This window comes from Pseudomonas sp. F1_0610 (assembly GCF_047470865.1).
Taxonomy (GTDB): domain Bacteria; phylum Pseudomonadota; class Gammaproteobacteria; order Pseudomonadales; family Pseudomonadaceae; genus JAZDRH01.
Genome location: NZ_JAZDRH010000005.1, coordinates 54,774 through 138,707, shown reverse-complemented (window position 1 = coordinate 138,707; position 83,934 = coordinate 54,774). Strand labels below are relative to the sequence as shown.

At 42.1% G+C, this 83,934-nt stretch carries 73 protein-coding genes; 40 read left to right on the top strand and 33 right to left on the bottom strand.

The genetic code is table 11. The features are described from left to right. Positions 1–318 precede the first annotated feature (318 nt). Together VQ643_RS04880 and VQ643_RS04875 are read left to right on the top strand one after the other, a co-directional pair. A complete protein-coding gene (locus tag VQ643_RS04880) occupies positions 319–570 on the top strand; it encodes a YkgJ family cysteine cluster protein (protein WP_414198166.1) in 252 nt (83 codons plus the stop codon). Between the two features lie 23 nt (positions 571–593). Beyond that, a complete protein-coding gene (locus VQ643_RS04875) occupies positions 594–1,196 on the top strand; it encodes an START domain-containing protein (protein WP_414198164.1) in 603 nt (200 codons plus the stop codon). A 43-nt stretch (positions 1,197–1,239) separates the two neighbouring features. Here VQ643_RS04875 and VQ643_RS04870 read toward each other — a convergent pair whose 3' ends face one another. Further along, entirely contained in the window at positions 1,240–2,952 is a 1,713-nt protein-coding gene (locus VQ643_RS04870; RefSeq protein ID WP_414198163.1) for a proline--tRNA ligase, read from the bottom strand. Between the two features lie 129 nt (positions 2,953–3,081). Continuing rightward, positions 3,082–4,392, bottom strand: coding sequence for an OprD family outer membrane porin (locus VQ643_RS04865; protein WP_414198162.1), 1,311 nt, complete (start codon positions 4,390–4,392; stop codon positions 3,082–3,084). Positions 4,393–4,876: 484 nt separating this feature from the next. Between VQ643_RS04865 and VQ643_RS04860 the strand changes: the two genes are divergently transcribed. The 10 genes from VQ643_RS04860 (at position 4,877) to ccmI (ending at position 13,046) form a co-directional block, all read left to right on the top strand. Then, positions 4,877–5,704 carry a mechanosensitive ion channel family protein gene (locus tag VQ643_RS04860; protein WP_414198161.1) on the top strand — a complete coding sequence of 276 codons (828 nt, stop codon included), beginning with the start codon at positions 4,877–4,879 and terminating at the stop codon, positions 5,702–5,704. 279 nt (positions 5,705–5,983) lie between these two features. After that, entirely contained in the window at positions 5,984–6,628 is a 645-nt protein-coding gene (ccmA, locus tag VQ643_RS04855) for a cytochrome c biogenesis heme-transporting ATPase CcmA (RefSeq protein ID WP_414198160.1), read from the top strand. Next, entirely contained in the window at positions 6,625–7,296 is a 672-nt protein-coding gene (gene ccmB / locus VQ643_RS04850; RefSeq protein WP_414198159.1) for a heme exporter protein CcmB, read from the top strand. Before ccmA ends, ccmB begins: the two co-directional genes overlap by 4 nt. A gap of 72 nt (positions 7,297–7,368) precedes the next feature. After that, the gene (locus VQ643_RS04845; RefSeq protein WP_414198168.1) at positions 7,369–8,124 is read left to right on the top strand and encodes a heme ABC transporter permease; all 756 of its coding nucleotides are present in this window, start codon (positions 7,369–7,371) and stop codon (positions 8,122–8,124) included. After that, complete coding sequence (gene ccmD, locus VQ643_RS04840; RefSeq protein ID WP_414198158.1) at positions 8,124–8,300, top strand: heme exporter protein CcmD; 177 nt, start codon at positions 8,124–8,126, stop codon at positions 8,298–8,300. Before VQ643_RS04845 ends, ccmD begins: the two co-directional genes overlap by 1 nt. Continuing rightward, the gene (gene ccmE, locus VQ643_RS04835; RefSeq protein ID WP_414198157.1) at positions 8,297–8,761 is read left to right on the top strand and encodes a cytochrome c maturation protein CcmE; all 465 of its coding nucleotides are present in this window, start codon (positions 8,297–8,299) and stop codon (positions 8,759–8,761) included. Before ccmD ends, ccmE begins: the two co-directional genes overlap by 4 nt. Continuing rightward, entirely contained in the window at positions 8,758–10,764 is a 2,007-nt protein-coding gene (locus VQ643_RS04830) for a heme lyase CcmF/NrfE family subunit (RefSeq protein WP_414198156.1), read from the top strand. Before ccmE ends, VQ643_RS04830 begins: the two co-directional genes overlap by 4 nt. Continuing rightward, positions 10,757–11,299, top strand: a complete 543-nt coding sequence (locus VQ643_RS04825; RefSeq protein ID WP_414198155.1) for a DsbE family thiol:disulfide interchange protein — start codon at positions 10,757–10,759, stop codon at positions 11,297–11,299. The genes VQ643_RS04830 and VQ643_RS04825 overlap by 8 nt, the downstream gene beginning before the upstream one ends. Further along, positions 11,296–11,793, top strand: a complete 498-nt coding sequence (locus VQ643_RS04820) for a cytochrome c-type biogenesis protein (protein WP_414198154.1) — start codon at positions 11,296–11,298, stop codon at positions 11,791–11,793. The genes VQ643_RS04825 and VQ643_RS04820 overlap by 4 nt, the downstream gene beginning before the upstream one ends. After that, entirely contained in the window at positions 11,790–13,046 is a 1,257-nt protein-coding gene (ccmI, locus tag VQ643_RS04815; protein ID WP_414198153.1) for a c-type cytochrome biogenesis protein CcmI, read from the top strand. Before VQ643_RS04820 ends, ccmI begins: the two co-directional genes overlap by 4 nt. 61 nt (positions 13,047–13,107) lie before the next feature. Here ccmI and VQ643_RS04810 read toward each other — a convergent pair whose 3' ends face one another. Genes VQ643_RS04810 through VQ643_RS04800 form a run of 3 tightly spaced genes read right to left on the bottom strand, consistent with a single transcriptional unit; the run spans position 13,108 to position 18,802 of the window. Then, a complete protein-coding gene (locus tag VQ643_RS04810; RefSeq protein WP_414198152.1) occupies positions 13,108–14,517 on the bottom strand; it encodes an efflux transporter outer membrane subunit in 1,410 nt (469 codons plus the stop codon). After that, on the bottom strand, positions 14,517–17,657 hold the full coding sequence (locus VQ643_RS04805; RefSeq protein WP_414198151.1) for an efflux RND transporter permease subunit: 3,141 nt from the start codon (positions 17,655–17,657) through the stop codon (positions 14,517–14,519). The genes VQ643_RS04810 and VQ643_RS04805 overlap by 1 nt, the downstream gene beginning before the upstream one ends. 11 nt (positions 17,658–17,668) lie before the next feature. Continuing rightward, positions 17,669–18,802 carry an efflux RND transporter periplasmic adaptor subunit gene (locus VQ643_RS04800; RefSeq protein ID WP_414198150.1) on the bottom strand — a complete coding sequence of 378 codons (1,134 nt, stop codon included), beginning with the start codon at positions 18,800–18,802 and terminating at the stop codon, positions 17,669–17,671. 247 nt (positions 18,803–19,049) lie between these two features. Here VQ643_RS04800 and ybaK point away from each other — a divergent pair, with 247 nt between their 5' ends. After that, the gene (gene ybaK / locus VQ643_RS04795; RefSeq protein WP_414198149.1) at positions 19,050–19,520 is read left to right on the top strand and encodes a Cys-tRNA(Pro) deacylase; all 471 of its coding nucleotides are present in this window, start codon (positions 19,050–19,052) and stop codon (positions 19,518–19,520) included. A 7-nt stretch (positions 19,521–19,527) separates the two neighbouring features. Here ybaK and VQ643_RS04790 read toward each other — a convergent pair whose 3' ends face one another. After that, positions 19,528–20,640: an ABC transporter ATP-binding protein gene (locus tag VQ643_RS04790; protein ID WP_414198148.1), complete on the bottom strand. Its 1,113-nt coding sequence runs from the start codon at positions 20,638–20,640 to the stop codon at positions 19,528–19,530. A gap of 2 nt (positions 20,641–20,642) precedes the next feature. Continuing rightward, positions 20,643–21,557: an ornithine carbamoyltransferase gene (argF, locus tag VQ643_RS04785; protein WP_414198147.1), complete on the bottom strand. Its 915-nt coding sequence runs from the start codon at positions 21,555–21,557 to the stop codon at positions 20,643–20,645. Between the two features lie 211 nt (positions 21,558–21,768). Here argF and grxD point away from each other — a divergent pair, with 211 nt between their 5' ends. Continuing rightward, positions 21,769–22,110, top strand: coding sequence for a Grx4 family monothiol glutaredoxin (grxD, locus tag VQ643_RS04780; RefSeq protein WP_414198146.1), 342 nt, complete (start codon positions 21,769–21,771; stop codon positions 22,108–22,110). A gap of 71 nt (positions 22,111–22,181) precedes the next feature. On the opposite strand, the gene pyk is transcribed toward grxD, so the two are convergent. From pyk to VQ643_RS04740, 8 genes are all read right to left on the bottom strand, one after another. After that, on the bottom strand, positions 22,182–23,633 hold the full coding sequence (gene pyk / locus VQ643_RS04775) for a pyruvate kinase (protein ID WP_414198145.1): 1,452 nt from the start codon (positions 23,631–23,633) through the stop codon (positions 22,182–22,184). Positions 23,634–23,726: 93 nt separating this feature from the next. Beyond that, positions 23,727–24,635: a universal stress protein gene (locus VQ643_RS04770; RefSeq protein WP_414198144.1), complete on the bottom strand. Its 909-nt coding sequence runs from the start codon at positions 24,633–24,635 to the stop codon at positions 23,727–23,729. Positions 24,636–24,720: 85 nt separating this feature from the next. Further along, complete coding sequence (locus VQ643_RS04765) at positions 24,721–26,025, bottom strand: DUF58 domain-containing protein (RefSeq protein WP_414198143.1); 1,305 nt, start codon at positions 26,023–26,025, stop codon at positions 24,721–24,723. Further along, positions 26,022–27,011 (bottom strand): AAA family ATPase, encoded by a 990-nt coding sequence (locus tag VQ643_RS04760; protein ID WP_414198142.1) that lies wholly within the window; start codon positions 27,009–27,011, stop codon positions 26,022–26,024. The genes VQ643_RS04765 and VQ643_RS04760 overlap by 4 nt, the downstream gene beginning before the upstream one ends. Then, positions 27,008–28,123, bottom strand: coding sequence for a DUF4350 domain-containing protein (locus tag VQ643_RS04755; RefSeq protein ID WP_414198141.1), 1,116 nt, complete (start codon positions 28,121–28,123; stop codon positions 27,008–27,010). Before VQ643_RS04755 ends, VQ643_RS04760 begins: the two co-directional genes overlap by 4 nt. Beyond that, entirely contained in the window at positions 28,116–29,591 is a 1,476-nt protein-coding gene (locus VQ643_RS04750; RefSeq protein WP_414198140.1) for a hypothetical protein, read from the bottom strand. Before VQ643_RS04750 ends, VQ643_RS04755 begins: the two co-directional genes overlap by 8 nt. Continuing rightward, positions 29,578–30,561 carry a stage II sporulation protein M gene (locus tag VQ643_RS04745; protein WP_414198139.1) on the bottom strand — a complete coding sequence of 328 codons (984 nt, stop codon included), beginning with the start codon at positions 30,559–30,561 and terminating at the stop codon, positions 29,578–29,580. Before VQ643_RS04745 ends, VQ643_RS04750 begins: the two co-directional genes overlap by 14 nt. Next, a complete protein-coding gene (locus tag VQ643_RS04740; RefSeq protein ID WP_414198138.1) occupies positions 30,558–31,259 on the bottom strand; it encodes an RDD family protein in 702 nt (233 codons plus the stop codon). The genes VQ643_RS04745 and VQ643_RS04740 overlap by 4 nt, the downstream gene beginning before the upstream one ends. Positions 31,260–31,385: 126 nt before the next feature. Here VQ643_RS04740 and sbcB point away from each other — a divergent pair, with 126 nt between their 5' ends. Further along, on the top strand, positions 31,386–32,819 hold the full coding sequence (gene sbcB / locus VQ643_RS04735; RefSeq protein WP_414198137.1) for an exodeoxyribonuclease I: 1,434 nt from the start codon (positions 31,386–31,388) through the stop codon (positions 32,817–32,819). Positions 32,820–32,860: 41 nt separating this feature from the next. On the opposite strand, the gene mvaT is transcribed toward sbcB, so the two are convergent. Then, positions 32,861–33,232: a histone-like nucleoid-structuring protein MvaT gene (gene mvaT, locus VQ643_RS04730; RefSeq protein ID WP_414198136.1), complete on the bottom strand. Its 372-nt coding sequence runs from the start codon at positions 33,230–33,232 to the stop codon at positions 32,861–32,863. A 331-nt stretch (positions 33,233–33,563) separates the two neighbouring features. On the opposite strand from mvaT, the gene purU reads away from it, so the two are divergent. Beyond that, positions 33,564–34,415 (top strand): formyltetrahydrofolate deformylase, encoded by an 852-nt coding sequence (gene purU, locus VQ643_RS04725; RefSeq protein WP_414198135.1) that lies wholly within the window; start codon positions 33,564–33,566, stop codon positions 34,413–34,415. A 20-nt stretch (positions 34,416–34,435) separates the two neighbouring features. Here purU and VQ643_RS04720 read toward each other — a convergent pair whose 3' ends face one another. From VQ643_RS04720 to VQ643_RS04710, 3 genes are all read right to left on the bottom strand, one after another. Continuing rightward, positions 34,436–35,113 (bottom strand): vancomycin high temperature exclusion protein, encoded by a 678-nt coding sequence (locus tag VQ643_RS04720; protein ID WP_414198134.1) that lies wholly within the window; start codon positions 35,111–35,113, stop codon positions 34,436–34,438. Positions 35,114–35,313: 200 nt separating this feature from the next. Next, positions 35,314–35,541, bottom strand: coding sequence for a hypothetical protein (locus VQ643_RS04715; protein ID WP_414198133.1), 228 nt, complete (start codon positions 35,539–35,541; stop codon positions 35,314–35,316). Between the two features lie 120 nt (positions 35,542–35,661). After that, positions 35,662–36,537: a LysR family transcriptional regulator gene (locus VQ643_RS04710; RefSeq protein WP_414198132.1), complete on the bottom strand. Its 876-nt coding sequence runs from the start codon at positions 36,535–36,537 to the stop codon at positions 35,662–35,664. Between the two features lie 92 nt (positions 36,538–36,629). Between VQ643_RS04710 and VQ643_RS04705 the strand changes: the two genes are divergently transcribed. Next, positions 36,630–37,673, top strand: a complete 1,044-nt coding sequence (locus VQ643_RS04705; protein WP_414198131.1) for a YeiH family protein — start codon at positions 36,630–36,632, stop codon at positions 37,671–37,673. On the opposite strand, the gene VQ643_RS04700 is transcribed toward VQ643_RS04705, so the two are convergent. Beyond that, on the bottom strand, positions 37,657–39,093 hold the full coding sequence (locus VQ643_RS04700) for a M48 family metalloprotease (protein WP_414198130.1): 1,437 nt from the start codon (positions 39,091–39,093) through the stop codon (positions 37,657–37,659). The two genes, VQ643_RS04705 and VQ643_RS04700, sit on opposite strands and share 17 nt — an antisense overlap. Positions 39,094–39,210: 117 nt before the next feature. Here VQ643_RS04700 and VQ643_RS04695 point away from each other — a divergent pair, with 117 nt between their 5' ends. After that, a complete protein-coding gene (locus VQ643_RS04695; protein ID WP_414198129.1) occupies positions 39,211–39,444 on the top strand; it encodes a sulfurtransferase TusA family protein in 234 nt (77 codons plus the stop codon). On the opposite strand, the gene VQ643_RS04690 is transcribed toward VQ643_RS04695, so the two are convergent. Both VQ643_RS04690 and VQ643_RS04685 read right to left on the bottom strand, forming a co-directional pair. Next, the gene (locus VQ643_RS04690) at positions 39,441–39,911 is read right to left on the bottom strand and encodes a peroxiredoxin (RefSeq protein ID WP_414198128.1); all 471 of its coding nucleotides are present in this window, start codon (positions 39,909–39,911) and stop codon (positions 39,441–39,443) included. The two genes, VQ643_RS04695 and VQ643_RS04690, sit on opposite strands and share 4 nt — an antisense overlap. A 19-nt stretch (positions 39,912–39,930) precedes the next feature. Further along, positions 39,931–40,488, bottom strand: coding sequence for a glycine cleavage system protein R (locus VQ643_RS04685; RefSeq protein ID WP_414198127.1), 558 nt, complete (start codon positions 40,486–40,488; stop codon positions 39,931–39,933). 148 nt (positions 40,489–40,636) lie between these two features. On the opposite strand from VQ643_RS04685, the gene dapA reads away from it, so the two are divergent. From dapA to VQ643_RS04670, 3 genes are all read left to right on the top strand, one after another. Continuing rightward, entirely contained in the window at positions 40,637–41,515 is an 879-nt protein-coding gene (dapA, locus tag VQ643_RS04680) for a 4-hydroxy-tetrahydrodipicolinate synthase (protein WP_414198126.1), read from the top strand. Positions 41,516–41,531: 16 nt separating this feature from the next. Continuing rightward, complete coding sequence (gene bamC, locus VQ643_RS04675; RefSeq protein WP_414198125.1) at positions 41,532–42,611, top strand: outer membrane protein assembly factor BamC; 1,080 nt, start codon at positions 41,532–41,534, stop codon at positions 42,609–42,611. A 76-nt stretch (positions 42,612–42,687) separates the two neighbouring features. Further along, positions 42,688–43,557 carry a phosphoribosylaminoimidazolesuccinocarboxamide synthase gene (locus tag VQ643_RS04670; protein ID WP_414198124.1) on the top strand — a complete coding sequence of 290 codons (870 nt, stop codon included), beginning with the start codon at positions 42,688–42,690 and terminating at the stop codon, positions 43,555–43,557. Between the two features lie 409 nt (positions 43,558–43,966). Here the strand turns inward: VQ643_RS04670 and VQ643_RS04665 are convergent, their stop codons facing one another. Further along, the gene (locus VQ643_RS04665) at positions 43,967–44,437 is read right to left on the bottom strand and encodes a MaoC family dehydratase (RefSeq protein WP_414198123.1); all 471 of its coding nucleotides are present in this window, start codon (positions 44,435–44,437) and stop codon (positions 43,967–43,969) included. 366 nt (positions 44,438–44,803) lie between these two features. Here VQ643_RS04665 and VQ643_RS04660 point away from each other — a divergent pair, with 366 nt between their 5' ends. From VQ643_RS04660 to hrpA, 4 genes are all read left to right on the top strand, one after another. Further along, positions 44,804–46,492: a long-chain fatty acid--CoA ligase gene (locus VQ643_RS04660; RefSeq protein WP_414198122.1), complete on the top strand. Its 1,689-nt coding sequence runs from the start codon at positions 44,804–44,806 to the stop codon at positions 46,490–46,492. Positions 46,493–46,586: 94 nt separating this feature from the next. Next, the gene (locus tag VQ643_RS04655; RefSeq protein WP_414198121.1) at positions 46,587–46,889 is read left to right on the top strand and encodes a DUF4026 domain-containing protein; all 303 of its coding nucleotides are present in this window, start codon (positions 46,587–46,589) and stop codon (positions 46,887–46,889) included. Positions 46,890–46,894: 5 nt separating this feature from the next. Continuing rightward, positions 46,895–48,001 carry a DUF4026 domain-containing protein gene (locus VQ643_RS04650; protein ID WP_414198120.1) on the top strand — a complete coding sequence of 369 codons (1,107 nt, stop codon included), beginning with the start codon at positions 46,895–46,897 and terminating at the stop codon, positions 47,999–48,001. A 928-nt stretch (positions 48,002–48,929) separates the two neighbouring features. Then, on the top strand, positions 48,930–52,835 hold the full coding sequence (gene hrpA, locus VQ643_RS04645) for an ATP-dependent RNA helicase HrpA (protein WP_414198119.1): 3,906 nt from the start codon (positions 48,930–48,932) through the stop codon (positions 52,833–52,835). A gap of 534 nt (positions 52,836–53,369) precedes the next feature. Here hrpA and VQ643_RS04640 read toward each other — a convergent pair. The 5 genes from VQ643_RS04640 to VQ643_RS04620 form a co-directional block, all read right to left on the bottom strand. Then, positions 53,370–54,092, bottom strand: coding sequence for a DUF3108 domain-containing protein (locus VQ643_RS04640; protein WP_414198118.1), 723 nt, complete (start codon positions 54,090–54,092; stop codon positions 53,370–53,372). Further along, the gene (gene purN, locus VQ643_RS04635) at positions 54,093–54,755 is read right to left on the bottom strand and encodes a phosphoribosylglycinamide formyltransferase (protein ID WP_414198117.1); all 663 of its coding nucleotides are present in this window, start codon (positions 54,753–54,755) and stop codon (positions 54,093–54,095) included. Continuing rightward, on the bottom strand, positions 54,755–55,813 hold the full coding sequence (gene purM / locus VQ643_RS04630) for a phosphoribosylformylglycinamidine cyclo-ligase (protein WP_414198116.1): 1,059 nt from the start codon (positions 55,811–55,813) through the stop codon (positions 54,755–54,757). Before purM ends, purN begins: the two co-directional genes overlap by 1 nt. 95 nt (positions 55,814–55,908) lie before the next feature. After that, complete coding sequence (locus tag VQ643_RS04625; protein WP_414198115.1) at positions 55,909–56,325, bottom strand: DNA polymerase III subunit chi; 417 nt, start codon at positions 56,323–56,325, stop codon at positions 55,909–55,911. After that, the gene (locus VQ643_RS04620; RefSeq protein ID WP_414198114.1) at positions 56,322–57,806 is read right to left on the bottom strand and encodes a leucyl aminopeptidase; all 1,485 of its coding nucleotides are present in this window, start codon (positions 57,804–57,806) and stop codon (positions 56,322–56,324) included. Before VQ643_RS04620 ends, VQ643_RS04625 begins: the two co-directional genes overlap by 4 nt. Before the next feature lie 130 nt (positions 57,807–57,936). Between VQ643_RS04620 and lptF the strand changes: the two genes are divergently transcribed. The 6 genes from lptF (at position 57,937) to VQ643_RS04590 (ending at position 63,741) form a co-directional block, all read left to right on the top strand. Next, complete coding sequence (lptF, locus tag VQ643_RS04615; RefSeq protein ID WP_414198113.1) at positions 57,937–59,061, top strand: LPS export ABC transporter permease LptF; 1,125 nt, start codon at positions 57,937–57,939, stop codon at positions 59,059–59,061. Further along, positions 59,054–60,118, top strand: coding sequence for an LPS export ABC transporter permease LptG (lptG, locus tag VQ643_RS04610; protein ID WP_414198111.1), 1,065 nt, complete (start codon positions 59,054–59,056; stop codon positions 60,116–60,118). The genes lptF and lptG overlap by 8 nt, the downstream gene beginning before the upstream one ends. A gap of 94 nt (positions 60,119–60,212) precedes the next feature. Continuing rightward, the gene (gene zapE / locus VQ643_RS04605; protein ID WP_414198110.1) at positions 60,213–61,301 is read left to right on the top strand and encodes a cell division protein ZapE; all 1,089 of its coding nucleotides are present in this window, start codon (positions 60,213–60,215) and stop codon (positions 61,299–61,301) included. Positions 61,302–61,357: 56 nt separating this feature from the next. Next, positions 61,358–62,341 (top strand): DctP family TRAP transporter solute-binding subunit, encoded by a 984-nt coding sequence (locus VQ643_RS04600; RefSeq protein ID WP_414198109.1) that lies wholly within the window; start codon positions 61,358–61,360, stop codon positions 62,339–62,341. A 51-nt stretch (positions 62,342–62,392) separates the two neighbouring features. Beyond that, positions 62,393–62,785, top strand: a complete 393-nt coding sequence (locus tag VQ643_RS04595; protein WP_414198108.1) for a SirB2 family protein — start codon at positions 62,393–62,395, stop codon at positions 62,783–62,785. 29 nt (positions 62,786–62,814) lie between these two features. Beyond that, positions 62,815–63,741: an AraC family transcriptional regulator gene (locus VQ643_RS04590; protein WP_414198107.1), complete on the top strand. Its 927-nt coding sequence runs from the start codon at positions 62,815–62,817 to the stop codon at positions 63,739–63,741. A gap of 3 nt (positions 63,742–63,744) precedes the next feature. Here the strand turns inward: VQ643_RS04590 and VQ643_RS04585 are convergent, their stop codons facing one another. From VQ643_RS04585 to VQ643_RS04570, 4 genes are all read right to left on the bottom strand, one after another. Then, positions 63,745–64,911: a hypothetical protein gene (locus VQ643_RS04585; protein WP_414198106.1), complete on the bottom strand. Its 1,167-nt coding sequence runs from the start codon at positions 64,909–64,911 to the stop codon at positions 63,745–63,747. Positions 64,912–64,926: 15 nt separating this feature from the next. Then, positions 64,927–66,075, bottom strand: coding sequence for a cation diffusion facilitator family transporter (locus VQ643_RS04580; RefSeq protein ID WP_414198105.1), 1,149 nt, complete (start codon positions 66,073–66,075; stop codon positions 64,927–64,929). A 237-nt stretch (positions 66,076–66,312) separates the two neighbouring features. Continuing rightward, complete coding sequence (locus VQ643_RS04575; RefSeq protein WP_414198104.1) at positions 66,313–67,491, bottom strand: vWA domain-containing protein; 1,179 nt, start codon at positions 67,489–67,491, stop codon at positions 66,313–66,315. An 11-nt stretch (positions 67,492–67,502) separates the two neighbouring features. Then, entirely contained in the window at positions 67,503–68,348 is an 846-nt protein-coding gene (locus VQ643_RS04570) for an AAA family ATPase (RefSeq protein WP_414198103.1), read from the bottom strand. Positions 68,349–68,753: 405 nt separating this feature from the next. On the opposite strand from VQ643_RS04570, the gene cysK reads away from it, so the two are divergent. From cysK to VQ643_RS04555, 3 genes are all read left to right on the top strand, one after another. Continuing rightward, positions 68,754–69,728, top strand: coding sequence for a cysteine synthase A (cysK, locus tag VQ643_RS04565; RefSeq protein WP_414198102.1), 975 nt, complete (start codon positions 68,754–68,756; stop codon positions 69,726–69,728). Positions 69,729–69,931: 203 nt separating this feature from the next. After that, the gene (aceK, locus tag VQ643_RS04560) at positions 69,932–71,650 is read left to right on the top strand and encodes a bifunctional isocitrate dehydrogenase kinase/phosphatase (RefSeq protein ID WP_414198101.1); all 1,719 of its coding nucleotides are present in this window, start codon (positions 69,932–69,934) and stop codon (positions 71,648–71,650) included. 24 nt (positions 71,651–71,674) lie between these two features. Beyond that, positions 71,675–72,157: a hypothetical protein gene (locus tag VQ643_RS04555; protein ID WP_414198100.1), complete on the top strand. Its 483-nt coding sequence runs from the start codon at positions 71,675–71,677 to the stop codon at positions 72,155–72,157. On the opposite strand, the gene mnmC is transcribed toward VQ643_RS04555, so the two are convergent. Beyond that, positions 72,154–74,109, bottom strand: coding sequence for a bifunctional tRNA (5-methylaminomethyl-2-thiouridine)(34)-methyltransferase MnmD/FAD-dependent 5-carboxymethylaminomethyl-2-thiouridine(34) oxidoreductase MnmC (gene mnmC, locus VQ643_RS04550; protein ID WP_414198099.1), 1,956 nt, complete (start codon positions 74,107–74,109; stop codon positions 72,154–72,156). The two genes, VQ643_RS04555 and mnmC, sit on opposite strands and share 4 nt — an antisense overlap. A gap of 127 nt (positions 74,110–74,236) precedes the next feature. Between mnmC and VQ643_RS04545 the strand changes: the two genes are divergently transcribed. The 6 genes from VQ643_RS04545 (at position 74,237) to VQ643_RS04520 (ending at position 83,874) form a co-directional block, all read left to right on the top strand. Next, a complete protein-coding gene (locus VQ643_RS04545) occupies positions 74,237–74,896 on the top strand; it encodes a GntR family transcriptional regulator (RefSeq protein WP_414198098.1) in 660 nt (219 codons plus the stop codon). 2 nt (positions 74,897–74,898) lie between these two features. Then, complete coding sequence (smc, locus tag VQ643_RS04540; protein ID WP_414198097.1) at positions 74,899–78,387, top strand: chromosome segregation protein SMC; 3,489 nt, start codon at positions 74,899–74,901, stop codon at positions 78,385–78,387. 187 nt (positions 78,388–78,574) lie between these two features. Next, positions 78,575–79,399: a cell division protein ZipA gene (zipA, locus tag VQ643_RS04535; RefSeq protein ID WP_414198096.1), complete on the top strand. Its 825-nt coding sequence runs from the start codon at positions 78,575–78,577 to the stop codon at positions 79,397–79,399. 54 nt (positions 79,400–79,453) lie between these two features. Then, positions 79,454–81,823, top strand: a complete 2,370-nt coding sequence (gene ligA, locus VQ643_RS04530; RefSeq protein ID WP_414198095.1) for an NAD-dependent DNA ligase LigA — start codon at positions 79,454–79,456, stop codon at positions 81,821–81,823. A 126-nt stretch (positions 81,824–81,949) separates the two neighbouring features. Further along, positions 81,950–82,222 carry a GNAT family N-acetyltransferase gene (locus tag VQ643_RS04525; RefSeq protein WP_414198094.1) on the top strand — a complete coding sequence of 91 codons (273 nt, stop codon included), beginning with the start codon at positions 81,950–81,952 and terminating at the stop codon, positions 82,220–82,222. 332 nt (positions 82,223–82,554) lie between these two features. After that, a complete protein-coding gene (locus tag VQ643_RS04520) occupies positions 82,555–83,874 on the top strand; it encodes an MFS transporter (RefSeq protein WP_414198093.1) in 1,320 nt (439 codons plus the stop codon). The last annotated feature ends 60 nt before the right edge of the window (positions 83,875–83,934 follow it).

Below are 83,934 nucleotides of genomic sequence, written 5' to 3'. Positions count from 1 at the left end.
TGATTTTTGATCAGAAATTAATTTTAAGTGCTTGATAATTAATACTTTGTAAAAATTTTGTGATGGATTTTTAAAAGTGGATTTCACTTTTTTAAATGCGATAAACGGCAGTGAACTTTTTTGTAACAGCTCAATCGCTTTAGTCTATATTCTATGCTAATCAAGCTTATTTTTCTGTTTATGAATCCTTTTTCTCCTCTAGTCATGAATGATACATCTAAAGTTTATCTGTTCTTTTTATGCGTGAGCCCTTAGATTTAAATTGTGTAGAAGGGCATGTTTTTTTACTATGCATAAAATTTATGCTGAGTAACTTAAATGGAATGTCGTATAGGTTGTGGTGCTTGCTGTATAGCGCCATCAATTAACAGTGCTTTGCCAGGTATGCCTTATGGCAAAAAGGCTGGGGAGCGTTGTGTAAACTTAAGTGAGCAAAATCTGTGCCTGCTATTTGGCTTGCCGTCTCGGCCGAAGTTTTGTCAAGCGTATCAAGCAGAGGAAGTGTACTGCGGTACTAGTCAAGATGAAGCGGTGCGAATCATAGGTTGGTTAGAGCAGATGACAGATTAAGCATAATTTACGTAGAGGTAGGTATGATAAAGAAGATAATAACAACAAGCGCGCTAACCTTTTGTATTGCTTTAACGGCTCAAGCAGCAGAAGAGTGGAGTTTGGCAAAGGACTCTGATGGAGTGAAAATCTACCTTAAAGAAGTTCCCGGTTCAAAATATAAGGCATTTAAAAGTGTCATTACCATTAATGCCAATATTGAGCGTGTGGTTGCGGAGCAGGCTAATGCTGAGAAGTCTTGTAATTGGATACATGATTGTAAAAGTAGCAAACTATTAAAGTCAGAAGCTAATCAGGCTTGGGTTTATACGCGCTTTAAAGCACCTTGGCCGGTAACTGAGCGTGATTCTATTTTGCACTTGGTAACAACCAAGCAGGATGATGGCTCTTATATACGTAAGATTGAAGCCTCGCCAACTTATTTGCCGAATGACAGTGATTATGTGCGCGTGCAAAGCGTAGAGGGGAGTTGGCACTTAAAGCCTTTGTCAGACACTAAGGTTGAAGTGACATATCAATTGCATACAGATCCAGGTGGCAGTGTGCCTGCATGGTTAGCTAATAAGTTTGTTGTGGATGCACCTTTTAATACCTTGCGTGGATTAAAAGCAGCGGCGGAAAAATAAATAGGTTGCACAAAAAAGCCCAGCATATAGCTGGGCTTTTTTATTAAGCTAGTTTTTGCTTAATAAACTCAATAACTTGATCCAGTGGGACAAGCTGAGTTTCTTGATCTGTACGGTCTTTGTACTCACAAACGCCATCTGCTAAGAGTTTGTCACTGACTACAAGGCGATGCGGGATGCCAATTAATTCCATATCGGCAAACTTAACGCCTGGGCTGGTTTTTTTATCGCGGTCATCAAAAAGTACTTCAATGTTGGCATTAAGAAGGCCTTGATAGAGTGCGTCAGCCGCTAGTTGCACTTCTTCTTTTTCATATTTCATTGGTACTAATGCTACATGAAAAGGTGCTAGCGCTTGTGGCCAAATAATTCCGCGCTCATCGTTATTTTGCTCAATAGCAGCAGCTACAACGCGAGATACGCCAATGCCATAACAGCCCATGGTTAAGATAACAGGTTTGCCATTTTCACCCATTACTGTGCAGTTCATAGCCTTGCTGTACTTATCACCTAGCTGGAATATATGGCCTACTTCAATACCGCGTTTGATGATAAGTGTGCCTTGTCCATCAGGGCTTGGATCGCCTTGCACAATATTGCGGATATCAGCCACTGTTGGTAGAGCAAGATCTCGTTCCCAGTTTAAGCCAAAATAGTGCTTACCATCTTGGTTAGCGCCTGCTGCAAAATCACTCATCAATGCAACTGAGCGATCAATAATGCAATCAATAGCTAAGTCTTTTGGACCGAGTGAACCAGGGTGAGCACCAATAGCCGCAAAGATTTCAGTATCGCTGGCAAACTCAAGAGGGCTAGCTACTGAAGGTAAGTTGCCTGCTTTAATTTCATTTAAAGTGTGATCACCACGGACAATAAGGGCAATTAGCTTGCCTTTTTCACTGGCACGCACAATCAGTGTTTTGATAGTTTTTTTAATATCCAGATTAAATTGCTCAACCAATGCATCAATGGTTTTGCAGTTTGGTGTATCAATCAGACTGAGTGTTTGAGTGGCAGGTTGGCGTTCTTTTTCCTGTGGAAGAGCTTCTGCTTTTTCAATATTGGCAGCATAGTTTGATGTATCGCTAAAGGCGATATCATCTTCACCAGATTCAGCTAATACATGAAACTCATGAGAGCCGGTGCCGCCAATAGAGCCTGTATCGGCTTGTACTGGACGGAAGTTTAAGCCTAAACGGGTGAAAATATTGCAGTAGGCTTGGTGCATGCGGTCGTAGGTTTCTTGCAAAGAAGCTTGGTCAAGATGGAATGAGTAAGCATCTTTCATAATAAATTCACGGCCGCGCATTAAACCGAAGCGTGGGCGGATTTCATCACGAAACTTAGTTTGTATTTGATAGAAATTGGCAGGCAATTGTTTATAGCTACTCAATTCATTGCGTGCAAGATCGGTGATCACTTCTTCGTGTGTAGGGCCAGCGCAGAACTCACGATTATGCCTATCGGTTAAACGAAGTAGCTCAGGGCCATATTGCTCCCAGCGTCCGGACTCTTGCCACAGCTCAGCAGGCTGAATAACAGGCATAAGCACTTCCAAAGAACCAGCTGCATTCATTTCCTCACGTACTATGGCTTCTGCTTTACGTAGAATACGTAAGCCCATTGGTAGCCAAGTGTATAAGCCAGAAGCTAGACGACGGATAAGCCCTGCACGTAGCATAAGCTGGTGGCTAATAACCACTGCATCAGCAGGAGTTTCTTTCAAAGTAGAAAGTAGATACTGAGTTGTACGCATAATGAGTTCTTAGTTAAAGAAAAGAATAGGCTGATTGTAGCGCATTGTTGACAATAGAAAAATCATTAGGCAAAAAGAAACCCAGCCGAAGCTGGGTTTCTTAGTGTCTAGGTGGTTAACACACTTGCATTACAGAATGCTTAGTGGGTAGTTCACGATTAGACGTACTTCGTTCATGTCTTTTAGGCCAGTAGAAGCAGCTGCGCCATTAGAAGCACGGTAAGAAGCTTGGCGTAAACGGATGTTTAGATCTTTAGCTGGACCTTCTTGGAAGGTGTAAGCTACTTCTAAATCGCGCTCCCAGTTTTTACCATTGCTAGTATGGGCGTTGTGGATGTTGCTACCACGAACATACATTGCAGCAAAGCTTAGGCCGTTAATGCCCGCTAATTTGCCCATATCTAGGTCGTAACGTGCTTTCCAAGAACGTTCTTTGTTTTGGATAAAGCTATTGATTTGGATATCGTTAGCTAGGTAGATAGAGCCACCGCCATCGTAACCGTAGATATAGCCAGTGTCGCCACCCATACGTTGATACGCTAATGTGAATTTGTGCGCATCAATGCTGTAAGCGCCTTGTAAGCTCCAAGCATTATTTTTAGCGTGGCCTTGACCTGATTTACCGTTTAGTTTGGTACGGTAGTAGTTTAGACCGAAATCTAATGCTTGATCATTACCTAAATCTAAGCCGTAGTTAGCGCCTAAGTAATGTTTTTTGGCGTTATCTAATACCGCTTGATTAAACTTAGCACGAGAGTAGTAGTAGCTAACATCTAGGTTTTCTAGAACGTTGTAAGTACCACCAAGCATGTCTAATTTGTCTAGACCAAAGCTGTCGCGGTCAGTTTCAGTGAACTCGCTAAGTGCTGTGAAATGACCTAGGTTTAATGTTAGGTTTTCAATTTCTTCGCTTGTTACAAAGAAGCCAGTTGCAGATTCTGGTAATAAGCGGCTGTCATCCATAGAAAATACAGGAGTGTCGATATCTACGAAACTACCGTATTTAGCTGTGGTATTAGAAATACGTGCTTTAACAGCGCCGCCAGCTTGACCGTAAGTGTTACGTACTTTGCCATTGCCTCTTTCTTGGAAGAAAGCAGTGCGGTCTGAAAGGTCTTCATGACGACCACGGCCGCTATCTAAGCGTACAGCTGATAAGCCCCAAGCATCAATACCGAAGCCTACAGTGCCTTGTGTAAAGCCTGATTTGTATTCAGCGCGGAAGCCTAAGCCTAGCTCGTCAGCGTACTTGTTTTCTACGCCTTGAGCTTTGCGTTGTTTTTTATTAGTGAACTCGTCACCGAAGTAGAATAAACGAGTATTTAAATCTAGTTTGCTGCCTTCAATGAAACCTGTGGCTTCGTCTTGTTGGCTAGCTACTGCTTGAGTACTTGCCGCCGCAACTGCAACAGCGAGAACGCTCCATTTCATCATTTTCATAAAAGATGCTCCTATTGGTTGGAAGCTGGTGGGCTATGACTTAAATAGTTATAGTCCCTTTGTGTTTTATTAAGTTGGCGCGTACTTTACTGGAAGTGTTTGAACTTTTCTAGTTTTCTGATTCAGTATTCAGGGTGTGTTCAGAGAAAAAGCGGCACAACATTCCTAGAAAGACAGTCAATTCTATTGATAATCTCTTTAAAATTAAAGAGTTATTTCTATATTAATGTAAAACTGTGAGCTATCTAGAAATAAGCTAATAAAGTTTCAAGTTAAAGATGTTATATATTATAACTCTATACAAGCCACTTTATGCATTAACTAGCAATGTATTATAGTTCCAAATGCTAGATGCAGTTGAACTGGCTAGGCAAAGTGGCAAGGCTATGGCTGCTTTTTGAAAACTAAGTTGAATTTCATTTAGTATTTGAGACGCTGTTTATATCTATTGTAAAAGTAATCTCCTGTTCGTAAAGGAAGTCGTATGAATCAAATTGATAGTTTAGTAGAACAAGCCAGTAATGAATGGTTACCCATAATTATGAGCTATGGCACACAACTGGTTTACGCCTTGATTGTTTTGGCGATTGGCTGGTGGGTAGTAAATAAGGTAACAGCTGCAATAACCAGTGTTTTAAGTAAAAAGAATAATGATGTTACCTTGATTGGTTTTATTTCATCGTTATTAACTGTGCTGCTGCGCGTTTTGCTTATTATTAGTGTGGCAGGTATGGTTGGTGTTCAAACTACCTCCTTTATCGCCATCATAGGTGCGGCTGGTTTGGCTATAGGCATGGCATTACAAGGTAGTTTGGGGAATTTTGCTGGTGGTGTGCTGATTTTGTTTTTACGCCCTTTTAGTAAAGGTGACTGGATTGAAGCTCAAGGCCAAGCCGGTACGGTAGAGAGTATACAGATTTTTCATACTGTATTGCGTACAGGGGATAACAAGAAAATTATTCTGCCCAATGGGGCGTTATCTAATGGCGCCATTGTCAATGTTTCGGCTATGCCGACACGTCAAATTTACCTAAATATAGGTATTGATTATGCCGCAGATGTTAAGCAAGCACGGCAAATTATGCTGGAGCTAGCAAGCCAAGAACCTCGTATTTTAACTGACACAGCACCTGTGGTTCATCTGGCTAATTTGGGTGAAAGTAGTGTTGACCTATCCTTTCGTTTTTGGGTGAATAATGCCGATTACTGGGCTGTATTTTTTGCGATGCAGGAAAAGGTGAAAGAAGCTTTTGATCAGGCGGGTATTGAGATTCCATTTCCGCAGCGTACTGTACATATGAAATCGGTATAAAGTTAAAAGTGGGGTAAAAGCCAGCTATGCATGCTGGCTTTTTATTGGTTAAAAAGTGAGCTAAATCCGCAAGCCCTGAAAAACACTTGCTTAAATCTTAATCTGGCACAGTTATGCACAGGGCAATCCACAAAAAATGTGAGTAGTTTTGAGTAGGCTAAATATAGATTGTATGAGCTGTTTTAACGTTTTCCAGAAGAAACTGTGGCTGATCTGTCACCTAGAGTTAATAGGGTGTGTATAATCAAGCCTCCTTTTTCTTGATACTAAGGCATCGCTTTGAGCAGTGTTTTTTTACAAACAGAAAATTTAATCTGTGAGCGTGATGAGCGGCGATTATTTGAAGCGCTCAGTTTTTCCGTTCATACAGGCGATATGCTGCAAGTTGTAGGCCCTAACGGTAGCGGCAAAACAAGCTTACTCCGTTTGTTGGCAGGGCTACGCGCGCCAACAGAAGGGGTGATTAGATTAAAAGGTAAGCCTTTGCGTGCCTGTAAAGATGAATTGGCACAGCATATTCTTTGGATTGGGCATGCCACTGGGATTAAGGGCCTACTAACAGCTGAGGAAAACCTTTCTTGGTTGTGCGCTTTGCATCAAATTGATGTTTCGCGTGAGGCAATCTGGCAAGCGCTATCGGCAGTAGGTTTAAAAGGTTTTGAAGACGTGCCTTGTTATACCCTTTCAGCAGGGCAGCAGCGCCGTGTAAGTTTGGCTCGGTTATATATGCCAAGTGCGCCGTTATGGATTCTTGATGAGCCTTTTACGGCATTAGATAAGCAAGCCGTAGCTCAACTGGAACGGCATTTGTGCAGGCATTGCGAGCAGGGCGGTTTGGTTATTTTTACCACGCACCATCATTTGGAACATAGCACTTCAAGTTTTCGTGAGTTAGATCTAGGAAAAATAGGTGCTGATTTATGAGTAATGTTTTCTCAACGTTGTTTTGGCGCGAGTCACGTTTGTTATTTCGTCGCGTTTCTGATCTAGCTAACCCACTGGTTTTTTTTGCGATTGTAGTGGCTTTATTTCCTTTAGCCGTTGGCCCTGAAACTAACCTTTTACGTGCGTTATCGCCAGGTCTGGTATGGGTTGCGGCTTTATTAGCTGTTTTGCTTTCATTAGATGGCTTATTTCGCAGTGATTTTGAAGATGGCTCATTAGAACAATGGGTTGTATCTTCACGCTCACTATCGGCACTGGTATTGGCTAAAGTGCTAGCACATTGGATGTTTTCTGGTTTGGCATTGGTACTGTTATCCCCCGTTCTGGCTGTTATGCTAGGTTTGCCTGCATCGAGTATTGGTGTACTGCTTGTTTCGCTATTGCTGGGAACTCCAGTTTTAAGCTTATTAGGTGCGGTAGGCGCTGCTTTAACGGTAGGCCTTAAGCGCGGTGGTCTTTTATTAGCCCTGTTAATATTGCCTTTATATATACCTGTTTTAATTTTAGGAACGGGCGCAGTCCAAGCTTCACTGCAAGGTATGCCTACAGCCGGCTATTTATTATGGATGGCAGCATTAACAGTTGCTACGATAACTCTGGCGCCTTTTGCCATTGCTGCAGGCTTAGTGATAAGTGTCAGTGAATAAAAAAACGAACATACGATAATCTTTCAACCGTTGGACGACGCATTTCGTCGCCTTGTTTTTGTTGTGAGTAACCTGATGAATTGGACATGGTTTCATAAGCTCGGTTCGCCGAAATGGTTTTATCAAATAAGCGGACGCTTACTGCCTTGGTTTGCCGTAGCTGCCGCCATTTTTCTTACTGCTGGCACTGTGTGGGGCTTAGCTTTTGCGCCTGAAGATTATCAACAGGGCAATAGTTTTCGCATTATTTATATTCATGTACCTAGTGCAATTTTAGCCCAGTCAATTTATATCATGATGGCTATAGCTGGGGCTGTTGGCTTAATTTGGAAGATGAAAATTGCTGATGTTGCTATCCAGCAAGCAGCTTCATTTGGAGCGTGGATGACTTTTGTTGCGCTCTTAACAGGGGCTATCTGGGGCAAGCCTACCTGGGGCGCTTGGTGGGTATGGGATGCCCGTCTAACAGCCATGCTGATTTTATTATTTTTATATTTCGGAATTATTGCACTGGGTTATGCGATTACTAACCGTGAAAGTTCAGCTAAGGCATGTGCAGTATTAGCTATCGTTGGCGTAGTTAATATTCCCATAATTAAGTACTCCGTAGAATGGTGGAACACATTGCACCAGCCCGCCACATTTACAGTTACAGAAAAACCGGCAATGCCTATGGAAATGTGGTTGCCTTTATTGATTATGGTGCTTGGCTTTTATTGCTTTTTTACGGTAGTCCTGTTTATGCGTATGCGTTTAGAAATTTTACGCCGTGAACATCGTGCCAGTTGGGTAAAAGAAGAAATTACCCGGCAATTAGGGGGCAAATAATGTACTTCTCCTCGTTTTCAGATTTCTTAGCCATGGGTAACCATGGCTTTTATGTATGGCTTGCTTTTGGCATTACCTTTGCTGTGATGATCATCAATCTGCTGTTGCCAATTATTTCACGTGGTCAGTATTTGAAGAGCGCAGCGCGTCAGTTGCGTAGGGAGACTGTAAGGTGAATCCAGTTCGTAAAAAACGTCTAATTATTGTACTGGCTATTTTGTTGGGTGTAATCGCCACCGTCAGCATTGGATTAGTCGCTTTACAAGAAAACATTAATTTGTTCTACACTCCCGAGCAAATTGTTAAAGGCGAAGCACCTAAGAATATACGTATTCGTGCAGGGGGCTTAGTCAAAGTAGGTTCAGTTAAGCGCGAAGATGATTTAAATGTGCGTTTTGAAGTAACTGATGGCAAAGGTGATGTTGTTATCCGCTACAAAGGCATTTTGCCTGATTTATTCCGTGAAGGGCAGGGCATAGTAGCTTTAGGAGAATTACAAGAAGATGGCAGTTTACAAGCCAGCGAAGTACTAGCCAAGCATGATGAAAAATATATGCCACCTGAAGTAACTCATGCGTTAGAACAATCAGGCATGCTGGATCAACATAACGCTGCAACAGGGAAGGGTAAAAAATGATTTCAGATGCAGCTTTGTTTATTCCTGAGCTAGGTCAGCTAGGATTAATACTTGCATTATGTATTGCTATCTTTCAGAGCATTATTCCCTTAATTGGTGCATGGAAAAATGACCATCGCTGGATGAGTGTTGCTCAGCCAGCGGCTTGGGGGCAGTTTGTTTTCTTACTGTTTTCGTTTGGCTGCTTAACATGGTCCTTTATGGCGGATGACTTTTCCGTTGCCTATGTAGCACAGAACTCCAATAGCGCATTGCCGTGGTATTACAAGTTCAGTGCGGTTTGGGGGGCACATGAAGGTTCCTTATTATTATGGGCGCTGATTCTTTCAGGCTGGACCTTTGCAGTCGCTATTTTCTCTAAGCAGCTTCCAGAAGAAATGCTGGCGCGTGTACTCTCTATTATGGGGATGGTGAGCGTTGGTTTCTTATCTTTTTTAATTGTAACGTCCAATCCATTTTTACGTGTACTGCCTCAGGTTCCTTTAGATGGACGGGACCTTAATCCATTATTGCAAGATTTTGGCTTAATAGTGCATCCACCTATGCTGTATATGGGCTATGTAGGCTTCTCAGTAGCCTTTGCGTTTGCCATTGCCGCGTTATTAGGCGGTAAGTTAGACGCTGCTTGGGCTCGCTGGTCGCGTCCTTGGACATTAGTGGCTTGGGCATTTTTAGGCATAGGTATCGTTCTAGGCTCTTGGTGGGCATATTACGAACTCGGCTGGGGCGGCTGGTGGTTCTGGGATCCTGTGGAAAATGCCTCATTCTTACCTTGGTTGATAGGTACCGCATTGATTCACTCATTAGCGGTAACAGAAAAACGCGGTGTCTTTAAAAACTGGACTGTGTTGCTGGCAATCACAGCTTTCTCTCTCAGCTTATTAGGTACTTTCTTAGTACGTTCTGGCGTATTAACGTCAGTGCATGCTTTTGCGGCTGATCCTGAGCGTGGCGTGTTTATTCTAGTGTTCTTATTGCTGGTAGTTGGCGCTTCTTTACTGCTCTTTATGTTACGTGCCCCTGTTGTGAAAAGTCAGGTTGGCTTTGGTTTATGGTCGCGTGAAACCTTACTTCTGGTAAACAATATTTTGCTGGTTGTTGCAACAGCAATGATTTTGCTAGGCACTTTGTATCCTCTGATATTGGATGCTATTAACCAAACTAAACTATCAGTAGGGCCACCGTATTTTAATGCCTTGTTTTTACCATTAATGGCTATTCTAATGGTGGCAGTAGCCATTGGCGTGGTGACACGCTGGAAAGACACACCTGTTGCTTGGCTTGTGCAATTACTAGCACCTGTATTAGTGGTGAGTTTAGTATTGGCATTGCTAGGCGCTTTTGTTCTGAAAGATTTTAACTATGCTGTTTTAGCCGTTTACTTTTTAAGTGCTTGGATTATTTTCGGAATGATTCGGGATGTCTTAGATAAAACGCGCCACAAAGGTTTATTGAAAGGCATCACTTCACTTGGGCGTAGTTTTTGGGCTATGCATATTGCTCATGTGGGGTTAGCCATTTGCGGTATTGGCATGGTGCTGACAACACAATTTAGTGAAGAGCGCGATTTGCGCATGGATATTGGACAAAGCATAACAGTGCAAGACTTCCAATTTGTTTTTGAAGGCGCTAAACACAAGGAAGGACCAAACTATATTGCCGATAGAGGCACTATTCGTGTCATTAAAAATGGTAAAGAACTAACCACACTGCACCCTGAAAAACGCTTGTATGTAGTGCAGCAAATGCCAATGACAGAAGCTGGTATTTATGCAGGCTTTGTGCAGGATCTCTACGTTGCTTTAGGCGAGCCTTTGGATAACGGCGCTTGGGCTGTGCGCTTGCATGTTAAGCCTTTTGTACGCTGGATTTGGTTAGGTGGATTATTAACAGCCTTTGGCGGATTACTTGCAGCTTCTGACCGCCGTTATCGTATGAAGATTAAAACGAAAGTGCGTGATAGCTTAGGTTTAGCGGAGAAAGAAGAGGTTAAGCATGCCTAAAGGACGTATTGTTGGTGTAGTTGCAATTATTGCTGTTTTGGCAGGTTTTGCGTGGCTGGCCATTTTTGGCATGAATAACAGCACGACCAATTTGCCATCAGCGTTAATTGGTAAGCCGTTTCCTGAGTTTGATCTTACGGCTGTAGGCCAACCAAGTAAACGTATTACCAAAGAAGCTATTTTAGGTAAGCCAGCTGTAGTCAATGTGTGGGCTACTTGGTGTCGTGAATGCTTACACGAGTTACCCACTTTAAGCCGCTTATCTAAACAAGGTGTGCCTATCTATGGCGTCAATTATAAGGATTTAGATTCGGAGACTATTCAAAAGTGGATGACTGAATATGAGCATCCTTATGTGATTAATATTAGTGATCCCAAAGGCACCTTAAGCTTGGCTTTAGGCGTATATGGTGCACCAGAAACCTTCTTAATCGATAAAAAAGGCATTATTCGTTATAAGCTCATTGGCTTAATTACTGAAGAAAATTGGAGCACAGTGCTAGCGCCAATCTATCAGGAGTTATTAAACGAATGAATAGCTTATGGAAAGCCCTGATCTTAAATTTAGTTTTGTTTGGTAGTGCTTATGCCTCTATTGAAACCTATGAGTTTGAAAATGAAGCTGATCGCGCACGTTATAAAACTCTAACTGAAGAAATTCGTTGCCCTAAATGCCAAAACCAAAATATTGCAGACTCTAACGCACCCATTGCTGTTGATTTGCGAGCTGAGGTTTATCGCTTGGTAGAGGACGGGCAAAGTAACGATGAAATCGTTACTTATTTGGTAGATAGATATGGTGATTTTGTACGCTACCGCCCAGCGATTAATAAGCAAACCTATATTCTTTGGTACGGCCCAGCTGCTCTGCTCATTATTGGCTTTTTAACTATTGGCGTAGTGGTATGGCGGCGTAAACGCAACACTGCATTGTTATCAGCAGGGCAGAAAACTCAATTAACAGCTGAAGAGCAGGCGCGTTTAAACGCTTTGCTTGCTCAGCAAAATCAAGGCAAGAATGACTTATGATTGAATTTTGGTTATTAGCCAGTGTAATGCTTTTAATTGCACTTGGTATTGTCTTATTACCTGTTTTACGTGTGCGTAAATCACAGGCTGAAGAAGATCGAACAGCGCTCAATGTTGCTTCTTATCAGGAGCATTTAGCTGAGTTAGATGCTCAATTAAAAGCAGGATCCTTAACCCAAGAGCAATATCAAGCTAGTGCTACAGAAGCCTCACGTGAGTTATTAAATGAAACGCAAGCCGTAAAGAAAAGTGCTACTCCTTTAGGCATAGGTTTACCATTAGTATTGGCGTTGTTAGTGCCGATTTTAGCCTTAGGTTTTTATTATAAGTGGGGCGCACAAAAAGCAGTTGCCTTAACTCTTGAGTTTAAAGAACTAAACGACGATCAGACGCAAAGTATGGAACAGCGTATTGATCGTTTAGAGCGCTTAGTTGATGTACAGCCTTATCTATTGGAGGCTTGGTATAGCCTAGGACGTCTGTACCTGCAAAAAGGTGAGCTAGCAAAAGCCGCTAATGCATTTCAATATGTTTTAGATAATTTAGAAGAGCGCCCTGTAGATGTGCTGGTAGAGTGGGCGCAAGCTGAGTATTTTGCTAATGGCAAACAGTGGACTGCTAAATTACAGCAGGCTGCTGATGATGTTTTCAAGCAAGCACCTGATGACGCCAGTATGCTCGGATTAATAGGTATTGCAGCCTATGAAGTCGGTGACTTCCAAACAGCCATTGATGCCTGGACAGCTGTGATTAAAGGTTTGCCAGCCAATAGTAATGGTGTTGAAGATATTGCAATGGGAATTGAGCGTGCCAAACAAGCTTTGGCTGCAAATCCTATCATTGCAGAAGCCAAAGTAGGTACAGTGCTACCAAAATTGCCAGCAAAAAGCCCTGGCAGCAATCTTGCTAGTGAATTAGCAATACAGGTCAGCGTTGATCTTGCGCCAGAAATTAGAACGCAAGTAGAGGCGACAGATACCGTCTTTATTTTTGCCCGTGCGCAGACGGGGCCTCCTATGCCATTAGCAGCTAAGCGTGTAGCTGTGGCAGATTTACCTGCAAAGGTAAGCTTAACGGTTAGCGATGCAATGATGGCGAATATGACTATTGCGCAGTTTCCAGATTTAGAACTGCAAGCTCGCATTAGCCGTTCAGGAATAGCAACAGAAGGGCAATGGCAAAGCCTTGCTAAAGCTGCGAAGAATGATAGTAAGGAGCAGTTTACATTACTCATTGACCAGCCTATGCAGTAAGCATAAGCGAATAAAAAACCCAGCTATTGCTGGGTTTTTTAGTATTGAACAGCAGTAGTATTTATGGTGTTGCTGTATCTTCCATAAAGCCACCGCCAAGCGCTTTATATAGGTCAACCTGCGCTGTTAGTTGGCCTAAGCGTGTGGTGATATAGGCTTGCTGTGCTGAGAACAGTTGACGTTGAGCATCAAGCAAGGTTAAGCGGTTATCAATACCTTCGTTGTAGCGGCGATCTGCAAGGTTGTAGTACTCCTGAGTCGACTTAAGCAATGTTGCTTGAGCTTCTAATTGCGTCTGGAATGTATCACGTGCAATTAGCCCATCTTGTACTTCACGGAAAGCGTTTTGAATGCTGCGTTCATATTGAACAATATTGATATCTTTTTGGATTTTGCTGTATTCCAAATTACCTTTTAACTGACCCGCTGTAAAAATAGGCACACTAATACGTGGAGTAAATGCCCAAGTATCGCTACCTGACTTAAATAAACCAGACAGATCCGAACTGAGGCTACCCGCAGTGGCGGTTAAGCTAATGCTAGGGAAGAAAGCCGCACGGGCAGCACCAATATTAGCATTAGCTGCTTTGAGCATGTGCTCAGCTTGCATAATATCAGGGCGACGCTGTAACAAGTCAGCAGGAAGGCCAACAGGGATTTCTGCCAATGCATTATCGTTCATTTTTAGCAATGGAGTGATTGCGATATCGGTAGGGCTGCCTACCAATAGTTGCAATGCGTTATTGCTTTGTTTTACTAAACGCTGGTAAGTAGCAACGCTAACACGTGCGCTATCTAGTGCAGTTTGTGCTTGGCGCAGATCTAGAGATGAAGCTACGCCGGCATCATAGCTACGCTGTACTAGGTTTAAGCTTTGTTGATAGGTTTCAACAGTGCCCTCTGCAACTGTCAGCAAGTTCTGATTAGCTTGCAGGGTAAACCAAGCATTCGCTACTGCTGCTACTAAGCTAAGCTGAGCAGCACGCTGGGCCTGCTCAGTAGCAAAGTACTGTTCTAAAGCCTGATCTTTTAAACTAGTAATACGACCGAAAAGGTCCAGCTCCCAAGAAGTAATGCCTACTTGGGCATCAAACTGGCTATTAATACTACGGCCGCCACCCGTTGGGTTCATATTGGCAGGTATGCGTTGGCGTGAGCCACCGCCAGTTGCACCAATAGTAGGGAATAACTGGCTGCGTTGAATACGATATTGTGCCTCAAAGGCTTCAATATTTAGAGCCGCAATACGTAGATCTTTATTGTTAGTTAAAGCAGCTTGAATCACTGCTTGTAAACCAGGATCTAAGAAAAATTCGTCAATATAAGGTAGTGCTTTTTCACTGGTTTGAGAAGAAGCGTTAGCTTCTCCCCAGTTTTCGCTAACTGGCGCTTCTGGGCGCTGGTAGTTAGGCGCTAAAGAACAGCCAGTAAGTGTCAGCATTATTGCAAGAGAAAGAACTGACTTTTTCATTATTTAGCCTCGTTACCTTCTAATGTGTCTTGTTTATTCTTCTTTGGGTTAAAAATAACAGTCACTATATAGAAGAATAAAGGCACAAAGATAAAGGTTAAGAACATTGCAGAAACCATGCCGCCAATTACACCTGTACCAATGGCATGTTTACTACCAGCACCAGCACCTTGTGCAATAGCTAGTGGTACCACGCCTAAAATAAAGGCGAGAGAGGTCATGATGATTGGGCGGAAACGTAAGCGACAAGCTTCAATAGTTGCAGCTTTTAAGCTCATGCCGCCTTCATAAAGCGCTTTAGCAAACTCAACAATTAAGATGGCGTTACGCGCAGACAAACCAATGGTTACGAGTAGACCAATTTGGAAGTAAACGTCATTGTTTAGCCCGCGCATATAAGTGGCACCTAAAGCACCAATTACCCCTATAGGCACAATAAGCATTACTGCAAAAGGTACAGACCAACTTTCATAGAGTGCAGCTAGGCATAAGAATACAATTAAAATTGATAGAGCATAGAGCGCTGGTGCTTGGTCACCTGATAAACGCTCTTCATAGGAAAGGCCTGTCCATGCAGCATTAAAGCCTGGCAAGTCTTTCATAATTTCTTCAATTTTATTCATGGCATAACCCGTACTAAAGCCAGGAGCAGCTGCACCACTAATTTCTACTGCAGCAATGCCGTTATAACGGGCGAGCTTAGCTGGACCATAAACCCATTGTTTGTCAGCAAATGAGCTAAATGGCACCATTTTTCCTTCGCTGTTACGCACGAACCATTTATCAAGGTCCTCTGGAACCATGCGGTCTTCTTCACGTGACTGTACATAAACTTTCTTTACTCGACCGCGGTCAATAAAGTCGTTTACATAAGTACTACCCCAAGCCACACCTAGTGTTTGGTTTATATCGCTAAGGGAAAGACCTAAGGTACGTGCTTTTTCATCATCAATAATTAATTGAAGTTGAGGCTCATCTTGTTTTCCGTTTGGATAGACTTGGAACAAATTAGAGCCTGGAGCATTCGCTTTAGCCAATAGTTGACCCATTGCTTGAAGAAGAGCGTCATGGCCTTTACTACTACGGTCTTGTAAGTAGAAGTTAAAACCAGAGGCGTTACCTAGCTCCATTACAGCAGGAGGAACAATAGGCATTACCATTGCATCTAGAAAGTCTTCTTGTTTAAAGCGTTGGGCAGCGCGTTGCTGTAAGGCAAATACTTTTAGTTTCTCATCTTTACGTACATCCCATGGCTTTAGCATAACGAAAGCCATGGCCATGTTTTGCCCACGGCCTGAGAAGTTAAAGCCTGTTACAGTAAAGATAGATTCCACGACATCTTTTTCTTCTGTAAGGAAGTAATCACGCATGCCATGAACAACTTCGTTAGTACGTTCAAAGGTTGATCCAGGAGGCGTTTGCACTAGCATAAAGAGTACGCCTTGATCCTCTTCGGGTAAGAAGGATGTAGGGACCTTGGTGAACATATAACCTACTGCACCACAAATGATGGCGTATAGCACTAAGTAAGGGGCTTTCATTGCAATGATATGTGCAACGCCGCCTTCATACTTTTTGATCATTCCATCAAAGCTACGGTTGAACCAGCCAAAGAAACCACGTTTCTCACCATGACTGTGATTGGTTTTAAGCATGGTTGCGCATAGCGCTGGCGTGAAAATCAAGGCAACTAGTACAGATAGCACCATGGCCGAAATAATGGTAACCGAGAACTGCGCGTAGATTTGCCCTGTAGAACCTGGGAAGAAGGCCATTGGTAAGAATACGGCGGACAGAACCACACCAATACCAATAAGTGCACTTTGGATTTCTTCCATAGATTTCAAAGTCGCCTCAAGTGGTGGCAGTTTTTCTTCTGTCATCACCCGTTCTACGTTTTCCACCACCACAATGGCGTCATCCACCAGTAGTCCAATAGCCAAGACCATAGCAAACATGGTTAGCGTGTTAATGCTGTAGCCAAAGGCGGACAAAATCCCAAAGGTACCTAACAATACTACGGGCACTGCCAAAGCAGGGATTAAGGTAACGCGGAAGTTTTGTAGGAAGATAAACATAATGAAGAACACAAGAAGTGTTGCTTCAAAAATAGTCGTTACAACGCCATTAATAGAGGCAGAAATTACAGGTGTAGTATCGTATGGATAAACCACTTCTAACCCAGCAGGGAAGAAAGGTTTCATAGAGTCTAATAGCTCACGTACTTCACGAGCTGTATCTAGCGCGTTTGCACCTGTGGCAAGTTTTACTGCAATCCCTGTGGTGGGTTTACCATTAAACTCTGAGTTGAAGTTATAGGTTTCACCACCTAGCTCAACTTTAGCAACGTCTTTTAGGTGTACACGTGAACCGTCGGGTTTAACAATAAGAAGAATATCTTCAAATTGCTCAGGTGTTTGGTAACGTGTTTTACCAATAATAGTAGCGTTCAGTTGCTGTCCGCTAACTGCAGGTAAGGCACCTAGCTGGCCAGAGGATACCTGTACGTTCTGTGAACGGATGGCATTTACAACATCAACTGGGGTTAAGCTAAAGTTATTTAGCTTATTGGCATCTAGCCAAATGCGCATCGAGTATTGACCACCAAATACTTGGAAGTCACCCACACCAGGCGTACGTGATAAAGGATCTTGAATATTGGATACTACATAGTCTCCAATATCATACTTATCCATACTGCCATCAGTAGATACTAGACCAACAACCATTAAGAAGTTAGCTGTGGACTTAGTAACACGAATACCTTGTTGCTGCACTTCTTGAGGTAGCAAGGGCGTGGCTAATTGCAGCTTGTTTTGTACCTGTACTTGGGCAATATCTGGATCTGTACCTTGCTCAAAGCTAATAGAGATTTCTAAACTACCATCACTATTACTTTCAGAGGACATATACAATAAGCCGTCAATACCGTTCATTTGCTGTTCAATGACTTGAACCACAGTATCTTGTACGGTTTGCGCCGATGCACCTGGATATTGTGCAGAAATACTCACTGCAGGTGGTGCAATTGCAGGATATTGGTTAACAGGCAATTTTAAAATTGCTAGCCCACCCACCAACATGGTGATCAGTGCAAGCACCCATGCAAAAATGGGGCGATGAATAAAAAACTTAGACATTGACGTCTACCTTACTGAGCTGAAGGAGCTTGTGATGGAGCTTCTTGAGAGGCTTCGCTAGGATCTACGGTGATACCAGGCTGGATAAACTGTAGACCTTTGACAATAATGCGGTCACCAGCTTGCAAACCTGAAGTCACGTACCATTTATTACCCACAGTGCGTTCAGCCGTTAACACACGGGTTTCAACTACATTGTTAGCATTTACAACTTGAGCTAAGGCTTCGCCTTTAGGGCTACGAGTAATGCCTTGTTGTGGCGCTAAAATGGCTGTGCTATTGACGCCACTAACTAAGTTGGCACGCACAAACATACCTGGCAGCAAGTCTTTATTTGGGTTAGGGAATACTGCGCGTAAAGTAACGGTATTGGTGCTTTGATCAACGGTGACTTCTGAAAACTCAAGACGACCTGCTTGCTCATAGATACTGCCATCATCAAACTGTAGCTTAACTTGGGCTGCATTTTCGCCAGCGGATTCAATATAGCCATTAGCATAGTCACGCTTTAGACGCTGTAACTCGCTAACTGATTGGGTTACATCAACATAGATAGGGTCTAGTTGTTGAATGACAGCCAGTTCTTGAGGCTGACCATTAGTAAGCAAAGCGCCTTCAGTGAATGAGGAGCGACCAATGGTTCCTGAGATAGGCGCTAACACCTTGGTGTAGCGTAGATCAATTTTTGCTCGCTCATAAGCAGCTTCTGCCTGTAAGCGCGCAGCAACGGCATTGTCATAGTCTTGGCGGCTTACTGCTTTATCGGCTACTAATTTTTGGTAGCGATTAGCTAAAGCTCGGCTTGAAACTAAAGTGGCCTCTGCGCTTTTGAAGTTAGCTTGGTAAAGATCAGGGTCAATTTGATAAAGTTGATCGCCTTCTTTAACTTCACTACCTTCCACAAATAAGCGTTTTTGCAAAATACCTGAAACCTGCGGTCGTACTTCGGCTGTACGATAAGCAACAGTACGTCCTGGTAATTGAGAAGTTAATGTAAAAGGCTGAGCCTTTAAGGTTTCTACAATTACTTTCGGTGCTGCTTGAGGCGCCTGTTCTCCAGCGTCTTTTTCACCACAGCCTGCCAGCATGAGAGCAGCAGATAAACTAGACGCACCTACAAAGATACGTAAGAGAGAAGGTTTCATAACTCTATAATTCCTTTCTGTTTTGGCATAGAGCAGAGCAAACTGCGTTAGCAAGGCAAGTAGCTATCGGATGCAACCACTTTGAATGCAGTATAAACTTTAGTTGAGGGCACATAATATACATACATTGCTGTATGTTCGTAAATGAAAGCTTTTATGTACTTGTTTCAAAAAATGAAGTAAATAGCAAAGCTATGTAAAAAGAATCAAAATTGTTTCCAATTATAAAGTTAGGAGAGGGCATAAAGTGACTCCCGCAATCCAGAGTTTAAAAAAGGCTAAGGTTCAATTTACTGTACATAATTATGAGCATGATACACATGCGCCATCTTATGGTTTAGAAGCTTCAGAAAAACTTAATATTGAGCCTAGCAGAGTTTTTAAAACCTTACTGGCAGAAAGTGACAAAAATGAGATCGTAGTGGCTGTTGTACCTGTGATTGGTTCTTTAGATTTGAAAGCATTGGCACAAGTGGCAGGAGTGAAGAAAATGGAGATGGCCGACCCTGCTAAGGCGCAGCGCATCACAGGTTATCTTGTGGGGGGGATTAGTCCTCTTGGGCAGAAAAAACGTCTGCGAACCTTTATTGATGAGAGTGCAAAAAAATTTGCAAGTATATATGTCAGTGCAGGGCGAAGAGGGCTAGAAGTGGAATTAGCTGCTGAAGCCTTAGCAGCACAAACTAATGCAGTTTTTGCGGAGTTAGGGAAAGTTTAAACGAGCTTTATGTTAGCTCGCTATAACGGCGTAGTCCTTGTGCAGTTAAGTTGGTTTGCGATGGCACGCTGCCTTGTGCAGCAAATGCTACAAGGTGGTCTGCTTTTACCGCAATGCCAACCTGTTCATGCACGGCATGGTCAATATGGCTAGTAAAAATGCTTTCAATTTGTGTACCTGTAGCGAGCTGTAGGCGATAAAGAGTTGATGCGCCTAAAAATGTCTTACCCACAACTTCAGCTTTTAAAGTGCTATCAGGTGCATAAACAATATCGTCAGGACGGAGCAATACTTCAACTGCGCTACCTTGAGTCCAAGGATAAGCACGATCGCCACCAATGACGCCTAGCTCTGTCTGCACGCTATCATGCGTTAGCATTTGTCCGCGAATAAAGTATCCTTGACCAATAAAACTCGCCACAAAGGGCGTATTAGGTTCATGGTAAAGGTTGTAAGGAATGTCCCATTGCTCAAGTCTACCTTGATTGAAAACACCTACTTGGTCGCTTACAGCAAAAGCCTCTTCTTGGTCATGGGTAACAAGAATGCCGCTAGTTCCACGTTGCTTAAGAATTTCACGTACTTCAAGGCTTAAACTACGACGCAATTCTACGTCTAAATTAGAAAAAGGTTCATCTAATAAAAGTAGTTGAGGCTCAGGAGCTAACGCGCGGGCCAGAGAGACGCGTTGTTGTTGCCCGCCTGAAAGTTCGTGAGGGTAGCGATTTTTTAAGTGACTAAGCTTAATTAAGCTTAATAGCTCATCTACTTTTTGTTTGGCATTTATCTGCTTGCGTATACCGAAGGCAACGTTTTCAGCAACGGTTAAATGAGGGAAAAGGGCATAGTCTTGGAAAACCATACCAATTCGACGCTTTTCTGTAGCTAGGGTAAAACTCGCTTTGGAAATAACTTTTCCAGCCAAACTAATTTGGCCTTGAGAAATAGGTTCAAAACCAGCTATTGCACGTAATGTAGTAGTTTTACCACAGCCTGATGGACCTAGTAGACAACCAATATCGCCTTGGTTTAGATGTAGATTAAGTTTTTTGACAACCTGTTGATCATCATAACTACAGCTAACATCTTGTAGGTTCAGTAGCAGGCTGGAGTCTTGCATGTTTATTTAAGTCCCGGTGCAATTAATAGCTCAAGTAGTGCTTTTTGTGCGTGCAAGCGGTTTTCTGCTTGCGTCCATACGCCACTACGTGGGTCATCTAGTAAATCATGGCTAATTTCTTCGCCACGGTGGGCAGGTAAACAATGCAGAAAAAGCACTTCGTTATCAGCAAGATCTAGTAGTTCTGGGCTAACTTGATAGTTCTTAAATGCTAGCATACGTGCTTTAGCTTCTTCTTCTTGGCCCATGGAAGCCCAGACGTCTGTGTTAACAAGATGAGCACCTTTTACAGCCTCTTTAGGATCACGAATAATAACGGCATGTTTGCCCGCTTTTGCCATCAAGGTTGGATCAGGATCGAAACCTTCAGGGCAGGCAATATGCAAGGTGAAGTCATACTGCATAGCGGCTTCAATATACGAAGCGCACATATTATTGCCATCGCCAATCCAGACGACAGTTTTACCTTTTATGTTGCCGCGTAATTCGCGATAAGTCATCATATCTGCGAGCAATTGGCAAGGATGATGATCATCGGATAGGCCATTTATTACAGGTACTTTAGAATTAGCCGCAAAATCAGTTAGGGTAGCGTGCGCAAAGGTGCGGATCATAACGCCATCAATCATGCTTGACATAACAATGGCCGAATCACTAATAGGTTCGCCTCGACCTAACTGGGTGTCACGTGGTGAGAGGAATAATGCTTGCCCTCCGAGTTGGATCATACCGGCTTCGAAAGAAATACGAGTGCGTGTAGAGGATTTTTCAAAAATCATTCCAAGAACACGACCTTTGAGCGGTTCATGTGATGTGCCTTGTTGACGCAAAGTCTTAAGCTCTATGCCGCGTTGAATGAGCTGTTGTAGCTCCTCTTTAGAGCAATCAAATAGCGTTAGAAAGTGGCGTACGCTCATCACAAAAACCTTATTTTCTGAAGTGGGAACTAGAACTGTTAGTTAAGCCAGCTAACAGATGGCATGAAAGCGTTTGATCTTATAAGGAAATAGCCACTAGATGCAAATAGCTTGTTTATTTTTGCTAATCTGAGCGTTATGCTCAGCTTTAAGTTAGTATATTGACATAGCCATTATTGGCATTTTTTAAACCGATTTACCGAGGTGAGTTGTGGATATTATTGAAACCATCAAGCAGCAAATCGCTGAAAATACTATTTTGCTTTATATGAAAGGCTCTCCTAATGCACCTCAGTGTGGTTTTTCACAGCGTGCATCACAAGCATTAATGAGCTGTGGCGAGCGTTTTGCTTATGTTGATATTTTGCAAAATCCAGAAATTCGTGCCAATTTACCAGCCTATGCAAACTGGCCGACATTTCCACAATTATGGGTTAATGGTGAACTCGTAGGTGGCTGCGATATCATTCTTGAAATGTACGAAAATGGCGAACTACAGACATTGGTTAAAGAAGCTGCCGCTGCTGCTGAAGCCAAAGCTGATGATGAATAATTAACTATACTGGTAGGTTAATAAAAAGGCGCTCAGTTCATTTGAGCGCCTTTTTGTGTTGCGTTAACTACTTATTGGTGATGATCGCCAACGCGTAGTAATTTCATGCTGTTAGTACCACCAACAGTATGGTAGCTATCACCTTTGGTGAGAATAACCCAGTCACCTTCAGTTACCACATTACGTTTTACTAGCTCATCAACTGCTGCTTGGCTAACCTGATCAACAGGGTAGTCGCTTGGGTCAAATGGAATAGTATAAACGCCACGAAATAACGCAACACGCGCTTGTGTTTCACGTGATGGTGCAAAGGCATAAATGGGCATAGATGAACGAATGCGTGACATCACTAAGGGGGTGTAGCCACTTTCAGTTAATGAAATAATGGCTTTAATACCTGGGAAGTGGTTAGCTGTATACATGGCAGCCATGGCAATGCTTTCATCCCAGCGTTCAAACTGCTGGCCTAGGCGGTGCATTGAGCGGCGCATAATAGGATTTTTTTCGGCACCCAAACAAACGCGATCCATAGCCTTTACCGCTTCTACAGGATAAGAGCCTGCGGCTGTTTCCGCTGAAAGCATTACTGCGTCCGTATAGTCAAGTGCTGCGTTAGCTACGTCAGATACTTCAGCACGTGTTGGCATAGGGTTGTGGATCATAGATTCCATCATTTGCGTTGCTGTGATTACCGCTTTATTGCGGTGACGTGCGGCTGCAATGATTTTCTTTTGAATACCTACAAGTTCGGCATCGCCAATTTCAACAGCAAGATCACCTCGGGCAACCATGACGGCATCGCTCGCGTCAATCAGGCTATGTAATGTATCGTCATCCATTACTGCTTCGGCGCGTTCAATTTTTGACACTAACCAGGCTGTAGAACCCGCTTCATCACGTAAACGGCGAGCCAGATTCATATCTGCAGCGTCACGTGGGAATGAAACAGCTAAGTAATCAAGGTTGAGTTCGGCAGCAAGGCGGATATCTTGTTTGTCTTTATCTGTCAGTGCAGGTGCTGTTAAGCCACCGCCACGGCGATTAATGCCTTTATGGTCAGATAGTGGGCCGCCAACTAAAACACGGCAATGCAGTGAGTCAGCAGAAACTGATTCAACACGCATTTGGATAAGACCGTCATCTAGTAGTAATTCATCGCCTACTTTGCAATCAGTAACGAGATCAGGATAGTCAATGCAAACAATATCCTGATTACCTTGATCTTTAGGATGGGTAGTGGAGAAGGTAAAGTTATCGCCTTCTTTAAGTTGAATACGTTTGTTTGCAAAACGTGCAATACGGATTTTAGGGCCCTGTAGGTCACCTAATAAAGCAACATAACGGCCATGTTTGGCTGCAATACTACGGATTAACTCAGCACGTTCGCGGTGCTCGGCAGGCGTGCCATGAGAAAAGTTCAAACGAGCAACATTAAGGCCGGCAAGAATAAGTTGCTCTAGAACTTCAGGAGAACTACTGGCGGGGCCAATAGTGGCGACAATTTTGGTACGACGCAATGACATGCAATAGCTCCTTTAACTAAGTATTGCTAAGGCTACTACGCTAATGTTACGTAGTCACTGCAAAGCAGTGACTACATGTAAAAAAATAAAAAATTAGCGAGGACGCGCAACTAATAAGTCACAGTCAGTGGATTCAAGAATACGTTCAGCAGTATAACCAATCAAATGAGCTTCAAAGTTACTGCGAGAAACAGCCCCCATAATTAACAGGTCAGTGTTATGTTCTTTTGCAAAGGTAGGGATGATATCTTCTGCAAAGCCTTGTAGTAGATGCCTTTGCTCTTTAGCAACATTAAACTCGTCCATAATTTGATTAAAGCACTCAGCATGGTATTGAGCGTTGCGATTAACATGCTCATCATAAGTGGCTACTAAATCAGCATCAAATAACATGGCACGGGAGATAGGTGCGTAAGTATGCACAAAGTCTGTCGCCATACCATAGCAGTTTTCCAGTGATTGACTTAGCTTTATCAACGCATGGTCTAGTTTCGCTTTGATATCAGTTTGGTGGACTGGATCAATTGCAGTGCAGATTTTTTTACCTTTCCAGTCGTGATCCTCGCGTACCAGCCATAAAGGTACAGGGCACTGGCGAATAAGCTGCCATGAAATGTTACTCATGAACATGCGTTGAAATACGCTATGGCTATGGCCTTCACGAAAGACGATATCAGGTTTTACTTCTTCAATACGTTGCAAGATACCTTTCGAAACCGGTTTACCCCAACGTGCTTCACAAGTGACGCTAAAGCCTTGTTCGCGTAAGGGCTGAGCAAGTTCTTCAAGCCATTTTTTGCGGTTGGTTACAAGAGATGTGCGAGCACGCTCTTGGGCTGGCCCGTCAAAGAAAAAACCACCATCTAAGGCTGAGTTATGTTCGCAAACAAATAACTCAAGGGCGGCGTTATGTTGCTTGGCTACCCAAATAGCTCGTTCTAAGGCAGGCTGTTTGTTTTCGTTAGTAGGATCAATAACCACAAGTAACTGACGTAAATCCATCTTTGCACTCCTTATGCATAGGGCTAAGTCAAGCCGTTTAATGGTTGCATTTATAGTTTACGACTTTATAGATAGAGAGTAAAAGTTAATTCAGTCCTGCTTTTTTCATAGCTAAATATTCAGATATAAGCTCAGGGCCAAGCTGGTTAGGCCGTACATCTAATAGGTGTACACCTTGTTGTTCAATACTTTGTTGAATTTCTGAGCGTTTATTTAAAAAATCAATGGTTCCAGCATAAAGGTTAGCTTGATCTAAAGTTGTTACGGGCTCTGCACTGGCTTTATCTAAAATATTTTCTCGTAAATTAACAAATAACACAGGATGGCGTCTTCGCACACGCTTGAGTGTAGTACTCAGTAGTTGTTGGTCCGCCGAGCGCATATTGGTGAGTACTATAACTAAGCAGCGGCGTTGCTGATGACTTAATAACGTTTCTAAAGCGGCATTATAGTCAGCTGTTTGTAAGCTGGTTTCTAAGTCATACAGGGCGTTCAGTAAAGCTGTTAATTGGCTTGATCCTTTTTTAGGGATTACGCGACGAGGCTCACCAGCAAATGTTTGTAGCCCGACCGCATCACCTTGGCGTAACGCAACATAACTAAGCAATAAACAGGCATTTAAGGCATGATCAAAATGGGATAAGTCGCCATCTTTGCTACGCATAGTACGCCCGCAATCTAGTAAAAAGATCACTTGCTGGTCGCGTTCTTCTTGTAACTCTTTAGTGATAGGTTGCTGTTTTCGCGCAGTAGCATTCCAGTCAATCATCCGTAAGGTATCGCCTTCACGAAACTCACGTAGTTGGTGAAAGTCTGAACCTGCCCCACGACGAGGTTGATTGCGTACACCTAATTGGTTAAGCCAAGAATCTAAGGTTAGTTTGCCGTTAAAGAGACGGGTGAAGTCAGGATACACACGTAGCTCACTTTTGCAGGGCGCCAGATATTTTTGATGCCATAAGCCTAAGCGGCTCAGCCAGCGCAATTCGCAGTAGTTAAAATGATAATGACCTCGTTGCAGTGGACGCAGACGATAGGTAATTTGAGTGTCAAATCCCTGTTCAATTTGTATCATCTGATCTAAAAACTGGCTTTGCATACCTTCTGGAATGTGGTCGTAAACCTGAAGTTTATGATAGAACTTAGCATCTGCTTGGATCGTCAAATGCACATCACTCCAATGAGCGATAGAGCTTTGTAAACTAAGCTGGCGAGTTACTTGGGGGAGCGGCCTATTAAGCAAATTACGCTGATCAATAAACGCTATTATGGCCAGTGCTAATAATGCAAGCCATAACACCCAGCCGAAAGGTTTATAGGCAAGGTCAATCGCCAATGCCAACAGCACTAAAACGCCTGTTGCAAATATTAATCGCCAAGAAGGAATCATAAGCGGGGCGCGTTTACGCGATCTAAAATTTGAGTTAATACGTGCTCGCAGCTAATGCCTTCTAACTCAAGCTCAGCGGCTAGACGTATGCGATGGCGTAACACAGGTGCTACACAGGTTTTGATATCGTCAGGGGTTACAAAACTGCCACCACGCAATAAGGTATGGGCGCGCGCGCAGCGTACTAAGTCAATAGAAGCACGAGGGCCCGCGCCAACGCTAATACCTTGCCATGCTCGTGTTTGACGTACGATTTCAATAGCGTAGTTTACTAACTGTTTATCAATAGTAATGCGGCTAGTGATATGTTGTAGTGCCATGATTTCTACAGCTTTCAGTAGTGGCTTAATTTTTTGCACTTCTAGCATATCTGCACGGAATGAGCGGGTAACTTGTTCTACTAAGTTTACCTCTGCGTCTTGGCTTGGATAGTCCATTAATACTTTGAGCATAAAACGGTCAAGCTGGGCTTCAGGAAGTGGATAGGTTCCTTCTTGCTCAATAGGGTTTTGTGTCGCTAGCACTAAGAAGGGTTTAGGTACAGCCAGTGCACGTCCCTCCATGGATACTTGCTGTTCTTGCATGACTTCTAATAAGGCTGCTTGTGTTTTAGCCGGCGCACGGTTGATTTCATCTGCGAGTAAAAGATTGGTAAAAACAGGGCCACGGCGTAGTTTAAACTGCTGTGTTTGCAAGTCATAAATAACGTGCCCAGTAACATCGCTTGGCATTAGGTCGGGTGTGAATTGAACACGATTAAACTGGCCGCTAAAGCTTTGCGCTAAAGCGCGTACTAATAGCGTTTTACCTAAACCTGGAACGCCTTCTAATAATACGTGGCCACCAGCTAATAAGGCACATAAAACTTGCTCAATAACAGTGTTTTGCCCAATGACTATAGATTTAAGCTGAGCTTGCACCTGTTGAATGAGTTGCGTTGCTTTTTCAATATTTAAATTTGGCTTCTCTGCCTGCATATCACTCATAAGGCATTCCTTAAGGTTTGTAATTGGTTGATATAAGACTCATAGTTCTTAATATTGCTAGCTGTAGGAGGCTGCATAAGTTGTATAATCTGTTGTTCTGGTAGGCGCGTTAGCTTTGACAAAACCTTCCAGCGCTGTTCAGGCTCAAGTAACTTAAAGCCTGTATGGCGTGTGCTAGCAAGGCGCAAAATATCATTCTGTAATTGAATAATCACATTTGACTGGTTGAAATAGCGTAATTGGAAATTACTGCTAGCAGTTAAATGCTCTGCTAGTTGGCGCCTAGGTTTATCTGGCGATGCCAGTAGTGGGCCTAAACGCGTTCCTAAACGCCAACCTAGTAGTGCTAAGAATACTACAGCGGCTAATAAGGTGTAGGGGAAGTGTTTGAGTGCTTTTACCAATAAAGAAGGTGAAACTTCTTTGCGAGGGCTTTTCTGGTGATTCCTCCATAGCAGCACTTCACTATCTTGTGTCAAATACCACACTAACCAAGCATTATCATTTTCCTCGATTTGCAGGTTAGTCCAGATGTCATTATCAGACAGTACGGTGACCATGCCTTTATCAAGCATCATCTGTAACATGTGGGTGTTGGAGCTACTATTAGCCCAAGCAAAGGCTAAATTTTTACTGTCGTTTAAGTGATAAACAGGATCAAAGCTAAGATAAGCCGGTGACTGCTCATTTTGTAAATACAGGCGTGTGAGTTGGTCTGTGGCTTTTTTCTCTTTTTGCCTAGAAATAGTTATGCCTAGCTTAGCCAGTGTAAGATCATCCTCATTGGCGGGTAGAATGAGGTGCCCACCTGCTTTTACCCAGTTTAATAGTGGCTCGATATCTTCATTATGCCGCGCACTTTCTCCTGAGAGTAAAATAAGCGTTTTATTTTGATTTTCTTTATTGTAAATGCTGCTGGCGCGTGTGATTTTTTTATATTTCACATTGATTGCAGACAAATAATGTTCTAAAGCTAAAAACCTATTTGTTTTAGCTTCAAACGAATAACCTAGATCTATTTGCTTTTCGGTGTATTCACGATTGAACAAAAATAAAATAAGGAGTGCTATGGCTGTAATAAATATAATTGGTATCAGGTGGTGTTTATTCATTGCTCATCACCTGCACGTTTTTAGTATCATTCCAGCGAGCACATAGCTCGTTAAATACTTGTTGGTCAGGCTGTTTATGACCCCAAGCAACATCAATCCATTGGTTAGTGATTTTTTTAGAAAAAGTATAAAGAGCCTGATTACCAAAAGGGACTAAGCGTAAGATTTCCATTTCTGTATTAGAGCTTTTTAGTGGCAAACGGTGCTCATCTAGTAACCGTAATAAAAAGCCGCGGTATAGAAGACTTAATGCTTGACGAGGTGACTGGGCCCAAAGTTGACGCGCCTGCTCAATAATGTCTTTGGGTAGGTTGTCTGTGGACATATCTAGCCCAAGAATTTGTTGCGGTCGGGTAATAGCTTTAGGGGGTTGATCAAAAGAGGGGGCTTTAAGACTAAAACGCTGAATGCTATCGCGGTAATACCAGAGAATAAAGATCACAATAAGCGCAATAAAGAGCCAAATAAACACGTTAGGAATAGCCGATAGGAAACTGAAGTTGCCGTTATTCTTATACTCTCTAACAGTAGTAATGTTTTTAAAAGGTGGGTTGTTTTTTATTTCTTTAATTTTTTGCTGTGAATCTTCTGTAGTCAGCATTTGCTTAAGCATGCGCGGTTGTTCTACAGGCAGCTCCTCTACAGAAGAAGAGGTAGCAAAGCTATTATCAGCAGTAGTTACGCCCATAAAAACTATAAACAGAAAACAGCCAAGTGTCTTGCTAATGCGCTGTGCCAGCTGCTTAAAGGAAATTTCAATATCCCATGCTTCAAGGTTGCTACGTTGATTTAAATAAAGCGTGAATCCGCATGCAATATAAATAGGTTCAATAAATGCCACAATAATATAGTAAAAAATAATAGATAGGCCTTGATAGACTTTTGTATTGTCAACACCTAAATAGTTATTGATAAAGTTAGATAATATGTCTGCGCTACCTGCTAATTGAAATAATAATGAAAAAAAGCCTGCGAGCAGAATTAGCTCTATCAGCCCTAAACAGCAAGTCAGTAAGTTGGGTGCTGTTTTATTTTGAAAAGACAGTACTTTTAATCTGGTGGCTTGATTCTTACCTGTTAGTTGCTCAAGCTGTAAAACAGGCAAGGTGAAACTGCGATTGCAAAATAGCCGTTGCCAAGTCATACAGGCTAGCCATTCTTTTTTCATTAAGCGAGGGGCTAGTTTAATAGTTTCTTTAATATTTGGTTTTTCCGCAAATATAGCCAAAGATAGGTAGTGCAAGAGCGCTCGGCCTAATAAAGGTTTTACTAACCAGAAAATAGTTAAACCTAATAGTGGGTTAGACCAACTAAATAACAACATAATAACTAAGAAGACAGGAAAGCTAATGCCTAACCAAATAAGCGTTAGAGGGCGTCTGTAGTGTTGTGCTAAGTTAATGCCAAGATCCACAGCTTCTAATGGCTGGCGGGGACGTATGGCTAACTGTATCTTATTTAACTTCATGGGAACGCCCCGCGAAAATAAAATACCAAATAACCAGTGCCCATAGTATTGCGCCCACTGAATACTTAATGCTAGCAGGTAGCCCATTCAAGCCAATGGATGACCAATAGGCTTCAATAACAGCAGCAATAAAAAGGAAGAATGTGGCGCCCCACATTAAAGGAATGCTGTTTTTAGCTTGAATTTTTAATGCACTTACACGGGAATAGCCGCGAGGATGAATAATTGCCCAGCCTAGTTTAAAGCCAGCGGCACCTGCTATAACAATGGCATTTAACTCAAATGGACTGTGGGCGATCACAAAGGTCCAAAAAGGTGTGGCAGTATCATAGAGAGAGAGATAGCCCGCAGTTGTACCAATACTAAGGCCATTAGTGAGTAAAATTAATAAGCTACCAGCGCCAAAAAATAGGCCCATAGCAAAGGTCACAAAACCAATGCCAATATTATTAAAGATATAAAAGCCAAACATCATGAAGTTAGTGTCATGCTCACGCATAGCACCTTTCCCAAGTGTTGAAGAATCTGGGCTGTACATTTGTCGATATTGCTCAAGCTCACTCGCAGATTGAATTTTTAATGCAATGTCAGGGTCCATCATGACTAGAAACATCATTAAGAAAAAACTGCCATAAAAAATTAAACCAGCCCAAAAAATAGCCTTCCATTCTCTACGGAAACTTTGTGGAAAACCAAAAGCAATAAAGTCTAAACTACGTTTAAAAGCATTAGTTTTACGCTGATAGACAAACTGATGACCTTGAGTGGCGAGGTCCTGTAAATAGCTAATTAAAGCAATACTGTAATTGCGTTCTTTAGCCATGGCTAAGTGCGAGCAAATTTCAGTGTACTTGTCGATAAATCGAGGATCAATGGCAACAGATTGCTTTTTCTTATTTAACGCATCTAATTGCAATGAGTACTGATGCCATTGCAGCTGATAACGTTCCGTAAACTGGCTTTGTTTCATGACTGTCCCTGCATATAACGCGCCATGCCTAGTACTTTAATAATAGTTTGGTCATCAGGGCAGTTGAAGTAGTCCGAAAAGTTGCTCGCCAGCTCTACTTGGCGCTCAAATGAAAAATCATTAATACGGTGAGCAAAAGATAAAATAGCTTGCTGCTCACTTGGTGTTAGGCTGACAGGTGGTTTAATAGGCTCAACTTGCGGAATAACATGAGGTATTACGGCAGGCGTTATGTGGACAACTATAGTTCCAGCGGCAAGATCACCTAGGCGTTGAAAGTTTTTATTTGAAAGCAGACTAATAGTTCCTAATGCATAACCAAAAGGCAGCATGTCAACGGCTCGTAAGAGCGTGCGGATAAATGAGCTGCTCCATGTAACATTGGTGCCGTCATCGTGGATAACACGAATTTTATTAAAGCGCTTGCCGGGTGTTTGGCCTTTGCTGAGTACTTCAAAAAGGACCATATAAAACCATGACATTAAAAAATAAAGAATAAGAAGAAAACCTTCGCTAAATTTTGAAAAAGAGCTAAACATAAAAAAAATAATAAAAGGTATGCAGCGAAAGACGGTATCAATCGCAAAAGCATTCATGCGCGGCAATAAGCCAGCCAGCTGAAAGGTAAGATCGACCCCTTCAGGCGTTTCTATAGTGATTTGATTATCAATAAGTGCAGGCTGAGAATGTCTAGACATTATTATACTAATCTATCCTCTGAGGTGTTTAATTCCTTATAAGCAAGCTAAGTATAATCAATTTATGCTATTAAAGGAGTTAAGAATAGTTGATTTTGATCATTAGGTCAGAGATTGAGGTAATAAATGGCAACCATCTTTTGGTATGACTTTGAAAGTACAGGCATTAATCCTAGTGTTGATCGGCCCTTGCAAGTGGCTGGTATTCGTACTAATGAAGCGTTAGAGGAGGTAGGCGAGCCTTTTGAGCTGTATTGTCAACCAAGTGATGATATCCTTCCCCATCCAGTAGCGAGCTTAGTTACTGGGATTACACCAGCTACTTTGATGCAGAAAGGGGTTAGCGAAGCAGAGTTCATAACACGATTAAACCAAGAATTGGCTCGGCCTCAAACCTGTAGTGCAGGTTATAATAGTATTCGGTTTGATGACGAAATGGTGCGCTATACACTGTATCGAAACTTTTTTGATCCCTATGCTCGAGAGTGGCAAGGCGGTAATTCTCGCTGGGATCTTGTTGATGTATTACGTTGTGCTTATGCTTTACGCCCAGAAGGCATCATCTGGCCTGAAGAAAATGGCATTGTTAGTATGAGGCTGGAATTGCTAACTAAGGCAAATGGAATTGCCCATGAAAATGCGCATGATGCTTTGGCTGATGTGCGTGCCACTATTGCTATGGCAAGGTTACTTAAGCAAGCACAGCCCAAACTGTATAATTATTTATATAATTTGCGCCAGAAAGCCCAAGTGCAAAATCGCATTAAACTTATGCAGCCGATTTTGCATGTGTCGGGGCGTTTTGGGGCGGAACGTAGTTATTTAGCCCCTGTAATGCCTTTGGCGTATCATCCAACTAATAAAAATGCAGTGATTGTCTGTGATTTACAGGCGGACCTTTCAGTGTTGCAGGCTTTGTCTGCTGATGAGCTCTCTGAACGTTTGTATACAAGGCATGTAGATTTAAAGGAAGGACAGCTGCCGGTGCCGTTAAAACTGCTACATATTAATAAGTGTCCAGTTGTAGCGCCTTTAAATGTGTTACGTGAGCAAGATAAAGTGCGGCTTGCTTGGAATGAATCGCTTTGGCAGTCTAACGTGCATTACCTATCTAACTTGGCCGGTGTTGCTGAAAAAGTGCAGGCGATTTATGCATCAAATGACCAAGCAGTGTATCCAAATAAAGACCCAGAGCAGCAACTTTATGCCGGCTTTTTAAGTGCGCGTGATCGCGGTCTATGTGAAAAACTTAGGAGTTTAGATCCCGCCACAATAGCCCAGACAAAATGGCCGTTTAGTGATGAGCGTTTGCCAGAGTTGTTATTTCGCTATAGAGCGCGTAATTTTTATTCGACCTTAACCTCAGCTGAGAAGCGTCAATGGCAAGATTATGTTAAGGCAAGATTATTAGATAGTGATTATGCTGCACCTATTACTTTAAGTGCTTATAAAGCCGCCTTGATTGAATTGCCAGTAGAGCAGCAAAAGGCAGTTGTGTTGCAGGACTGGGAAAGTTATATAAATAAATTAATGGAGAAGTATCAGATACCGAATAAATAACAATAAAAAATGCCAGCTTAGCTGGCATTTTTTAATCAAGCTTAGTCGATTAGTTCAACCCAGCCTTCAACTACATCATTGCCGTATTGAGCTTTCCACTCTTTTAGCACTTTGTGATTGCCACCTTTGGTTTCAATTACTTTTTTGCTGTGTGGGTTGGTATAACGTTTAGTGCTGCGTGGCTTGCGAGTAGAGCGAGCTTGTGATTTTGTAGGCGCAGAACTTAGTGCTTGCGGATCAAGAATAGCAATGATGTCACGTAGTGATTTTGAATACTCACCCATTAACGCACGTAGTTTTTCTTCAAACTCAAGCTCTTTTTGTAAGCGTGTGTCTTGTTTTAGGCTTTCTAGACGTTTTTGTAGCTCTTCAATTTCATTTTTGGTGCTACGGAATTCATTAATCAATGACATGGTATATCTCCACAGGAATTTAACTTATAGGACTTAGGGAAATCCATTTATACTTTTCAGTATTAATTTGAGAAAGTAATTCCAAATTTTTACGATTAAAATCTAAACAGTAAAAGAGAGGATCCTTAATATTGAGAAATAATAAACGGATACGGATATTAAGTAAAGTATAAATGACCAACTTATGAAGTTAACCTATTACTAATTTTGTAAATGCTGGAGATTCCTTGTTTGTGGCTATAGGAAGCTTTAAAAGATAAAATCGGTAATAGTGCTGACTAGAAACAAATAGCAGGGTAGAATGCTGGCTTTATTTGTTTTGGAGTCATGCATGCGCACTTTTCGCCTGATAATTGCCTGTCCTGACCGTGTAGGTATCGTTGCCAAGGTCAGTAACTTTCTGGCGACATATAATGGTTGGATTCAGCAAGCTAGTCATCACTCAGATGTTGAGAGTGGTTGGTTTTTTATGCGCCACGAAATTCGTGCCAATTCGTTACCTTTTGATTTAGAAGGCTTTAAGCAGGCATTCTCACCTATAGCTAAAGAATTTTCTATGACTTGGCAGGTGACCGATTCTGCGGTTAAAAAGCGTGTAGTGCTAATGGCAAGTCGAGACTCGCATTGTTTGGCAGACTTACTGCATCGCTGGACGCGAAAAGAGCTAGACTGCGATATTCCATGTGTTATAGCAAACCATGATGATTTACGTAGTATGGTGGAATGGCATGGTATTCCTTTTTTTCACGTGCCAGTTGATCCTAAGAATAAACAGCCTGCATTTGAAGAAGTGAGCCGTTTAATTGACGAGCATGCCGCTGACTGCATAGTGCTGGCGCGCTATATGCAGATTTTTCCACCTGCTTTGTGTGAAAAGTATGCAGGGCGCGTGATCAACATTCACCATAGTTTCTTGCCCTCATTTATTGGTGCAAAACCTTACCATCAAGCGGCTAAACGTGGAGTTAAATTAATTGGTGCGACCTGTCATTATGTGACAGAAGATCTAGATGCTGGCCCTATTATTGAGCAAGAAGTAGCGCGCGTAAGCCACCGAGATACTATTGATGACCTGGTTCGCCAAGGACGTGATGTTGAAAAACTAGCACTGGCCCGAGGTCTACGTTATCACTTAGAGGATCGCGTGCTTATTCATGATAATAAAACGGTTGTATTTGATTAAAGTAAAATGAAAAAAGTGCGCTAGAGTAAGCGCGCTTTTTTGTGTTTAGGGTCTTTGATTTTAATAGTTTCACCTAAAAACTTAGGCTCAACTTTTAAAATACGGTCAGTGATGACTTTAACGCGTGCTAGCTTTTCACGAAGTAGGGTTTTAATGCCATAAAAGGTACCTACATCTTTTGCGTTATAGGCAATAGCATCAATACCTAAATAGTCGGCAATGTAGAGTGCGCGCTGATTGTGAAACTCTTGGGATATAATGATAAAGGAGGTTTGCTGGAAAATAGCACGCATGCGATAGACTGAGTCCAAGGTGCGAAAGCCAGCATAGTCAAGATAAATTCTTTGTTTAGGAATGCCGCGCTGTATAAGGGCCTGTCGCATATCCTCTGGTTCATTATAACGTCTATGGCTATTGTCGCCACTTACAACAATATAGCTGATTTTTTTGGCATGAAATAGTTCTGCAGTGGCATCCATGCGAAACTTAAAATAAGGGTTTTCATAGCCGCTTTTTAAATATTGGGCAGTACCTAAAACCAGCGCTGTTCGATGATAAGGAATATCAGTTATGGAATCATATGTTCTGTTTTCAGCTTGCCATACTATCCAGCGGTCACAGGTAGCAATAATAATGAATAGAAATACAATGCAGAAAAGGCTGATACCTATATATTTTTTCAGTTTACGCCTAAACATGCAATTGTATGCGCTCTATTCGATTTTTAGAAAAAGTTGGGTCAGTAAGTTTTAATCATAGTATCACATAGTAGATTACTAACTATGATTAAATCCTATCAGGTAAGTTTCTTGCCTTAGGCAATCAAACAGTTTTTGGATTTAATCATAGCTAGTCATAAATCTATCAATAATGCTGATAATTAATAGTATATTAAAATCTAAACTATTTTCTTAGCTTCAGCTTCTTTACGTAGTTTTTCCTGTTTACGTAGTTCTATTTTCTCTACTTCGCGTTTGAATGATTTAAGTTGAAGGCTATCTTTTTGTTTCCATGTTCTACGATCTGGCTTTGCTTGATCTTCGTAGGTCAGAATTTCGCCACCATAAATATTTTCAAAACGCTCTTTTTGGCGCTCTAACTCAGCACGCAGTTGATCTTTTGTCACGATGTTACCTGTTTTACATTACTTGTTATGAGTCATATCCAGACAGTTTTTATTATAGTCTGAATAAAAGAAGGAACTATAACTTAACCAAAGTTATATGAAAAAACAAGAAGAAGTTTGTTATCGATTTATAAATTGAATGAAACGTTTTAGACCTTGGGTGGAATATTTCTCTTTATGAAGTGCGAGGTAGAAAGTGCGGGTAAGCTTTTTCATACCTGGTAATTGGATTGGATGAACAATGCCTAATTCAAGCTCATGCAGCACACTTTGTTTGGATACACAGGCAATACCAGCGTTAGCAATCACGGCATGTTTAATTCCTTCAGCATTGCCTATTTCTAGCATCTGCTCAGGTGTTCCAAAGTAAGGTGCAATAAATTGTTCCAGTAAAACACGTGTGCCAGAGCCTTGCTCACGCATTATCCAGCGTTGATGCTGCAAGGTATCAATTGAAATTTTAGTTTGCTGGGCTAAGGGGTGTTTATTTGAGCATATAAAAATTAATTCGTCTTCTTTCCATGGCTGTATACATACATCTGGATGTTGTAGTGGGCCTTCTATAAGTCCAAGATCGAGTTGGAAGTTTGCGACCCACTCCAGAATTTGCTCGCTGTTAGCCACTTTAAGTTGGAGTTGGCTGTTTTTTTCCAACTCAAGAAACTTTGCCATTAAAGGGGGGAGGGCGTATGCACCTATAGTACTACTAGCACCTAGGCGTAAGTTACAAGCCAGATCTTGCTTGAATAAACTTTCAGCTTCCTTGGCGCTAAGTAGTGTTTGTTGAGCAATGGGATAAAACCGCCTGCCATGCTCATTTAAGATTAGACGTTTACCATTTCGGTCAAATAAATGTGTGCCTAGTTGTTGTTCTAGCTCTTTTAACGACATGCTTGCTGCCGCTTGAGAGAGTGCTAAAAAATCACTGGCTTGGGTGACGCTAGTGTGATCAGCAATGGCGGTAAATACGCTAAGTTGACGTAAGGTAATGTGCATATCAGTTTTTCTTATAGTTCCAATAAGAATAATAAGCTTCCTAAATGTTATATGTAGTGAAAGAATTTGGCTATCTTTTCTGGAGTTGAAAAATGTTAAAGATTGCAGACTTTCCTAAAGTACAGCATAGGTTGCTGGTTTTGTTACCAGGTATTTTATGTGCACTAGTGGTTGCTGTTTTAGCTTATGAGTTAAGCCAGTGGCAGTTTTTGAAAAGCAATGGGATAGGTTTATTAACACTTTCAGTATTGCTAGGTTTGGTGTTAGGGAACTTAATGCCGCGTAGTCTACGTTATGTGTTTGAACGGGGTTTTATTTTTTGTAAAAATCCTGTGTTGCGTTTTGGGGTGGCACTTTATGGATTGCGTTTATCTTTAACTCAAGTAGCTGGAGTGGGTGTAAGTGCTGTTGCTGTGGATGCTGCAATTATGTTTACAACTATGTTGAGTACAGTATTGCTGGCGCGCTATGTATTCAAAATGGATCGTGAAGGCGCTTTAGTTATTGGGGCTGGGCATGCTGTTTGTGGTGCTGCTGCTATCTTGGCTTGTAGTGGTGTAATTCGGGCGCGTGATAGTCAAGTAGCCATAGCTATTGCCTGTGTTGTTTTATTTGGTACAGCAACCATGTTGCTTTATCCATGGTTATATCAACTGCAGTTACCGTTTTTCAGTGATCCGCATACGTTTGGTATTTTTACTGGGGCTACTGTACATGAGGTAGCTCAGGTGGTCGCGGTAGGGAATAGCTTGGGAGATGCGGTAATGGAAGCGGCTGTAGTAACTAAGTTGATACGTGTTTTATTATTAGCCCCTTTTATCTTTTTCTTGGGAGCTTGGTTAGCTCGTCAAGATACGGCAGAGAATGATCAACCACGTCAAGGTGTAAAAATTCCTGTCTTTGTTTTAGGCTTTATTTTGTGTTTACTAGTTAATAGCTTCTTACCACTACCTAGTGATATTCAGCACATGGTGCTGCAAGCTGATGAAATTTTATTAGCAACAGCTATGGCAGCTTTAGGTTTAGGTACTAGTGTTATTGCTTTAAAAGAAGCAGGTTTAAAACCTTTGTTATTAGCTTTGTTATTAACACTGCAGTTGATTGTTTTAGGCGCGTTGTTTACATCATTTCTTTGATGGCGCGTTCTTCTTGGATTAACTCACGCTGCCTTGCATCAATTCGAGCCGCTAATGTAAAGTTATTTGCGGCTCGACGTTTAGCCAAGTCGAGTTGCTGAATAGCCTGCTCATATTCACCTACTTTTGCAAAGTACTCTGCACGTGCTTGGTGTAGGCCTATAATATTATTGTTTAAGCCGCGAACCTCAGCCAGCTGTAACCAGATATCTGGATCATTAGGGCGCTTAGCAACGATTTTCTCTAAAACCTGCTCAGTTTCCTGATTTTTCCCTTGCTTAAATAAAATATCAGCTTTGAGTTGTTGCAATGGAAAACTGTTGGGATAGGTAGTGAGCATACGCTGTACTCGGTTGTAAGCTTCATTGGTTTTGTTACTAGCTAAGTCAAGTTCTGCATAAGACAGGTTGTAAATAATATCTTTTGGTTTTTGTTTGAGCAGTATGTCCAAATGCGTGCGTGCTTCGTCAAAACGACCTGATTTAGTTAGTGCTAGAGCTAGCCCGTAACGTGCAGCTTGCGCATTTTTATTTTCACTTAGCTGTGCATTAAAACGTTTTACCGCAACACCTGGTGTTTCCTCAAAGCGTAACATGACGCGCGCGCGCATGAGTTGGTAACGTAAGCTATCTTTGATTCCGTTGGGGCGGTAGAGTTGTTCTGCGCGGCCACGAGCATCCGCAATACGGTTGTCTGTTAATGGGTGCGTAGAAAGAAATTCAGGTGGGCGTTGGTCATAGCGATATAAACGCACTAAGCGTTCAAACATTTCTGGCATTGCCATAGGGTCATAGCCAGCTCGCTCTAAGTTAGTTAGGCCAATACGGTCAGCTTCTTGTTCATGTAGTCGTGAATAGCGTGCTTGGGTTTGGTAAGCTGCGGCTTGCGAACCAACGATGGCTGCCATCCCCGCATCGCCGGCTCCGGCAGCAGCTGCTACAATGCCTGCCAGTAGTGCGGCCATCATAGGTAGTTGCATTCGTTTTTGCGCTTCTACGCCACGGGCGAAGTGGCGTTGTGATAAGTGTGCTAGCTCATGCGCCATAACGGAGGCATATTCAGCTTCAGTTTGTGCATGAAGAAATAAACCGCCATTAACGCCAATGATTCCACCTGGTGCAGCAAAGGCGTTTAGTTGAGGGCTGGCTAGAACAATAAATTCAAGTCGTCGATCTCGTAATTGGCTAGTTTCTGCGAGCCGATAAACGCTTTGTTCAACATATTCTTTTAACAAAGGATCATTGAGTTGGCGTACTTGTCCGCGCAGCATGCTTAGCCAAGCTCTGCCTAGTTTATGTTCTTGTTCAGGTGAAACAATAGCTGAACTGGCGTCACCCAATGCTGGAAGGTCATTTGCAGCAAAGCTAGCCAAGCTGAAAGTACAAGCAAGCGCTAATAATGTAGGGCGTAAAATGTTCATTGCAGGCTAAACTCATCCATAAATCAGGCAGAATAAGATCAATAAGCGTATAACTTTACCAGTCTCTATAGAGCTACTGCTACTATAAGAGGTTCAATTTGTAAGGGGGAAATGCAAATGTGTGACAAATTTGATCAAGAATTAGATGCCCAAGGTTTAGCTTGTCCATTACCACTGTTAAAGACCAAGATGGCACTAAGCCAGATGCAATCGGGCCAAGTTCTGAAGGTGATAGCTACAGATGCTGGTTCTGAGCGAGATATCGCAGCCTTTGCTCGCTTAGCTGGGCATGCTTTATTAAAACAAGAACAGCAAGCAGAGCGTTATTTGCATTGGCTTAAAAAAGCCTAAGCTTGCTGTAGTTTTTGTGCAGCTGCTAATACCTGTGCTACATGTCCTGGTACTTTTACTTTGCGCCATTCTTGCACGAGTATGCCTTCTTTATTGATTAAAAAGGTACTGCGCTCAATACCCATGTGTTCTTTACCGTACATTTTTTTAAGCTTGATTACATCAAATAAGCGGCAGAGTGTTTCTTCAGGGTCACTAATTAGCTCAAAGGCAAAATTATGCTTGGTTTTAAAATTGCTATGAGTACGCAAGCTATCGCGTGAAACACCGAAAATGATGGTATTAGCCTTGTTGAATTGATCATAAGCTGCATTGAAATCTTGCCCTTCTAGCGTACAGCCAGCGGTGTTGTCTTTAGGATAAAAATAAATCACCACTTGTCTGCCTTTTAATTGGCTAAGCTCAATTTGGAGGTCATTGGTCGCTTGTGCGGTAAAGGCTGGAACAGGCTGATTTAAAGTGACCATTCGAGTGTATCCTGTAAAATTAAGTGAGTTGTGGGCGCCAAGGTTCTAAAATAGCATCCAAATTAAGGGTGTCTGCAAAGTCTAAAAATTCATCACGTAGCCAGCTAATATGCATATCTGCAGGTAGTGTAATGGTCAAGGTTGCGTTAAGCATGCGGGTTTGTGTTTGCGGCGCCAGAAAACTGTCATAAGTAATAGTATCTAAGGTAACTTTGTGGTCAATTAGAAATTGACACAGTTCAGGCAAAATATCAGCACGATAAATCGCACTCACATAAATAATATAAGGCAGGGCTTTTTGCTTAAGTTCGGGGTTGACTGTGCGGGAAAACTGTACTTGGCAGTTTTCACGTTTAGCCAGTACAGGCAGATTGGTTTCTAAGCGTGCGAGCGCATCCCAGCTACCACTGACCTGCAAAATTAATGCACAGTAATCATTATGTCGAGTTAAGCGGCTGCTCACAATATTGCAGCGACTTTCTAAACAAGCACGGCAAAGCGCATTGGTAAGCAAAAGGGGGTCATGCCCTAAAGCGCTGATCATTAAATTTTGATCAGAAGAAGACGTAGATGACATGCTGATTTCTCAAGAAAGATAGCAAAAAAGTATAAATCTGTTTCTCACATTACTAAAAGGCAGTATAACGATAATATAGATGCTTGTACTCTTATATAGGCATCAGTAACATTACTTGTCTAAAAAATCACTTGGTAGGAGCAGTTGCATGATAACCGGCAGTATGGTGGCACTAGTCACACCCATGGACCCAGAAGGTGCTCTAGATTGGGATGCTCTAGCAAAGCTGGTAGAGTTTCATATTGAACAGGGTACTGACGCTATTGTGGCGGTAGGTACTTCAGGCGAATCAGCAACACTTAACGTAAGTGAGCACCACGAAGTGATACGTCGTGTGGTACGCCAAGTTAATGGACGTATTCCTGTGATTGCAGGGACTGGTGCTAATTGCACCCGTGAAGCCATTGATTTAACAACCAATGCTAAAGGTGCGGGTGCAGATGCCTGTTTATTAGTGACACCTTACTACAATAAGCCTACTCAAGAAGGCTTGTACCAACACTATAAAGCTATTGCTGAGGCAGTGGATATCCCACAAATTTTATATAACGTGCCTGGCCGTACCGCCTGCGATATGCTGCCAGAAACAGTGATTCGCTTATCAACAGTGAAAAATATTATTGGTATTAAAGAGGCTACAGGTAATTTAGAGCGCGCACGTCAGATTTTAGAAGGTGTGGCTAGCGATTTCTTAGTGTTATCAGGTGATGATGCTAGCGCTTATCAGCTCATGCTAATGGGCGGCAAAGGTAATATTTCAGTGACTGCCAACGTAGCCCCTAAGCAAATGGCGCAACTATGCCGTTTGGCAATGGCCGGTGAGGCGGATCAAGCCAAAGCCTTGAATGATCAGCTAATGCCAGTGCACAATGCTATGTTTATCGAATCAAACCCAATTCCTGTAAAGTGGGCTTTGCATGAAATGGGCTATATTAATACAGGTATTCGGTTACCACTTACACCGCTTGGCGTGCAGAATCGCGCGACCTTGCAAGCAGCTTTACGTCAATGTGGTTTGTTGGCTTAATAGGGGTTTATTACGCATGAAGCGAATTGTAGGAATGTCGTTGTTAGCAGCTACGCTAGCAAGTACCAGTGGATGTGGTTGGATATGGGGCGAGAAAGGGTATTTTCGTGACCGCGGCAATGATTATTTGCAAGCACAGCAAATACCTCCTATGCAAATGCCAGAGGGTGCTCAAAATAAACGCCTAGATCCACTGTTGCCTATTCCACGACATATTCCAGATGCTGATCCTAAAGCAGAAGTGGTGAGTCGTCCGGAACCTATGGCAATTAAAGCAGATGAAAAAATCATTAGCCTGCAAAAAAGTGGTACGACACAATGGTTAATTGCTCAACGCATTCCTGCTGAGATTTGGCCTATCGCTCAACAGTATTTTGAAGAAAGCGGTTTAAGTATTGTTGCAGAACGACCACAAACTGGTGAGTTCATGACGGCTTGGAGTAAGGCAGAGCGTTTTTCTGCTTCTTTAGCTGAACGTACTCTAGGGTTGGGGGCTAGTGAGGTACGGGTTTTAGTACGTATAGAACCAGGTGTGCAACGCAACACCAGTGAAATTTTCCTAATTACACAAGTGCGACCTGTAGGCAGTACTTTAGAGCAAGCTTGGCAGCAAGAGCCAGGAGTAACAACTCTTGATAATGCACTGATTGAAGATTTTCGTCTAAATCTAGAGCAAAGCATGATCAAAGGGGGCTCTGTTTCTTTAGCTGCTAGCGCTATATTTGATGCGCCAAGTCGTGTACAGCTGTTAGAAGCCCAGGGCCAGCCTTATTTGAAATTAGATGCTAACTTTGATCGGGCTTGGTCAAGCTTAGGGCGTGCTTTAGATAGTGCTAATATTCGAGTTGATGACTTAAATCGCTCAACAGGCAGTTATTTTATTGATGTTGGCCAAGGCAAAAAAACTGAAAAGCCCGGCTTTTTTAAGCGTTTATTTAGCTCAAATAATCCAGAGAAAAAAGCACAGCGTTATATATTGCAAGTGGCAGGGCAAGATCGCCACGTTAATGTCACTGTGCTGACCTTAGACAGCCAACCAGCGGCTAAGGAAAATGCAGTTAAAGTATTACAGCGTTTACAAAATAGCTTAAACTAAGCGCTGAATGATGCGATGAAATGCAGGCGAAACCTAAGGTTTCGCCTGTTTTGTTTAAAAAACACAGGAATTCTTCATGAGCAGCTCAAGCAGGTTAAGTTTGAAAAAACTTTATTCTGGCAAAGTGCGAGATCTTTATGAGATTGATGACAAACGTATGCTAATGGTAGCCAGTGACAGGCTCTCAGCATTTGATGTTATCTTGTCTGAGCCTATTCCAGATAAAGGCAAAATCTTAACAGCTATTTCTAATTTTTGGTTTGAAAAACTTAAAGATCTTGTGCCAAACCACTTTACGGGTGATCAAGTTGAAGCTGTTGTTTCTGGCGCAGAATTGCCTTTGGTGGAAGGGCGCTCAGTAGTAGCTAAACGGTTAAAGCCTGTGGCGGTTGAAGCTATTGTACGTGGCTACTTAGTAGGCTCAGGCTGGAAAGAGTATCAAGTAACTGGCACGGTTTGTGGGATTCAGTTACCTGCTGGCTTAAAAGAAGCGAGCAAACTACCAGAGCCTATTTTTACACCATCTACTAAAGCTGCTGTTGGCGATCATGACGAAAATATTTCTTTTGAACGCTGCCAAGAAATTATTGGCGCTGAGCTTGCGGAGCAAGTAAAGCAGGTCTCTATTGCGCTGTATAAAGCCGCTGTTGAGTACGCAGCTACTCGTGGCATTATTATTGCGGATACTAAATTTGAGTTTGGGCTTGATGAACAGGGCACTTTAACCTTAATGGACGAAGTATTAACACCTGACTCAAGCCGTTTTTGGCCAGCAGATAGTTACCAAGAGGGTACCAATCCACCTAGTTTTGACAAACAATTCGTGCGAGACTGGTTGGAGGCCAGTGGCTGGAATAAGCAAGCACCAGCACCAGAAGTTCCTTTAGATGTACGCCAAAAAACAGCAGACAAATACCGAGAAGCGTTAGTGCGTTTAACAAACTGATTTTGCACTGTACTCAAACCTGGCCAAATGTAATGTTGGTCAGGTTTTTTTGTATGTGAAAAAATTATATAAAGTTAATATATTTTTAGAACTTAGGACTTGTGCACACTAAAAAAACTAACAAACCACTTGACAATAAAAATAATTAGATGAAATTGATTTTATTTCTTGACTTTGTAAGTTGTTGATTTTAAAAGATATTTCTAATTGATGAAAAATTCATCAGTTTAAGCTAAAGCCCCATAGTATCAAGCATTGCGAATCAAAAAAAAGACTTGATAACAGACTTATCCACAGAATATGTGGATTAATTGCGGCGAGTCAGATGCTATTTGTGGTTCAGGCATTATTCACAAGTTTGGTTGTAAAAAAGGCTAGCCCTGTGAAATGACTAGCCTTAAATCACAGGTTACTTTTGTATGAATTGAGGGGCTGAAGGCATGTTAACTTCGGTTGATTTTTTCGGCGCCAACACAAGAGCTACACCATCAACGACCATTTCATTGTTTTGATTAAGTACACGTGTGGCAATGCGCACTCGGTTTTTGGGTAGTTTTTCTAGAACTTCAAGTTCAACGGTTAAGCTGTCTCCTAGTTTAACTGGGCGCGTGAAGGTTAGCTCTTGACCTAAGTAAATGCTGCCAGGGCCAGGTAGATTGCACGCAATGGCAGCGCTAATTAGCGCGCCACTGAACATGCCATGGGCAATACGTTCTTTAAACATTGTTGTTGCTGCATATTGCTCATCTAGATGAACTGGGTTGCAATCACCAGATACGGCAGCAAAGAGCAGAATATCTTGTTCTGTAACCTGCTTGGTTTGCTGCGCCTTTTGTCCTATTGAGAGGTCATCGTATGCAAAGCTCGATACGGTTGTCATTAAATTGCTCCAAGTTTATTAAATTGCGGTATTTACCATTAAAATGCTTTTGATATTTAATGGCGCATAGCTTTAGCTTGCGGTGTGTCAGCGTATAATTATGTGCGTTACTATAGATTAAATCAGGTTGAAGTGCAGGTGTAAGCCTGTAACTTGATTGGAATTGCTCAAATCAGCTTGGTCTTGATACTAAATCTTTTTCTCGCGTGCTAAATATGACTAAAGTTAGAGGTTTGGTTGCTAGTTTGCTGGATTTAAAGCTGATAATCTTTCTTGGCTCGTTTATCTCTATTGTGAAGAAAGCGAATTAAGATAATAAGACCCTTTGAAGGGGAAGATATAAGCTGTTGCTTAGGAGTTGGCTGCATGATTGAAAATTTCTGGAAGGATAAATACCCTGAAGGCGTTCCATCCGAGATAGATGCTGATGAATACCCCAATATCCTAGCGGTGTTGACTGAATCTTGTCAGCGCTATGCGGACAAACCAGCATTTACTAACTTAGGTACGACTATTACCTACGGTGACCTGTATCGCTTATCAGGTGATTTTGCAGCATGGATTCAAAATCATACTGAGCTACAGCCAGGCGATCGTATTGCCATTCAACTGCCTAACGTTTTGCAATACCCTGTAGTGGTGTTTGGTGCAATGCGGGCTGGCTTAATTGTAGTGAATACGAATCCTTTATATACGCCGCATGAGTTAGAGCATCAATTTAATGACTCTGGTGCCAAAGCCTTAGTTTGCTTGGCTAATATGGCGCATATTGCAGAAAAAGTATTATCTAAAACTTCAGTTAAGACCGTCATCATTACAGAGGTAGCTGACTTATTACCTAGCTTAAAGCGCTTTGTGATTAACTCAGTGGTGAAATATGTAAAGAAAATGGTACCTGCTTATCATATTCAAGGCGCACTGAGCCTGCGTGATGTGTTAGCACTTGGTGCCAAGAAAATAGCACGCAATGTTGAACCTCAGGCAAATGATGTAGCGGTGCTCCAATATACAGGTGGTACTACTGGTGTGGCTAAAGGGGCAATGCTATCGCACCGTAACTTGATTGCCAATATGCAACAAGCTAAAGCCGTTATGGGAAGCTATTTAAAGCCAGGGCAGGAAATAATTGTTGCTCCATTGCCGCTATATCATATTTACGCCTTCACTATTCACTGTATGGCAATGATGATCACAGGTAATGAAAACCTATTGATTACCAATCCTCGTGATTTGAACAGTACTATTAATGACTTATCTAAAAAACGTTTTACAGGTTTTGTAGGGTTAAATACCTTATTTGTGGGGTTGTGTAATAACGAGAAATTTAGAGCGCTAGATTTTTCAGGATTAAAACTTACGCTATCTGGTGGTATGGCACTGCAAATTGCAACGGCTGAGCGCTGGGAACAAGTGACAGGTGCGAAAATCTGTGAAGGTTTTGGTATGACTGAAACCAGCCCTATTGTATCGGTAAACCCCTTGCAGAAAATACGTCTTGGTACTATTGGACTGCCTGTCCCGTCGACGCTGTGTAAGGTGATTGATGAAGAGGGCAACGAGTTACCTTTAGGTGAAGCAGGTGAGCTTTGCGTTAAAGGGCCGCAGGTCATGCTAGGTTATTGGAATAATCAAAAAGCAACTGACGATGTGATAGATGCTGATGGTTGGCTCAAATCTGGTGATATTGCCAAAATTGATGAAGAAGGCTACTTACGTATTGTCGATCGTAAGAAAGACATGATTGTAGTGTCTGGGTTTAATGTTTATCCCAATGAAGTTGAAGATGTTTTAGCGCAGTTGCCAGGTGTTCTGCAATGTGCTGCTATTGGTATTCCAAGTGAAAAAACAGGGGAAGCTGTTAAGGTCTTTATTGCACTAAAACCGGGCGTAACCTTGACAGAAGATGAAATTATCAAACACATGCGAGCTAGCCTAACCAGCTATAAAGTAGCGCGTATTATTGAGTTTAGGGATGAATTGCCAACAACTAACGTGGGTAAAATTCTGCGACGTCAATTGCGAGATGAAGAGCTAAAAAAGCTAAATAACGCTTAATAAATCGTAGTGGCTCACGAAAGCCGAGTTAAGTTAATTAGCTCGGCTTTTTTATTGCTAGAATAAATTTAATTATTAATAGTGAAGTTGGAATATGAGCAATAAAGAAAGTTATTTTGCTATGGCGCAAGGTGAGGCAGAACCAGCAATTTCTGAAATCTATGCTTTTAGTAATACCGCTCTCTCTATTTTAGAAATTGAGGAGCGATTAAATGAACAAAATATATTTACTGACTTAGAAATAGACTACGATGAAGACGATGAACAAAGTTTTATGCTGCGTTGCAGTCTTGATGAGGATAGATTACTTTTTCGCATCTTAATACGTGATCAAGATCCCTCAGAGATCGATTTTACGCCGTATTACGCTACTATCCTATTTCTTCAGAGCTTATAGGGCAAGTGAATATAGCTCCTAGCTTACTGTGTGTGGAAAGCATGTTCACAGTTGAGCCTTTACGTAACTTTCGTTGTCAACTGCAAATGCTTCAATTATTACTGCCCAGTATAGTCTTGGGCGTTGATGAGTCTGCTGGTGGGCGTGTATTTACCAAAGAATGGTTAAATTTCCAATTAGAAGAAAACCTATTGCCTAGTGTAGATAGTCTCTATGTCATTCATGCTATTTATGACAGCGAGGAAGATCCACCGAGTAAATTCTGGTTTCACACTCATGGCTTGCTGCGTTGCGGTATGCCTGAGGTTGATCTTATTTTCCCGCACTCGCTGGGTGATTACTACGGCATAGATTCATTGATTCATGCGTTTGTTGGCAAATGTTTAAACGAAGGTAAAGTCATTTTTAATGAGCCTGTGGTTTGCGGACAAACTGAAGAAGCTTATCAGTATCTTGTTGCTTTGCCTTTTGAAGAAGGTATTCGCCATATTCAGCAAAAAACCTTAATCAGTGATTTGCCCGATTTAAAAGATATGCACTTTGACTTAGAAGGCGCGCCCGAAGGTGAGTTTTTAGGCGATAAAGCAGACCGTGATGAATACCATCAACATCCAAGCTGCGTACTCTTTAAAACCACAGAAGAAGAGCAAGTCATGGAAACCTTCTTTGCAGGTTACGGCGAAAATAAAAGCACTGTGTTCTATCGCCCTAATAGCGAAACTGACATGATGTCGCTGAAAGCACAGTTGCGTTGGAGCTATTTTGAAAATCTTTTCATTGAATATGGGCAACCCAAAAAACAAGGGCTTTTAGGTAAACTACTCAATAGCAAAAAAACAGGTGCTGAATTTGGTTTTATGATTAAGTGTGGCATTCCTGTGGAAGAAGATGATGGACGTGAGCATATGTGGTTTATTCCTCGAGAAATGAATGGAAACAGTTTTCAGGGGGAACTGATTAATACACCATTTTTTGTAAAAAATATGAAAAATGGGGGGATTTACTCGTTAACTAATGAGCAAATTACCGACTGGACTGTTTATCATGACGGCGAGCAATACACGCCTGACACTATTTACAAACTGTTAAGTCAGAGTAAAAGAGTACATTGATAGCCTTTTTCTAATAGTCTTTGTAGATGGTGTACTGCTATTGGTATCACAAGCGACACTGCTAAAGCGTTAAGTGTTGTTTGTGAGAAGGTTGTTAATGAGTTTTAGATACTCTAAAAATATTCAAAATGAATTTTATTTTTCTTGGTGTTTTTTAACTAACTTAAGCGTCAATCTTTCCTGTCTTTAGTCGCACTATCTTAGTGAGGCAATTCAATTATGTGGCCTTTCTAGCACACTCAGAAAGGGGTTGGTTATTCAGTGGCCTGTAAACACTATTGTAGAGTGTCGTCATGATTTTCTTTTGTACGAGGCTTGGATTGGTGATTTTAAATCACTACTGATTCAAGCATTTATTTCTAAACTTAGTCTTTAAGCGTGCAACAAAAGTATTTTGCCTAGCGCACTAAAACTGAAGGGTAATTTTTATTCTTGCTCTATAAAGAATTGCGTTATTGGTATGTTGAGGCCTGTTGTGACCGATATTAGAGGGAAAGATCGCTAACAAGAAGTTAGAAACCTATATTATTAGATAGATCAATATAAATTTTTGGGTAAATTAATGGTGAGGTGTTTATTAGTTCACTATTAGTCTAATAGGACCATTTCTTAAGAGATTGATGTGTCACCATGGTATTTGGCAAGACTAAGATGGGCTGGGGTATTAAAAGAAAAGCATAATATAATCCCAGGCTAGGTGCCAAGTGTAGGTTGTTTTTTGTAAAACAGTTGATAGATAACATTAGTATTTAATGTTCCATTGCTTTGGCAGTGTGTACTGTGTTGAAAAATTAAAGATAAGCTGCCTAAGCTAATAGATACGTATTACAATAGATGTATTACACACTTAAGCCGTTAGCACGAGGTTTAAGATAACTAAAAAATGTGAAACCTGTGCTTTCGCATGCTGATACAACGAAGTTATTGAATGTCTGAACACGTCTCTATAAATCAACTGTTGAATAATTTAGATCAAGCGACAACAGTTGATCGTTATCCATTACGCCGCCAACTGCTGCAATTGAAAAAGCACTTTGATGAGTCTGCATTAGCCAAAACCCTAGCTCGTTTTGAGCGCTCTTGTGCGCAAGTTAAAGCGCGTAAAGTCAGTATTCCTGCCATAGGTTACGACAATAATCTGCCCATTGCTGAGCGCCGAGATGAAATTATGGCGCTCATTAAAAAGCACCAAGTAGTGGTTATTGCAGGGGAAACAGGTTCAGGTAAAACCACCCAGCTACCTAAGATGTGTTTAGAGCTAGGTCGTGGTACCCAAGGTTTAATTGGTCATACTCAGCCACGGCGTTTAGCGGCACGTAGCGTAGCGACACGCATTGCGCAAGAGTTAAATTCGCCACTGGGTGAGCTTATTGGGTATCAAGTTAGGTTTGAAGATCAAAGCACTGATCAGAGCTTAATTAAGCTGATGACTGATGGCATCTTGCTGGCTGAAACACGTAATGACCGTTTTTTATCGCGTTATGACACACTTATTATTGATGAAGCCCATGAGCGTAGTTTAAATATTGACTTTTTACTGGGCTATATTAAAACCATTTTGCCCAAACGTCCTGATTTAAAAGTCATTATTACCTCAGCCACTATCGACTTAGAACGTTTTTCTAAACACTTTGATAATGCGCCTGTGATTGAGGTTTCAGGCCGTACTTATCCTGTTGAAACCTGGTATCGCCCGCTGTTAGGTTCGCGTAATGAAGATGGCGAAATTGAAGATGAAGATATTAGTGCAGAGCAGGGTATCTTAAATGCTCTAGCCGAGTTGGAAAGCTATGAGCGTAGTGCGCAAAAGTTGCCAGGTGATGTACTGATTTTTTTCCCAGGCGAGCGAGAGATTCGTGAATGTGCAGATGTGCTACGTAAAGCACAGCTTAAACATGTGGAAGTATTGCCGCTTTATGCGCGGCTTTCTCCCAGCGAACAACAGAAAATTTTTCAGCCACGCCCCGCTCGAAAAATTGTGTTAGCGACTAACGTGGCAGAAACCTCATTAACAGTGCCAGGTATTCGTTATGTGATTGATACAGGCACGGCACGTATTAGTCGCTACAGCTATCGCTCTAAAGTACAGCGTTTGCCAATTGAGGCAATTTCCCAAGCCAGTGCAAATCAGCGCCAAGGGCGTTGTGGTCGGGTAGAAGCTGGGATTTGTGTGCGTTTATACAGTCAGGAAGATTTTAACAATCGGCCGCAGTTTACTGATCCAGAAATTTTACGCACCAACTTAGCGGCTGTTATTTTGCAAATGTTGACGCTTCGTTTAGGTGCAATTGATCAATTTCCATTTATTGAGCCACCAGAAGGCAAAGCTATTAGCGATGGCTTTAATTTGCTGCAAGAGCTGGGTGCTGTTACGCGAGAAAGCCACCTAACACCGATTGGGCAAAAGTTGGCGCAATTGCCCATTGATCCCCGTTTAGGGCGGATGTTGCTTGAGGCCGAGACGCAAGCGAGTTTAAGTGAAGCGTTAATTGTGATTAGCGCACTCTCAGTGCAAGATGTTCGTGAACGTCCATTAGAAAAGCAGCAAGCAGCTGACCAAGCGCATGCGCAGTGGAAAGACCCTGATTCAGACTTTGCAGCATTAGTGAACCTATGGCGAGGATTAGATGAGCAACGCCAAGCGCTAGGCGCTAATGCGCTACGTAATTGGTGTAGAAAAAACTTTATTCACTATTTACGTTATCGCGAATGGCGAGATGCGCATCGCCAACTGACATTAATTTGTCGTGAATTAAAACTGAGTTTTAACCAGCAAGATTGCAATTATGATGCTTTACACAAAGCTTTACTGGCAGGTTTATTAAGCCATATCGGGCAAAAGTCGGAAGACAATGATTACCTTGGTGCTCGCCAGCGACGTTTTGTTATCCATCCCTCTAGCGTACTTGGGAAAAAGAAACCGCAGTGGTTAATGGCTGCTGAATTGGTAGAAACGTCACGATTGTTTGCACGTATGGTAGCGCGTATTGATGTGGAGTGGATTGAGCCATTAGCCGCGCATTTGGTGAAACGTAACTACTTAGAACCGCATTGGGAAAAGCGCCGAGGGCAAGTAGTAGCCTATGAGCAAGTAACCTTATATGGCTTAATCGTAGTAGCGCGTCGTGCTTTGCATTATGGGCCGTTTGATCCTAAAACCAGCCGTGATTTATTTATTCGTGAAGCTTTGGTTGCAGGGGATATTCAAAGTAGGGCTCAGTGTTTAAAAGCCAATCGTGAATTATTAAAGCAGATTGATGAGTTAGAAGCTAAAGCTCGACGCCGTGACATTTTGGCGGATGATGAAGTGCTATACAGTTATTATGATGCACAAATCCCAGAAGATATTTATCAAACCGCAAGTTTTGATAAATGGTATAAGCGCCAGAGCCAGCAGCAGCCTAACCTACTGTTAATGACAGAAGCTGATGTTCTCGCACGAGATGCCAGTGACGTTACCGCCAATCAATACCCAGATTTTCTTCAGTTAGGCGATTTGCGTTTGCCATTAAGCTATCACTTTGAGCCAAAGCATACACGAGACGGTGTTACGCTCAAAGTACCTGCGCCTTTATTGGCACAATTAAACAATGAGCGTTTAGATTGGTTAGTGGCAGGTTTACTGCGTGAGCGTTGTATTGCGTTAGTACGTAACCTACCAAAGGCTGTGCGGAAAAACTTTGTACCTGTACCTGATTTTGTTGATGCAGCATTGGAAAAAATAGTCTTTGCTCAGGGCGTTTTAACCCAAGCCTTAGGCCATGAATTATTACGTATGACAGGTGTGCGCGTAGCCGAAGAGGCTTGGCAGGAAGCTAGCCAGCAACTAGATGCACATTTAAAAATGAATATTGCAGTAGTGGATGCACAAGGTAAGTTGCTCGGAGAGGGACGTGATTTAACTGAGTTAAATGCACGCTTCTCAGGTGTTAGCCAAGTCACATTGGAGCAATTAACGCCGAAAACAGAAGCACAAAGCGTGCAAGTACATTGTTTTTCTGTGCCTGAAGTAGCCAAGCAAAGCATTGCAGGTATGAGCATAACGGTATATCCAGCTTTGTTGGATGAGCAGGGCGAAGTAAAAGAAAGCCGTTTTTCTACCCAAGCCGAAGCGGGTTATCAGCATCGTCGCGCCTTGCAGCGCTTGTTACTCCAAGAATTAAACGAAACGGCTAAATATTTGCGTGCTAACCTACGTGATATTACCCAAGCTGGTATGCTGTATCGTGATATGGGCCGAGTAGAAGCCTTAACAGAGGATATTCTATTAGCTAGCGTTGATGCGTGTATGTTATCTAATCTAGCGTCGCTTCCTCGTACAACAGAACAGCTCAAAGCGGTGGCAGAGCAAGGGCGGGGTGTTTGGGCGGATACAGCACAACAACTATGCAAACAGGTATTAGCGATCTTAAAACAATGGCATGATCTACAAAAACGCCTAAAAGGACGCATTGATTTAAGTTTGGCCTTTGCACTAAATGATATTAAAAGCCAGTTGTCTGCGTTGGTCTATGCTGGCTTTGTACGTGATGTGCCTAGCCAATGGTTGGCAGAATATCCACGTTATTTAAAAGCACTGGCTCAGCGCCTAGACAACCTAGCACGCCAATTGCAAAAAGATAAAGTTTGGACATTAGAGATACAAAACTACTGGGAAAAGTATCAGGCACGTTTAGCTAAGCATCAAAATGAAGGTAAACATGATCCTGAGTTAGTCTTGTACCGTTGGATGCTAGAAGAATATCGTGTATCACTGTTCGCGCAGCAATTAGGCACAAAAATGCCAGTGTCTGATAAACGCTTGGCTAAACAATGGTCGCAAGTAAGTGAGTAAATCACATAAAGTTAGTAGCTCTGGCTGCTAACTTTTTTGTCATAACAACTCGTTTCTCAGGCTTTTTAGAGTAATTAACAATGCTAATAGACGGTAGAATGTGATGAAGAAAATCTGCATTAGAATAGCGGGCCATACCGCAGCTGCTTGTCTTCAAACATTACTGGATAAAGGTTACAGAGTTACTGTAGAAGCTTGTTTTTAGGCGGATAATGAAGCGTACGCATATGACTGGAATGCAGAAAAAGACAACGTGTTTTTCAGTGCAACCTGTCCAGAGGAGCTGCTAGGTTTGGTGTCCATGTGGGAAGTACGAGGAAACGCTTGGACAACTACTGAAAATGAGAGAAATGTCTACCAAGCGCTTATTGAGAACGCCCCTGTATTTGATAGTAATGGCAATCAAATAGAGTTTGCTTAAGTATTTTCAACAGCATAAAACAGCAGCAAGTATTAGATAGGTGTATCTATAAAAAACCGATAACACTAGTGTAGTTATCGGTTTTTTTGTTGTATACAAAGGTTAGGTAAATTCTACTGACCTTTTAGTTTTTTACCGTCAACTGTGCCTTCTTGCAGCACAATTTGGTATTCCTTGCCATCTTTCTCAACTTGTACAAGCTGAACAAGGATGTAGTCCCAGCCTTTATCTTTAGCAAACCACATACTGGTTTTACGCTGCGATTGATCAGGCTCACGCACACGTTCAACTTTTATCGCTTCAACTTTACCTACTTTGGTGGTTACTGTTTCGCTACCTAGCACACGAAAATCGTAAACCTCTAAATCATCGCCATCTAATACGTTGTAGCTCATGCTGGTTTTTCCAGCCGCGACATCTTCTTGCAAGGCGATTTGATAGGTAGATTTATCCAGTGTGCCTGACGGAAGGGTTACATTGATCTCTTTTTTACGATCAATGCCCGTAGCACGTTTGGCTTGCCAGTCAAAGTTTTGTTTAACCACTTTTGATGAACCTAAACCGCTACGCTCATAACGATATGATAAGGGTACAAAGGTACTGCTTTTTTGTTCGAAGGTACTTTTCTCTGTCAAACTAGCCAGCATCATGGCGGCATTGAAGTTTAGTTTCCAGTTATTACCTTCTTTAGTTAAGCTACGTTCAGCCGTACCACTAAAAGGTAGTTGTGTAAAATCAGCAGTATAGCTGGCAAAGAAAGGTTTTAATGGCTCGGCAATAGCTGTCGTTGAGGCAAAAACGAGGCTTAGCGTTGTAGCTAGTAGCACATGGCGCATTTAGATCTCCTTATTATAAAGAGTGTGACCTGTCACTGGTAATAGCTCACCATCCAAACTAGCGCCTTGGGCTGTTAGCTGCAAGCGTTGTTGTGCAAACCACTGGATAGCCATTGGATAGATTTGGTGTTCTAGTAAGTGCACACGTTGCGCTAGGGTGTTGGCGGTGTCTGTCGATTTTATATCTAACTTAGCCTGTATGACTACAGGTCCGCCATCAAGTTCGGCCGTTACAAAATGTACGCTGCAACCATGCTGTGCATCACCTTCTTCTAAAGCACGGGCATGTGTATTTAAGCCTTTGTGCTTAGGCAGAAGCGAAGGGTGGATATTAAATAAACGCCCCGTGTAATGTTCAGTAAATACAGGCGTTAAAATGCGCATAAAGCCAGCTAAGACAACAAGGTCAGGCTGGTATTGGTCGATGCAGTGAACAAGCGCTTGATCAAAAGCTTCACGTCCAGCGTAGTCTTTATGGTTAAGGATATGTGTTGGAATGTCCGCACTTTGGGCGCGGACGAGACCATAGGCATCAGCCTTGTTGCTGATAACAGCGCTCACTTGAATGGTTGCGCTGTTTTTGGTGGCATCAATAATGGCTTGTAGATTGCTCCCAGAGCCAGAAATTAACACCACAAGCTTACAGGTGGTTTGTGCACGCATTAGTGTGATTTTAGGTTGTTTAGTACAACAGGTTGCTCACTGTCAGTAGCAACAATTTTACCAATGATCCAAGGCGCTTCGCCTTGCGCACGTAGATGCTCAAGTGCGAGCTCAGCTTTGTCTTGGGCTACGCAGATAATCATGCCTACGCCACAGTTAAGTACGCGGTGCATTTCTACTTCATCAACATTGCCTTGCTCTTGTAACCAGTCAAAAACAGCAGGGCGCTCCCAGCTAGCAATATCTAACACTGCTTGGGTATTAGCCGGCAGTACGCGAGGGATATTTTCAATCAAGCCACCACCTGTGATATGGGCCATTGCATGCACAGCCCCCGTTTCTTTAATGAGGCTTAATAATGGTTTTACGTAAATACGCGTTGGCGCCATGAGCAGATCAGATAATGCTTTACCATTGATCTTTTGGCTGCTTACATCAGCTCCGCTGACTTCAATAATTTTGCGAATTAATGAGTAGCCATTAGAGTGAGGACCAGAAGAAGGTAGCGCAAGAATTACGTCTCCTGCCTGTACTTTACTACCATCAATAATTTCGCTTTTTTCTACCACGCCTACGCAAAAGCCAGCTAGATCGTAATCTTCACCATGATACATACCTGGCATTTCGGCCGTTTCGCCACCCACTAAGGAACAACCGGCTTGTTCACAGCCCTCACCAATGCCGGTTACAACACGTGCTGCAATGTCAACATTGAGTTTGCCAGTGGCGTAGTAGTCTAGGAAAAACAGAGGTTCTGCACCGCTAACAACAAGATCATTAACACACATAGCAACAAGGTCAATGCCAATACTATCGTGCTTTTCTAAGTCCATTGCTAAGCGTAACTTAGTGCCAACACCGTCAGTGCCTGAAACTAATACAGGTTGGCGATAACCTTCAGGGATTTCGCATAATGCGCCAAAACCACCGAGGCCGCCCATTACTTCTGGACGTGCAGTACGTTTAGATACGCCTTTAATGCGTTCAACTAAAGCTTCGCCTGCGTCGATATCTACACCGGCGTCCTTATAGCTAAGGGAAGGTTGCTTGTTGCTCATGAATCGGGCCTTTGCAAGAAGTGCGAGAAAGTGCGCAATTTTAACAGGAATTCAGTCAATCAGCCATCTGCAAAACGCCTGTTAACAGTAAAAGCTTATAGTTCGACGCGCATGGGGTTTAACCCTAGGTTTCTATAATAGCGAAAATGGTCGCGGCACTGCTCTAATAATGAGGGTTCTTGATTGACAATTTCTATGATTCTTGAGAAATGTTGATGTTCTTCGCAAGGTGAAGGATGCAGATTAATCAATAAGCCATTTTTAGCTAAAGGTTGTTGTTCAATACCAATAATGACTGGAGAGGATAGCGAGTCTTGCGCCAAACAATGCGGTACGAAAGTGTCCTGACGAAATGTCCACAGACGCTGATCCAGATCGCTGCATTGTGCAGTATCTTGAGCGCGAATAAAGACTGGCATACCACTACGCCAGCCTTTAAGTGCCAAGCGGCAAGCCGTATGTAAACGGTCTGCCATGGCTTGGCTTGGGAGTACGTAAAACTCTACTCTCACAAGGTTTGATCCAATAAATATTGCATTAATAGTGGAACCGGGCGGCCTGTAGCGCCTTTTTTCTCGCCGCTGGTCCATGCCGTACCAGCCACATCAAGATGAGCCCAAGGATACGCTTTGGCAAAGCGTGATAAGAAACAGCCCGCCGTAATGGTGCCACCAAAGCGACCGCCAATATTGCCCATATCGGCAAAAGGGCTATCCAACTGTTCTTGGTAGACATCAAATAAAGGTAGTTGCCACGCACGGTCATCTGCGTTGTTACCGGCTTTTAATAGCTGTTCAATTAAGTTTTGATCGTTGCCCATTAAACCGCTGGTTTGTGTGCCAAGTGCTACCATACAAGCACCTGTTAGGGTTGCGATATCTACCACTGCTTTAGGTTTAAAGCGCTCAATATAGGTGAGTGCATCACAGAGTACCAAGCGGCCCTCAGCGTCAGTATTCAGAATTTCAACTGTTTGCCCACTCATGGTCGTAACAATATCACCTGGGCGTGTAGCGTTACTACTTGGCATGTTTTCGGCGCAGGTCATTACACCAATTAAGTTAATAGGTAATTGCAGTTCTAGTGCGGCTTTCATACTACCAATGACAGTGGCAGCACCACACATGTCATATTTCATTTCGTCCATGCCAGGTCCAGGTTTTAAGCAAATGCCACCTGTATCAAAGGTAATGCCTTTACCCAATAGAACATAAGGCTGTTCTGAGGCAGCTGCACCCTGATACTTCATAATGATTAGGCGTGGTGGTTGATCGCTACCTTGGGCAACGGCTAGTAGTGCATTAGCACCTAGTTTTTTCAGTTCCTTTTCATCGAGAACTTCAACGGATAGTGCGGAATATTCTTTAGCTAATTGCTCTGCCTGTTCAGCTAGGTAACTAGGGTGGCAAATATTGGCTGGCATATCGCCCAAAGTACGAGTTAAATCTACCCCTTTACTAATAGCGGTGGCTTGTTTAAGCGCTCGATCAATATCCTTTTGAGTAGCAGTGTTGGCGTGAAACTGCACTTTTAATAAAGTAGGAACAGGTGTTTTTTCGCTTTTAAACTGATCAAACCTGTAGAGATAATGATGTAATGTATCAGCCACTAAACGAGTGATGCTGTAAGCATTTCGTTGTTTAATTGCTAAAGCATCTAAAGCAAGGGTTGCATCCTTTGCAGCAAGACCTTTTAATACCGCCGTTATTGCTTTGATTGTTTTGCGTGCTGCATGGTCTGACAGTTCATCGTCTTTTCCTAGACCTACCAGTAGGAGGCGTTCAGCTTGAATACCTGCAATATCTTGTAATAACAGAGTTTGACCTGCTTTGCCAGTAAAGTCACCGCGCGCTAATATTTTGCTTAGTGCGCCATTGCTGGCTTGATCAACACTTTGTACATTGGCACTCAATGGCTTGTCTTGAGAGAGGGCCAAAACTAATGTACCAGTAGATAAAGTAGTTAAATTTTGAGTATTTACTAAAAATTCCATTGTAATCATCCCCTAAGGATCGATTTTTGCTGGATAATATCGATCATGGCTGTTAGCTGATTGCTCAGCTTATAAAATTGCTACTAGTTTGAGCTGCTTGAGGCAGTCTTGACAACCCTGGAGTGCTCCTTTGATTGTCTTTCGTTATTTGTTTCGCGAAGTAGTAACCACACTAACAGTTGTTAGCGGTGTACTTCTAGTGATTATTATGAGTGGTAGGTTCATTCGCTTTCTAGCGCAAGCGGCTAGTGGCGCTATGGATCCTAGCATTGTCTTGATGATTATGGGGTATCGTATCCCTGGATTTCTACAACTTATTTTACCCTTAGGGTTGTTCTTAGGTATTTTGCTGTCTTATGGGCGATTATATCTAGAAAGTGAAATGACAGTGCTGACTGCCACAGGCATGAGTCAGCAAAAACTGTTTTGCTATACGTTAGCACCGGCTGTTTTTTTAGCCGCTATTGTAGCTTTTTTGGCGTTGTACCTAAGCCCGTTAGGAGGTACGCGTGTTGAACAGCTACTATTTCAGCAGGATAAAATGACTGAGTTTGATACTTTAAGCCCCGGGCGCTTTCAATCTATTGGCGATGGCTCTAGGGTAACCTATGCGGAAAGCCTGTCAGAAGATCGTAATCAACTACAGAATATATTTATCTCTGAGCGACGTAACGCAATAGGCGGTAAGAAAGATGCTGGCATCTCATTGCTGGTGGCTAAATATGGACATCAGGAAATTCGTGAGGACGGTCAACGTTATCTTATTTTAAACGATGGTTACCGTTACGATGGTAAACCAGGTGAGGCAGACTATCGGATTATTAAATACGAAACCTATGGTGTTTTACTGCCTAGTCCTACTGGTGAGTTTGAAAATGATGAAGTAGAAGCTATTGCTACTCAAGAGCTGATTAAAAGTGATGACCCAAAAATGAAGATCGAACTTTATTGGCGTCTTTCATTAATACTTTTGGTTTTTATTGTGACCATGCTGGCAGTGCCTTTAGCCAAAGTAAACCCAAGACAAGGGCGCTTTTTAAAGCTCTTGCCTGCTATTTTTCTGTATATGACGTATTTAGGGTTATTAATAGCTTCACGTGGCGCCTTAGATAAAGGCAAGCTTGCGCTATCTTTGGCTTTTTGGCCTGTACACAGTGTGTTTTTGCTGTTAGCAGTGTTGCTGCTTTATTGGGACAATTTAGTACTTAAACTCGCTCAATGGCGTCGTCCAAGTAAGGGGCAACAGCATGCGTAGGTTGGATTGGTATGTGGGCAAAAGTGTATTGTTTGCCATTCTCAGTGTCTTAGTTGTCTTACTTAGCTTAGCCTGTTTATTTGCTTTAGTGGATGAGTTACGTGGTCTTGGCAAGGGAGGCTATGGTTTTACTCAGGCCTTAAATTACCTCTTATATACAATACCAAAGCGCTTATATGACTTATTACCTATGGGCGTGCTCATTGGCTCTCTTATCGGTTTAGGTACTTTAGCTAGTAATAGTGAACTGACTGTTATGCGCGCAGCGGGCGTTTCTATTAAACGCATTGTCTGGGCTGTGATGAAACCTATGTTACTGATAATGGTACTAGGTTTAGCCATTGGTGAGTATTTGGCGCCATGGGCAGAAAATATTGCAGAATCTAACCGTGCAGTGGCACAAAGTGGCAGCGAAGCCATTAGCTCTAAGCGTGGACTGTGGCATCGTCAAGGAACGGAATATTTTCATGCAAATGCGATTCATCCTAGCGGCAAAATGTTTGGTGTAACTCGCTATAAGCTCAACCAAGAGCGCCAATTGGTTGAAGCCAGTTTTGCTAAAAATGCTATTTATCAAGGTGGGAAGTGGCAACTCAATGACGTGGCTATTACACGGCTTTACCCACGTTATTCTGAAACTGAACATGTTGCTTCTTTAGAGTGGGAAGCAGACTTTGATCCTGCTTTACTCAATACTGTCATTATGAAGCCAGATGCACTCTCTATTTCTGGGTTGTGGCGTTACGCTCATTACTTAGAAGAACAAGAGTTAAAGTCTGAAAATTATTGGCTAGCCTTTTGGGGGAAAGTGTTACAACCGTTAATAACAGCTGCGTTAGTGTTAATGGCAATTTCCTTTATTTTTGGCCCCTTACGTTCAGTGACTTTAGGTCAGCGACTATTTACTGGCGTATTAGTCGGCTTTATCTTCCAAATTGCACAAGATCTGTTAGGCCCCGCCAGCGTTGTTTTTGGTTTTGCTCCTTTGGTGGCCGTTTTATTACCAGCGCTAGTTTGTAGTGCTATTGGTTTTTGGTTGTTACGTCGAGCGGGTTAGTATCCGCTCACTGTTAGATAATGACACTGATTGCCAAAGGTATCTTGTCTGGTTAAAGTGTCAGCCCTTGTTTTCACTATCGAATAAAAAGTAAATGACTCCATTAGAACGCTATCAAAATGACTTAAAACGCCCTGACTTTTTCCACGATGAAGCACAGGAGAATGCAGTCCGCCATTTGCAGCGACTATATGACGATTTAGTCGCTGCTGATCAGCAAGGTAAACGTTTTATTGGTCGTTTATTAAAATCGAAAAAGCTAGTGAAAGGCGTTTATTTTTGGGGTGGCGTAGGGCGTGGAAAAACCTATTTGGTGGATACGTTTTTTGATGCGCTACCATTTGAACAGAAGATGCGTACGCACTTTCACCGTTTTATGAAACGTGTACACGAAGAATTACGCCAGCTGGATGGTGAGAAAAACCCGCTAGTTTTAGTGGCGAAAAAATTTAGTTTAGAAGCGCGGGTTATTTGTTTTGATGAGTTTTTCGTATCAGACATTACTGACGCCATGATTTTGGCTGGGCTGTTCCAAGAGCTCTTTAAAAATGGCGTAACTTTAGTCGCAACTTCCAACATTATTCCAGATAACCTTTATAAAGATGGATTACAACGGGTACGTTTTTTACCTGCTATTGCACTGATTAAGGAACATACAGAAGTAGTCAATGTAGACAGTGGCGTGGATTATCGTCTAAGAGCGTTAGAGCAAGCCGAGCTGTATCACTATCCATTAACAGACAGTGTGGAACAAGAGTTAGAAAAAAGTTTCCGTAGTTTGTTAATGGGCAATGTGAAAGTAACTGAAAATGAAATCCTGATTGTTGAAAATCGAGAAATCGTCGCACGAAAAGTAGCTAATGATGTTGCATGGTTCGATTTTAGAGCAGTTTGTGATGGACCACGCAGTCAAAATGACTATATTGAATTAGCGAAAGTATATAGTGCTGTTATCCTGTCAAACGTAGAACAAATGGACACCTACCATGAAGATGTTGCACGACGTTTTATTAACTTGGTAGATGAGTTTTACGATAGAAATGTAAAACTGATTATTTCTGCAGAAGTTGCTTTAACCGATTTATATGTTGGTGAGCGTTTAAGATTTGAATTTGAACGTACACAAAGCCGCTTATTAGAAATGCAATCACAGGACTTTTTGGAGCGTCCGCATAAGCCGTAATTTTGCTTTTGACGGATGCTGTAACTATTTGCTTTTTCCGTGAATGGATTGCACATATGAAATATTTGCATATTGCTTTACTTATTAGCAGCGCCGTTTTTTCAACAACAATTCAAGCACAAGAACCTATTGTGATTAAATTTTCACATGTGGTTGCCCCTGACACACCAAAAGGTCAGGGGGCTTTGCTATTTCAGAAACTGGTCAAAGAGCGACTAGCAGGTAAAGTAGTAGTTGAGGTCTATCCAAACTCAACATTGTTTGGTGATGATGATGAAATTCAAGCGTTACGCGAAAATAAGGTGCAAATGCTTGCTCCGTCATTGTCAAAATTTGATCAATACACAAAAAAACTACAGATATTTGACTTGCCTTTCTTTTTTGATGATCTAGAGGCGGTTTCTCGGTTTCAACGCCGCGATGCGGGGCGTGAGCTATTAAGTGCCATGTCTGGATATGGTATTTATGGGCTAGGCTTTTGGAATAACGGCATGAAGCAATTATCTGCCACAAAAGCACTGCATAGCCCTAAAGATGCCAAAGGATTAAAGTTTCGAATTCAACCCTCTGCTATTTTAGAGGACCAGTTTAAAGCCATCGAAGCAATACCTGTACGTATTCCGTTTAGTCGTATGTATGAAGCGGCAAGGAAAAAAGAGATTTCAGGGGCTGAGAATCCATGGTCTAACCTATACAGCAGCAATTTATATCAGCAGCAACCTTATATTGTTGAAAGTAATCATGGGTTACTCTCTTATATGGTTATTGTAAATCGTGACTTCTGGTTAACCTTGCCATTGGCGACAAAAATTGAGCTAGAAGGCATTATGGAAGAGGTCACTACAGCCGTAAATGAACGCTCCAATCAGATTAATGAGCGCTATAAACAACAGCTGAAAACCGTCAATGGTGTGCATGTGCGTTCCTTTAGCCCTGCCGAGCACGACGAGTGGCGTGCGCGCATGATTCCACTATGGGGTAAGTACCGTGCCGACATTGGCGAACAGCTCATGCGTAATGCACGTGTTGTTAATCAGTAACACGCTAACAGCCATCTTAAGCACACTTAAGATGGCTTGTGTGGTATCTCTATGTTGGATCACTATTATCTACTGATTAAACAGTTTCATATTGGTTTAGCGCTCTTGAGTGTTAGCCTATTTATTTTCCGCTTTTTACTACTTTGGTTGAAAAAATGGCCAAAAAAAAGGCTAAATCCTTTTAATCGTCTAAGCTATATTCTAGACACAGGACTGCTATTAGCTGCGTTTTGTTTATTGTATATTTTGCAGTTAAACCCTTTTACTACAGCTTGGGTAGCAAGTAAGTTAATCTTACTTGTTGTTTATGTTGGTTTAGGAATACTAGCTTTTAAATCCCAGCAACAAAAAATAAAAATAATGGCTGCGCTATTAGCATTACTGTGCTTCTACTTAATTTATAAAAGTGCGCGCCTCCATTTACCTTTTGCAGGTTTATTATAAAAAAGCGCGCCATAAGAGGGTGGTAGTGTATGGATGCGCTAAGTCGAATTATTGATGATATTCATCTGGCAGGAATTCAATTTCTACATTTAAACTGTCGTAGTGAAAGCTCTGTGGCGCTAGACAAAGATAATTGTGGTTTTTTTCATTTGATTTTGCAGGGCGAACTAACCTTAGTTTCTGAAAATAAAAAAATTAACCTGAAGCAGTGGGACGTAGTTTTTGTGCCACAAGGAAAGCCTCATTTATTGCAAGTTAAACAGGCGCCCTCAACAGGTTGTAAGCTGGTTTTAAATAAAGCATTTAAAGGGCATAGTCGAGAGCCAATAAACTTAGGTGAGGGGCCTGTCCAAGCATTATTGCTCAGTGCTAAGTATCGTTATGATTTAGAATTAGCAGCACCTTTAATGGCTGCTTTACCAGCATTTTTTATATTAGAGTCAAAACAAAACACACCGCCTCAATGGTTACGTTTAGGGCTAGAGTTTTTAAGCACTGAGCTAGGTCAACACCTTTCAGGTGATCAGGTTATTATTAACCGCCTTGGAGATATTTTATTTGTTCAATGTATCCGAAATTATTTAAGTCAAACAAAGATTGAAGATTTAGGTTGGTTATACGCACTACGCGACCCACAGCTATCTAAGGTCATAGCCCAGTTGCATGCTTATCCTGATAAACCTTGGACTGTACCTGAACTAGCCAATATTGCTTGTATGTCTCGTTCGGCTTTTGCTGGCCGTTTTAAAGAAGTTTTGGGGTACCCACCACTAAACTACCTTACTCAACATCGAATGCGTTTAGCGGCATGGCTGCTCAGGCAGGAAAAAGGGTCTATTTATCATGTGGCTGAACGGGTTGGCTATGATTCGGAAAATGCCTTTAGCCAAGCATTTAAACGTGTCTATAACCTTACCCCAAGTGCTTATCGTAAACTGGACTGTGCAATAAGTTAGCTATTATCGGTAGTTAGCATCTTTCCATGTATAGGTGTGACAATACTCTAAACTAGAGGCTTTTACAGAAATTTCAGTTCCTTCTGTGTAATTAAAGCTATCAATTAAACAGTTAGTTTCTAGTAGGCGTAACATATAAGGGCGATATGAAGGTGTTTTAATTTGGCTAATAATATGACTGAGAGGGTCATAAAAAGCAGTCCATTTGGCTAAGGGGGGAATGGATACTTCTTCGTGTTTCGCAGATAAAATTACGTGTGGTTTTTCTTCGCTGAGCATGGCTATAGTAGCGTAAGCTTTTTGTTGCTGGTTAAGTAAAAAGTTGGGTTTGAAAAGAATGTCTAACATTTTATTTGAGTTTTCACTTAAATCAATTTTGTTATTTGTATCTTTCTGTTGTTTAAAACTAGATAATAGCTCTTTAGAACTATAAAATTCATATTCTAATATGTTGTTTAGTGATCGGCTTTTGGTATCTAGTAATGGGTATTTATTAACTATAGAAAATCCGCTTTTTTGCAACTGTTGATGGAAAAATAAATGTTCTTTTAATAAAACATTAAATATCATTTTTCCTAGTAAGAAATCACTGGTTTTAATCTGCTGCTGTAAAGCAATAAAATTATTTTCAATCTCAGAATTAACGGTGGAGTTGACAGTAGTATTTCTTAACTGGTGAGCCCAAGATAGCCATTGTAGTTTTTGTGCATTTTTTAAATTTTCTATCTTAGGAATATAACTAGATGATCCCCAATGACCAAGTAAAATAACTGGGTTTTTTAATAATTTATTGTAACGCTGAATAAATATATCGTTATCTTTTAATAGCTTTTCTATTTGTTCATCAGGCAAAACTATTAAATCACTCAGTTCTGTATTGGCAAAGGAATCAGGTAGAATAGGGTAAGTTTTAATATATTGTGAGCCTTCGTTAGAATTTATAAAGTCGTCTACTATTCTTTTACCCACAGCTCTTGTATCTGCACCATTTTCAGCTTCTATTCCAGCCCATTCAAAATAACTATCATAAATAGAATTGTCAGATTCAGGCTTTCTAGCCGCTTCAAGCCAAACTTCAGCCTCTGGGCTTAGTGCAGGTTCTCTTAGCCAAAAGAAGCCTAGTGTTGTAAGAAGGATACTGCCAATGATTAATTTTTTAGCTGGCTTCATCTATTACTAGTCCATTTAATAAAAGAATATTTTAATATTTCCAATGTAACTTAAATCTGAAATTTTACTTTTTAACGTCTGTGCTAATTTGCTAGATTGTGGTATTTCACTTTGTTCAGCGAGAGGTAAAAATAAATCAATTTCTATTTTACCGGCTAAATAATGGAATGTGCATTGATCTAATGAGTATTTAGGCAGTATTTCACACCAATATTTTTCTAATAAAGGAATAAGCTCTTGGCGCAGTGGTAATGCTTTGTTGAGTTCAGTGAGTTCGTCATCTTCTGGATCAATATGAATCATAACATCTGCAATAGATGGATTCAGTTCATATAGGCGATAGCGAACATAGTCGCTAATATGATGCCCTTCAGAAACACTAAGTCGGCTATCTACTTGAATATGCACGTCAATATGCGAGCTGCCAGCCATTCTACGGCTGCGTAACATGTGCATGCTTTTAACGCCTTTTACCTCGGCAATAGCCTGTTTAATATGGTTAATAGTCTCAGGTTCTAGACCTGTATCTATCAGTTCGCGGATAGCTCCCCAAGCTTGATCCCAACCTACTTTGGCAATCATTAAAGCTACGCCAATAGCAGCAAAGGCATCTAGATAAGTAAAATCTAATAAACTACCAGCGACGCCGACTAACACCACAATAGAGGAAATAGCGTCGGTTCTATGATGCCATGCATTGGCTGCCAATAAGTTGGATTTTACCCGGCGTGCCGCACCTATGGTGTATTGGTAAAGAGCTTCGTTAGCGGCTATAGAAAGAAAGGCAATCAGTAGCACAATAGGTGTGGGTTTAAGTAAGCTTTCAGGGTTAAGAATACGTTGCGCTGCATCAACAGCAATACCGCCTGCGGTAATGATGAGTATAGCTCCTAAAGCAACAGTAAAAATAGTTTCAATACGCGCATGGCCATAAGGGTGTTCTTGATCAGCTGGTTGTGTTGAGTATTTGGCCGCTAAAAGCACCATTAAGTCAGTACTTAAGTCAGCTAGAGAATGTAAGCCATCGGCGATAAGGGCTGTGGAGTTACCAATGAAACCAAAAATAATTTTTATTATAGTTAGCACTGTGTTGGTGATAGCACCAACAATACTAGTGTTACGCATAGCTTCGCGTCGTGCTTGAGCAAGCTGCTGAGTGCCCATGGAAATACCTTTACTATTAAAATAAATAATATAAAGGTTAGTTATTTTTTTTATTAATGTCTATTAAATAAAATCATAAGTGGTAATAGGTTTTTTTAATCTATAGTATGTTTTTGTTATTGCTTTTATTAATGCTAATTAATATTGTTTATTTTTATGTTAAAAGCTAAAAGCTAAAAGCTAAAAGCTTAATGAGAAACAATTGCTTTACCTTTATTAGTAAAGCAATTGTAAGGTCTATTTAGATAAGTAACGCATGCCTTCTTCTAGCCCTTCAATAGTTAAAGGGTACATACGTTGATCAATTAAGTCACGAATGACTTTATTGGAGGCGGTATATTCCCAAGCCCGTTTGGGAAAAGGGTTAATCCAAATAAGTTTTTTAAACTTTTCAGTAAAGCGGCGCATCCAAACGTAGCCTGCTTCATCATTCCAATGCTCAACGCTACCGCCTGCTTGAGTGATTTCATAGGGGGCCATAGCGGCATCACCAACAAAAATTACTTTGTAATCACTGCCGTATTTATTGAGCAAATCTTGAGTTGAAGTGCGTTCAGTGGTGCGTCGTTGATTGTTTTTCCAAACCGATTCATAAATAAAATTATGAAAATAATAATATTCAAGGTGTTTAAATTCGGTCTTGCAGGCAGAAAAAAGCTCCTCGCAGACTTTCACGTGGGCGTCCATTGATCCGCCAATATCAAAGAGCACTAACAGCTTAACGGTATTGCGCCGCTCAGGGCGCATTTGAATGTTGAGCAGGCCGCCATCTTTGGCTGTATGGTCAATAGTGCCATGAAGGTCAAACTCATCAGCAGCACCTTGACGAGCAAATTTGCGCAAACGGCGTAAGGCAACCTTAATATTGCGTGTGCCTAGCTCTACTTCATCATCAAGGTTTTTATATTCGCGCATGTCCCACACTTTTAGCGCTTTGCCTTGACGTTTGCCTGCATTGCCTAAACGGATGCCTTCAGGGTTAAAACCACCTGAACCAAAAGGGCTAGTGCCACCGGTACCTATCCATTTATTACCGCCTTGATGCTTTTCTTTTTGCTCTTCAAGGCGTTTTTTAAATTCTTCAATGAGTTTATCCAAGCCGCCTAAGGTTTGGATCATGGCCTTTTCTTCCTCCGTCAAACTGCGCTCAAATTCACGGCGCAGCCATTCGTCAGGTATGAGTGCTTCAATATGTTGGTCAAGGTTTTCTAAGCCTTGAAAATAGGCGGCAAAGGCACGGTCGAATTTATCGTAATGTCGTTCATCTTTAACTAGTAAAGCACGGGCTAAATAATAGAATTCATCCATGTTGGCGAAGACTACATTATTCTTCAGTGCATTAATTAAATCCAATAACTCGCGTACCGAGACAGGTACACGAGCGACGCGCATTTCATGAAATAAATTCAATAACATAAAGGCACCTATTAGCGTGTGCCACGGCGGCTCATAAAGGCAAGACGTTCAAGTAACATAACATCTTGTTCATTTTTCACTAAGGCGCCAGCTAGTGGTGGAATCGCTTTGGTTGGATCACGCTCGCGCAGTACTTCTTCACCAATATGGTCAGCCATTAAAAGTTTTAACCAGTCGACTAGCTCGCTGGTAGAAGGCTTTTTCTTTAGGCCAGGTACTTGGCGGATATCGAAGAATACATCCAGTGCATGGCTAACCAGCGTTTGGCTGATATTAGGATAATGCACATCAACAATTTTTTTCAGTGTATCGCGGTCAGGGAAGGCAATATAATGGAAAAAACAACGGCGTAAAAAAGCGTCGGGCAGCTCTTTCTCATTATTAGATGTAATCACTATGATAGGACGTTGTTTAGCTTTAATTGTGGTATCTGTTTCGTAGACATAGAACTCCATTTTATCGAGCTCTTGTAAAAGGTCGTTAGGAAACTCAATGTCGGCTTTATCGATTTCATCAATCAGTAGCACAACGCGTTGCTCAGCTTCAAAAGCTTCCCAGAGCTTACCTTTTTTAATGTAGTTGTTGATGTCGTGGACGCGATCTGAGTCGAGCTGAGAATCACGTAACCGGCTAACCGCATCATACTCATAAAGGCCTTGGTGGGCTTTGGTGGTTGATTTAATATGCCAAGTAATCAAACGGGCATCTAATGCGCTAGCTAGCTCTTCGGCGAGCATGGTTTTTCCTGTGCCAGGCTCGCCTTTCACTAAAAGAGGGCGCTCTAGAGTAATAGCTGCATTCACGGCTAGCATTAAATCATCCGTTGCAACGTAAGATTGAGTACCAGTAAATTTCATTAGAATCCTCGCGTCGATAAGTTCATGCAACAGCAAAGTAATAGCTAACTACTATAGCCACTTTTGTGACAAAAGCGATGATGTGCTGCTGATAAATGACGGTGAAAAATATGACTGCTAAGTCAGGTAAATACTTGGTTTTCTTTGTTTTTATTTCACATAAGGGTTATTAATGCCATAAAACAGAACAGATAACTAGCCTTCTGTCAATTAACATCATTGTAGAAAAGATCCGCGTGATTTCCAGTGCTTGGCGGATAATAACCAAAATGAGTCTATTTACTGTATTTTGATATAAGGAAAATGGTTATTAATATTTTACTTTTTATAACCAAGTGTTAATCTGCCAAATAGATACTGATGACGCATAGCGCAGCATGCTTTTCTCATTACTAGGAGTAATCCATGAGCCATATTTTTTCTAATAATGCACTCACTATAGGCAACACACCTCTAGTTAAACTCAATCATATTGCTCCTGTTGGAGCGAATGTCTTGGTTAAGATTGAATCTCGTAATCCAGCAGGCTCTATTAAATGCCGTATTGCTGCAAATATGGTTGAACAGGCAGAAAAAGACGGTTTGCTCAAACCTGGTATGACCTTAGTTGAACCAACCTCAGGTAATACAGGTATTGGTTTGGCATTTGTGGCAGCTGCTAAAGGTTACAAGCTGATTTTAACCATGCCATCTTCTATGAGTTTGGAGCGTCGCAAATTAGTGAAAGCACTGGGTGCTGAGTTGGTCCTTACTGAGCCAGCTAAAGGTATGAAAGGTGCAATTGAAAAGGCCAATGAAATTGTAGCCACAGATCCCAGCAAGCACATTATATTGCAACAATTTGAAAACCCAGCTAACCCAGCTATTCATGAAAAAACCACAGGCCCTGAAATTTGGCAAGATACTGAAGGAAAGGTGGATGTGTTGGTCAGTGGTGTAGGGACTGGTGGTACTATTACAGGTATCTCACGCTACTTGAAAAAAACCAAAGGCAAAGCTATTACTTCGGTTGCGGTTGAGCCGGTGGAGTCACCTGTCATTAGCCAAGCCTTAGCGGGACAGGAACTTAAACCAGGTTCTCATAAGCTACAGGGAATTGGTGCGGGTTTTATTCCAAAAAATCTAGATCTCTCATTGGTTGACCAAGTACAACAAATTACTGCAGATGAAGCAAAGCAAACAGCTTTAGCGCTAATGCAAAAAGAAGGTATTTTATGCGGTATTTCTAGTGGGGCTGCGGTTGCGGCTGCTTTGAAGTTAGCTGGCCAAACAGAATTTAAAGGGAAAACTATTGTTGTAATTCTACCCGATTCGGGCGAGCGCTATTTATCTAGTATGTTGTTTGACGACTTATTTACTGAAAAAGAGCTAGCGCAGTAAAACTATAAAACCCTGTAAAAAGAACTGACCCCAAAAAGTTGAACTGACTTTTTGGGGTTTTTATTGGCATTGTTAATATCAAAGCTACTATAAGCGTTAGCTAATATCACTAAATTAGCTTTGGTCTATAGGTAGTACTCTTGTATCTTTGCTACAAAAATGACTAATCTGCAACTAATAGTTTTCAAATCAAGGATTATAAGATGAGCTTAGTTTGCCCATCAGTTGCTATTGCACGTGATATTTTAAATGCTTTTGATGATTACCGCGATCGCTTTCGAGACATTACCAATCAGGCAAGAAAACGCTTTGAGCAATGTAAATGGCAAGAAATTCAAAAAGCCGGTGCTCAGCGTATTCAGCTCTATAAAGAGTGTGTCTTAGTCGCGCGTGATAAGCTGAAACAACTCTATGGGGCAGATGTTTTGGCTAGCATTGAGTGTTGGACGCAGATTAAACAGTCTTATATAGGGCAAATTGATTTGCGCTTGGATGATGAGTTGTCTGAAACTTGGTTTAATTCTGTTTTTAATAGCTTATTTAGCCATGATAAAATTTGCGATAGTTGCATGTTTGTGCAAAGTACACGTCATGGTAAGCGCGGACATAATACGCCAATGCAGATCCGCACTTACCGCCCAGAAGGGAACTTAACAGCTGTTTTAGAACAGATTAGTTTAGATTATCAATTTGATGTGCCTTATATTGACCGCACCAAAGATGTTGCGCGTATTGAAAAACAACTAAGACGCAATTTGCCAGATTGGGTTTGCAAAGATCCTAACCTGACAATTGAACTCTATAGCTCACGCTTATATCGCAATAAAGGGGCCTACTTAGTTGGACGCATTTTTACTCCAGACGAGCAATGGCCATTAGTGATTGCTATTGTTAATACAGAGTGTGAAGGTATTCGTTGGGATGCGGCTATTATTGATGAAGATGATGTGTCTATTATTTTCTCTTTTACACGCTCTTATTTTATGGTGCGCGTGGCCTATCCAGCGGAATTTATTCAGTTTCTCCAGTGTATCTTGCCGCGTAAAGATATTGCAGAGCTTTACACTTCGATTGGTTTTTATAAGCAAGGCAAAACAGAATTTTATCGTTCATTGATGGAGTATTTAAGTACTACTGACGATAAGTTTATTATGGCGCCTGGGGTACGTGGCATGGTGATGTCGGTATTTACATTACCTGGTTTTAGTACTGTATTTAAATTGATTAAAGATAAGTTCTCGCCTTCTAAAACGGTTGATCGAGCGACTGTAATTGATAAGTATCGCCTTGTGAAACACGTTGACCGTGTAGGACGCATGGCCGATACCCAAGAGTTTTCTGATTTGCGTTTTCCTAAAAGCAAATTTGACCCAGAGTGTTTAGAAGAACTATTAGAAGTAGCACCTTCGACAGTTGAAATACAGGGCGATGAGGTTTTAGTGCGTCACTGTTGGACTGAGCGGCGGATGACCCCACTGAATATTTATCTTGAAAATGCCAATGATCAGCAAGTGCTTGATGCGCTTGATGACTACGGGCTAGCCATTAAGCAATTGGCTGCTGCGAATATATTTCCAGGCGATATGCTATTGAAAAACTTTGGTGTAACCCGTCATGGTCGAGTTGTATTTTATGACTACGATGAGATCAGTTATCTCACCGAAGTTAACTTTCGAGATATACCACCTCCACGTTATCCAGAAGATGAATTTTCTGCAGAACCTTGGTACTCAGTTGGGCCTAATGATGTCTTTCCAGAGGAGTTTCCGCGCTTTTTGTTTGTAGATGTGAAGCAGCGCAAGCTATTTAGGGAACTACACGGGGATTTATACAAAGCAAGCTACTGGAAGACCTTGCAAGAGGCAATCGAAGCTGGAAAAGTAATAGATGTCTATCCATATAGACGCAGAAATATCGAATAACTCACAGCTTTGGATGTGACGTCTATGACTAACCTATTGTTAATTGAGCATATGGAGTTTGCCAGCGAGCAATTTGCTATTAATGATGCAAAATTTAATCAGTACCGCAATAATGCTGGGCAGTGGGAGTTTATCTTAGCCTTTAATAATGCCCAGCCAGTACAAGTATGCAATGAATTGGCTGAGCTTATACAGGCTGAGCCTGATTTTGAAGTCACTTTAATGAGCCCTATTGAGGAACCATTAGAAAAAGGGCACTTACTCTACCAAGCGGCAGGTTATTGTGAGCAATTAAATGAGTGCTTAACTAATTTTTATTATTTCGCTCATGAAAATGTTGAAAAAATAAAAATCGAATTATTGGAAGCCGAACCTGAACGGTTAAAGCTTAACCTTTCAGGTATGACCATAGTCAATGGTTCTAATGGCAAGCATTGCGATGCTAGATTGACGTTAAAAGAAGTGATTTTTCAACGTGATACTCAACTGGAGCGCTCATTTTATTAGCGCTCATTGCGCATTAACTGCTTTACTAAAAAACGATTGGGGTGGCAGGCATTAGCTAACTCTTTATCAATTGGAAGTGGTTCGTTATTAATATAAGCAGCCACTAATTCCGCCATTAGTGGAGCAGTAATCATGCCGCGTGATCCTTGCGCGCTATTTGTATACAAACCAACGTGCCATGGACACTCGCCTTCGGGCACTTTGCGCGCATTGCGCCGCAGACGCGCATAAACTTTAGCAAAAGCTTGTGCATCAGCGATAGGGCCGGCTAAAGGCAGATAGTCAGGCGTAGTGCTTCGATAAGCAGCATGACCACCCAGTTGACTGCTATCGATCGCTAAACTTTGCTTAAATTCCGTACTAATAGCTTCCAATAAAGCTAAATTACTTTGTTGTTCTTCAGCGGTGACTTCTTGCCCGTTTGGGCGAAAATTAAAGCTTGCACCAAACGTATGCTGACCTTGCCATGCAGGGGCGCAATAGCCCTCGGCCGAAATCACTGTTTTTAATGCTCGACTTGCCATAGTTGCTGGCGCTGTCGTGGTTTGCCCTCCCACGTTTTTTACCAGTAAATGAGCGGTTTGGTTAAAATTTTTCACATTAGTTGCATTACAGAGTACTAATACAGGGGCTTGTGTAATCAAGGCTTGCTGATTAAATAATTGCCACTGCTCATGCTCATATGCAATATCGGTGATAGGACAGTTGAGACGTAGTTGAATATTAGGATGATTCAATAGCGTACGGCAAAGTGAGGCCGGATTAAGCCAGCCTGAGTCAGGGAAAAACACACCTTCGTGTTCAATTGGAATGCCAGCTAAGGTGCTTGCTTGTTCTTTGTTAACACTATAAAGCAAGCTTTTAGGAAAGCTTGTTGTCAGCTCTTTAAGGCGGAAAGCCTCTTTTTCGGTGTGCGGTAATTGCAATAAACCACAGCCTTGCCATGCGACGCTATCTCCTAGGCTTGCTAATAAACGCCGTGTATAACCAAAGCCTGACATAATTAATTGAGTCAGCTGAGTGCCATGAGCAGAAAGCTTTAAGTACATAATACCTTGTTGATTACCTGAGGCTTCTTGTGCAACAGCTTCCCGTTGCTCAAGCACTTCAACATGCCAACCGCGGTTTGCTAAGCTGTATGCAGTAGCGCAGCCACTGATACCAGCACCAAGAATAACGGCTTTGCGCTGTTTGAAAGCATGAGTGGGGCGTACAAACCAAGGTAGGTTTTGGTAGCTAGCCGGTTTCTGATAAGTACCTACTAGCATTTCGCGTTTTTGCCCAAAGCCCTTTATACGTTGCATGGCAAAGCCTTGTTCGTTTAAGCCGCGACGCACGAAGCCTGCACTGGTGAAGGTGGCTAAACTGGTGTTGGGTGATGAAAGTCGTGCTAGTTGGGCAAATAGCTGTTCATTCCACATTTGAGGGTTTTTTGCAGGAGAGAAACCATCTAAAAACCAAGCATCAACCTGAGCATCTAATTGCTCAAGCATGCTTTGCGCATCTCCTATAAGTAGACTTAGCGTTATATGCCCATTGGCAAAGCTTAAGTGCTGAAAGCCTTCTTGAATAGCTAGGTATTGTGGTAATAATTGCTCACTGTAACTTGCAAGCTCAGGCCATAGACTAAGGGCTTTAGTGAGATCAGTAGCTGTTAAAGGATAGCGCTCAACACTGATAAAATGCAGCTGGCTGTTGCTAGGAGCTAGTGTCTCAAACAAACGCCAGGTGGCTAGAAAGTTTAAACCTGTGCCAAAACCTGTTTCACCAATAACAAATCTTTGGCATGGTGCTAGCGCTGTAAAGCGCTGTGGCAGATGGTTTTGTTGTAAAAAAACGTACTGGGTTTCGGCAAGACCACTTTCACGGGAAAAGTAGATATCATCAAACTGATTGGACAAAGGTTGACCTTGTTCATCCCAATCAAGCTTGGCATGTTTAAACTCACTCATTAGGCTATCCAAAAATGACACTGCGGCTATTTTAGCGTAACTGTTAACCTAATGCCTGATTGATCTTAGTGTTAGGCTAGAATATAGCTACTTGGTATGATTTTACTTTTGCCCGTTAGGGAGTGTTATGGCGGATTCAAAGCAAGGCGGTTTAGCTCAAAGTGTAGCTTATCAGTTAGCTGAGCGAATTATTCGTGGAGAGCTAAAAGACGGTGACCCTATTCGTGAAGTAGCGGTAACCCAAGCTTTAGGCGTCAGCCGTAGTACTGTTCGTGAAGCCTTGCTGATTTTACAGCGCAACTATCTTGTAGAAATTACCCCAAACCGTGGCGCTCATGTGCAGCCGTTAGATGCTCAGCTTATTAGCGGCTTGTATGATGTAGTTAATACCCTATATGCCTTGCTAGGCAGGTTGCTTTGTGAGCGCTGGCAAACGGAAGCGCAGCTATTGCCGTTTGTTGAAGTGAGACGCAATATTGAATCTTGTTTACGTAGTAATAATATTCGTGGTTTTGTAGAGCAAAAAGTCGCTATTATTCGCCACGCTGAACCTATAATCCAAAACCCTTTTTTGTCGCAGGCGTTATCTAACTATATGCCTGCAATTAGCCGTACTTATTATTTAGCCATTGAGCAGTGCATGGAAGAAATGTTGCAATTTACGCGAAACTACGACCAGATGTTAATCGCTATTCATAGCCGTGATCATGAGCGCATGATAGCCACTATTAATGAGTATTGTAGACGTAACTGCCATGCCATTTTATCAACCATTGATGAGGCTTAACCTTGCGTTTAAAGTGTATTCGTTTAGCAGGGTTTAAATCCTTCGTTGATCCAACAACGGCAAGCTTCCCAAGCAATATGACGGCTGTTGTAGGGCCCAATGGTTGCGGCAAGTCCAACGTGATTGACGCTGTTCGCTGGGTGTTAGGGGAAAGCTCAGCGAAAAATCTGCGTGGCGAGTCCATGACCGATGTTATTTTTAATGGTTCTAATACGCGTAAGCCAATTTCTCAAGCCAGCATTGAATTGGTTTTTGATAATAGCGATGCCAGTTTACTAGGTGAGTACGCCGCCTATGGCGAGATATCTGTCAAGCGTAAGGTCACGCGTGATGGACAGAGTCTATATTTTCTCAATGGTACTAAGTGCCGCCGTCGCGATATTACCGATTTGTTTTTAGGTACAGGTTTAGGACCGCGTAGTTACGCCATTATTGAGCAGGGCATGATCTCTCGCTTAGTGGAAGCGCGCCCTGATGATTTGCGGATATTTATTGAAGAAGCTGCCGGCATTTCAAAATATAAAGAACGCCGCCGCGAAACGGAAAACCGTATGCGGCGCACGCAAGATAACTTGGCGCGTTTAACCGACTTACGTGAGGAATTAGGCCGTCAACTAGAGCGTTTACAGCGACAAGCCCATGCCGCTGAACGCTATACCGAGTTTAAACAGCAAGAAAAACAACTTAAAGCTGAATTAACAGCGATTCGCTGGCGCGACCTAGCCGCAAATAGTGATCAATTTGAGCAAGCATTAAGTCGTCAGCAAACAGCACTGGAAGCTTTAGTGGCTGAACAATGCAAAGCAGATACTGCTATTGAACAAATCCGCGATGCTAACCATGAACTGAATGAGCATTTTAATCAGGTACAGGCAAGCTATTATGCTGTTGCTGGTGAAATTGCACGTATAGAACAAACAATTCAGCACAGTCAGCAGCGTACACAGCAACTACAAACAGAACTGCGTGAGTCGGCACGCTTACGCGAAGAAGCTCAACTGCATTTGCAACAAGACCAAGAAAATTTAGCTCGTGTTGAAGATCAACTGCACAGCTTATTGCCAGAGTATGAGGTATTAGCAGCAACAAGTGAGCAAGATGCAGAGCAACTATTCCAAGCTCAAGACACCTTTGAGCGTATTCAGCAGGAGTGGGAGCAGCTGGCGCAACAAAATCAAGTACCTATGCGTCAAATAGACGTGCAAAAAGCACGTATTAGCCAACTTGAGGATAGCTTGCAGCGCTTGCAGCAACGTCAACAAAAAATGCAGCTTGAACAGCAAACGAGTTCTGCTCAGGACTTTCAGCAGAGGCTTGAAGAACAGCAAGTAGAGCAAATTGAACTGGCAGCTATGCACAGTCAACAACAGGCTGTAACACAAACGCTACAAAGCCAACTGCAAGAACAACGTCAACAGTTGCAGCAATTGCAGCATGATAAGCAGCAGTCTGTTGCTCAGCTGCAAGAGGTTGAGGGGGAATGTATTAAGCTGCAGGCATTACAACAAGCTGCTCTAAGCGTAGATGAAGAAGCTACAGATTGGCTGTTAGAGCACGGTTTAGAGCAGTTGCCGCGTGTGCTAGAGCAGCTGCAAGTGCAGCCAAAGTGGCAGCAAGCTGTGGAGTTAGTCTTAGCTGAACGCTTACAAGCACGTGTGATTGAGTTAAAGGCAGTGCCTAAACAATTGCCTGAAACGGGCTGGTTGTCTTTACAATTCATGCGCGAAAGCAGTACTAACGCTGTAGCGAATACTTTGCAAGCACAGGTACAGAGTGGTTTAGATTTGTCTGCCGTGCTGGGCAATGTGTTTTTAGCTGAAACGCTTGAGCAGGCATGGCAACAACACTCCCAATTAACCGCTGGGCAGAGCCTTATTACGCCGGAAGGCATATGGCTAAGCTATGATGGTTTAATTGTGCAGGCTGCTCAAACACAGCAAGGATCAAGGCTGGCGCGTGTTGAACGTATCAATCAATTACTTGTGCGTGCCCAAGAGTTAACCGAGCAAGTGGCAACACTAACTGAGCAAATCCAACAGGTGCAGTTACATCTAATGGTGCTTGAGCAACAACTAGAAGAGAGCCGCCAACAACAGCAAGGTTGTGCGACTAAGTTAGCTCAGGTGCAATCAGCACTGGCGATTGTGCGTAATCAGCAAGAGCAATATCTACTTAGAGAGCAACAACAACAAACAGACTTGGCTGAGCTGGCTGAAAACATTGCCATTGAACAGGAAAATAAAGCGCAAGCGCAGGTTTTATTAGAAGAAGCACTAGCGCAGTCGGCTACTGTCACCGAGCAGAGCTATCAATTGCAAGCGGCACGGGATAATGCGCGTGAGCGTTTAGAGCAAGTGCGCTGGCAAATGCAACAAAGTCAGCAAAAAACGCATCAGTTGGATGTGCAGATCAAATCATTATGGGTTGAAGAAAAGTCCATTAAACAAGCGCTGGAACGACTAGAGCAGCAGTACGCACGGGCTTTAGCACGACATGATCAGCTGGCTTTAGATTTAACCTCAGGTGAATCACCCTTAGAGGAGCTAAAGGCTAAGCTAGAAGAACAGCTCAGCATTCGATTAGAGCGTGATGAACAACTTCGCGCAGCGCGGGTACAGTTAGAAGAGGCTGACAATCAAATTCGAGAGCAGGAGCGTATTCGTCATCAGGCAGAACAACAAGCGCAAGTATTACGTAGTCAAATAGAAAAACAACGGCTTGATTTACATACAGTAGAAGTGCGTCGTAATACCTTACAAGAGCAACTAACAGCTGAGGGCTATCATCTGGATTCAGTGCTTCTATTATTAGCGCCAGACGCCAGTGAAGCCGATTGGCAAACGCAGCTTGAGCAAGTGCAAGAGCGCATTACTCGTCTTGGTGCTATTAACCTTGCCGCCATTGAAGAATATAAGCAGCAATCTGAGCGTAAAACCTATTTAGATGAGCAAGATGCTGATTTAAACGAAGCATTAGCGACGCTGGAAAATGTGATTCGCAAAATTGACCGTGAAACGCGCAATCGCTTTAAAGAAACCTTTGACAAAATTAATGATGGCTTACAGCGCTTATTTCCGAAAGTATTTGGTGGTGGCCAAGCTTATTTGGAACTAACTGGGGAAGATCTACTCGATACAGGGGTAGCTATTATGGCGCGTCCGCCAGGTAAGAAAAATAGCACCATACATTTGCTCTCAGGGGGAGAGAAAGCACTAACAGCATTAGCTTTAGTATTTTCTATTTTCCAACTGAATCCAGCACCGTTTTGTATGCTTGATGAGGTAGATGCACCTTTAGATGATGCTAACGTTGGGCGCTATGCGCGATTAGTGAAAGAAATGTCGACAAGTGTGCAATTTATTTATATTACGCATAATAAAATCGCAATGGAGATGGCAGATCAATTATTAGGGGTTACTATGCATGAGCCGGGTTGCTCACGTTTAGTAGCTGTCAATATCGAAGAAGCTGCAGCTATGGCTGAAAGTTAAGGAAATATTGCAAAATCTGAATAATTTCGTATTTAAAGCGGCTTAGGTGGTTTCGAAAAACTGGCTAACATGCTAGTTTATTGGGAGTTTTTCAGTGTGATATGAACTATCATTCAATGCACAGAGTGAAGTCACATTATTTGCAGTTAGTGTAGCTTTTAGGTTTTAGGTGGGAGTCAGCATCCTTATGGATTTCGGATTACGTACGTGGTTGATTGTCATTGGCGTTATTGTCATTGGCGTAGTGTTGGTTGATGCTTGGCGACGTGTTTACGGCAGCAAAAGTAAGCTCAAGTTTAAACTTGACCGTAACCTAGCCAATAGTTTCCCAGAAGAAGAACCTAGCAACGACATCCTAGGTCCTGTTCGTGTGACTAAACGTGCAGAAAAGCAAGAACCAAAGTTTAACGAAGAACAACTCAACACTGAAATAGAAGATGATCTCACTGATTCAGGCTTGCATGCTGATATTGATGAAGCAACAGAGCATTTTGTAGATGAACCCGAGCAAGATTTTAATGCGAAAGAAACTGCAGCCAAAGCGCCTGAAGAAACTAAGGCTGCAACTATGGCAGAAGATCCAAAAGAAATTTTTGCTATTTTCGTAGTATCTAAAGATGAAGCAGGGTTTAAAGGTCCTGCTTTATTACAATGTATTTTAGAAAGCGGTTTGCGATACGGTGATATGGATATCTTCCATCGTTATGAAAGCGTGACAGGTAAAGGTGAAACCTTATTTTCAATGGCTAATGCGCTGCGCCCTGGCACCTTTGATATTAATGATATTGATAACTTCTCAACCAAATCAGTGTGCTTCTTTTTCGGTTTACCTGGACCGAAAGACCCTAAAGCAGCTTTTGATTTAATGGCACAAGCAGCCGCCAAAGTGGCTCATGAGTTAAATGGTGAGCTAAAAGATGATCACCGTAGCGTTTTAACAGCGCAGACGATGGAACATTATCGTCAACGCATTGTAGAATTCGAACGCCAACGCTTAATGCACAAACACTAAGGTTTAGAACAATAAAGAGCAGCGTTAGCTGCTCTTTTTATTTGGAATACTGTTATGACTCAACATTTGGATGTGGCTCAACGTATAGAACAACTACGTGAAGAAATCCGCTCGCATAATTACAAGTACTATGTTCTGGACGAGCCATCGATTCCTGATGCTGAATATGATCGGCTATTCCAAGCACTAAAAGCACTTGAAGCAGAGCATCCTGGGCTAATTACCATTGATTCACCAACACAACGCGTCGGCGGACAGGCGTTATCCGCTTTTAACCAAGTACAGCATGAAGTGCCTATGCTAAGTTTGGGAAATGCCTTTAATGAAAAAGATATACAAGATTTTAACCGACGAGCCAGTGAAGGCTTAGGGCGTGAGATCAGCGCAGGTGACTTATTTAGTCAAACAAATGAAATTAGCTATTGTTGTGAGCCTAAATTAGATGGCTTAGCTGTTAGTTTGCTGTATGAAAACGGTGTGCTGGTGCGTGGAGCTACACGTGGCGATGGCAGCACTGGCGAAGATATCACCGCAAATGTGCGCACTATTCGCAATATTCCATTAAAGTTACAAGGTGAAGCTATACCCTCACGTTTAGAAGTACGAGGCGAGGTTTACATGCCCATTGCTGGCTTTGAAAAACTAAACCAGCAAGCCTTAGCAGAAGGCGCCAAGATTTTTGCTAACCCTCGCAATGCCGCTGCAGGTAGCTTGCGTCAGCTCGATAGCAAGATTACTGCAAAACGTCCACTTGAGTTTTGTGCCTATGGTATTGGTATTAACCAAGGAGATCTAGCAGATACCCATGCACAAAGTTTGCAACAGCTAAAAGAATGGGGACTACCCATTAGTCCTGAATTAAAAGTGATGCAGGGCGCGCAAGGCTGTTTAGAGTACTTTTCACAAATGGCAGCTAAACGTGCCAGCCTTGGTTATGAGATTGATGGTGTGGTGTTTAAAGTCAATAGCTTAGCAGATCAGCGCACTTTAGGCTTTCGCTCACGCGAACCACGCTGGGCTATTGCCCATAAATTTCCAGCTCAAGAAGAGCTAACCGAATTATTAGAGGTTGAATTTCAAGTGGGGCGCACAGGCGCTATAACACCAGTGGCACGCTTGCAGCCAGTGAAGGTGGGTGGTGTTATGGTATCTAACGCTACGCTACATAATATGGATGAAGTAGAGCGGCTCGGTATAAAAGTAGGGGATACCGTTATTATTCGCCGTGCAGGCGATGTTATTCCACAAATAATGGGCGTGGTACTAGAGCGTCGCCCTGCGCAAGCGCGTGAAATTCATATCCCACAAGAATGCCCTGTATGTGGCTCGCAAGTGGAGCGAACACAACTTATTCGTCGTGGTAAGGGTAAAGAAACTGTTTCAGAAGGGGCAACTTATCGTTGTGTTGGGCGTTTAAGTTGTCAGGCGCAACTGACGCAATCTATTTTGCATTTTGTATCGCGCAAAGCCATGGATATTGATGGTTTGGGCGATAAAATTGTCGAGCAGTTGGTGGAGCGCGGCTTAGTAAAATCACCGGCTGATTTATATCAGCTCAACTTTGACCAGGCGATGAGCTTAGAAGGCTTTGCAACAGTTTCCAGTAATAACCTATTAAAGGCTATTGCTGAGAGTAAAAATGTGGCGCTGGCACGCTTTATTTATGCTTTAGGTATTCCAGATGTAGGGGAAAGTACCTCAAAATTATTAGCGCGCGCTTTTGGCACCTTAGAGCGTGTTTCTCAAGCTAAACCGCAAGTGCTGACATGGTTGCCTGATGTGGGCTATGAAACCGCATTTGAAATTCATAACTTCTTTGAAGATGCGCATAACTTGGCTGTTATTCAAGCATTGCTAGGCGCAGGTATTAACTTCAAAGATGAAGTACAGACGGTCACTGAATTTGCAGCTATTGCTGATTTTGCAGGCTTTATTGAACGTTTAGATATTCTAGGTATTTCTAGCACTAATGCGAAACGCCTTGCTGAGCGCTATACAAACCTTGACGCACTGTTAGCCGCTGACTGGCTAGATTTAAGCGCTATTGATCGCTTTCCAGAAAAGTCGGCTAAAGCGTTGTTGGCGTATTTTTCAAATGAGGCTAATCGAACGTTAGCGAAAGGTATTGAGCAGCAGCTAAAAGATTTTGGCATGCATTGGACGAGCGAAAAACAAATAACAAGTAACCTACCATTACAAGGGCAAACTTGGGTACTTACAGGTACTTTAGAAAGCATGACACGTGATCAAGCTAAGGCTCAATTAGAAGCCTTGGGAGCTAAGGTATCTGGCTCTGTTTCGAGTAAAACACACTGTGTCGTAGCAGGCCCAGGAGCAGGCTCTAAACTTGCGAAAGCCAATGAGTTAGGTATTGAGGTAATGGATGAAGCTCAGTATTTAGCTTGGTACGCACAATGGGCATAGCTAGACCAATGGGTAATTGGCGCTTTTACAGCCTTCAAGGAGACTGAGTAGGTTTTTACTGCATAACTAATTTATAAGTAGTGGCGCCACTCAAAAGGTGATTAAGCTACTGATTTTGGAGGCTGTATGAGTGACATTATCAATGTGCAACATAATGCCCAGCAACATTGCTTTGAGGCGCTTGTAGAAGGTTATAGAGCGCATTTGGATTACCACATCCAAGAAGGCATCATTGATTTGCACCACACCTTTGTTCCTGATGAGTTACGAGGCAAAGGCGTTGCTCAGGTTCTCACTCAAGCGGCTCTTAGTTATGCTGACCAACAACAACTGCAAATTCGCCCAAGTTGCAGTTATGTTGCAGCTTATATGCAACGTAAAGGTTTACAGCACGAATAATTATTTTTAAAGCCCATTATTGAGTAATGGGCTTTTTTATAATTGCACAAACAACAATAAAAACAGCTGCTATTGCTTAGGTTAAACCTGTTAAGAATAGGCTTTTTTCTGCGTCTTAATTGCCAAAAAATAATTTAAAAGTAAAAAAGTTACTTACTTGCAGGGGCGGCTCGCAATTTACTTGGTGAGTTGCGTTTAAAGTGATAAAAAATAGCAGTATTTTGATAAAAGTTAGTCGCCATTAAGAACAGAAATACTGGTATAGAGCCTTTTGTGCACTGTTTTTAGTGAGCGTGAATTGACTAACAATGACTATAAAATGAAGGTTTATCATGGCAACAGCTACAGCATCACCCGCTGCCCGTCCTTTAAATAAAGAAGACTATAAAACATTATCTTTGTCTTCTTTAGGCGGCACTTTAGAGTTCTACGACTTTGTTATTTATGCTATCTACATTGAGGTAGTAGTTAAACCTCTATTCCTACCATTAAGCGCTGCTGGCACTATTTGGGCAGATGTGTACGCATGGGGCGGCTTTGCGGCAGGTTATATTGCACGTCCAATTGGCGGCATTATTATGGCGCATTTTGGTGATAAACTAGGGCGCAAAAAAATGTTCACCCTAAGTGTTGCCATGATGGCCGCACCAACTTTTGTGATTGGCATTATGCCAACCTATGAAACCATAGGTATTCTTGCCCCTGTATTATTGATTTTAATGCGTATGCTTCAAGGAGCGGCGATTGGTGGAGAAATGCCTGGTGCTTGGGTATTTATTGCTGAACATACGCCGAAACACCGCTACGGTTTAGGTATTGGTGTGCTAACCAGTGGCATTACAGGTGGCATCATGTTGGGCTTTTTGGTGTCCATCTTAATTGATGTTGTCTTTACTAAACAGGAAGTGCTGGATTATGCATGGCGTATCCCTTTCATTGTGGGTGGTTTGTTTGGCGTAATTTCGGTGTACTTACGCCGTTTCTTATCAGAAACGCCGATATTTAAAGAAATGGCCGAAAAGAAAGAACTTGCCAAGGAAATTCCGGTAGTGACGGTAATGAAAGAGCACAAGTGGGCATGCGTTATTGTTGCCTTGCTAACTTGGACATTATCTACCACTGTAATGGTGGGGATTTTAATGACGCCCAATGCTATTTTGCCAAAAATCTATGGATTTGAGGTGATAGATGCACGTGTGGTGGGCTGTATTTTGGCGTTAACCCTTACTATTGGCTGTATCCTATTTGGCTTCTTGGAAGATAAAATTAAAACGCGTGCAACCATGTTACTGGCGTGGGGTGGTTTAGCAGTAACAGCTAGCATTTTTTATTATGTATTAACGCTAAAACCTGAAATTAACACGGTTTATTGGGTGGCTGCATTAATGGGCTTATTCACAGGGGCTATTTCGACTACACCTATTATTGCGACACGTGCTTTTCCTGCGGCTATTCGTTATTCAGGTTTATCCTTCTCGTATAACTTAGCTTACGCTGTATTTAGTGCTATTACACCAATGCTAACTTTGGCCTTACTTGCGAAAAGTCCAATGGGTCCTGCGTGGTACATTAGTTTTGTGGCTATTTTAGGTATTTGTGTTGCCTTTATTCCTTTAGCTTACAAAGGCTACCAAGAGAAAGCCTTAGCTTAAGGAATTATCTAAAGAACAAACAGCCGCTTTATGCGGCTGTTTTTATTGGTGCAATCAAAT

What these genes read in the sequence shown, in the direction of transcription:
- VQ643_RS04575 (WP_414198104.1), bottom strand. Translation starts at nt 67,491, where the DNA reads ATGTTATTGAATTTATTTCATGAAATGCGCGTCGCTCGTGTACCTGTC.
- aceK (WP_414198101.1), top strand. Translation starts at nt 69,932, where the DNA reads ATGAGCTTAGTTTGCCCATCAGTTGCTATTGCACGTGATATTTTAAAT.
- zapE (WP_414198110.1), top strand. Translation starts at nt 60,213, where the DNA reads ATGACTCCATTAGAACGCTATCAAAATGACTTAAAACGCCCTGACTTT.
- VQ643_RS04670 (WP_414198124.1), top strand. Translation starts at nt 42,688, where the DNA reads ATGAGCAGCTCAAGCAGGTTAAGTTTGAAAAAACTTTATTCTGGCAAA.
- VQ643_RS04620 (WP_414198114.1), bottom strand. Translation starts at nt 57,806, where the DNA reads ATGGAATTTTTAGTAAATACTCAAAATTTAACTACTTTATCTACTGGT.
- VQ643_RS04755 (WP_414198141.1), bottom strand. Translation starts at nt 28,123, where the DNA reads ATGAATAAACACCACCTGATACCAATTATATTTATTACAGCCATAGCA.
- VQ643_RS04545 (WP_414198098.1), top strand. Translation starts at nt 74,237, where the DNA reads ATGGCGGATTCAAAGCAAGGCGGTTTAGCTCAAAGTGTAGCTTATCAG.
- VQ643_RS04870 (WP_414198163.1), bottom strand. Translation starts at nt 2,952, where the DNA reads ATGCGTACAACTCAGTATCTACTTTCTACTTTGAAAGAAACTCCTGCT.
- VQ643_RS04790 (WP_414198148.1), bottom strand. Translation starts at nt 20,640, where the DNA reads ATGCAAGACTCCAGCCTGCTACTGAACCTACAAGATGTTAGCTGTAGT.
- dapA (WP_414198126.1), top strand. Translation starts at nt 40,637, where the DNA reads ATGATAACCGGCAGTATGGTGGCACTAGTCACACCCATGGACCCAGAA.
- VQ643_RS04640 (WP_414198118.1), bottom strand. Translation starts at nt 54,092, where the DNA reads ATGCGCCATGTGCTACTAGCTACAACGCTAAGCCTCGTTTTTGCCTCA.
- VQ643_RS04580 (WP_414198105.1), bottom strand. Translation starts at nt 66,075, where the DNA reads ATGGGCACTCAGCAGCTTGCTCAAGCACGACGCGAAGCTATGCGTAAC.
- bamC (WP_414198125.1), top strand. Translation starts at nt 41,532, where the DNA reads ATGAAGCGAATTGTAGGAATGTCGTTGTTAGCAGCTACGCTAGCAAGT.
- VQ643_RS04865 (WP_414198162.1), bottom strand. Translation starts at nt 4,392, where the DNA reads ATGAAAATGATGAAATGGAGCGTTCTCGCTGTTGCAGTTGCGGCGGCA.
- purM (WP_414198116.1), bottom strand. Translation starts at nt 55,813, where the DNA reads ATGAGCAACAAGCAACCTTCCCTTAGCTATAAGGACGCCGGTGTAGAT.
- VQ643_RS04525 (WP_414198094.1), top strand. Translation starts at nt 81,950, where the DNA reads ATGAGTGACATTATCAATGTGCAACATAATGCCCAGCAACATTGCTTT.
- hrpA (WP_414198119.1), top strand. Translation starts at nt 48,930, where the DNA reads ATGTCTGAACACGTCTCTATAAATCAACTGTTGAATAATTTAGATCAA.
- lptG (WP_414198111.1), top strand. Translation starts at nt 59,054, where the DNA reads ATGCGTAGGTTGGATTGGTATGTGGGCAAAAGTGTATTGTTTGCCATT.
- mnmC (WP_414198099.1), bottom strand. Translation starts at nt 74,109, where the DNA reads ATGAGTGAGTTTAAACATGCCAAGCTTGATTGGGATGAACAAGGTCAA.
- VQ643_RS04860 (WP_414198161.1), top strand. Translation starts at nt 4,877, where the DNA reads ATGAATCAAATTGATAGTTTAGTAGAACAAGCCAGTAATGAATGGTTA.
- VQ643_RS04655 (WP_414198121.1), top strand. Translation starts at nt 46,587, where the DNA reads ATGAGCAATAAAGAAAGTTATTTTGCTATGGCGCAAGGTGAGGCAGAA.
- VQ643_RS04700 (WP_414198130.1), bottom strand. Translation starts at nt 39,093, where the DNA reads ATGAACATTTTACGCCCTACATTATTAGCGCTTGCTTGTACTTTCAGC.
- VQ643_RS04745 (WP_414198139.1), bottom strand. Translation starts at nt 30,561, where the DNA reads ATGAAACAAAGCCAGTTTACGGAACGTTATCAGCTGCAATGGCATCAG.
- VQ643_RS04555 (WP_414198100.1), top strand. Translation starts at nt 71,675, where the DNA reads ATGACTAACCTATTGTTAATTGAGCATATGGAGTTTGCCAGCGAGCAA.
- VQ643_RS04665 (WP_414198123.1), bottom strand. Translation starts at nt 44,437, where the DNA reads ATGACAACCGTATCGAGCTTTGCATACGATGACCTCTCAATAGGACAA.
- VQ643_RS04760 (WP_414198142.1), bottom strand. Translation starts at nt 27,011, where the DNA reads ATGAGTGATATGCAGGCAGAGAAGCCAAATTTAAATATTGAAAAAGCA.
- sbcB (WP_414198137.1), top strand. Translation starts at nt 31,386, where the DNA reads ATGGCAACCATCTTTTGGTATGACTTTGAAAGTACAGGCATTAATCCT.
- VQ643_RS04750 (WP_414198140.1), bottom strand. Translation starts at nt 29,591, where the DNA reads ATGAAGTTAAATAAGATACAGTTAGCCATACGTCCCCGCCAGCCATTA.
- VQ643_RS04520 (WP_414198093.1), top strand. Translation starts at nt 82,555, where the DNA reads ATGGCAACAGCTACAGCATCACCCGCTGCCCGTCCTTTAAATAAAGAA.
- VQ643_RS04810 (WP_414198152.1), bottom strand. Translation starts at nt 14,517, where the DNA reads ATGAAAAAGTCAGTTCTTTCTCTTGCAATAATGCTGACACTTACTGGC.
- zipA (WP_414198096.1), top strand. Translation starts at nt 78,575, where the DNA reads ATGGATTTCGGATTACGTACGTGGTTGATTGTCATTGGCGTTATTGTC.
- VQ643_RS04765 (WP_414198143.1), bottom strand. Translation starts at nt 26,025, where the DNA reads ATGATTCCTTCTTGGCGATTAATATTTGCAACAGGCGTTTTAGTGCTG.
- mvaT (WP_414198136.1), bottom strand. Translation starts at nt 33,232, where the DNA reads ATGTCATTGATTAATGAATTCCGTAGCACCAAAAATGAAATTGAAGAG.
- VQ643_RS04585 (WP_414198106.1), bottom strand. Translation starts at nt 64,911, where the DNA reads ATGAAGCCAGCTAAAAAATTAATCATTGGCAGTATCCTTCTTACAACA.
- VQ643_RS04590 (WP_414198107.1), top strand. Translation starts at nt 62,815, where the DNA reads ATGGATGCGCTAAGTCGAATTATTGATGATATTCATCTGGCAGGAATT.
- ccmB (WP_414198159.1), top strand. Translation starts at nt 6,625, where the DNA reads ATGAGTAATGTTTTCTCAACGTTGTTTTGGCGCGAGTCACGTTTGTTA.
- purN (WP_414198117.1), bottom strand. Translation starts at nt 54,755, where the DNA reads ATGCGTGCACAAACCACCTGTAAGCTTGTGGTGTTAATTTCTGGCTCT.
- argF (WP_414198147.1), bottom strand. Translation starts at nt 21,557, where the DNA reads ATGAGCGTACGCCACTTTCTAACGCTATTTGATTGCTCTAAAGAGGAG.
- ccmI (WP_414198153.1), top strand. Translation starts at nt 11,790, where the DNA reads ATGATTGAATTTTGGTTATTAGCCAGTGTAATGCTTTTAATTGCACTT.
- purU (WP_414198135.1), top strand. Translation starts at nt 33,564, where the DNA reads ATGCGCACTTTTCGCCTGATAATTGCCTGTCCTGACCGTGTAGGTATC.
- VQ643_RS04570 (WP_414198103.1), bottom strand. Translation starts at nt 68,348, where the DNA reads ATGAAATTTACTGGTACTCAATCTTACGTTGCAACGGATGATTTAATG.
- VQ643_RS04695 (WP_414198129.1), top strand. Translation starts at nt 39,211, where the DNA reads ATGTGTGACAAATTTGATCAAGAATTAGATGCCCAAGGTTTAGCTTGT.
- pyk (WP_414198145.1), bottom strand. Translation starts at nt 23,633, where the DNA reads ATGTCATTGCGTCGTACCAAAATTGTCGCCACTATTGGCCCCGCCAGT.
- ligA (WP_414198095.1), top strand. Translation starts at nt 79,454, where the DNA reads ATGACTCAACATTTGGATGTGGCTCAACGTATAGAACAACTACGTGAA.
- VQ643_RS04820 (WP_414198154.1), top strand. Translation starts at nt 11,296, where the DNA reads ATGAATAGCTTATGGAAAGCCCTGATCTTAAATTTAGTTTTGTTTGGT.
- VQ643_RS04710 (WP_414198132.1), bottom strand. Translation starts at nt 36,537, where the DNA reads ATGCACATTACCTTACGTCAACTTAGCGTATTTACCGCCATTGCTGAT.
- VQ643_RS04805 (WP_414198151.1), bottom strand. Translation starts at nt 17,657, where the DNA reads ATGTCTAAGTTTTTTATTCATCGCCCCATTTTTGCATGGGTGCTTGCA.
- VQ643_RS04660 (WP_414198122.1), top strand. Translation starts at nt 44,804, where the DNA reads ATGATTGAAAATTTCTGGAAGGATAAATACCCTGAAGGCGTTCCATCC.
- VQ643_RS04705 (WP_414198131.1), top strand. Translation starts at nt 36,630, where the DNA reads ATGTTAAAGATTGCAGACTTTCCTAAAGTACAGCATAGGTTGCTGGTT.
- VQ643_RS04770 (WP_414198144.1), bottom strand. Translation starts at nt 24,635, where the DNA reads ATGGATTTACGTCAGTTACTTGTGGTTATTGATCCTACTAACGAAAAC.
- VQ643_RS04740 (WP_414198138.1), bottom strand. Translation starts at nt 31,259, where the DNA reads ATGTCTAGACATTCTCAGCCTGCACTTATTGATAATCAAATCACTATA.
- VQ643_RS04830 (WP_414198156.1), top strand. Translation starts at nt 8,758, where the DNA reads ATGATTTCAGATGCAGCTTTGTTTATTCCTGAGCTAGGTCAGCTAGGA.
- VQ643_RS04880 (WP_414198166.1), top strand. Translation starts at nt 319, where the DNA reads ATGGAATGTCGTATAGGTTGTGGTGCTTGCTGTATAGCGCCATCAATT.
- VQ643_RS04600 (WP_414198109.1), top strand. Translation starts at nt 61,358, where the DNA reads ATGAAATATTTGCATATTGCTTTACTTATTAGCAGCGCCGTTTTTTCA.
- ccmD (WP_414198158.1), top strand. Translation starts at nt 8,124, where the DNA reads ATGTACTTCTCCTCGTTTTCAGATTTCTTAGCCATGGGTAACCATGGC.
- VQ643_RS04800 (WP_414198150.1), bottom strand. Translation starts at nt 18,802, where the DNA reads ATGAAACCTTCTCTCTTACGTATCTTTGTAGGTGCGTCTAGTTTATCT.
- VQ643_RS04685 (WP_414198127.1), bottom strand. Translation starts at nt 40,488, where the DNA reads ATGTCATCTACGTCTTCTTCTGATCAAAATTTAATGATCAGCGCTTTA.
- cysK (WP_414198102.1), top strand. Translation starts at nt 68,754, where the DNA reads ATGAGCCATATTTTTTCTAATAATGCACTCACTATAGGCAACACACCT.
- VQ643_RS04720 (WP_414198134.1), bottom strand. Translation starts at nt 35,113, where the DNA reads ATGTTTAGGCGTAAACTGAAAAAATATATAGGTATCAGCCTTTTCTGC.
- VQ643_RS04875 (WP_414198164.1), top strand. Translation starts at nt 594, where the DNA reads ATGATAAAGAAGATAATAACAACAAGCGCGCTAACCTTTTGTATTGCT.
- VQ643_RS04825 (WP_414198155.1), top strand. Translation starts at nt 10,757, where the DNA reads ATGCCTAAAGGACGTATTGTTGGTGTAGTTGCAATTATTGCTGTTTTG.
- VQ643_RS04690 (WP_414198128.1), bottom strand. Translation starts at nt 39,911, where the DNA reads ATGGTCACTTTAAATCAGCCTGTTCCAGCCTTTACCGCACAAGCGACC.
- VQ643_RS04595 (WP_414198108.1), top strand. Translation starts at nt 62,393, where the DNA reads ATGTTGGATCACTATTATCTACTGATTAAACAGTTTCATATTGGTTTA.